Annotated in this window: 99 protein-coding genes and 3 tRNA genes (2 of these 102 only partly in view); 42 read left to right on the forward strand and 60 right to left on the reverse strand. The window is 40.1% G+C overall.

All coding sequences use genetic code 11. The annotated features are described in order from the left end of the window. From JMN32_RS22875 to JMN32_RS22895, 5 genes are all read right to left on the reverse strand, one after another. On the reverse strand, positions 1-1,255 hold the start of the coding sequence (locus JMN32_RS22875) for a DEAD/DEAH box helicase (protein ID WP_202858714.1). The gene continues 1,670 nt to the left of window position 1, outside the view; the window shows 1,255 of its 2,925 coding nt (coding positions 1-1,255); the start codon lies at positions 1,253-1,255; its stop codon lies off the left edge, out of view. A gap of 201 nt (positions 1,256-1,456) precedes the next feature. Then, complete coding sequence (locus JMN32_RS22880; protein WP_202858715.1) at positions 1,457-2,389, reverse strand: energy transducer TonB; 933 nt, start codon at positions 2,387-2,389, stop codon at positions 1,457-1,459. 78 nt (positions 2,390-2,467) lie between these two features. Next, positions 2,468-2,541, reverse strand: a tRNA-Arg gene (locus tag JMN32_RS22885). A gap of 38 nt (positions 2,542-2,579) precedes the next feature. Further along, positions 2,580-2,654, reverse strand: a tRNA-Pro gene (locus JMN32_RS22890). Between the two features lie 60 nt (positions 2,655-2,714). Next, positions 2,715-2,803 (reverse strand) — tRNA-Ser (locus tag JMN32_RS22895). A 301-nt stretch (positions 2,804-3,104) separates the two neighbouring features. Between JMN32_RS22895 and JMN32_RS22900 the strand changes: the two genes are divergently transcribed. From JMN32_RS22900 to JMN32_RS22935, 8 genes are all read left to right on the forward strand, one after another. Continuing rightward, on the forward strand, positions 3,105-4,073 hold the full coding sequence (locus JMN32_RS22900) for a vWA domain-containing protein (RefSeq protein WP_202858716.1): 969 nt from the start codon (positions 3,105-3,107) through the stop codon (positions 4,071-4,073). Next, on the forward strand, positions 4,070-4,957 hold the full coding sequence (locus tag JMN32_RS22905; RefSeq protein ID WP_202858717.1) for a hypothetical protein: 888 nt from the start codon (positions 4,070-4,072) through the stop codon (positions 4,955-4,957). The genes JMN32_RS22900 and JMN32_RS22905 overlap by 4 nt, the downstream gene beginning before the upstream one ends. A gap of 105 nt (positions 4,958-5,062) precedes the next feature. After that, entirely contained in the window at positions 5,063-6,241 is a 1,179-nt protein-coding gene (locus tag JMN32_RS22910; protein ID WP_202858718.1) for an acetyl-CoA C-acyltransferase, read from the forward strand. Between the two features lie 161 nt (positions 6,242-6,402). Beyond that, entirely contained in the window at positions 6,403-7,734 is a 1,332-nt protein-coding gene (locus JMN32_RS22915) for a toxin-antitoxin system YwqK family antitoxin (protein WP_202858719.1), read from the forward strand. A gap of 151 nt (positions 7,735-7,885) precedes the next feature. Further along, positions 7,886-8,821, forward strand: a complete 936-nt coding sequence (locus JMN32_RS22920; protein WP_202858720.1) for a phosphoribosylaminoimidazolesuccinocarboxamide synthase — start codon at positions 7,886-7,888, stop codon at positions 8,819-8,821. Positions 8,822-8,859: 38 nt separating this feature from the next. Further along, positions 8,860-9,243 (forward strand): STAS domain-containing protein, encoded by a 384-nt coding sequence (locus JMN32_RS22925; protein WP_202858721.1) that lies wholly within the window; start codon positions 8,860-8,862, stop codon positions 9,241-9,243. Positions 9,244-9,258: 15 nt separating this feature from the next. Beyond that, entirely contained in the window at positions 9,259-10,179 is a 921-nt protein-coding gene (locus JMN32_RS22930) for a ribonuclease Z (RefSeq protein ID WP_202858722.1), read from the forward strand. Continuing rightward, the gene (locus tag JMN32_RS22935; RefSeq protein WP_202858723.1) at positions 10,176-10,979 is read left to right on the forward strand and encodes a queuosine precursor transporter; all 804 of its coding nucleotides are present in this window, start codon (positions 10,176-10,178) and stop codon (positions 10,977-10,979) included. Before JMN32_RS22930 ends, JMN32_RS22935 begins: the two co-directional genes overlap by 4 nt. On the opposite strand, the gene JMN32_RS22940 is transcribed toward JMN32_RS22935, so the two are convergent. Continuing rightward, complete coding sequence (locus JMN32_RS22940; protein ID WP_202858724.1) at positions 10,976-12,427, reverse strand: TonB-dependent receptor; 1,452 nt, start codon at positions 12,425-12,427, stop codon at positions 10,976-10,978. The two genes, JMN32_RS22935 and JMN32_RS22940, sit on opposite strands and share 4 nt — an antisense overlap. Before the next feature lie 253 nt (positions 12,428-12,680). On the opposite strand from JMN32_RS22940, the gene JMN32_RS22945 reads away from it, so the two are divergent. Continuing rightward, the gene (locus tag JMN32_RS22945; protein WP_202858725.1) at positions 12,681-14,060 is read left to right on the forward strand and encodes a sodium-dependent transporter; all 1,380 of its coding nucleotides are present in this window, start codon (positions 12,681-12,683) and stop codon (positions 14,058-14,060) included. Positions 14,061-14,071: 11 nt separating this feature from the next. On the opposite strand, the gene JMN32_RS22950 is transcribed toward JMN32_RS22945, so the two are convergent. Further along, the gene (locus JMN32_RS22950; protein ID WP_202858726.1) at positions 14,072-14,503 is read right to left on the reverse strand and encodes a tellurite resistance TerB family protein; all 432 of its coding nucleotides are present in this window, start codon (positions 14,501-14,503) and stop codon (positions 14,072-14,074) included. A 23-nt stretch (positions 14,504-14,526) separates the two neighbouring features. Next, on the reverse strand, positions 14,527-14,898 hold the full coding sequence (locus JMN32_RS22955) for a hypothetical protein (protein ID WP_202858727.1): 372 nt from the start codon (positions 14,896-14,898) through the stop codon (positions 14,527-14,529). A 285-nt stretch (positions 14,899-15,183) separates the two neighbouring features. Here JMN32_RS22955 and JMN32_RS22960 point away from each other — a divergent pair, with 285 nt between their 5' ends. Further along, entirely contained in the window at positions 15,184-15,951 is a 768-nt protein-coding gene (locus JMN32_RS22960) for a transporter (RefSeq protein WP_202858728.1), read from the forward strand. A gap of 1 nt (position 15,952) precedes the next feature. Here the strand turns inward: JMN32_RS22960 and JMN32_RS22965 are convergent, their stop codons facing one another. The 3 genes from JMN32_RS22965 to JMN32_RS22975 form a co-directional block, all read right to left on the reverse strand. Continuing rightward, complete coding sequence (locus JMN32_RS22965) at positions 15,953-17,548, reverse strand: ArnT family glycosyltransferase (RefSeq protein ID WP_202858729.1); 1,596 nt, start codon at positions 17,546-17,548, stop codon at positions 15,953-15,955. A 206-nt stretch (positions 17,549-17,754) separates the two neighbouring features. Beyond that, a complete protein-coding gene (locus JMN32_RS22970; RefSeq protein WP_202858730.1) occupies positions 17,755-19,440 on the reverse strand; it encodes an AMP-binding protein in 1,686 nt (561 codons plus the stop codon). A 99-nt stretch (positions 19,441-19,539) separates the two neighbouring features. Next, positions 19,540-19,761, reverse strand: coding sequence for a hypothetical protein (locus tag JMN32_RS22975; protein WP_202858731.1), 222 nt, complete (start codon positions 19,759-19,761; stop codon positions 19,540-19,542). Positions 19,762-19,906: 145 nt separating this feature from the next. Here JMN32_RS22975 and JMN32_RS22980 point away from each other — a divergent pair, with 145 nt between their 5' ends. From JMN32_RS22980 to JMN32_RS23015, 8 genes are all read left to right on the forward strand, one after another. Continuing rightward, positions 19,907-20,377, forward strand: coding sequence for an Lrp/AsnC ligand binding domain-containing protein (locus JMN32_RS22980; RefSeq protein ID WP_202858732.1), 471 nt, complete (start codon positions 19,907-19,909; stop codon positions 20,375-20,377). Between the two features lie 120 nt (positions 20,378-20,497). After that, a complete protein-coding gene (sufB, locus tag JMN32_RS22985; protein ID WP_202858733.1) occupies positions 20,498-21,943 on the forward strand; it encodes a Fe-S cluster assembly protein SufB in 1,446 nt (481 codons plus the stop codon). A gap of 127 nt (positions 21,944-22,070) precedes the next feature. Next, complete coding sequence (gene sufC / locus JMN32_RS22990) at positions 22,071-22,832, forward strand: Fe-S cluster assembly ATPase SufC (RefSeq protein WP_202858734.1); 762 nt, start codon at positions 22,071-22,073, stop codon at positions 22,830-22,832. Between the two features lie 16 nt (positions 22,833-22,848). Further along, positions 22,849-24,186, forward strand: a complete 1,338-nt coding sequence (gene sufD, locus JMN32_RS22995) for a Fe-S cluster assembly protein SufD (RefSeq protein ID WP_202858735.1) — start codon at positions 22,849-22,851, stop codon at positions 24,184-24,186. Between the two features lie 2 nt (positions 24,187-24,188). Continuing rightward, positions 24,189-25,436, forward strand: a complete 1,248-nt coding sequence (locus tag JMN32_RS23000; RefSeq protein WP_317191798.1) for a cysteine desulfurase — start codon at positions 24,189-24,191, stop codon at positions 25,434-25,436. 7 nt (positions 25,437-25,443) lie between these two features. Next, entirely contained in the window at positions 25,444-25,878 is a 435-nt protein-coding gene (locus tag JMN32_RS23005; protein ID WP_202858736.1) for a SufE family protein, read from the forward strand. 12 nt (positions 25,879-25,890) lie between these two features. Beyond that, positions 25,891-26,226: an SUF system Fe-S cluster assembly protein gene (locus JMN32_RS23010; protein WP_202858737.1), complete on the forward strand. Its 336-nt coding sequence runs from the start codon at positions 25,891-25,893 to the stop codon at positions 26,224-26,226. 50 nt (positions 26,227-26,276) lie between these two features. Beyond that, a complete protein-coding gene (locus tag JMN32_RS23015) occupies positions 26,277-26,693 on the forward strand; it encodes a BrxA/BrxB family bacilliredoxin (protein WP_202858738.1) in 417 nt (138 codons plus the stop codon). 218 nt (positions 26,694-26,911) lie between these two features. On the opposite strand, the gene JMN32_RS23020 is transcribed toward JMN32_RS23015, so the two are convergent. From JMN32_RS23020 to JMN32_RS23040, 5 genes are all read right to left on the reverse strand, one after another. Then, positions 26,912-28,891 carry a monovalent cation:proton antiporter family protein gene (locus JMN32_RS23020; RefSeq protein WP_202858739.1) on the reverse strand — a complete coding sequence of 660 codons (1,980 nt, stop codon included), beginning with the start codon at positions 28,889-28,891 and terminating at the stop codon, positions 26,912-26,914. A gap of 70 nt (positions 28,892-28,961) precedes the next feature. Then, the gene (locus JMN32_RS23025; RefSeq protein WP_202858740.1) at positions 28,962-29,882 is read right to left on the reverse strand and encodes an NAD-dependent epimerase/dehydratase family protein; all 921 of its coding nucleotides are present in this window, start codon (positions 29,880-29,882) and stop codon (positions 28,962-28,964) included. Between the two features lie 84 nt (positions 29,883-29,966). Continuing rightward, the gene (locus JMN32_RS23030) at positions 29,967-30,620 is read right to left on the reverse strand and encodes a phosphoadenylyl-sulfate reductase (RefSeq protein WP_202858741.1); all 654 of its coding nucleotides are present in this window, start codon (positions 30,618-30,620) and stop codon (positions 29,967-29,969) included. Positions 30,621-30,911: 291 nt separating this feature from the next. Continuing rightward, on the reverse strand, positions 30,912-32,012 hold the full coding sequence (locus JMN32_RS23035; protein ID WP_202858742.1) for an SO2930 family diheme c-type cytochrome: 1,101 nt from the start codon (positions 32,010-32,012) through the stop codon (positions 30,912-30,914). Positions 32,013-32,016: 4 nt separating this feature from the next. Next, complete coding sequence (locus tag JMN32_RS23040; protein WP_317191800.1) at positions 32,017-33,279, reverse strand: parallel beta-helix domain-containing protein; 1,263 nt, start codon at positions 33,277-33,279, stop codon at positions 32,017-32,019. Positions 33,280-33,474: 195 nt separating this feature from the next. Between JMN32_RS23040 and JMN32_RS23045 the strand changes: the two genes are divergently transcribed. Genes JMN32_RS23045 through JMN32_RS23055 form a run of 3 tightly spaced genes read left to right on the forward strand, consistent with a single transcriptional unit; the run spans position 33,475 to position 35,997 of the window. Beyond that, positions 33,475-34,539 carry a TIGR03032 family protein gene (locus tag JMN32_RS23045; RefSeq protein ID WP_202858743.1) on the forward strand — a complete coding sequence of 355 codons (1,065 nt, stop codon included), beginning with the start codon at positions 33,475-33,477 and terminating at the stop codon, positions 34,537-34,539. A gap of 1 nt (position 34,540) precedes the next feature. Next, the gene (locus tag JMN32_RS23050) at positions 34,541-34,801 is read left to right on the forward strand and encodes an acyl carrier protein (RefSeq protein ID WP_202858744.1); all 261 of its coding nucleotides are present in this window, start codon (positions 34,541-34,543) and stop codon (positions 34,799-34,801) included. Then, a complete protein-coding gene (locus tag JMN32_RS23055) occupies positions 34,798-35,997 on the forward strand; it encodes a cytochrome P450 (RefSeq protein ID WP_202858745.1) in 1,200 nt (399 codons plus the stop codon). The genes JMN32_RS23050 and JMN32_RS23055 overlap by 4 nt, the downstream gene beginning before the upstream one ends. 24 nt (positions 35,998-36,021) lie before the next feature. Here the strand turns inward: JMN32_RS23055 and JMN32_RS23060 are convergent, their stop codons facing one another. After that, positions 36,022-36,507, reverse strand: coding sequence for a hypothetical protein (locus JMN32_RS23060; protein WP_202858746.1), 486 nt, complete (start codon positions 36,505-36,507; stop codon positions 36,022-36,024). Between the two features lie 179 nt (positions 36,508-36,686). Here JMN32_RS23060 and JMN32_RS23065 point away from each other — a divergent pair, with 179 nt between their 5' ends. The 6 genes from JMN32_RS23065 to JMN32_RS23090 all read left to right on the forward strand — a co-directional run bounded on the left by JMN32_RS23065 (position 36,687) and on the right by JMN32_RS23090 (position 44,388). Beyond that, the gene (locus JMN32_RS23065; RefSeq protein ID WP_202858747.1) at positions 36,687-39,407 is read left to right on the forward strand and encodes an FG-GAP-like repeat-containing protein; all 2,721 of its coding nucleotides are present in this window, start codon (positions 36,687-36,689) and stop codon (positions 39,405-39,407) included. 2 nt (positions 39,408-39,409) lie between these two features. Then, positions 39,410-40,318 carry a PorP/SprF family type IX secretion system membrane protein gene (locus JMN32_RS23070; protein ID WP_202858748.1) on the forward strand — a complete coding sequence of 303 codons (909 nt, stop codon included), beginning with the start codon at positions 39,410-39,412 and terminating at the stop codon, positions 40,316-40,318. A 116-nt stretch (positions 40,319-40,434) separates the two neighbouring features. Then, a complete protein-coding gene (locus JMN32_RS23075) occupies positions 40,435-40,842 on the forward strand; it encodes a 6-pyruvoyl trahydropterin synthase family protein (protein WP_202858749.1) in 408 nt (135 codons plus the stop codon). After that, entirely contained in the window at positions 40,805-41,494 is a 690-nt protein-coding gene (folE, locus tag JMN32_RS23080; RefSeq protein WP_202858750.1) for a GTP cyclohydrolase I FolE, read from the forward strand. Before JMN32_RS23075 ends, folE begins: the two co-directional genes overlap by 38 nt. Before the next feature lie 54 nt (positions 41,495-41,548). Then, the gene (locus JMN32_RS23085) at positions 41,549-42,013 is read left to right on the forward strand and encodes a MarR family winged helix-turn-helix transcriptional regulator (protein WP_202858751.1); all 465 of its coding nucleotides are present in this window, start codon (positions 41,549-41,551) and stop codon (positions 42,011-42,013) included. A gap of 101 nt (positions 42,014-42,114) precedes the next feature. Then, positions 42,115-44,388, forward strand: coding sequence for an aconitate hydratase (locus tag JMN32_RS23090; protein WP_202858752.1), 2,274 nt, complete (start codon positions 42,115-42,117; stop codon positions 44,386-44,388). Between the two features lie 599 nt (positions 44,389-44,987). Here JMN32_RS23090 and JMN32_RS23095 read toward each other — a convergent pair. Then, the gene (locus tag JMN32_RS23095) at positions 44,988-45,566 is read right to left on the reverse strand and encodes a L,D-transpeptidase family protein (protein ID WP_202858753.1); all 579 of its coding nucleotides are present in this window, start codon (positions 45,564-45,566) and stop codon (positions 44,988-44,990) included. 207 nt (positions 45,567-45,773) lie between these two features. On the opposite strand from JMN32_RS23095, the gene JMN32_RS23100 reads away from it, so the two are divergent. Next, a complete protein-coding gene (locus tag JMN32_RS23100; RefSeq protein ID WP_202858754.1) occupies positions 45,774-46,829 on the forward strand; it encodes a calcium/sodium antiporter in 1,056 nt (351 codons plus the stop codon). A gap of 113 nt (positions 46,830-46,942) precedes the next feature. Here JMN32_RS23100 and JMN32_RS23105 read toward each other — a convergent pair whose 3' ends face one another. From JMN32_RS23105 to JMN32_RS23150, 10 genes are all read right to left on the reverse strand, one after another. Beyond that, positions 46,943-47,551, reverse strand: coding sequence for a hypothetical protein (locus tag JMN32_RS23105; protein WP_202858755.1), 609 nt, complete (start codon positions 47,549-47,551; stop codon positions 46,943-46,945). A gap of 200 nt (positions 47,552-47,751) precedes the next feature. Beyond that, positions 47,752-48,342: a GNAT family N-acetyltransferase gene (locus JMN32_RS23110; RefSeq protein ID WP_202858756.1), complete on the reverse strand. Its 591-nt coding sequence runs from the start codon at positions 48,340-48,342 to the stop codon at positions 47,752-47,754. A 29-nt stretch (positions 48,343-48,371) separates the two neighbouring features. Beyond that, positions 48,372-48,665 (reverse strand): hypothetical protein, encoded by a 294-nt coding sequence (locus JMN32_RS23115; protein ID WP_202858757.1) that lies wholly within the window; start codon positions 48,663-48,665, stop codon positions 48,372-48,374. A 239-nt stretch (positions 48,666-48,904) separates the two neighbouring features. Beyond that, positions 48,905-51,343, reverse strand: coding sequence for a TonB-dependent receptor (locus JMN32_RS23120; RefSeq protein WP_202858758.1), 2,439 nt, complete (start codon positions 51,341-51,343; stop codon positions 48,905-48,907). Next, the gene (locus tag JMN32_RS23125) at positions 51,343-52,683 is read right to left on the reverse strand and encodes an HTTM domain-containing protein (RefSeq protein WP_202858759.1); all 1,341 of its coding nucleotides are present in this window, start codon (positions 52,681-52,683) and stop codon (positions 51,343-51,345) included. Before JMN32_RS23125 ends, JMN32_RS23120 begins: the two co-directional genes overlap by 1 nt. An 11-nt stretch (positions 52,684-52,694) precedes the next feature. Next, positions 52,695-53,810, reverse strand: coding sequence for an imelysin family protein (locus tag JMN32_RS23130; protein WP_202858760.1), 1,116 nt, complete (start codon positions 53,808-53,810; stop codon positions 52,695-52,697). Continuing rightward, positions 53,811-54,935 carry a DUF4856 domain-containing protein gene (locus tag JMN32_RS23135; RefSeq protein WP_202858761.1) on the reverse strand — a complete coding sequence of 375 codons (1,125 nt, stop codon included), beginning with the start codon at positions 54,933-54,935 and terminating at the stop codon, positions 53,811-53,813. Positions 54,936-55,252: 317 nt separating this feature from the next. Further along, positions 55,253-56,509, reverse strand: coding sequence for a DUF819 family protein (locus tag JMN32_RS23140; RefSeq protein ID WP_202858762.1), 1,257 nt, complete (start codon positions 56,507-56,509; stop codon positions 55,253-55,255). A gap of 51 nt (positions 56,510-56,560) precedes the next feature. Next, complete coding sequence (locus JMN32_RS23145; protein ID WP_202858763.1) at positions 56,561-57,199, reverse strand: NUDIX hydrolase; 639 nt, start codon at positions 57,197-57,199, stop codon at positions 56,561-56,563. Then, entirely contained in the window at positions 57,196-58,263 is a 1,068-nt protein-coding gene (locus tag JMN32_RS23150) for a lipocalin family protein (RefSeq protein WP_202858764.1), read from the reverse strand. The genes JMN32_RS23145 and JMN32_RS23150 overlap by 4 nt, the downstream gene beginning before the upstream one ends. Positions 58,264-58,346: 83 nt before the next feature. Here JMN32_RS23150 and JMN32_RS23155 point away from each other — a divergent pair, with 83 nt between their 5' ends. From JMN32_RS23155 to JMN32_RS23165, 3 genes are all read left to right on the forward strand, one after another. After that, a complete protein-coding gene (locus tag JMN32_RS23155; RefSeq protein WP_202858765.1) occupies positions 58,347-59,348 on the forward strand; it encodes a hypothetical protein in 1,002 nt (333 codons plus the stop codon). A 175-nt stretch (positions 59,349-59,523) separates the two neighbouring features. Then, positions 59,524-62,544, forward strand: a complete 3,021-nt coding sequence (locus tag JMN32_RS23160; RefSeq protein WP_202858766.1) for a SusC/RagA family TonB-linked outer membrane protein — start codon at positions 59,524-59,526, stop codon at positions 62,542-62,544. An 11-nt stretch (positions 62,545-62,555) separates the two neighbouring features. Then, positions 62,556-63,881 carry a RagB/SusD family nutrient uptake outer membrane protein gene (locus JMN32_RS23165; protein ID WP_202858767.1) on the forward strand — a complete coding sequence of 442 codons (1,326 nt, stop codon included), beginning with the start codon at positions 62,556-62,558 and terminating at the stop codon, positions 63,879-63,881. A 61-nt stretch (positions 63,882-63,942) separates the two neighbouring features. On the opposite strand, the gene JMN32_RS23170 is transcribed toward JMN32_RS23165, so the two are convergent. Continuing rightward, entirely contained in the window at positions 63,943-64,401 is a 459-nt protein-coding gene (locus tag JMN32_RS23170; protein WP_202858768.1) for a GNAT family N-acetyltransferase, read from the reverse strand. A 102-nt stretch (positions 64,402-64,503) separates the two neighbouring features. On the opposite strand from JMN32_RS23170, the gene JMN32_RS23175 reads away from it, so the two are divergent. Further along, positions 64,504-65,115, forward strand: coding sequence for a phosphoribosyltransferase (locus JMN32_RS23175; RefSeq protein ID WP_202858769.1), 612 nt, complete (start codon positions 64,504-64,506; stop codon positions 65,113-65,115). 15 nt (positions 65,116-65,130) lie between these two features. Here JMN32_RS23175 and JMN32_RS23180 read toward each other — a convergent pair whose 3' ends face one another. From JMN32_RS23180 to JMN32_RS23225, 10 genes are all read right to left on the reverse strand, one after another. Beyond that, the gene (locus JMN32_RS23180) at positions 65,131-66,318 is read right to left on the reverse strand and encodes a hypothetical protein (RefSeq protein WP_202858770.1); all 1,188 of its coding nucleotides are present in this window, start codon (positions 66,316-66,318) and stop codon (positions 65,131-65,133) included. Beyond that, a complete protein-coding gene (locus tag JMN32_RS23185) occupies positions 66,318-67,016 on the reverse strand; it encodes an ABC transporter ATP-binding protein (RefSeq protein ID WP_202858771.1) in 699 nt (232 codons plus the stop codon). The genes JMN32_RS23180 and JMN32_RS23185 overlap by 1 nt, the downstream gene beginning before the upstream one ends. Before the next feature lie 29 nt (positions 67,017-67,045). Continuing rightward, positions 67,046-68,263 (reverse strand): ABC transporter permease, encoded by a 1,218-nt coding sequence (locus JMN32_RS23190; protein WP_202858772.1) that lies wholly within the window; start codon positions 68,261-68,263, stop codon positions 67,046-67,048. Positions 68,264-68,282: 19 nt separating this feature from the next. After that, positions 68,283-69,497 carry an ABC transporter permease gene (locus tag JMN32_RS23195; protein ID WP_202858773.1) on the reverse strand — a complete coding sequence of 405 codons (1,215 nt, stop codon included), beginning with the start codon at positions 69,495-69,497 and terminating at the stop codon, positions 68,283-68,285. A gap of 14 nt (positions 69,498-69,511) precedes the next feature. Continuing rightward, positions 69,512-70,297, reverse strand: a complete 786-nt coding sequence (locus tag JMN32_RS23200) for an outer membrane lipoprotein-sorting protein (protein WP_238354593.1) — start codon at positions 70,295-70,297, stop codon at positions 69,512-69,514. 2 nt (positions 70,298-70,299) lie between these two features. Further along, on the reverse strand, positions 70,300-70,881 hold the full coding sequence (locus JMN32_RS23205) for a TetR/AcrR family transcriptional regulator (protein WP_202858774.1): 582 nt from the start codon (positions 70,879-70,881) through the stop codon (positions 70,300-70,302). A 205-nt stretch (positions 70,882-71,086) separates the two neighbouring features. After that, positions 71,087-72,100 carry a tetratricopeptide repeat protein gene (locus JMN32_RS23210; RefSeq protein WP_202858775.1) on the reverse strand — a complete coding sequence of 338 codons (1,014 nt, stop codon included), beginning with the start codon at positions 72,098-72,100 and terminating at the stop codon, positions 71,087-71,089. 82 nt (positions 72,101-72,182) lie between these two features. Beyond that, on the reverse strand, positions 72,183-72,833 hold the full coding sequence (locus tag JMN32_RS23215; RefSeq protein ID WP_202858776.1) for an NADPH-dependent F420 reductase: 651 nt from the start codon (positions 72,831-72,833) through the stop codon (positions 72,183-72,185). Positions 72,834-72,881: 48 nt separating this feature from the next. Beyond that, positions 72,882-74,186, reverse strand: a complete 1,305-nt coding sequence (locus tag JMN32_RS23220; RefSeq protein WP_202858777.1) for an ABC1 kinase family protein — start codon at positions 74,184-74,186, stop codon at positions 72,882-72,884. A 6-nt stretch (positions 74,187-74,192) separates the two neighbouring features. Then, positions 74,193-74,858, reverse strand: coding sequence for a TetR family transcriptional regulator C-terminal domain-containing protein (locus JMN32_RS23225; RefSeq protein ID WP_202858778.1), 666 nt, complete (start codon positions 74,856-74,858; stop codon positions 74,193-74,195). A gap of 114 nt (positions 74,859-74,972) precedes the next feature. Between JMN32_RS23225 and JMN32_RS23230 the strand changes: the two genes are divergently transcribed. After that, a complete protein-coding gene (locus JMN32_RS23230; RefSeq protein WP_202858779.1) occupies positions 74,973-75,665 on the forward strand; it encodes an SIMPL domain-containing protein in 693 nt (230 codons plus the stop codon). 214 nt (positions 75,666-75,879) lie between these two features. After that, a complete protein-coding gene (locus JMN32_RS23235) occupies positions 75,880-76,617 on the forward strand; it encodes a DUF72 domain-containing protein (protein ID WP_202858780.1) in 738 nt (245 codons plus the stop codon). 8 nt (positions 76,618-76,625) lie between these two features. Here the strand turns inward: JMN32_RS23235 and JMN32_RS23240 are convergent, their stop codons facing one another. Then, positions 76,626-77,144, reverse strand: a complete 519-nt coding sequence (locus tag JMN32_RS23240) for a hypothetical protein (RefSeq protein ID WP_202858781.1) — start codon at positions 77,142-77,144, stop codon at positions 76,626-76,628. 137 nt (positions 77,145-77,281) lie between these two features. Between JMN32_RS23240 and JMN32_RS23245 the strand changes: the two genes are divergently transcribed. The 3 genes from JMN32_RS23245 to JMN32_RS23255 all read left to right on the forward strand — a co-directional run bounded on the left by JMN32_RS23245 (position 77,282) and on the right by JMN32_RS23255 (position 80,224). Then, positions 77,282-77,782 (forward strand): TlpA family protein disulfide reductase, encoded by a 501-nt coding sequence (locus tag JMN32_RS23245; protein ID WP_202858782.1) that lies wholly within the window; start codon positions 77,282-77,284, stop codon positions 77,780-77,782. Position 77,783: 1 nt separating this feature from the next. Beyond that, a complete protein-coding gene (locus JMN32_RS23250; RefSeq protein WP_202858783.1) occupies positions 77,784-79,004 on the forward strand; it encodes an exo-alpha-sialidase in 1,221 nt (406 codons plus the stop codon). A gap of 122 nt (positions 79,005-79,126) precedes the next feature. Continuing rightward, positions 79,127-80,224 (forward strand): fatty acid desaturase family protein, encoded by a 1,098-nt coding sequence (locus JMN32_RS23255; RefSeq protein ID WP_238354594.1) that lies wholly within the window; start codon positions 79,127-79,129, stop codon positions 80,222-80,224. 38 nt (positions 80,225-80,262) lie between these two features. On the opposite strand, the gene JMN32_RS23260 is transcribed toward JMN32_RS23255, so the two are convergent. Together JMN32_RS23260 and JMN32_RS23265 are read right to left on the reverse strand one after the other, a co-directional pair. Then, the gene (locus JMN32_RS23260; protein ID WP_202858784.1) at positions 80,263-81,399 is read right to left on the reverse strand and encodes an MFS transporter; all 1,137 of its coding nucleotides are present in this window, start codon (positions 81,397-81,399) and stop codon (positions 80,263-80,265) included. Positions 81,400-81,404: 5 nt separating this feature from the next. Further along, complete coding sequence (locus JMN32_RS23265; RefSeq protein WP_238354595.1) at positions 81,405-81,944, reverse strand: 5' nucleotidase, NT5C type; 540 nt, start codon at positions 81,942-81,944, stop codon at positions 81,405-81,407. A gap of 88 nt (positions 81,945-82,032) precedes the next feature. Here JMN32_RS23265 and JMN32_RS23270 point away from each other — a divergent pair, with 88 nt between their 5' ends. Together JMN32_RS23270 and JMN32_RS23275 are read left to right on the forward strand one after the other, a co-directional pair. Further along, complete coding sequence (locus JMN32_RS23270) at positions 82,033-82,779, forward strand: DeoR/GlpR family DNA-binding transcription regulator (RefSeq protein WP_202858786.1); 747 nt, start codon at positions 82,033-82,035, stop codon at positions 82,777-82,779. An 85-nt stretch (positions 82,780-82,864) separates the two neighbouring features. Then, entirely contained in the window at positions 82,865-84,637 is a 1,773-nt protein-coding gene (locus tag JMN32_RS23275; RefSeq protein WP_202858787.1) for a sodium:solute symporter family protein, read from the forward strand. 74 nt (positions 84,638-84,711) lie between these two features. On the opposite strand, the gene katG is transcribed toward JMN32_RS23275, so the two are convergent. Together katG and JMN32_RS23285 are read right to left on the reverse strand one after the other, a co-directional pair. Beyond that, positions 84,712-86,997, reverse strand: coding sequence for a catalase/peroxidase HPI (gene katG / locus JMN32_RS23280; protein WP_202858788.1), 2,286 nt, complete (start codon positions 86,995-86,997; stop codon positions 84,712-84,714). Between the two features lie 519 nt (positions 86,998-87,516). Further along, positions 87,517-88,506, reverse strand: coding sequence for a DUF1028 domain-containing protein (locus JMN32_RS23285; RefSeq protein ID WP_202858789.1), 990 nt, complete (start codon positions 88,504-88,506; stop codon positions 87,517-87,519). A 168-nt stretch (positions 88,507-88,674) separates the two neighbouring features. Here JMN32_RS23285 and murB point away from each other — a divergent pair, with 168 nt between their 5' ends. Further along, complete coding sequence (murB, locus tag JMN32_RS23290; protein ID WP_202858790.1) at positions 88,675-89,694, forward strand: UDP-N-acetylmuramate dehydrogenase; 1,020 nt, start codon at positions 88,675-88,677, stop codon at positions 89,692-89,694. A gap of 22 nt (positions 89,695-89,716) precedes the next feature. Here murB and JMN32_RS23295 read toward each other — a convergent pair whose 3' ends face one another. Next, the gene (locus JMN32_RS23295; RefSeq protein ID WP_202858791.1) at positions 89,717-90,199 is read right to left on the reverse strand and encodes a deoxycytidylate deaminase; all 483 of its coding nucleotides are present in this window, start codon (positions 90,197-90,199) and stop codon (positions 89,717-89,719) included. 83 nt (positions 90,200-90,282) lie between these two features. On the opposite strand from JMN32_RS23295, the gene JMN32_RS23300 reads away from it, so the two are divergent. Continuing rightward, positions 90,283-90,831: a DUF2911 domain-containing protein gene (locus JMN32_RS23300; protein WP_202858792.1), complete on the forward strand. Its 549-nt coding sequence runs from the start codon at positions 90,283-90,285 to the stop codon at positions 90,829-90,831. A gap of 100 nt (positions 90,832-90,931) precedes the next feature. Here JMN32_RS23300 and JMN32_RS23305 read toward each other — a convergent pair whose 3' ends face one another. From JMN32_RS23305 to JMN32_RS23335, 7 genes are all read right to left on the reverse strand, one after another. After that, positions 90,932-92,461 (reverse strand): T9SS type A sorting domain-containing protein, encoded by a 1,530-nt coding sequence (locus JMN32_RS23305; RefSeq protein WP_202858793.1) that lies wholly within the window; start codon positions 92,459-92,461, stop codon positions 90,932-90,934. A 108-nt stretch (positions 92,462-92,569) separates the two neighbouring features. Beyond that, the gene (locus JMN32_RS23310; protein WP_238354596.1) at positions 92,570-93,577 is read right to left on the reverse strand and encodes a DUF4861 family protein; all 1,008 of its coding nucleotides are present in this window, start codon (positions 93,575-93,577) and stop codon (positions 92,570-92,572) included. Positions 93,578-93,581: 4 nt separating this feature from the next. Beyond that, positions 93,582-95,027 carry a glycoside hydrolase family 28 protein gene (locus tag JMN32_RS23315; RefSeq protein ID WP_202858795.1) on the reverse strand — a complete coding sequence of 482 codons (1,446 nt, stop codon included), beginning with the start codon at positions 95,025-95,027 and terminating at the stop codon, positions 93,582-93,584. Positions 95,028-95,177: 150 nt separating this feature from the next. Then, complete coding sequence (locus JMN32_RS23320) at positions 95,178-99,047, reverse strand: pectate lyase family protein (RefSeq protein WP_202858796.1); 3,870 nt, start codon at positions 99,045-99,047, stop codon at positions 95,178-95,180. Positions 99,048-99,387: 340 nt separating this feature from the next. Then, the gene (locus tag JMN32_RS23325) at positions 99,388-100,407 is read right to left on the reverse strand and encodes a pectinesterase family protein (protein ID WP_238354597.1); all 1,020 of its coding nucleotides are present in this window, start codon (positions 100,405-100,407) and stop codon (positions 99,388-99,390) included. Between the two features lie 89 nt (positions 100,408-100,496). Next, positions 100,497-102,113, reverse strand: a complete 1,617-nt coding sequence (locus tag JMN32_RS23330; protein WP_202858797.1) for a RagB/SusD family nutrient uptake outer membrane protein — start codon at positions 102,111-102,113, stop codon at positions 100,497-100,499. Positions 102,114-102,123: 10 nt separating this feature from the next. Then, a complete protein-coding gene (locus tag JMN32_RS23335) occupies positions 102,124-105,240 on the reverse strand; it encodes a SusC/RagA family TonB-linked outer membrane protein (protein ID WP_202858798.1) in 3,117 nt (1,038 codons plus the stop codon). A 663-nt stretch (positions 105,241-105,903) separates the two neighbouring features. Here JMN32_RS23335 and JMN32_RS23340 point away from each other — a divergent pair. After that, positions 105,904-106,944, forward strand: a complete 1,041-nt coding sequence (locus JMN32_RS23340; protein ID WP_202858799.1) for a LacI family DNA-binding transcriptional regulator — start codon at positions 105,904-105,906, stop codon at positions 106,942-106,944. 6 nt (positions 106,945-106,950) lie between these two features. Here the strand turns inward: JMN32_RS23340 and JMN32_RS23345 are convergent, their stop codons facing one another. The 8 genes in view from JMN32_RS23345 to uxaC are tightly spaced (at most 32 nt apart) and all read right to left on the reverse strand, a layout consistent with a single transcriptional unit that may run on beyond the window. Then, positions 106,951-108,567: a UxaA family hydrolase gene (locus JMN32_RS23345; RefSeq protein ID WP_202858800.1), complete on the reverse strand. Its 1,617-nt coding sequence runs from the start codon at positions 108,565-108,567 to the stop codon at positions 106,951-106,953. Beyond that, a complete protein-coding gene (locus JMN32_RS23350; protein ID WP_202858801.1) occupies positions 108,560-110,029 on the reverse strand; it encodes a tagaturonate reductase in 1,470 nt (489 codons plus the stop codon). Before JMN32_RS23350 ends, JMN32_RS23345 begins: the two co-directional genes overlap by 8 nt. Positions 110,030-110,052: 23 nt before the next feature. Next, positions 110,053-111,348, reverse strand: a complete 1,296-nt coding sequence (locus JMN32_RS23355) for a TRAP transporter large permease (protein WP_202858802.1) — start codon at positions 111,346-111,348, stop codon at positions 110,053-110,055. Between the two features lie 5 nt (positions 111,349-111,353). Continuing rightward, positions 111,354-111,812 (reverse strand): TRAP transporter small permease, encoded by a 459-nt coding sequence (locus tag JMN32_RS23360; protein ID WP_202858803.1) that lies wholly within the window; start codon positions 111,810-111,812, stop codon positions 111,354-111,356. 3 nt (positions 111,813-111,815) lie between these two features. Continuing rightward, positions 111,816-112,796: a TRAP transporter substrate-binding protein gene (locus tag JMN32_RS23365; protein WP_202858804.1), complete on the reverse strand. Its 981-nt coding sequence runs from the start codon at positions 112,794-112,796 to the stop codon at positions 111,816-111,818. 6 nt (positions 112,797-112,802) lie between these two features. Further along, positions 112,803-113,474 (reverse strand): bifunctional 4-hydroxy-2-oxoglutarate aldolase/2-dehydro-3-deoxy-phosphogluconate aldolase, encoded by a 672-nt coding sequence (locus JMN32_RS23370; protein ID WP_202858805.1) that lies wholly within the window; start codon positions 113,472-113,474, stop codon positions 112,803-112,805. Between the two features lie 7 nt (positions 113,475-113,481). Next, positions 113,482-114,492, reverse strand: a complete 1,011-nt coding sequence (locus JMN32_RS23375) for a sugar kinase (protein WP_238354598.1) — start codon at positions 114,490-114,492, stop codon at positions 113,482-113,484. Between the two features lie 32 nt (positions 114,493-114,524). Next, positions 114,525-115,343 carry the 3' portion of a glucuronate isomerase gene (uxaC, locus tag JMN32_RS23380; RefSeq protein ID WP_202858806.1) on the reverse strand. 618 nt of this gene lie beyond the right edge of the window, so 819 of the gene's 1,437 nt are visible here — the last part of the coding sequence; its start codon lies beyond the right edge, outside the window; the stop codon is at positions 114,525-114,527.

A 115,343-nucleotide genomic window follows, 5' to 3' on the forward strand; every position in this document is an offset into this window, starting at 1 on the left:
ATAGTTGCTTTAAAGAAGCCCTTTGCCCGCCAAACCCAACCCCTACCTTGGCATTGAACCAGTTTAATCCACTGGACACCTGAATAGAAACACTTGCCCTGTCGCTATTCAGCTTGTTTCCCTTCAATTGATTAAACCCTAAAACAGTTATCCCCTGATCTTTCCAGGTTTCAAATGCCTCCAGAAACCAGCCTTCATCAAGAAAATATGACTTGTGCAAATAGAAGTATAAAAGAGGGTTATCCAACTGCTCATCAAAAAGCGTGTGCTGCCTAATCAAAAGCGTAATAAAACTATCTTCCGCATCAAAATCTCTAACTACCTCGAATATATCGCCATCATCACCCAAGGCATTGATTTGTTTTTTTGTAAGTACCGGAACTTCTGTGTCGCCATATTTCATGACGGGGTTGATCATAACGTAACTATCCAAGTCCGACAAAAATATTAGCTTCTCAGGTTCCTGATCAAAGCCCGCCCGCTTTATCTGCGCAGTTGTCCCGGCATTTAGGTATAAATGTTTCACAGCAATATGATTTTCCATTTTATTCAGAACGTCAGTCTGAAACTTTTGAAAATCACTCTCCGGAACCTTCACTTTGTTGTTACATCGCTTAAAATAAGCGATAGCATTTAATAACTCAGGGTTATCAATATAATACCAACAATTACCATGAATTAAAAAATTATCAAACCTGACATCAACACAAAGCAAAGTATAGATTTCACCGTTGATAGTTAGCTCACCATTAATTTCATATTCTCCTTCATCCTGGTTAACATATACTTTGAATGAGGCTTTGCCATGCTTGAACATAACTCGAGAGATAGATCGCGGACTAATTCTCTCTGAGACATCGCTATTATGATAATATATTTCAAGCTGCAACGGATTTAATATCAATGCCTTAAACCCCTCATTATCGATCAAAGACTTTTCATAAAAGGCCTGAAATTTAATTATCGAAGAATAAAAGCGGAGTTTGTCGACGGACTTCGTACCCCAAACAAGATCAATTGGATTAAGAATGGTGAAAGGTTTCTTTAAACGATCATCATTAGTTAGGTTACACTCCACCAACTGCGCACAAAACAAGTTATAATACTTGTGTGTACCAATTACAATGACCGTCCTCTTATCACATGATATTGAAGGCTGACGCTGCTCAAGGTACCGGATCAATGACTTATCGTAAGAAACGTCACTTCCTTTATACTCTTTAAAAGGCTGATCATTTTGCTCCTCTTGGATCATAATTATTCTTCCAATAGGATCGCAAATTAAGAAAAAGTTTATGGAAGGACCTGGAAATGTATAGAGTAGCTAACAAAATGATCCTTATTAAGTTTGCAACTTCTAAAAACAAAGCTCTTTAGTACAATCTGTACCTTATAAGTAGTATTTGATACTATGCCTTCTTGCTCAATACAATTTAGTGAATGAATTACCCTGCACTCAACCAAGTTTAAACGTTATAGGTAATACTATTTTAGTTCTTGAATACTGACCTCTATCAAGCATCGGCTGGAATTTCAACTCTTCAGAAATAAGCTCAAACACTCTTAAAACTTCTGTATCACAACCATACCCTATCCCTTTTAACACCACCGCATCGCACATTTTACCGTTCTCATTAATAAAGAACATGATATAAACCTTGCCTTGAATACCTCTACGTCTTGCTGTAGGTGGATACCTCAACTTGCGGGCAATTTTAGAATAAAATTTTTCAGCCTTTTCCATGAAGTCGTCTGAAGTATGCAATGTACTATACGAAAATAGTTCTTCGGCCTCATTCCAACTTTTACCTTCTATCAACGAACCGTATTTATATTCTTCAATATAATACATGGCACCATTCTCATAAAACCCTTCCCACTGACCTTGCTTTAAGTAGCCATCCAGTTCACCTTTTTCATTTACCATACCATTTTCGTGATACGAAATGTAACTTCCGGTACCTTTCTGTACAAGCATATTTCCTAAGGAATCCCATGAAGAGGTCACCCTATACTCATTATCGTACACCGGCCCCTCTTCCATTATTTGCCCATTTCGGAACCATATTTTTATAGTTGTTGCTATTCCCTGATCAAACAGAGCCTCCTTCCATTTTGCCCCATTAGCATAGTACTTTATGAAAGCACCTTGTTTCATATCATTTTCATAGCGTCCCTCAGAATACAAAGCCCCTGAAACTCTGTATATTTTCTCAATCCATTGGTTTCCATTTTCTTCCGAATTCTGGTAAGTCTTATAATATGATGCTGATTCTTCTTCAGTAGGAAAAAAGTCCTTATCTAAATACTGTACGGCTTCCTGCTGGCCATAAAGAGAAAGGTTAATAAAGAAAAAAATCGCTAAGAAAAACACTTTCATATGGTCCATAATCTGATGAAGGTTTTCGGATGGAATTTAAATAGAAGGCATAAAAAAAGCTCCCTAGAATTAGGAAGCTTTCCTTAGTGATCCCGCAGGGACTCGAACCCCGAACCTACTGCTTAGAAGGCAGTTGCTCTATCCAGTTGAGCTACGGAACCCAATCTAGAAATCTAGACTTTGAATTCTTTAAAATAAGTCGGGGCGGCAGGATTCGAACCTGCGACCCCCTGGTCCCAAACCAGGTACGCTAACCGGACTGCGCTACGCCCCGAACTTTAATTAAAATCTTACTTTTTTTCCTGATCGTTTATCAGGCACTCTAAAGAGTCAGCGGAGAGAGGGGGATTCGAACCCCCGGTACCTGTTGCCAAGTACGACAGTTTAGCAAACTGCTGGTTTCAGCCACTCACCCACCTCTCCGGATGGTTATTGAAACACTCTTTTATGTGTTACAAACATTGATATTACCCATCTTTTTCAGCACTTACCAACGTCACTGTCTCCGAAAGAGAGTGCAAATATAAATGAACTCACTCCACTTAACCAAGCCCCTGGAAAAACTTTTTTAAAGAAATTTTCAAACGACAAACTAAATCGTGCATAACGCCGTTTAATTAATGTTTTTAATGTTAAAAATTTGTTTTGTGACTAATGGTATTTGAGTCCAAAGACTGCTTTTATATATTTGTCCATTATAGTTTTTAAACTCAACGCTTTTGATATGAGCTGGCTCTATTCCCTTAGTGGATTGGAAATTACATTTATCATACTTTTTATCGTATTTTATTTGCTGTACCTGGCAAGGGTAATCAACATTGCCAAAAAGTTGAGTACCCCCTACAGTTCCGTATTCATTAAGCTAGGTATCAGGTCTGTCTATTTCGCATTATTCATTATTGCCCTTTTGGGACCCTCCTTTGGGGAATCAAAAAGGGAGGTTAAGTCTGTCGGTAAAGATATTTTCATTTTAGTTGATCTTTCACAGTCCATGAACGCTAATGATATTCAGCCTACCCGTCTGGAAAAAGTAAAGTTTGAGTTAAAAAATATTGTGGAAGCCTTCAGCTCTGACCGCATTGGTATTATCATTTTTTCTTCAGAAGCCTTTATGCAGGCACCCCTTACATTTGATCAAAATGCGCTCAATCTTTTCATTGAAACTTTGAATACAACGTTAGTACCTAATACCGGAACAGACTTTACTCCTCCTATAAGGTTAGCTCTCGAAAAACTAAATAGTGAAGACTCCCCTATTACCCAACAAAAATCAAAAGCCATAATCTTGATCAGTGATGGCGAAGATTTTGGAGAAGAAACGGAAGAGGTTGCCAGAGAAATTGAAGATCAGGGAATTAAACTATTTACCCTTGGGGTTGGAACAGAGCGTGGCAGCAAGATCAGAACGAGCGGAGTTTATAAAAAAGATAGGGGTGGTAAGGATGTAATCACAAAACTTGACAGCAAAACATTAAGAAAGCTAGCTTCGGAAACAAACGGAAAGTATTTCGAAATTAATGAAACCAACAATGATGTTTCCCGACTAATCAATACAATAAATAACATTGAGGGAGAGCTTAGAGATTCAAGACAGGTTGATGTTTCAGCCAATAGATATTATTACTTTTTGGGCATAGCACTTCTGCTATTGGTTTTAGACCTTCTTACCAGCGTTAAAACAATCAAGATATGAAGTATTTACTTACCATACTCCTTGTTGTAGCCAGTTCGTGGACCGACCTTGACAAAATAGCCAAAGTCAATAAATTAAAAAAGGAAGCTAAGACAGCCTACAACAACGGCAACTATCAAAAAGCATTAGACAACTACCTTTACCTTGTAGATTCCATGCAGGTAGAAGATGACAACATAATGCTAAATATGGCCAACGCCTACTACAAGCTCAAGGATACCACCAACGCCGTTAATAACTATCAGTCCGTGGTGGATAGTAAAGACAACATTATACGTTCAGTTGCTCAACAGCAACTGGGCGTAATTGCAAACCGATCAAAAAAATTCAAAGAGGCCCTAGAACACTTTAAAGAAGCCCTAAAAGCTGACCCAGCCAATGAAGAAGCCCGCTATAATTATGAACTTTTGAAAAAAGTATTGAAAGAGCAGGAAGAACAGAACAAGGATCAGAAAAACCAGGACAAACAAGATCAGGAAAACCAGGATCAACAGAAGAAAGACCAGCAAAAGAAAGATCAACAAAAACAAGAGCAGCAAAAGAAAGAAGACCAGGAACAGCAGCAAGATCAGGAAAAGGAAGGCAAGGGTGACGAAAAAGAAGATCAGGAGCAACAAGATAAAAAAGACGGGGAAAAGAAAGAGGATGGAAAACCTAAAGAGGAGGAAAAACAAAAACCTGAAGATGGAGAGGAATCAGATGAGAAAAATAAAGACAAGCAAGACCAAATGAGTTCTGCGTCTGATAAGCTTCAAGAAATGAAAATCTCAGAAGAGAAAGCAAAAATGATACTGGAAGCTCTTAAAAACAAAGAAATTCAGTATTACCAGCAAAACAAAAGAAAGGCTACCAAACCGCGGGAATCTGACAAACCAGACTGGTAGAATATTATGCATGTAGACCTTTTAAACTACATCCTATTTGGTTATTTTTGTCTGCCTAACGAAAGTTAGGCTTTTCTTTTAATCACAAACCCCTAAGATTATATTATGAAAGATGTATATGTCGTAGCGGCCGTAAGGACTCCCATCGGAAGTTTTGGAGGCAGCCTTTCCAGTCTTACTGCTGTACAGTTAGGTTCAGCAGCCATTAAAGGCGCCTTATCAAAAGCTGGCGTAGATGCTAAAGAAGTTAACGAAGTATACTTCGGCAACGTAGTATCAGCCGGACTGGGTCAGGCACCTGCCAGACAGGCAGCCGTTGGCGCAGGAATAGGATACAATGTACCATGTACCACCGTTAATAAAGTATGCTCATCAGGCATGAAAGCAGTGATGTTGGGCGCTCAGTCGATCATGCTGGGGCAAAACGATGTGGTAATGACAGGTGGTATGGAAAGCATGTCCAATGCTCCATACTATATGCCTAAAGCCAGATTCGGCTACAAATATGGTCACGGCCAGTTAATTGATGGCCTGATGCACGATGGTCTGTGGGAAGCTTATAACCAGTTCGCCATGGGTAACTGCGCTGACAATACTGCCAAAGAGATGAATATCTCAAGAGAGGCGCAGGACGAATATGCCATCAATTCATATAAAAGATCTGCAGCAGCCTGGGAAGCCGGTAAATTTGCTGAGGAAATAGTCCCTGTAGAGGTTCCTCAACGAAAAGGAGATCCTTTAGTAATCAACGAAGATGAGGAATATAAAAATGTAAGATTTGACAAAATCACAGCTCTGAGACCTGTATTCTCTAAAGAAGGTACTGTAACTGCTGCTAATGCTTCAACTATTAATGACGGTGCTTCTGCCCTAATATTAATGAGCGAAGAAAAAGTAAAAGAGTTAGGTGTAACGCCTATTGCCAAAATTAGAGGCTTTGCAGATGCAGCACAGGACCCTATGTGGTTTACAACAGCCCCCTCTTTAGCTATACCGAAAGCAATGAAAGCAGCAGGTATAGAAAAAGAAGATGTAGATTTTTATGAAATTAATGAAGCTTTTTCAGCAGTTGCCATTGCCAACAACACCAAACTGGAACTTGACCCTGCAAAGGTTAACGTAAACGGAGGCGCCGTAGCACTAGGTCACCCGCTTGGCTGCTCTGGAGCCAGGATTATTGCAACTTTGAATAATGTACTTCATCAAAATAATGGCAAAATAGGAGTTGCTGGTATTTGTAATGGTGGAGGTGGTGCCTCTGCTATTGTTATCGAAAAACTCTAAGCCATACCAGATATAATTTTAAGGAAAGCCTTACGTTAAAAACGTAAGGCTTTTTTTATTGAATACAGCAGGAACTAATCTGGCAAAATAATTGCCTCACACCAAGCTTTACAGAGGTTGCCAGCTCTGGCTCCTATCAAATTAATCATTACTTTTGCAACATGAAAAGGTATGTATACTTTATCCTTCTGATTGTTTTTCCTATTTTAAGCTACGCACAGGAAGAGGTTCGCACGTATTATGATCCCGAGGAGAACACCCTTAAGGAAGTCTATTATGTAAACAAGAATGAACCTAGTATTATCGAGGGCAAATACCTTAAATACCACCCTAATGGTGACATTGCTGTTGAAGGAACTTTTAAAAACGGCTATAAGGATGGGATATTTAAAGAATACTACCCGGGCGAAAAGCTACAGAGAACGGTCACCTACAAAGAAGGCAAAAAAGAAGGCCCTGTAAAAATTTATACTGAAACGGGCCAACTAGTCCAAACGGCCAGCTTTAGCAACAATGAACTCGCAGACAGCCTATTTACCCACTATTCCGATGGCAGCCTCAAAAGCCGTGGATATTTCATTAATGGAAAACCTGAGGGTACTTTATTCGAGTACTACCCTAGCGGGAAAATAAAGCGAAAAATCACCTATAAAAATGGTTTTCAAACAGGCATAACGCAGACTTATTATGCTGATGGAACATTAATGACGGAAGGAAACTATGCCAAAGGTATCCTGAATGGATACTACAGGACATACTTTCCTAACGGACAGCTTGAAACGGAATCAGAAATGGATCAAGGAGAAAAAACAGGCATTTTCAAAACCCATGACATGGAAGGCCATCTACTACTCAAGGGGATGTATATGAATGGTCAGCTTCACGGAGAAAATATTGGCTATTACCCTAATGGCAATATGAAACACAACTTCACCTATAATGCAGGAAAAAAGGTAGGTACCGGTTACACGTACTATCGCAATGGTAAAGCGAAAATCATGACCGAGCTTAATAAAGACCAGACAGAAGAAAAAATAACACGCTATGACTCACTAGGGCAACTTACCAGTGTAGAAAACTATCTCAACGCTAAGCCTCATGGAGAGTGGAAATATTTTCATAGTAACGGAAAGGTAAAACAGATTGAATACTATGATCTGGACAGACTAAACGGGCTAAAAACTACTTATCATGAAAATGGGAATAAAGCGTCAGAGCAACTTTTCAAATTCTCAATGAAATACGAAACCGGAAAGACCTACTATCCAAACGGTACACTGGCCACTGAAACCTCATACCATGCCAATAAAAAACATGGAATATATAAGAGCTATTATGAAAACGGCCAAATTAAGGAAGAAGGGGAATTTGTAAGCAACAGAAAAGTTAATGAATGGCAGTTTTATAATGATAAGGGTGAACTTGTAAAAGTCGAAGTCTATAAAAACAATCAACTGATAGATACAAAGACGGCACCCTTTGATGCAAATTAATTGAATTTAAATTATTCTTGGAAAGTGCCTCTTAATGTAACCCCCTGACAAACAACAAGAAAATACCAGAAACAATTAAGCATATGAAAGCATAAATAAATCAAATAGTGTTTTTAATATATGCTTTCATAGCTAAATTTGCTAGTATCCTATGAATGCATTAAAAGAAACAAATTTCGACTTCGAAGGCCAGACCAATTTCTATCGCGGTAAAGTGCGAGACATCTATTTTTTTGGTAACAAGATGGCTATGGTAGCCTCAGACAGGATTTCAGCATTTGATGTAATTCTGCCTCGAGCTATACCCTTTAAAGGGCAGGTATTAAATCAGATTGCAACAAAAAATCTTAACGCAACAAAAGATATATGCCCCAATTGGCTGGAGCAAACACCTGATCCCAATGTAGCTATAGGAATAACTTGTGAGACCTTTCCTGTAGAAATGGTAATCAGGGGTTATCTTGCCGGACATGCCTGGCGAGAATATAGAGATGGCAAAAGGTCAGTCTGTGGTGTGACACTGCCGGAGGGACTGAAAGAAAATGACAAATTACCTGAGCCCATCATTACACCTACTACCAAAGCACATGAAGGACATGATGAAGACATTTCCCGAGAGGAAATCATTGCTAAAGGACTTGTGTCTGAAAAAGAATATACTCAATTAGAAGACTATACCCGAAAGCTTTTCCAAAGAGGAAGTGAAATGGCCAATGAAAGAGGATTAATCCTGGTGGATACTAAATATGAGTTTGGAAAACTAGATGGCACCATCTACCTCATTGATGAAATCCATACGCCTGATTCTTCAAGGTATTTTTATGCAGAGGGTTATAAGCTAAGACAGGAAAAAGGTGAGCCTCAGAAACAACTTTCAAAAGAATTCGTTAGACAATGGTTGATATCAAAGGGTTTTCAGGGCAAGGATGGCCAAAAGATCCCCGAAATGACTGACGATGTTGTAAATTCAATTTCTGATAGGTATCTTGAACTTTACGAGAAATTCACAGGAGAATCATTTCAAAAGCAAGACTATAATCAAGTAAATGAGAGGATTAAAAATAGTATTGTAAAAGCAATGAGTTAGACCGCGGTTGTTTCCCAGCCGCCTAAAAATAAATAAAAATGAAATATACTATAGATAAACAAGAGAAATACTGTCTTTTAAAACTTCATGAGGAGAAGTTAGATTCCAATGTTGCTCCCAACCTGAAATCAGAACTTATAACTATTCATGCTGAAGGAGCAAAAAACATTATACTTGATCTTTCAGGAGTAAAATACACTGATTCATCAGGGCTAAGTGCTCTTCTTGTTGGAAACAGAGTAATCCAGGAAAATGGAGGTATTTTTGTTCTTTCCGGGCTTTCTGACCACACCATGAAATTGATAAAAATATCACAACTTGACAGTGTATTGAATATTCTCCCTACTGTAGAAGAAGCCATTGACGCTGTGTTTATGAATGAATTGGAGAATGACCTGAAACAGGGTGAGGATGAGAATTGAGTAGGTTAAAAAAGCTTGTCGTTTCAACTTAAAATACTTGGCTCTAATTCAGCGATGCCTGCCTACGGCAGGCACCACTCAGCCCAGCTGCTTAACGTGCAGAACCACCACTTCCTAATAGATTGTGGAGAGGCTACGCAAATACAGCTCTCAAGGTATAAGTGCAAAACCCTCCGTATCAATCACATTTTCATCAGTCACCTTCATGGTGACCACTACCTGGGATTAATGGGCCTTATCTTCACCATGCACCTGCTAAGGAGAAAAAGTGACCTTTACATATTCGGGCAAAAGGGTTTAAGAGAAATTATAACAACACAACTGAAGTATTCTGATACTATACTTAATTACAACATCCGATTCAAAGAACTTAACCCAAATGAACCTGAGTTACTCTTTGAGGATAATACCATTGAAGTTAGCAGCTTTCCGCTTTTTCACCGTGTACCCTGCTGCGGCTTTCTTTTTAAGGAAAAATCCAAACCAGTAAGACTCAATAAAGATAAACTTCCTCAAAAAATTTCTTTGGCGCATATCGGCCTGCTAAAAAAAGGAGAAGATATATACGACGATCAGGGTAAGCTTCTTCACCGAAACAAAGACCTGACATTACCCCCTAGAAAATCCAGGTCATATGCTTATTGCTCTGACACCAAGTATGAGGAGTCTATCATTCCTCACATCAAAGGAGTAGATTTACTATATCATGAAGCCACCTTTCTAAATGAAAGGGAAATGTGGGCCAGCCAAACTTTTCACTCAACAACAAGCCAAGCCGCGGAAATCGCAAAAAAGGCCAATGTCGGACAACTAGTCATTGGTCATTATTCAGCGCGATACAACGATGTCACCCCCTTTCTAACAGAAGCAAAGGCCGTTTTCAACAATACCATACTTGCAACAGAAGGTGAAGCCATTGACATACCAGACCTATGAAGCACATCATTGATAAAAAGACCAACCTCTTCATAATTCTTAGCGGTATATTCCTAACCAACGCCATTCTAGCTGAATTGGTAGGCATTAAGATATTCTCATTAGAAAGCTCATTGGGTTTTAACCCTGCTCAAATCAATTTATTTGGAGGGTGGGTACTGGACTTTAACCTGACCGCCGGAGTCGTACTTTGGCCGGTTGTGTTTGTAACCACAGATATTATTAATGAATACTTTGGGAAAGAGGGCGTGAAAAAGATTAGTTTCCTGACAGTGATCTTTATCTCTTATGCCTTTCTCATTATAGCTGCCGTAAGTTGGTTAAGCCCGGCAGACTTCTGGATGGAAATCAACAGCACTGATGATGATGGCAATACTTTCAATATGGACTATGCCTTTGATAAAGTATTCCTTCAAGGTGCAAGAATTATTGTAGGTTCACTTGCTGCCTTTTTAATAGGCCAGCTACTCGATGTTTTTGTGTTTCACAAGTTGCGACTGATTACGGGCAGCAAAATGCTTTGGTTACGAGCTACCGGCTCCACTTTAGTATCGCAACTAATTGACAGTTTTGTAGTCCTATTTATAGCTTTTTATTTACTGGCGCCTACCAATGTCCAATGGACATTCTCACAGGTCATGTCAGTCGGTATTATTAACTACATATACAAATTCGCCATTGCCATCATCATGACTCCGACACTTTATATTGCACACCACTTTATAGATAAGTATTTGGGTCGAAACCGGGCAGAGGAAATGATGGAAGATGCTGCCAACAAGAGCGGCTCATTCTTTTAACCTGCTTTTTTCTTTTTAACCTCTTCCTCTTCAGCATTAATCCCTATTTCACAAGGGTAGTCAAAAAGGCATTTGTCCTTAATGGCGCTAACAACCTTTCGGGGGACCATCTTCTCCCACCCTTCCTGGCCGGATTTAATCATCGCTAATACGTTGTCTGATATAATATGTAGATTATCTACATTAGCTCCTTTGATATTTACCAGCTTGCTATTATCAATTAAATATTGATAAAGTCCCTGAAGATTATCTGGTAGCTCAAAGTTATCTAACGTATAGAGTCCCTCTCCTCCCACTTTGTGCGAAGGATAAACATAAAGTTTTACATTATTACCAAACAGTGTACCGAACGCCTCGAGTACTCCTCCCCTCAAATTAGTATAGTACTTCTCCTCAAATACACGCTGTAGATTATAGATACCGAGAATTATACCAATTTTTCTTCCCTTAGTAATCCCTGAAAGATAATCGACTAACTTATAATATTCAGGATAATTAGAGATCATAACATTCTGCCCTAATGAACAGATAATATCTACCCTATTCAGAAAATCCTTTTCATCTATTTCTCCTTCTGTCCTCAAGTCGTTAAGCGTGAGCTCTGTAAGCACCACTATTTTATTCTTTTCAACATCAGGTTCATTTTTAAAGTACCTTCGGGCAGTCAATAACATATCTACATTTACATGTGTTACCGGTCTGAAGCGCCCACGAAGTACAAGCACATTCTTCTTATACAGTGCCTCCGACGGCTGCATAACATTACCATCTGGACCAAACATAGCGGCAGAAGTCATACCACTCCTAACAAGCTTAAGACTCATCAGTCTGTTATCTACATGCCTGAAGTCAGGACCATATATCCTGAACATATCTATTTCTATCCTTCCTGGTGTGAGTCCATCAGAAAGAGAGTCTAACAGCTCTTCAGGGTCTTTTATACAGAAACACCCAAAAATGAGGTTTACACCAATAATTCCAAGCGCTTGTTGTTGTAACACAGCATCATTGTCATGCATTTTAACATGAATGATACACTCGTTATATTCCGACTCTGGGGTACATTGAAAACGTAAGCCTATCCAACCATGCGGTTGATTGGTTCGCTCATAATTTAAAGCCTCTACTGTATTGGCAAAAGTAAAGAACTTCGAGGTTGGTGCTCTATGCGGTAACCTTTCGATCAGCAAGTCATACTCATGCTCCAGCATCTTCATCAATCTTGGCTCGCAGACATACCTTTCGCACATACCATAAATGGCGTCACTAAAGCTCATATCATAAGCTGACATGGTCTTGGCAATGGTTCCTGAAGCTCCGCCTGCCTTAAAAAAATTAGCGGCGACATCCTGCCCCGCTCCTATCTCCGCAAACGATCCATAAATATGCTTATTCAGATTAACTTGAAGTGCCTTCTCTTTGGTAGTCAGTTGTCTTAGTGAATCCATCTTATCTCTTACATTCTGGTCTCAGAACCAAAGTTATATTTTAAATGCGAAAGTATGATACCCATTTACATAATATACAATATTCGAGTGCTTTGTGTTCTAAATATTAGCCTGGACCTTCAAATACAATCACCCTTTTCAGGGGATTAATTAAAATAATTAACTACCGCATATCAAGAAATACACCCTGGGTCCAGTTTTTCTTTTGAATAATCAGAAATTGTCCATATTTTCAGCCCTCAAAATAAAAATTATGGCAAATAGAGGAGGCTTTTCAAGCCGAATAGGTTTTATTGTAGCGGCAGCGGGATCAGCTGTCGGTTTGGGAAATATATGGAAATTTCCTTACGAAGTAGGCCAGAACGGAGGCGCTATGTTTCTGCTGGTATATTTAATTTGTACATTTCTTATCTGCTTCCCCATTATGATAGGAGAAATAGCTATTGGGCGACGAGCTCAAAAAGATGCTTACGGCTCCTATAAATCAATTGGAGGAAAAAAATGGGGTACCATCGGACTTTTCGGAATTCTATGTGGTATCATGATCCTGTCATTTTACAACGTAGTAGCGGGCTGGGCATTTGGCTATTTTCTTGAGATATCCTTTGGCGACCTGCTACAATCAGAAGACTTCAGAAGCTTCTTTGGCGGTTATGTAAGTGACATTTGGGATAACCTCATCTTTTCAATATGTTTCATGATCATCACTGCATTCATTGTAGTTAAGGGTGTTTCAGGAGGTATTGAAAGAGCGTCTAAGATACTTATGCCCATGTTATACGTAATCCTCCTAGGATTAATCGTATACAGTTTGACTCTAGATAATGCAATTGAAGGAATCAAGTTCTACCTGTTACCAGACATTAGTAAACTTAACCTGGAAACTATATACTCCGCTTTAGGACAAGCATTCTTCTCCCTTTCATTAGGTATGGGTGCCTTGATCACGTATGGCTCATATATTGATAAGAAACAAAATATTATTTCATCTGCAGCCATGATCTCAGTAATGGACGTATCTGTAGCTTTCTTAGCTGGCTTGCTCATCTTCCCATTAGTATTTTCTCAAGGCCAGACGCCTTCAGAAGGCCCTGGACTTGTTTTTGTTGCACTACCAGGAGTATTTAACGCCATGGGCCCTGTTATAGGCAAGGTTGTTGGTGGTGGATTCTTCCTTCTACTTTGTTTTGCAGCTTTAACCTCAACGATATCTTTGCTTGAGGTGCCTGTAGCCTACCTGGTAGATGAGAAAAAGCTCCCCAGAAAAGCTGTTGTTTGGATGTTGGCAGCTTTTATTTTTATCGTAGGACTGCCAAGCATGCTATCTCAAGGCGCAGTAGAATCATTTTCATCTCTTGGTTTTTATGGAGATAAATCATTTCTCGATTTCGTATCTGAAGTATTCTCCGATATAAGCTTACCACTCGGTGGATGCCTGATGTCGATCTTTATTGCTGTAAAATGGAAGACACAGAACCTTTCAGATGAGATAAGTGAAGGTAACGAAAGCTATAAAGGATCATTTATGGAAAAAGCCATAAACCTTATCCTTGTATACGTCTCCCCTATTTTATTAGGGCTAATCTTTATTAACACTGTGTTAGATAAATTCTTCGGAATATCGATCATTTGATAAATATCCCGTCAGGCAACATATTTTTCTGCCGCAACCTTTTTCAAATCCTCCCATGCCTCAGGTGTGGGAGGATTTCCTTTTTCGAACACCTCTATCATCCACTTCACCACTGATTTCTTAAATCCAAATTTAGACATTAGATCTTCACAAAATTCGATCTCACTGTCCTCAACCACATTATCGGCATAAACCATCATCACCAAATCGTAAAGCTGGTTCATTTTCTGATCATGGCTCTCAGGTATATTTAAAATATTCTTCTTATCACTTCTTATCAGCAAGGCAATTTGGCGATCTTTAAGCCCATATTTGGCTCCTACCTTGTAAAGCATTTTTTCTTCTTCCGAATGCAGGTGTCCATCAACTTTAGCCAGAGCTATAAGGTTACTCAGGTGATTCTTTTTAAAAGCAAGGTACTGGTGTTCAAAAAATCCTATCATGACAACAAACTTTATATAATACTCTAATTATTTCGACTCCATAGTCTTTTAGTCAATGCAATTACTTCATCAAGGTCGGATTTCTTTAATTCCAACCTCTCAGCAATATTAAGACATAGCAGATACTCTTTTTCTTCAATATTACCGTCAACCATAGACATAAAAACAACATCTGCCAATTGTTCTTCTTTCGCCTCAGACAGTTCGGGCACAATAAACTCAAGATTCTCTATATTGGCCATTACCGACATGATCTGCTCGGGTAAAAGCCCCAATTCTATAGCCCTTTCCTCTAAACATTCCCTTTCCACATCCTCAATGAAACCATCAGCAAAAGCTACCGACACAAGGTTAATAAAATGCTCCAGCTTAATGTTTCTAATCAAATCACTCATTACTATAAAAATTTTCCCAGAGGCCCACAACCTCTACATTTAATCACACAATATTAATCAATTGAATATAATTATTAATGCTTGTACAGCCTGAATAATACATCAGCTTTTATATGATAACCTTAATGAAAAATACGATTTTTTTCTCATCAAATGAAACCGCCACAAAATTTATTGATCAATAAATAGTTCGATTATTGCTCCGTAATCCGCATATTTAAGTATTCAGATGTCAGCAATCTGTTTCATATACCTAACCTATAAAAACTAAAACATTTAAACCCCATGAAACATTTTTTTACCATTCTATTCCTAATAGCTTCATACCCAACATTTTCCCAAGAAACTATCTTCACGGATCGCCCTACAACAACTGATGCCGTTAAACTGATCTCCCCAGGCACATTTCAAATAGAAATGGGCTATATGAATACAATGTATGATGCTGTGGGAATTGATTTTAAAAGCATCACCTCTCCTAATCTGAGCATCAAATATGGTTTGGCAGAATGGTTAGAGCTGCGGCTTCTTGCTAACTACCTAACTTTAAAAGTCGATGCTTACAATATCGAAAACAGTTTATCCGGAGTAGCACCGCTAGTACTAAGCCCTAAACTGAAATTAATTGATCAAAACTCCTGGATACCCAGAATAAGTTTAGCCACTGCAATTTCCTTTCCTGAGCCTGCTAAAGAAGAGTTTCAAACTGATAAGATAAATTACGGAGGACGACTGCTGCTAGAGCATGTCTTCAATGACCGATACTCTTGGTCACATGGCTTTGGAGCTGACTGGGATGACTCAAGAGAAACAACCTGGGCTTACTCTTCTGCATTTAGTGCTTCCATTTCTGATAAATTCGGTGCTTTTACAGAAATATTCGGATACTTTGCAACGGGTTTTCCATCAACACATAGTATTGACGCAGGGCTTACCTATCTCTTAAGCAGCAATTTACAGCTCGACACCTCTGTAGGTCTACCTCTTAATGACAATGCGCCAGACTTTTTCTATAGCATGGGCATAGCATGGAACACAAACTTCAAAAAATGACCTACTCTACTCGATAGATCCTTGCCATGGTATTGCGATGTACCCTGGGATTTAAGATATGGAGCAATAGATCAAAGTTTGAAGGATTGATCTCTTCAATGAGAACCAGCTGTTTACCTGGAAAAAGTTGTTGTACCCTACTCTTTCTGGCATCAAAGTTCTGATCCCCTTTAAAGACCACATAGTTGGGCTGCTTACCCGTGCTTTCAATTTCATGGGTAAGCTGTTCAATTGTTTTCTCAGTACCCAGATTAAAAGTTACTATAAACTCAGGGTCAGCATATTTTTCATTTACCTCTACCTGACCAAAACCCAGCTCTCCATTCTGAATCTCATCAAAATCAGCACAATTGCTACCAAGATAATAAACAGGTGGCTGTTTTACCTTACCACGCTCACTCTCAATAATCACGGCACTTACATCTTCCTGTTGTGACAGGTAATGTAACGGGGCTACCCTGTCTTTCTTAGTAAAAGTTAGTGCAAGGGCTATAGCCGCAATAACGTTGATAGTCCAAAAAAACTTCCAAAGGCCTCTGTATAACACTTCATGACGGCTCCAAAAACGTGATTTATCTTTAAAAGTATTCCAACCTATTACTCCCATTATTATAAGTAATGGATACATGGGAAGCAGAAAACGCTCTTGTTTGTTAGGGAAAAAGGAATGCACAAGAAAAAAGATCAAAACTGCCAGGAATATTTTAGGCTCAACCTTCCATGTTTTTAAATAACCCCACATCAAAAAGACACTAACTGGCGGAACCAAAAAACCGAATGTGGTTAACAAAAACTTAAACGGCGACCCCGTAATATAATTATATGCATTTTCGCTATTGTAAATAAAGTAGTCTACTACATACTGATACGGATAATCAAAAAACAGCATATCAGGAATACCAATCAGCACAAAAGTTATGAGCAAAAAGCCAAGAGTAAACAAAATACTTTGAAGCCATTGTTTCCTAAAAAGAAGCACAATCCCCAGTCCCCCTGCAAACAGTACAATATGAAGCCTAATGGTAAATGCAATACCAAATAATACCCCTGCTAGCAGCCAGGGAATCCATTTTCCCGCATGCCCCCTTTCAGCTTTTAACATAACGTAAAAGCCAGCAAGAACCGGAGGAACACAAACCAATTCAGCCAGGAATTTCACACTAAGATATGGCATAAACCAAAGTACCGCCAGAATCCACCCCGCGAGTATTGCATTTCTCTTACTAGATATAAGTTCTACTATTTTATACCCGAAGTATACCACAAACATTGAGTATACTGCATGCACTAGCCTAAGTACAGTAGCTTTCACTTCAGTGTCCACTATACTTAATGCACTCATTATCCACATTAAAATAGCATTAGCTCCAGCATAAACCATGCTATGCTTAGGTGGATGCTCTCCCTGTAACCATTGAGGAACACCCTCCGCCCAGCTGTTGGCCACCCTTATTACACAGAAATGATCATCATGAAAAGCATACCCTTTGGAAAAGAATGCAGCCAGAAGCCGCAAGACCAATGCTGCAAAAAGTATAGCCCTTAAAGGGTTTTCATCTATAAAAACGCGAAGTCGGGATTTGTTTATTGAGGTCAAAACATGCAGATTAAAAGATGTGCAAAACTAAATCTAATAAAGCATGAAGTCAAGAAGCTCAACACAATAGAAAAACATTTAACAAGGCTGCCTCTCCTGAATCACGATTAGAAAGTTCTCCAAAAATAGACTTACGTAACAAAAAAAATACTGTTTCCCGACCTTTCAGTACAAGAAACAGTACTCATCCTTTTAGTTGACAACACTTATTTTGTTGTTGCAACCTCTTGTTCTCGCAACTCTCTTCTCAATATTTTTCCTACATTTGATTTAGGGAGTGCCTCTGTAAACTCTATATGCTTTGGCCTTTTGTAACCTGTAAGGTTTTCATCACAATAAGCATCAAGCTCTTCTTTAGTGAGAGAATCGTCTTTTTTCACCACAAAAACCTTAACAGCCTCATTAGACTTTGGATCAGGAACACCAATTGCAGCTACTTCAAGCACTTTCGGGTGACCTGCTACCACATTCTCTACTTCATTGGGATAAACGTTAAAGCCTGAAACATTGATCATGTCCTTCTTCCTGTCCACAATTTTAAAAAAGCCTTCATCGTCCATCTGTCCCATATCTCCTGTTCTAAACCAGCCTCCTTTGAAGAACACTTTGCTACTTTCGGCTTCTCTTTTCCAGTAACCTCTCATTACCTGCGGACCCCTTGCACAGATCTCACCTACTTCGCCTTTACCCAACTTATTTCCGTTCTCATCAAATAACGCCATTTCTGTACTTGAGACAGGTAAACCAATTGTTCCCATTTTATGGGTACCATCCAGTGGGTTAACGGACAACACGGGAGATGTCTCGCTCAAGCCATAACCTTCTACCAACGGACCTCCTGTCACCTGTTCCCATTTCTTAGCGACAGCATCCTGAACTGCCATACCACCGCCGATCGCACCTTTTACTGATGAAAAGTCCACATCCTTAAAATCAGGCTGGTTAAGCAGACCATTGAAAAGAGTATTCACTCCGGTAAACAGGGTAAACTTGTGTTTTTTCAGTTCCTTAACGAACCCTTTCATATCACGTGGATTTGTTATTAGTACATTTTTAGCGCCGATCCTCAACATGAATATACCATTTACAGAGAGAGCAAAAATGTGATATAAAGGTATTGCTGTTATCATTGTTTCGGTTTTCCCCTCTTCCAAAAGAGGAGAAAACCAATGTCTGACCTGCTGTGTATGCGCCACTATATTTCGATGTGATAGCTGGGCTCCTTTAGAAACACCGGTGGTTCCACCAGTGTATTGTAAAAATGCCAAATCCTCAGGATCTATTTCAGGCTTCTTATACTCAAAATTACCCCCCTCAGAAAGGATTTTCTTGAACTTTACTGCATTGGGCAGATTAAATGAAGGCACCATTTTTTTTACGTGTTTCACTACGAAGTTCACAATGCTACCTTTTAAACCTCCCAACATATCACCTAGCTCAGTTACAATAACATGCTGGATGGAAGTATTTTTAATAACCTTTTCCAGGTTCGAAGCAAAATTAGCTACGATAACCACCGCCTTAACTTCTGCATCTTTAAATTGATGTTCCATCTCACGGGGAGTATATAGTGGATTTGTATTTACCACTATCAGGCCTGCTCTGAGAGCTCCTACCAAAGCCACTGGATATTGCAACATGTTTGGCATTTGCAAGGCAATAGTATCTCCTTTTTTTAGGTTTAATTTATTTTGAAGGTATGCTGCAAAATTTTGTGATAAAACGTCGAGCTCTTTAAAGGTGATGGCCTTTCCCATATTCTCAAAAGCCTCCTTACCCGAATTTTTAGCAAATGAATCTTCAAACATCTCCACCAGAGACTTATACTCTATCTCACCGATCTCTGCAGGAATACTTTTTGGGTATCTTTTCACCCAGGGGAACTCGCTCATTTATAAAAATCATTGGTTTACGCGACCAATATTGCAAAAATTTAGTGAATATCAGAACAGAACGGGCAAAAAGTTATGCATAACTAACACTTTAGCAGCTTAGTCGGGATCAGAATAGAATTTTGTTTGGTTTAATGAAAAAAGATGGCCCTCACTCCTAGCCATCTTTTTTTCCAATAAACCTAAACTTAAAGAAACTTGCTGTAGGGGGAGGATTCGAACCTCCACGAAGCGGTTAGTTCCCATTGCTATTGGATGCTTTAAGGAATTTATCCCGAATTCTCCACCCTCGAGACCGGAGGGCTTGTCTGCCAGTTTCAACACCCTACATTGTGTTTGTTTGACATTTCAAAGGTAGAAAAAGGATTCAATTTTTAAAAAAATACTAATCATAATACAAATTATTTACAATATTTTTAATATAATTGTTTCACAATTAACAAATACAAAATTAACCTGCTAATTCATGCCTGCTAATTATGAAATTGACAATATAGATCTCAAAATATTGGAGATCTTGCTAAAAAACGCAAAAAAACCCTACACCGAAGTAGCCAAACAAGTCTTTGTATCTGGAGGAACCGTACATGTACGGATGAAAAAGCTGGAAGACATGGGTATTGTAGAAGGTACTACTCTGAACCTTGACTATACGAAACTCGGATACGACATCACAGCATTTATTGGGATCTTCTTATCTAAGAGTGCACTCTACGATGAAGTAATAGCTGAGCTAAAGCAAATACAGGAGGTTGTCAATGTACACTATACTACTGGCAATTATAGTATGTTTGCGAAAATACATTGCAAGGACACCCAACATTTGAAAGATGTTCTTCATGATAAAATTCAACGGGTAGAAGGTATAGTTCGCACCGACACCATGATATCTCTGGAAGAAAGCATTAATCGCAGTATTCAACTCGAGATGAAGTGATTGATTTATACTATCATTCAATAGGCTTTTTCAATACCAAAATTTATCTCTCAGGAACCTTAAAGTACAAATTTTGTTGTACATTTGCATAGTAATTTGAAATTAGTCTAAATAACCGGAATGAGTAAAGACAACCAGATTTTAGAAGAATTTACCTCGAAAGAATACGAGCACGGCTGGAACATAGATATAGAAGCAGACCAGGCTCCCAAAGGCCTGAATGAAGATATAGTCCGCTTCATTTCCGCAAAAAAAGAGGAGCCCGAATGGCTTCTTGAATGGAGACTAAAAGCCTACAGGGCATGGACTAAAATGAAAGAGCCTAAATGGGCCAATGTTGGATTTCCTGAGATCAACTACCAGGACATCATTTATTACTCAGCCCCTAAGCAGAAAGCAAAACCCAAGAGTCTGAATGAGGTAGATCCTGAGCTTTTAGAAACTTTTAAAAAGCTGGGAATATCTCTGGAGGAGCAAAAAAGGTTAACAGGTGTAGCTGTTGATGCTGTTTTGGACAGTGTTTCTGTGGCCACTACTTTTAAAGACAAACTTGCTGAATTAGGCATCATATTCTGCTCTTTCAGCGAAGCTGTAAGGGAGCACCCGGAGTTGGTAAAAAAACACCTCGGCTCTGTTGTCCCTATTAGTGACAATTATTTCGCTGCCTTAAATTCTGCTGTATTCTCTGACGGTTCATTCTGCTACATTCCTAAAGGAGTACGTTGCCCTATGGAACTTTCCACTTACTTCAGGATCAACGCAGCAAATACAGGACAGTTCGAGAGAACATTAATCGTGGCTGAAGAGGGCTCATACGTCAGCTATCTTGAAGGCTGTACAGCCCCGCAAAGAGATGAAAATCAATTACACGCTGCTGTAGTAGAAATATATGCTAAAAAAGATGCCGAGGTAAAATACTCAACGGTTCAAAACTGGTACCCTGGTGATAAAGATGGAAAAGGTGGCATTTACAATTTCGTAACCAAACGAGGTATTTGTGCCGGAGACAATTCTAAGATATCATGGACGCAGGTTGAAACCGGCTCTTCCATTACATGGAAATACCCTTCATGTATATTAAAGGGGGACAATTCAATTGGTGAATTTTACTCAGTCGCTGTAACTAATAACATGCAGCAAGCTGATACCGGCACCAAAATGATCCACATAGGTAAGAACACAAAATCAAGGATTGTATCTAAAGGTGTATCGGCCGGGCACTCACAAAATAGTTACCGCGGTCAGGTAAAAGTTATGAAAAGAGCTGAAGGTGCTCGTAACTTCTCTCAGTGCGATTCATTACTTATGGGGGATAAATGTGGAGCACATACTTTCCCATACATAGATATAGAAAACAAATCAGCTCAGATAGAGCATGAAGCTACCACTTCAAAAATCGGTGAAGATCAGATTTTCTATTGTACTCAGAGGGGAATAGATGAGGAAAAAGCTGTAGCCCTCATTGTGAATGGCTATTGTAAAGAAGTGCTAAATCAGCTACCTATGGAATTCGCTGTTGAAGCTCAAAAACTGCTAGCACTAACTCTCGAAGGTAGCGTTGGGTAACCTTAAAAACGAATTGTTTTACTAACAAAATAATACTGAATAATTAATAACTGTAAACAGTAACCGCCAATCACAATCCGAACATTGAGAAACAGGCTGCGGCTAACTGTAAACTGAATAACTGAATATGCTAAGCATTAAGAACTTACACGCATCAATTGAGGGAAAAGAGATACTTAAAGGTATCAATCTGGAAGTGAAGCCAGGAGAAGTACATGCCATTATGGGACCTAACGGTTCAGGAAAAAGTACTTTGGCTTCTGTACTTGCCGGCCGTGAAGAGTATGAAGTAACTGCAGGTGAGGTGACTTATATGGGTCAGGACCTTCTGGACCTTGCCCCTGAAGAAAGAGCTCGTGAAGGTGTATTCCTTGCTTTTCAGTACCCTGTGGAAATACCCGGTGTGAGCACAACCAATTTCTTAAAAACTGCCCTTAATGAGGTTCGCGAGCATAAAGGCCTGGAACCCCTTGATGCGGTATCTTTTCTTACCATGATGAAGGAAAAAATGAAGCTGGTAGAGATTGATCAAACCCTTCTCAGCCGTTCATTAAACGAGGGATTTTCTGGTGGAGAAAAGAAGCGCAACGAAGTCTTTCAGATGGCTATGCTTGAGCCAAAGCTTTCTATACTTGACGAAACTGATTCAGGATTGGATATTGATGCCCTACGTATTGTTGCCAATGGTGTAAATAAACTTAAAACCAATGACAATGCTACGATCGTAGTAACCCACTATCAAAGACTTCTTGACTACATCGTTCCTGACTATGTGCACGTACTTTACAAAGGAAAAATAGTAAAATCCGGAAGCAAAGAACTTGCTCTTGAACTTGAAGAAAAAGGATACGACTGGATAAAAGAAGAAGCAGATACTACTACAACGTAAAATTACTGGCAACAATATGAGCGAATCCACTAAAGACATAAGTTTAGAAAAAGAGTTTGTTGATAATTTCAAAGCACTGGAATCACGAATAAACGGAGCCAGTGCTTTACCCGTACACCAAATTAGAAAGGAAGCTATCAGCGCTTTTCAAAAACTTGGAGTACCAACGACAAAAAATGAAGAATATAAATTCACCGACCTTAATAAATCACTAAGGAAAAATTTTGACTTCACCTCCCCTTCCCTCTCGGGAAAGGTCAACAAAGAAACCATCAACAAATATTTCCTTCCGGAAATAGAAGCCAATAAACTGGTGTTCATTAATGGCGTCTACTCTGCTGAGTATTCATCAATTATGAGTCCGGAAGATCAACTCTCCGTAAAGGATTTTGGTACTGCTTCAAAAGAAAACGAGGAGCAATTGCAATCTTATTTCGCCAAATATGCAGACTATCAATCTGATGCATTTATTGCACTAAATACGGCATTTGCAGAGCATGGTTCTTTTATCCATATCCCTGAGAACAAAGTAGTTGATAAGCCTATAGCACTGTACTTTTTTAACGATGCTCAAACAGAAAAATGCTACAACCAACCCAGAAATCTGTTTGTGGTAGGAAAGAACAGCCAAGCTAAATTTATTGAAGTTTTCAACACCATAGGTGATTTTTCGAGCTTCACAAATATTGTTTCTGAAATCGTAGTCAATGAAAACGCTCATGTTGACTACTACAAAATCCAGAATAATAAGGATACGGCTTTTCATGTAGGGACTACTCAAGTATGGCAAGCTCGCAGCAGTCACTTTTCTGCATATACCTTTACCCTAGATGGTGCTATGATTAGAAACAACTTGAATATAGCCTCTGACGGAGAAGGTTGTGAGACTCACATGTATGGTTTGTATCTATTGCACGGCAAAACCCATGTTGATAACCACACTGTCGTTGACCACATCAAACCCAACTCTTTTAGTAACGAGTTGTATAAAGGTATTATGGAGGATCAATCTCATGGTGTCTTCAATGGCAAAGTATACGTAAGACAGGCAGCCCAAAAAACAAACGCTTTTCAGTCAAATAAAAACATACTGTTAAGTGATACAGCCACTATAAACTCTAAACCACAATTAGAGATATGGGCAGATGATGTTAAATGTTCTCATGGGTGTACTACCGGACAGCTTGATGAAGAAGCTATGTTTTACCTTCAATCACGTGGTATAAGCAAAGAGAGGGCTCGGGTATTGTTACTATATGCATTTGCCACAGATGTACTTGAAAACATTAAACTGGAGCCTCTAAAAAATCACCTTGAAAACATAATTTCCGAACGATTACATAAAGACTTTTAAATATGTCTGCAATAAGTCAGGAAACCTTGAAAACATTGGACATAGAGGCTATTCGAAATGAGTTCCCGATCCTGCATCAGGAGATTAACGGAAAGCCCCTGGTTTACTTTGATAATGCAGCGACTACTCAAAAGCCAAATGCCGTAATTCAGGCACTATCAGACTATTATGAAGGGTATAATTCCAACATACATCGCGGCATACACACGCTGGCAGAGAAGGCTACAAAAGCATACGAGGCCACACGTACCTCACTACAAGCTTTCCTGAATACCAAAGAAAGTGAAGAAATAATCTTCACTAAGGGAACTACAGAATCCATTAATCTGGTTGCGGCGACTTACGGACGACAAAATGTAAAAGAGGGGGATGAAATCATTGTTTCCGGCATGGAGCATCACTCTAATATTGTACCTTGGCAAATTCTTGCCGAAGAAAAAGGAGCATCCATTAAGGTTATTCCGGTAAAGGAAAATGGTGAACTGGACTATGACCACTATTTAACCCAACTTAATAGTAGTACAAAAATTGTTGCAGTCAATCATGCTTCTAATAGCATGGGTACCATTAACCCAATTAAAGATATTATAAAGGCTGCTCATGACGTGGGTGCTAAAGTTTTAATCGATGGCGCCCAGGCCTCAGCGCATCTTCCCATAGATGTTCAGGATCTTGACTGTGATTTTTACGCTATTTCAGCTCACAAATTTTATGGCCCAACAGGTACTGGAGCGCTTTACGGTAAGCGTCAACTTCTTGAAGCCATGCCTCCATATCAGGGTGGTGGCGAGATGATCAAAGACGTAAGTTTTGAGAGTACCACTTACAATGACATCCCATACAAATTTGAAGCTGGAACACCCAACATTGCCGATGTAGTGGCCTTTAAGGCGGCTATCGAATTTATTGAAAATACAGGTAAAGTCTCAATGGCCAAGTATGAATTAGAACTACTGCAATATGCCACCGAAGCCGTTTCCTCGATAAAAGATATTCGCCTGATAGGTACCTCCCCAAACAAAGTCAGTGTGCTTTCGTTTGTAATGGAAGGTGTTCATCACTTTGATATAGGTCAGATGCTGGATGCCAGGGGAGTAGCTGTAAGAACAGGCCATCATTGCACTCAGCCCTTAATGGACAGGTATGGAATAGAAGGAACTGTCCGTGCCTCATTTGCTGTTTACAATACGATAAATGAAATCGACCAAATGGTTGAGGGGCTTGAAAGAATTGTAAAATTCATGAAGTAAACTTTCAATGACCGAATCAATAGAAAAAGTTCAGAATAAAATTATAGAGGAGTTTTCCATCTTGGATGGAGACCAGGAAATGACCAATTTCTACATTATGGAGTTGGGTCAGAAACTGCCTGAAATGGACGAGGCAGATAAAACGGAAGATAATATTGTAAAGGGTTGCCAATCCAAAGTGTGGCTTACCGCAAGCCTTCAAAATGGCAAAGTAGGTTACCTGGCTGACAGTAATACAGCGATTACAAAAGGATTAGTCAGCCTTTTAGTACGAGTTTTATCTAACCAAACTCCTGATAACATTATCAATGCGGAGCTATTTTTCCCTCAAAAAATGGGCATGGACCGTTTCATCGGTACCCAACGGTCAAATGGCTTTGCAGCAATGGTGAAGCAAATGAAATTGTACGCCCTTGCCCTAAAAAGTAAAGCAGAAGCATAAAGGAGAAATTTTATGAGTCAACAAACGGAAAATAAAGAAACGGAAGTATCGCTTAGAGATAAGGTTCTTGAGGCACTTAAAACAGTGTACGATCCGGAGATACCTGTAGATATTTATGAGTTAGGGCTTATCTATGAAATAAGTGTTCACCCTGTAAATAATGTCTATATTTTGATGACTTTAACCTCTCCGAACTGTCCTGCGGCAGAATCAATACCAACAGAGGTAGAGCAAAGCGTTAAAAAAATAGAAGGCGTTAACGATGTGAATGTTGAGATCACCTTTGACCCACCCTACTCTCAAGAAATGATGTCTGAGGCTGCCAAGCTTGAGTTAGGGTTCCTATAAGACTTAATAGTAAATTAAAACACTACACTAATACTAAATACTTACAACTTATGTATCCAGAAGAATTAGTAGCACCTATGAGAACAGATTTGACTTCAGTTGGATTCACTGAACTCAAAACTGCGGAGGAAGTTGATAATCATTTAAAAGACCTTAAAGGCACCTCATTGCTTGTAATTAACTCAGTGTGCGGATGTGCAGCTGGCGCAGCAAGACCTGGTGTTAAGTGGGCAGTCGAACAAAGTTCCAAAAAGCCTGATCACCTTACTACTGTATTTGCAGGAGTTGATCAGGGTGCAGTGGCTAAAGCCAGGGAGTATACTTTACCTTACCCTCCTTCTTCACCATCCATCGCTTTATTCAAAGATGGTGAATTGGTTCATTTCATTGAAAGACACCACATTGAGGGAAGAACTGCTGAAATGATCGGAAATCACCTGATAGAAGTATTTAACGAATACTGCTAACAGTAAAAACATAAACACTTCACTAAGCTGTTTGGAACAAACCTCCAAACAGCTTTTTTATTCTCAGACTATCCAGCATTTTATACCTTGGGTATGACCCTATAGCAAATGCTCAACCTGTGCAGTATCACACCATGTACTGGTCGAAAAAGGGCATCAAAACAGGGTCAAGCATGAGTATATACCGCATTTAAAAAAGCTGGTTACCTGTAAGGTGGCTAAATCTTAACGTGTTTGTTAAACTCGGATATTGCCTGAGGGGTACCCATTATAAAAATGATATCATCCTGAAGCACTTGGGTTTCCTTTGTAATGTTGATTTGAAAATCACCATCACGTTGTATGGCAATTAGGGTAATGCCATATTTATGTCTAACGCCAGACTCTTCAAGAGTTTTTCCAACAATATCATTATCAGATTGCTTCACTGAAAGTGAGCTTATCCGTAGGTTGGGAATGTGCAAACTCGCTGCAGCCATACCTTTTGGTCTAAGCATTTGGTTACCATCACTACGAATATCACTAACAAAGTTCTCAATTTCTTCCTCAGGAACCAGGTACTTGTTCAACACCCGTGTAAATATTTCAATTGAAGTTTCAAATTCTTCTGATATAACCTCATCGGCCCCAAGGCGGAGTACACCCTCCACTTCCGTTTCATACCGTGTCCGTAAAATAATATAAACAGTTTTACAAATGTCCCTGATTGCCGTCACAATCTTCTTACTCGCCGCTGGATCAGAAATAGCGATAACAGCTACCCTGGCACTCCATATGTTGACATGCTCAAGTATGAATGGGCTAACAGCATCTCCAAAAAGTATTGGCTCTCCTTTAGCTTTTTCAGCCTTAACTGTTTCTGCATTCATCTCGATGATCACATAAGGGATATTGGCCCGTTTTGCCACGGCGGCTACATTTCTGCCATTTATACCAAATCCAATGATCACTATATGATCCTTCATTGCATTTTCTCCCTCCGACTCTCCTCCTACATCGTTCCAATAATTGAACCTGGCCAACCCTCTTGATAGCTGGGTACTGGAGAACAGGTTAATTATATTTCCTGAAGCCATAAACACTAATGGGGTGATGCCCATTGATAATATCGAAATAGATAAAAAATATTGGTTAGTACCTGAATCGATCAGTCCATTTTCAATACCAACCTTGGAAAGAATAAAAGCAAACTCCCCTACTTGGAAAAGGGCCAAACCTGTTAAAATAGAAACTCTTGGTGGGTATTTTAAAACGGCTCCCGCAAGCGTAGCGATCAGTCCTTTAATGATGAAGACCACCACTGTAAAACCAAGAATAGGAAAAAGATGCTGATAAAAAAATGAAACATCCAGCAGCATACCTATAGACACAAAGAAAAAACTTGTAAATATCTCCCGAAAAGGCAACACTTGACTGGTAGCTTGGTGACTATATTCAGACTCAGAAATAATCAAACCCGCAATAAAAGCTCCAAGTGCCAGTGACAGTCCGATACTGGAAGTTAACCATGCAACGGCCAAACAGGACACTACAATGGTGAGGATAAACAGCTCCCGACTTCTGGTTTTAGCCACTTCATACAAAAGTCTGGGAAAAATGTACCGTGCAGCCAACACCACCAGCCCAATAACAAAAAGTGTTTTTAAAGCCAAAGATAACAAGGTGAACGCCACATCATCAGTCCTCCCTGAAAGTATCGGTGCCAACAACATCATTGGCACTACTATGATATCCTGAAATATCAGAATAGCCAGTGATATTTTACCATGAGGGCTGTTGATCTCACTTCTACTTTGTAAGAGGTTGAGGACAATAGCTGTACTACTTAATGAAAAAAGAAACCCTATAAAGACTGCCTTTGTTAAAGAGTAGTCCATCAGGTAAGCTATTAAAGAGGCTACGGCAATGGTTACGAAGACCTGAAAGCTCCCTCCCAGGAAAACCGCTTTTTTAATGGCCGCCAGGCTCTTCAGAGAAAACTCCAGACCAATAATAAACAATAGTAGGATAACCCCTATCTCAGAGAGTATTTCTACTTCATGAGAAGCTTCAACAAGACTAAGACCATGTGGTCCAGCCACAACGCCTGTTATTAAAAAACCAAGTATGGTTGGTAGTTTTAACCTTTGGAATATCAGGATAACAACCACTGAAAGGCCGAGTATAACTATGACATCCTGTAATAAAGGTATTTCCATGTATAATTATTTATTCCCCAACTATTGGAGGCACCCTAGCTTAACACAGGGTAGATTTTTACATTATTCTCTAAAACGAGAACCTACTTTGAAAATGCTTAAGCTCTTCCATCAGGCTTATAGGCTCTGGCAATGACAAAGCTTTGTTCAGTATCTGATTAGGTTGCACTCTTAGCTCTCTCAATTTCAAGTGCTGGTTAACAAAAATAAACTCGAGTTCCGGTATCATCTGCTTGAGCGTATCCACAATATCCAATATCTTCAAATCTCTGTTAACCAGGTTATAAACACCGGTTTGAAGCGGCCCATCCAACACATGTGATAGTGCCTGAGCTACATGGTCAATATGAATAAATGACCTGCGTTGTCTACCATCACCATGAATGGTGATCCTTTTATAGAAATTGGCTTCAAATACAAACTTATTGATCACTGCATCAAAGCGCATGCTTCGATTGTAACCATACACATTACCACACCTAAAAATATAAGTATCAATTTTATCACTTAGCCTTCCTACATGCTCCTCCCCTCTCATTTTAGATATTCCGTAAAACGTTTTTGGGTTTGGAGTAGCTGCTTCTTCAACAGATGATTTAGAAGAACCATAAACACCAGTGCTACTGGTAAAAATAAATTTTTTAACATCACTTTCCTCTACAGCATATACCAACTCCGCGGTCCCCCAATGGTTTACCTGCTCATAAAAATGAGGATCCGTATCAGCAAAGGGAGTAGTCACTTTAGCTGCAAGATGGTAAACTACGTCTACTCCTTTCAATACCTTTTTAAGAAACCGGGAATCCAGCAACTCCCCTTTAACAAAGCTGATACGCTCAGGGTTACTGAAATTATGTCCTAAAAATAAATTATAGTTTGCCCGACTGAGATTATCATAAATTATTATTTCTTCAACATCTTCTCTTTGGGTGAGTACATTTACCAGTTCGGTACCTATATATCCGGCACCTCCAGTGATCAGAATTTTCATTTATAAAGTCATTTAAAAAATAATAGGGTAAAACTGGCTCAGCAATTACCCTTAACTGAAAGCCATACTTGATATCACCTCTATTTACTTAACTAAATCAGTATGTAGACCGCACTCGGTTTTACTCATTCCATACCATCGAGCCTCCCTCTCCATCATTTCAGGATCAACCTTTCGTGTACATGGTTCGCAACCAATGCTGAGGTAACCCGAATTTTCGAGTGGATGCTTTGGCAGGTTATATTCCTTCTGATACTGATAGATCATCTTAGCGTTCCAATCCAGCATCGGGTGAAACCTAATAGTACCATGCGGCGCTGGTTGTTCCATTTTCATAGCCTTGCGCACAGCACTCTGATCTGCTCTTACACCATTGATCCAGATGTCATTTTGCATCAAAAGCGCATCTACAGGCTGAGTCTTATTCAAATAACAGCAATGATCCGGATCTGATGTAAAAAGAAGTCTGCCATCAGTTCCTCGCTGCATAAATTTAGGAGTATTAGACCTGAGATCAATAACCTCAAGGCCAAATTCCTGTGACACTCTATCCTTAAACTCTACCGTTTCAGGAAAATGATACCCAGTATTAATAAATACTACCTGAATGTCTTTATTGATCCTACTAATTATATGCAATAGTACAATACTGTGAGACTGAAAAGAAGAGGTGGTAAACATCTTCTTCCCTTCCGATGCATATTTCTCAAATTGCTCTTTTATCCCTTCAAATGTCACCTTAGTATAGCCATTAGTGTTCAACCAAAGATATCCAAATGCTACTCAAAAGAAATGAAATTGAGGAACTTATTGATCAAATCGACTAAAATTTTTATACTCCTCAAAAAGTGCGGTTATTATCTATTCTTCTTACCTATTTTTAGTTATAAGCTTTAATACTAAGGCGCAGGGTAAGCTGACTTTTCTGCTTAGGAAAAGCCTAAGATTACATTTCAAAGTTGAGGACTAATGTTTTATCAATACAGCTAGTTTCTCTTTTAAAGCAAAGGTTCTCTAAGGATACCCAATTTAAACCTGATCCTTATCAAGCTGTTGTATCCAGTTTTTAATCAGCTTTATACCTTCTTCATGTACAGTGGAACGTCCCAATTCTGGCATCATAATGGCTGGGTCATTAGACTGCATTCTATAAATAAGAATGGACTCATTTGGCTCCCCTGGCACAATATCATATTTTAAACCACCACTACCCTTTCCAGCAGCAACGGGCGCCTTAAAAATACCCATTGCATGGGCCTCATGTGCCTCGGTAGTTAGATCAAGACCGGAGTTTTTTGCTGGACCATCACTTCTGTGGCAATGCCCACAATTGATCTCCAGATAAGCTCTGGCTCGCTGTTCAAGACTCTCTGTATCATTCTCCCATTGCACCAGTGTCGGCCATTGGTCTGCCGGAGGTGCATTTTTTAGCCACTTTTTGTTAACCAATTTGGCCAGTTGATTATCTCCATCCTGGCCTAACTTATTCAACTGTCTCGCAGAAGGGCCTATTGGCGTTATTTTACCTTTTCTATCGTGGCAGCTTTTACATTGTAGCATGTTGGGAACAGCGTAATCGATAGTACCCTGAGAAACTAACTGCAAAGGCACTTTTTTTCCTGTGATTTCAATAAAAGCATCGGTCTGTTCGTCATTCCATATATAAACAAGGGCCTTCCAACCTTCCGGCTCATTAACCAAAAGGCGCGTTTCTATTATTCCTCCTTTCCCTCCTGTAAGTTGCTCACCTGAGTAGTGAAAGTTCTTGATTAGAATGGTCCCTTCAGGAAATTCCAGCACTTCATCATCATTATAAATGATCTCTTTACTCTCTGGCAGATATATAAATCTCTTTTTCAAAGCATAATCCGTAAATAAAGGACTATTGATGTCATAAGGAAAAACTCGATCACCAGGATTCAGGTCTGCCAGTTTTCCTTCAAAAAAATTATAGTCAGAGAGTTTTGCCTTACCATATTTAACGTAGCTAGCTGTATCTGGCATTTGCCATGCCAATTCATGAGTCATAGCGGTGGCTTGCTGCTCGTTTTCGGTAGTATTCGCCACTTCACCTCCACATGATGTCAACATCATGAGTCCAACAAGGGCCAATCCCAGTAATAACTTCATAATCTTATAACTTGCAATTAAATATTTCAGGATAGCTTTTGAGATTATCAAAATCATTTGCGGCATCTAAATCGGTCGTCTTCACCGACTCCTCTTCCTGGATACATATTCTATACTCTTCGTTGATAGAGCCATCATCAGAGAGGTATGCCTCTGAACGTATGCCATCCCAGGCAATGTCTGGTAAGGAAAATCCAAAATTGAACACAAAAAGTTTCCCAAAATCATTATTCAGAGCGGGGAGCCAGTAAGATGACTCAATCCTATTATCATGCGTGTAGATTTTTCTAGGATACGGGTTGTAGTTTTTATCCTGCTTGTAATTGTTATTTACCGTCTGTGCTGAGCCAACACCATCTGCTTCTTCAGAAGTTTCTCCTGAAATAGCTGCTACGAGTTCGTAACTGATAATGGCTATACCTATGGTCTTATTATCGGTAATCTCATTGTCGTAAAGCTCCACCCCTTCTGTGGCCAATATTATCATACCTGTACCCTTTGGTACAACTCCAACAATATTGCCTGCCGGCGCAAAATTTTCAAAGTTGTTCTCATAAACCTTATTATTATACACTTTTATATTTTTACCATACCGGGTTAAACCGGGTAAATCAAATACAAGAATTCCTCCCGTATTATGATAAGCCACATTATCGTAAATCTCTACATTTTCTGAGTTTTCACTTTCTATACCTGCCACATTCCAGTACACTTCGTTATTTCTTATAATCACACCTTCTGACTGTCCTACATAAACACCAGCATCACTGGCACCTATTACAATACATTCTTCAATCAGCACGTTTTTACAGATTACCGGATAAAGCCCATATGCTCCATTCTCCTCAGACACCTCACCAGTCCATGCAGACTTCACCCGCCTGAAGGTAATACCATCTGTATCTGTAACTTTGATATTATCACCGGCAGCATCTTCAATAGAAAGGTCCTCAATAGTGATATTCTCACAGTTCGCAACTCTTATACCTTCAGCCCCCTCTTTCTGGTCTTTAAATGATAATATAGTTTTATCTATACCTTGCCCCTTTATAGTCACATGCTTCTTTCCTTCCAGAATCAGGCTGCCACTAAATAGAAATTGTCCTTCAGGAAGCTCGATAACGGAACTGTCCTCTGCCATGATAAATTCAGAAAGCAACTGCTGCTGCTTATCTTCAAAGTTTCTTTCGGGTAGGTATTCGGCAGGTTGATCACATGAAAAAGTTATTGCAGCAATAGCAATAACCAGAGATAGTCTTCTAATCACAGGTTTTTCAATTTATTTATAAATAATTATTACTTTGAGAAATAATTAATCCGGATACTGCAAAGTAAAATGACACTTTGAACAGGCTCCGGATGTCTACTAACGCCAATATATTGAATATTTAAACAAAATCGATAGGCAAACCTGCGAGATTTCGACACTTGTAAGATTATGTTATCGAATGAACCAATTAATATGAGTAAACCTTTATCCCCATTCACCTGCTCGTACTCTCCTAATCTACCGGAACTACTCAATCAATTAAATTGCACCGTAGCTATCAGCACCTACCAGGCAGGGAAGGTAATACTAATCAGTGCCATGAATAACAATAACCTTATTCAGCTACCTCGAAACTTTCAGAAGCCAATGGGGATGGCTTTCAACGGTAAAAAAATGGCAATAGCTACCAAAGATGAAGTTATTATTCTTGCCAATTCTCCAGAAATGGCTCCAAACTACCCTAACCAGCCCAACACCTATGATTCGCTGTATTTACCGCGTGTTACATACTATTCGGGAGCTATTGATATTCATGACCTTGAATGGGTTGATGGCAAGTTATGGGCAGTAAACACTTTGTTCTCCTGCCTCGTAACACTGGATGAAGATTATAGCTTTAAACCTGTATGGAAACCTCCCTTCGTAACAACATATGCTCCGAGTGACTTTTGCCACCTGAACGGACTGGCTATGGAAAATGGAAGGCCCAAATTTACAAGTGCACTGGGTGATGGGAATACTACCGAGAGCTGGCGTACCGGCAAAGCCAGTGGTGGAATAATTATTGATGTTGAAACCGACGAGATAATAACCAGAAATCTCGCCATGCCTCATTCACCTAGAATTTATGAAGGTGAACTATTCACCCTGCTATCGGCTACCGGAGAATTGATAAGGATAGATACCAATACAGGTAAGTATGATGTCATTAAAAAATTTGATGGTTTTGTAAGAGGTATGGTCAGACATGGTGACTACCTTTTTATCGGACTATCTAAATTAAGAGAAACTAGCTCTACATTTCGAGATCTACCAATTGCCAAAAGGTCGTTGTTCTGTGGCATAATGGTTTTACATTTGCCAACAGCAGGTATTGTTGGTCATATTAAATATGAAAACAGTGTTGAGGAAATATACGATGTAAAGATAATGGCAGGCAGCAGACGTCCTGGATTACTCAACCATGAAAGCGCCAATCACAAAGTGGCTATAACATCACCTGTTGGAGATTTCTGGGCTATGAAAAGAGATAACTAGAATGGTCAAACCAAAGTCACAAGGTGAAATCATAGTTTTCCTGCAAAAGGTAATCGCTGAAGAAACCAAATTGCCTTACTCTGATGTTGATGAAAACCTTGGTCTTCACCAGTTCGGACTTGATTCCATCAGCTCGGTATACCTCCTTGAAAAAGTTGAAAACTACTATGGTATTACCATCAGTCCATTATACTTCTGGGACTACCCTACCATAAGGCTACTTGCAACTCAAATATTTAAAGAAAACTTTCAACAACAATGAACCTATGGGTACCGCTGGATCAGGACAATGTCCGGGATCCCTTTCCAATGTATGCACGCTTAAGACAAGAATCCCCCATTTATAAGGCCCAAACCGGTGAGTGGATCATAAGTTGTTACGAAAACGTCAAATATATACTGAAGGATCAACGGTTCAGATCCGGGAACAAGCTGGAATGGATTAATCGCGGTATCACATATTTTAAAAGTAGAGATCGAGATCTGTCAGCCATTGCAACCGCCATCAACTCATTTTTATTATTAATCAACCCTCCTGAACATACACAAATACGGAAATTCGTTTCCTCTGTATGGGATGACAAAGTGGTGGATCAACTTATATTAGAAAATATTGACATTTTACTCGCCACCAGAAGAAGAGGTAGTACTTTAGACATTGTCGATGATCTTGCAAAACCCCTTCCCAATATGACAATTTGTAAAATCATGGGAATTACAAATGATGACTATGAAAAGCTCAGCACTCTAAGTAATAATTTGGTGAAAGTGCTAAATCTATACAATAGCTTCAAGGACCTGGTAAATATAGACTCCGCATCAAAAAACCTGATTTCGCTATTTAACAAACTATTAAAATCAAAGCAACAAACTCCAGGCAACGATCTCATCAGTAAATTAATAGTAGCCAATGAACAGGAGAGCGAACCTTTATCAGATGAAGCTCTGATTTCAGTGTTTATATTTCTTTTTATTGCCGGACAAGAAACTACCATAGGCTTGATAAGCACAGGGCTTATGCACTTATCTAAAAACCCTGATCAGCTAGGTCGGCTCATTGCTCAACCGGAGCTTATGCCCAATGCAATAGACGAACTCCTGCGATACGATGGCCCTGTTCACCTGCTGGGTAGAATTGCTACTGAAGATGTTGAATTGATCGGCAAGCAAATCAAAAAGGGAGATACCGTTACCTTATGTCTGGCAAGTGCCAACCGAGATGGTAATTACTTTGAACAACCCGACACCCTTGATTTAACTCGTACCCCAAACCGGCATATTGCTTTTGGAAGCGGTATTCACTTCTGCCTTGGTGACTGGCTGGCTAAGAGACAAGGAGCATTAGCAATAGGAAAATTCCTGGAAATGTTCCCTGATTACCGCATCAACACCACTAATCCGATTTGGAACAACAACCTTTCTGTCAGAACCTTAAAGTCGCTTCCCTGTCATATATAATAATAGAAATTGTTTTCTTAAGAACTATATTTTAGCTCCTTTAAAGTAGTAAAGCCTGATATGATGTCCGGCTTTGGTTTGCCCTATAAAAGCCATTTTGGTACTTGGGAAAACCGCTTCTCTCCGCTCCTGTTTTAACCGTTCATTTTCTATTAAAGTGATGAGTCCTATACAATCAGACTGACCTGAAATATAAAGAGTTTCCAAAAAGTCGCGCGTAAGCACGGCTAGTTTGTCTACCAAACCCGGTATACGGTATTTTGGATGGATTAGTGTTCTGAAGTTATAAAAATAATTATCATTGAGCTTGGGGATTCTGGCTCGTTGAGCCGTAGTAACACCAATTACCCGGGCATCATCCACTGCAACAAACACCAATTGTCGTGCCCTTTCGTCAACATTAACGTTTTCAGGCAAAGCCTTCAGTTGCCTCCAAAACTCCTTCACCCGCTCCTTCAGGTCAAGATCTTTTTCCCAAACGTTTTTAAACAAGATATTCATTGTTGCCATAACCATCAGCATTAACTAAAGTGACCAAAGTTAATATATTGCCCTTACTTTCCATTTATTTATTCATATCTATTAATATTTAAATTAAAAGATGTAAAAATCATAAAATAAGATAAGGAAATTTGCTGATTATTTTTGTACCTTAGATTTTTAAAAACAATACCCTTTATAGAGGTTTTATGGATAACCATCTTCGCATACTCTATCGATATACACTTGCCAAGTACAAGAAATACCAATCTAGATTTAGTAAAAGCCTTAAAACAGGTCAGTATTATGAATACTCTGAAAAGAAACAAAGGCAGATTGTTCATAGAATTGACAAGCTGAAGCAACGCCTTTCTTCTCTGAAGTGGCAAATCAAACTGGGTTTGGCATCAGGAACACTGGCCATGTCATTAAGCTTATCTCAAGCAAACGCCCAACAATTGGGTCCCTTTGTTTCAAATGAACCCAAAAATCCTCTACCCTCCGTACAGCTTAATTCATTTGGCAATGAACACCCTGCAGTTGTAGATATAGATGATGATGGTGATTTAGATGTTTTTGTAGGTTCAAATTATGGTACAATAGCATTTTTAAGAAACGATGGCACGGCTTCAACCCCCCTGTTTGTACAACTCTATTCTACTGACAACCCCGCTAACGGTATAGATATTGGAGATTCCGCAACACCTGCTTTTGCTGACTTGGACAAAGATGGTGACTTCGATCTGATTATTGGACAATCTTACCAGTATCCCTATTTTCCTAACCCAAATGTTCGCTATTATGAAAATACCGGGTCAGCCTCCAAACCTGTTTTCTCATTGCCATCAAATGAACACCCGATGGACAATGTCTTTTCAGACAGTTACCATAGCCATCCTGCTTTTGTTGATATTGATGACGACGGGGATCTTGATGTATTTGTTGGTGGATCGAGAAACACCAATTATTCAAGCTATCGAGAAACTATAAAATTCTGGAGAAACGATGGAACTCTGCCCATTGCTCAGTTTACAGCCGAAGAAAGTTCTTCAAACCCTATTTCCATCGTGAACCCTGAGTTCGGAGGTACCCTTGATCGTGCTGCCCCTGCTTTGGTCGACATCGATGGCGATGGTGACAAAGACATGTTTGTGGGTGATGCCAATGGCAATATCAGGTTTTTTAGAAATACAGGAAGCAACACGAGTCCGGCATTCCCATCAGAAATAATCGGCACCAACAACCCATTTAATGGCATTAACCTAAGCTCAAATGCGTCTCCAGAATTTGCCGATTTTGATGGAGATGGTGACTTTGATGCCATAGCAGGAAGTGGCCCTTACACAAGGCTGCACTATTTTGAAAACATTGGATCTCCGACCTCCCCCAATTTTATAGAGAGGTTTAGTGTTAGCAATCCTTTTGAAGGGCTGACCTTAGACTTCAATGCCTCACCTGCCTTTGCCGATCTAGATTTTGATAAAGATATAGATGTAATTATAGGAGGCAAATACGCTGATGACACCATCCAATATTTCCAAAATAACAATGGTGTATTTACCCAAGTTAATACCCCTGCAAACCCCATTAAAGAAAGCTTCGAGAGCAACCTCTTCAAGTTTAGCCCTGCATTGGCCGACCTTGATAATGATGGTGATGCAGACATGCTGTTAGGCCTTGAAGACCGATATACATATCCAGGTACAACATTTCTTCATTACTATAAAAACAATAATAATAACGCACTTGAGCTACAACCTCCGCTCATTGCTGACACTACCCAAAATCAAACATTCTCACCCACCTTTGGAGATGTAGATCTCGATGGAGACTTTGACCTCGTTTTGGGAAGCAAAGAAGAGGGCCGCCTCAGGTATTTTGAAAATACTGGCAGCATTACTTCCCCTGCTTTTACTGAACGTACCGGCACTGAGAACCCTTTTGAGGGAGTATTTTTAATCACCACCCCTTATCGAAATTTTGCTAAGCCCGAATTGATTGACTTGGATCATGACGGTGACTATGACCTTGTAGTTGGTGTAGGTGATAATGATTATTCCGGGGATTTTATAACCGAAGATGGAACATTAAGATACTTTATGAATGAAGGTGGCGTATTCAGTGAGGCCAAAGGTACTACTAACCCATTTGATGGTTTTGATGTTGGAAAAGATGCAGATCCTGCATTTGCAGACCTTGATGAAGATGGTGATCTCGATGCTCATGTGGGTAATCACTATGGAGAGGTTAGGTTCTTTGAAAATCAAAACCAACCTCCCCAAATCTCACTGGGTGTAACTTCTCAGTCCTATACTGAAGGAGACCCACCTGTTGTTCTGGCCCCTTCTCTGATTATTTCAGATGATACTAATGATGACATCATAGGAGCTCAAATAGCCATTACCGGCAACTATCTAACCGGTACCGACTCGCTTGCTTTCACACCGCAAGGTGCAATAACGGGTTCTTTTAACCCTTCCAGTGGAATACTATCGTTAAGTGGTTATGGTTCCATTACAGATTACCAGGCTGCGCTACGAACAGTGACCTTTGTCAATACCGGGAGCGAACCAGGTTCTGCGATAAGAACCATTGAAATATCGGCAACTGACTTTGACAATACCACTCCTACACCTGCATCTATGGAAGTCAATGTAACACCTACTGAAGACCCAATACCTTCAAAATTAACCATTTACAATGCCATTTCTCCTAATAATGATGGTTTGAATGACTGGTGGGAAATTTTCAAAATATCAAGTCCTAACAAAATTGAACTGTACAATCGTTGGGGAGACCTTGTTAAAACACTCAATAACTATGTTAGCGAGGAAAACACCCTATTAGATGATCTACCATCGGCGACTTACTACTATAAAATAGAATCTCCTCAAGGAAAGTATACTGGCTATTTAGTTATTAAGAAATAATTATGAAGAAGTTTTTACCATTCGTCTTTATTCTCTGCTGGGTGTATAATCAATCCAAAGCCCAACAAGATCCTCTATATGCCCAGTATATAAACAATCCGCTGGTAATCAACCCAGCCTATACAGGTATCAATAATGTGTTGAACGCTTCCATTAGCCATCGGGCACAATGGACAAGTATAGAGGGTGCGCCCAATACCACATCTTTAAGTGTACATTCGTCATTTTTTGAAAACAAGGTAGGCGGAGGTATTCTTCTGGTCAGAGATAAACTTGGAGCTACTACCACTACTCAATTCAATGTTACGGGAAGCTACAAAATTGAATATGGAGAAAATATCTTCTCTTTTGGTATGCAGGCAGGTGTGCTTAACTTAAAAGAGAACAATGAGGAACTTCTGGTAAAAGACCCTAATGATCCTGTATTTACCAGCAACGAAAGTTTCTCTAAGTTTAATATTGGGGCTGGTGTCTCACTTAAAGGCCCCACATACTATGTAGGGTTTTCAGTACCCAGAATGATCAAAAGCAAAGAAGAATTTGGCAACATACAAACTGAGGTATATCAACGACATTTTTACCTGGCTGCCGGCTACGTTTATCATGTAGGGGTAGACTTTGCTTTAAAGCCATCTATACTACTTAAAGGAGTGGCTGATGCCCCCTTGTCTGTTGATTACAACGCCAGTCTTATATTCAGAGATAAATATACAATAGGTATCATTTCAAGAAACTTTCAAACCTATGGTCTCCTGGCCCAATTAAACATCAATGATAATTTACGCTTCGGTTATATATTTGAAGTCCCCACAGAAAAGTCCGTTGGCCCCAGTTTCAATACCCATGAACTGACGCTTACACTTGATATGGAAGTATTTGATTTTCATTTCTTATCAGAAAGGTATTTTTAGCCCTGTAAAATTCTTAATTTTGCCTTTTGTTTAAAGCAAGGAACTTTTCGTTAAACTTGATGTTATAACATTCGTCATCGAGCTTAGCGACTGAGTCAGTAAAACATTGTACTAATTTGAAAGTAGCTGTATTTAGAAAGGAGCATTTCAATGCTGCCCATCGATTACATAATCCGGAATGGAGTGAGGAGAAAAATGATCTGATTTTCGGAAAGTGCAACAACCCTCATTATCATGGCCATAACTATGAATTATTCGTAAAACTAACTGGTGAGGTTGACCCTGTTACCGGTTATGTTTATGATATGAAAGAACTCAGTGATCTTATTAAGGATAAAGTAATTAGCAAATTTGATCACAAAAATCTCAATCTGGACACAGAATACTTTAAAAATTTAAATCCTACCGCTGAAAACATTGCCGTGGTCATTTACAATATTCTCAGGAAGGAGTTGGACCATAATTTAGACCTTAAAATCAGATTATATGAAACCGAAAGAAATTTTGTTGAATACCCAGCATGAAAAAGACCTTGTTGATGAGTTTGGTGATGATCATGTGACATCTTCTTACGAAACCCCTCTCAGGCCTGATGCATTTGATATGAGTGATGATGAAAAAATAAAGCAGATCGAGGGACACTTCAGGGAAATAATGAACATCATGGGTCTTGACCTGAATGATGACTCACTCAGTGGCACTCCAAAAAGAGTGGCCAAAATGTTTGTTAAGGAGGTATTCAGTGGTCTTAACCCTGCCAATAAACCTCATGCCCGCCTATTTGAAAACAAATACAAGTATGATCAAATGCTTGTTGAAAAGGACATCACTTTCTACTCCCATTGTGAACATCATTTTGTTCCTATTTTCGGAAAAGTACATGTGGCCTATATTTCATCAGGTAAAGTTATCGGGCTTTCTAAAATAAATAGAATTGTCCAGTATTATGCGAAACGCCCCCAAGTGCAAGAGAGGCTTACTGTTCAAATTTCCAAAGAACTTCAAAAGGCATTAAACACAGAAGATGTAGGAGTTGTCGTAGATGCTACGCACCTATGTGTAGCATCCAGAGGTGTGGGAGATACCAATAGTAAAACAGGTACAGCCTACTTTATGGGCAAATTTAAAGAGAACCAAACAAAGAATGAGTTTTTAAATTATATCAATAGTAAATGAAATTTTAGCTGAAAGTCTGTAACTTCATAGGTTGAAACCAACCAACGAAATAAAATGGGACTAGCTGAAGAAATTCAACAAAAAGAATTCAAAAATGAACACCAGAAAACATTAATCAACATAATCTTCACGTATAATCACATTATACACGAGATGAATCTGGTTTTCAAAGAGGTAGACATTACAAGACAACAGTACAACGTTTTAAGGATATTGAGAGGGCAATATCCTTATCCGGCGTCCATAAGCTTGATAAAAGAAAGAATGCTGGACAAAATGAGTGACGCTTCACGCATTGTACAACGATTAGCGAAGAAAGGACTGATCACGCGGGAAATTTCAGAGGATGATCGTAGGTCTGTTGAAGTAATCATCTCTCAAAAAGGATTAGAACTATTATCAATAACTGATGAAAGAGTTAAAGGCTTTAATCACCTCATTGATAATCTGGATCTAGAAGAAGCAAAACAGCTTAATGGGCTATTAGATAAACTTCGGGAGCCAGTAGCTGTTATTTAAAGTAGATATAAATAAGGATCAGAGGGAGGGCTGATCCTTAAATAAATAATTTAATTCGTAATTTTGCAGTTCATTTCAAACCCCTTAAATACTCAATATATATGGCATTTGATATTGACATGATTAAGGCAGTATATTCTTCAATGGGAGAAAAAATAGATGCTGCCAGAAAGGTGGTAGGTAAACCACTCACACTATCTGAAAAAATCTTGTATTCTCACCTTCATGCAGAGGAACAACCTCTGGAAAACTTCGTGAGGGCTAAATCATACGTAAACTTTGCCCCTGACAGGGTGGCCATGCAGGATGCAACTGCACAAATGGCGCTATTGCAGTTTATGCAAGCTGGAAAAAAGCAGGCGGCAGTGCCTTCAACGGTACATTGCGACCACCTTATTCTAGCAAAGGAAGGTGCAAAGGAAGACCTTCAGAATTCAATCTCCGCAAGTGGCGAGGTGTTTAACTTCCTGGAGTCCGTATCTAACAAGTATGGAATCGGCTTCTGGAAACCTGGTGCTGGTATTATTCATCAGGTAGTGTTGGAAAACTATGCCTTTCCTGGGGGGATGATGATAGGTACTGATTCACATACAGTAAATGCAGGTGGTCTTGGAATGGTAGCTGTAGGTGTAGGTGGTGCCGATGCTGTAGATGTAATGGCTGGCATGCCATGGGAGTTAAAATTCCCCAAACTCATCGGTGTAAAACTTACAGGGCAGCTAAGCGGCTGGGCATCAGCTAAAGATGTAATCCTGAAAGTAGCAGGAATTTTAACCGTAAAAGGAGGAACTGGTGCCATTGTAGAATATTTTGGCGAAGGGGCCAAATCTCTATCCTGCACAGGAAAAGGAACCATCTGTAACATGGGTGCTGAAATTGGAGCAACCACATCTACTTTCGGATACGACGAAAAAATGGAAGAGTATCTAAGGGGAACCGGAAGAGATGAAGTAGCTGATTTGGCTAACGGTATAAAAGAACATCTTACTGGTGATGAAGAGGTTTACGCAAACCCTGAAAAATATTTCGATCAGGTTATAGAAATTAACCTTTCTGAACTTGAACCACACATTAATGGGCCTTTTACTCCTGATAGAGCTACTCCTCTTTCTAAGTTTGCAGAGGAGGTAAAGAAAAACGACTGGCCTGCAACACTTGAGGTAGGTCTGATAGGTTCATGTACTAACTCTTCATATGAAGACATTACGCGTTCAGCATCTATAGCTAAACAGGCTACAGATAAAAACCTGAAAGCAAAAGCAGAATTTACTATTACTCCGGGATCGGAGATGGTAAGATATACAGTGGATAGAGACGGGTACCTCGAAACATTTGACAAAATGGGTGGGGTTGTACTGGCTAATGCATGTGGTCCTTGTATCGGGCAGTGGGCCAGACATACCAATGACCCTACGAGAAAGAACTCCATCATCACTTCTTTCAATAGAAACTTTGCTAAAAGAAATGACGGTAACCCTAACACCCATGCATTTGTAGCGTCTCCCGAGATCGTTACTGCATTTGCGATTGCAGGTGACCTGACTTTCAACCCTATGACTGACACGCTAACCAACGAAAACGGTGAGCAAGTAAAATTGGATGAACCACAAGGTATACAGTTTCCTCCAAAAGGGTTTGATGTAGAAGACAGTGGCTATAAAGCCCCCGCTGCAGATGGTAGTAGCATTGATATAGAAGTTGCTCCTGATTCAAAAAGGTTGCAACTACTTGAGCCTTTTAAGCCATGGGATGGTAAAAACCTGACTGGCATGAAATTGTTGATCAAAGCTAAAGGAAAATGTACCACTGACCACATCTCTATGGCAGGGCCTTGGTTGAGGTTCAGAGGACACTTGGATAACATTGCTGACAATACCCTGACAGGTGCTATCAACTTTTTCAATGATCAGGCTGACTCTGTAAAAAATCAATTAACAGGTGAATACGGCCCTGTCCCTGCTACTCAAAGAGCATATAAGGCTGAAAGCATTCCTACAATAGTAGTAGGAGATCACAACTATGGGGAAGGGTCTTCCAGAGAGCATGCAGCAATGCAACCAAGACACTTGGGAGTAAAGGTTATTCTTGTAAAATCATTTGCAAGAATCCATGAGACTAACCTGAAAAAACAAGGTATGCTTGGTCTGACTTTCGCTAACGAAAATGATTATGATAAGATATTGGAAGATGACACCATAGATATCATTGATCTAGATCAATTTGCTCCTGATAAGCCATTGACTCTAGTGCTGAAACATGCGGATGGTACTGAAGATACCATCATAGCTAATCACACTTACAATGAACAGCAAATTGGATGGTTTAAAGCAGGGTCTGCCCTTAACCTTATCAAAGAAAAGGAAAAGCAGAAGTAATTTCTCTAAAACTCTAAAAGGCAGCTTATGGCTGCCTTTTTTTTAAACCAACTTTTAATTGACTTTTCATACCCTACTATTCTAAAAATTAATTTTACAAGCACGTAATAGTCCACTCCTTACACTTTCTTGATTTAAATTTTCATATTGAAATTTAAAAATAAAATGACAATAAACGTATATGGAGTTCCCCAGGGCTTTACACAAGGTTAGCAAAGAAAAACAGAAAGGGAACATGTGTTATCAATCCACCATCACATGACATAAATGAAATTATTTATACTCCGATAAAATCTAATTTCATGACAATATTCACTAACCATTCATAGCAGTACCTCTTTTCCAAAATTAAAAGCACTTATTTTGCATTAACCTATATATAAAAACAGAAGATAGAGATGAAGCCCCAGACTTCATTGATTTTCTAAGAAGTGAATACCCTTATAACAAACAGGAAATTAGGGATAATGTAAGGTATTTTGCATTTGCAGCTTCAGGTGTCAGCAGTGCCCGGAAATAAACTTACCTGGTACCCTTTCAGACAAAGTCTTCATTATTAGTGTATTATTAAAAGCTATTAGCTTCTAAATTTCACCATATCATGTAACAATTTTTACAGGCATTCCCTCATAAATATATTTATAAATTTCATTGACATCCTTATTCTTCAATGATACACACCCTAAAGTCCAATTCATCTTGTAATCTATCGCATGATCATATCCTGCGGGCACACCATGAATGCCTATTTCACCACCAATCTTAGCCGTTTCCGGAATGAGTCCCTCCTTCTTGGCTTGCTTATGTTTTTTCCATGAATCTTGAGTTGGGTAATCTATCCAGATAAACTTTGACCAGCTTTTATGAGGATAAAACCCTCGAATAGAAAACACACCTTCCGGCGTCCGTTCATCTCCCTCCATTAACTTATCCCCAACAGGATCGCCTCCAAATACTACAGGATATTCCTTCACCCTTACATCTTCAGAGTATAAAGTAAGCTTATATTCACTTTTATCGATAAGTATTCTCAGTTTTTTCTTATCAACCTTTAATGAATCCATGAGTCGATCAAGCTCAATCGAATAATTCAGATAATCTTCATATTTATCAATACTGCCACATTGAAGCAACGTAGTCAGCATAATTACACATATTTGCAAATTGAACTTCAACATTGTAACTTATTTTTCACGGATAATGCTTAACGAATTGAAATTTAATTTATTTTAATTATTGAAAAGATAATAGCCATAGACACAATTTTATTGAGGTTTCTTAAATGTTAAAAGCTTTTGACATTACCGTCTTTAAAAAAGTGTTTTTTTTAAATATTAATGCTCTAAAATCTTTATTTAACCTATGAAATATTATATATTTCACACATGTCCTTAATTCTATATTGTCTGGCTTTGATCACTTCATTTTACCTACTGGCAGAAGTAAGTGATCGCTATTTTGTAGTTTCACTGGACAAAATTGCTGAAAGACTAAAAATGTCACATGAAATGGCAGGAGCAACTTTAATGGCCATTGGATCTAGTGCTCCTGAACTGTTTGTAGCCATTATTTCATTGATCAGATCTGGTGATCATGCAGCGATTGGTGTTGGTACGATTGTAGGCTCAGCCTTATTTAATATATTAGTGATTATCGGAGCCTCAGCCATAGTACGTAATGCCAAACTTATGTGGCAACCAGTAGTTCGAGATTTCGTTTTCTATGCCCTATCTGTAGCCGCTCTTTTTGTAGTATTAGGCGATGGCTTGGTTACGTGGGTAGAAAGCCTGTTACTCATTATCTTTTATGGAGGCTACCTGCTCACTGTAATGAACTGGAAAAGGCTTTTCAACTTTGAAGATGGAGACCTTATAGATGAAGGGTATGAAAACCCAACACTAAAAGGCTGGAAAAGGATTTTCATCCCATTGCGCTATGCTCTTAGAAAAATGTTTCCCCATCCGAAACATTACATACTCACGTTCATATTTTCTATAGTAGCCATTGCATTTCTATGCTGGGTTCTTGTTGAATCTGCCATTGGCATTTCAATGATCATGAAAATACCTGAAGTGGTAATAGCGCTCACAGTATTAGCCATTGGAACTTCAATTCCAGATATGGTTTCATCAGTTATCGTGGCTCGTCAAGGGCGCGGTGGAATGGCTGTAAGTAATGCTGTAGGGTCTAATATTTTTGATATACTTATAGGCTTGGGATTTCCCTGGTTAATTATATCAATCGTTAAAAATGAACCTATCCTGACCAATGCTGCAAGTTTAAATGAATCGGTTATTCTACTTTTTGCATCTGTAGCACTAATCTTTCTGACCTTCGTTATTTACAAATGGAGAGTAAATAAAAAACTCGGATACATTCTCATATTCATTTATGTAGCTTATCTGGCCAGAGAAATTATTGGATTGTACTACCCTATTTAAACCTGATATCAAGTAAGTCAAGTCGATGTAATACTTAAAAAAAGAAAGTTACCCTCAAGGTTATGTAATAACACCAACCTCAAGAGTAACTTGTCTCTTAAGCTATAAAAAGCTTATTTCAATACCTTTTTGGCTAAATACTGTCCCAATTCCTTACCTGCCTTAGCATAAGACTCCTGAATTCTGTATCCTGTATCAAAATCGTACCCCATACCTCCTCTACCGGGTGAATTTTCGATAGTAACTACTGCTACAGGGTCAGTCGTGCCGGTTTTTACAAATACAGCTTCAAGATCAGTATATGCATTTTTTCTAACTACACCTACATTAAATCCAGGCTCAGTAAAAGTAGTTTTCAATATCAATGTATATTCTGTACCATCAAAATCACCTCCCACCAGGTTGTACTTCTCCAAATTCTTATTGAACAACTCTTCAAATTTTGGTTCAAACCTCTCGTTTCGATCAGCTATCCAGTTCTTCTTCCACTTATCTCCCGATCCTACTTCTTTCTTATTTAACTTAGCCACTTTTTCATTAACGTAGTCCTCTTCTTTTTCAAACTTTCCTACCCCCATATTACTGTAGTCATACTCAATATTCAGTTTCTTCTGACTTTTAAGAAAATCAAGATCACCGGATCTTACTTTCATTTTCTGTCCGCAAACAACTGCTACCGGGGCAAGCAACAATGATGAAATAATTAAGGCTTTTATGTTCATAGTTTATAGAGTTTATTTACAAGCTTGTAAATTATTCAGATTATTATAATATACAATAAAATCATCCTTTTAAAATTGATCTTTCGATAACTGGGTTATTAATCACACCCTCGCAGGTCAGTCTTCTACGAAATTCAATGATGAAATTAGCACCTTTTACTTTCCTCAAACTGTAGGTAAACTTTAAATGCGCTTGAACTTTAGCTCTCGGTTTGCGCGCCTGCAATCTTTGTTGATAAAACTGATTTGTTCATATCATAAGCCATAATAAAATATTCCTGATTGTTATATTGAAATTCGCCTACAGTGCTCCAACCTAACTTATTAGTATGAGCCTTCAATGAACGGGCATTAGCTTTATTTATAAATGTAGCAGTCAAAGGGTATCTCTCTACCATTTGGAGGCGCATCACCTCAAAAAGGGATTTCAGCAGATCTCCTCCTCTGTAAGCCTTGTCTATGCATATCGGTCCATATTGAAAGCTATTTTCTGTAGTAAGATCATATCCTGGAAATTGGACTTTTGGGAAAAACGAGGTCATATAAGTAAAAATAGGCCACTGTGCATAGTAATCCCAGCTACCAGCAAATATGTATGCTACCACTGCTCCTTTATCGAAAGCAATGAACAAGCCACCCTCAGAAATTATACGTTCAACTTGCTGTTGAGTAAAAGGTGTTGTTACAAAACCATCCTTTCTATCCTCTTCTTTTAAGTTGTTAAACAGGTATTTTTCCTGAAGATCCAAAACACTTTGAACGTCTTCCAGCGTAGCACTTCTTACTTCCATAGGGTAATAATTGAATATAAACAGATTGATTAACCTCGCAAATGTGTATCAAGCACATCCTCTGAAGAATATGACGATACTGGTGTTGCAAACTTCACGATTTGATAGCTTAAAAAACCTCCAAACGCAGCTCCAAGTATGGCCAGCACATAAACCAAAGGACTTTGCCCGTATAAGATAGCTCCTACCATGGCACCAGACACCTCAAACCCGAACAGCAGTATCAACAGTATAATAACATATTTCCATGGTTTCAAGCCCTTCTTCCTTGCTATTTTACTAATAGTTTTTCCAAGGGTTAGAACAGTCAAAACTTCAAGCATAGACACGTACTCATATAACTACTAAAGATCAGTTAACTCTGCAATTTTGGCAGGGGCAGCAATGTAATCAATTAGCGTGAAAAATTGGCATAAATGAGAAGATTGTTTATTCGCACCGACGATCATGATTTCTGAAGGAAAAATTAGATAAAACAGGCTGTATCAGTAATGTTGCGATACAGCCTTTAATTATTTAGTAACATCAAAACAATAACACTACTTACAAGGTAAGAGGCTATCTAAAATTTAAGTTCCAATGTCAGGTAAAAAGTACGGCCATCTGCTGGGATTATTCCAGGTCCCGGGTAGCCCGATGCTCTCCTTGTAAAATACTTATTATCTGTCAGGTTATTAATGCTGGCCTCTAATTTTGCAAACCTGTAACGATAACTTGCTGAGAGGTCCATCACATAATAAGTAGGTATTGGACCTGATACAGCCCCCGGAACCATATCATCCGCATTGGTGGCATCCGTAAAATGTTTTTGAACATAAGAGTACTGATAAGTGACCTTGAAATCATTGTGAATATAAGACAACCCGGCACGTAAACTGAATGGAGGTACAAGCTCCACCCTATTCCCTTCTATAGCCTCTTCTTCACTCGCCAGATACCTTGCATCTATTACAGATGCATTGACGAATAAATTCAGGTTGTTTTGTGAGTCAAACCCAAGCGCATCAAACAGTTCGAGTTCACCAAAAGCCTCTACTCCAGTGCTATAAGCATCCGATATATTTCCTCTATATCGGTAAACTCTGAAGTTAACCGTATCCTTTTTCTGAATGGCACTGATGCGATCATTATACCGGAGATAGAACAGGCTTATATCATAATTAAATTTCCCTGGCTTATTCCCTCTTATCCCAAGATCAAAGTTATAACCAAACTCATCTTTAATATTTGGATCTACCACCAAATTTGGGTTAACTACTCTGATATCATTGAAGTTAATAGATTTATAGTTTTGAGAGAAATTAGCATAAACTTCCTTATTCTCAAGCTTATAGCTAAGACCTAAGCCGAAAAACATGAAGTCCCTTGATCGCTCTCTGGATTCATACTCTTGATAGGTTGAATCTTTCTTAAACCCTGTTACCGGATCCTTCACAAAGGTACTTTTTTGATAGTATCCATCTGCACCAGTAAATATATGCTCGAAACGTAACCCTGGAGTCACGCTAAATTTATCTGTAATGTCAAAAATATTCTCGGTAAATATCGATAGGTTCTCGCTAGGCAGGTCAAAATCCGAATCTTCTAGATTATTAGGGTTCAAAAAGGTAAAGTGAGGCTCACTTGTAGCATCGGCCAAGCCTTGCTTTCTATCTGTGAAACCATTGTAATACCTAACACCTACCAGTGACACTGCTTGCTTATCAGCGATGCTGTAGTTGTAAATCAGACGTGTTTCATTACCAAAATTATGAAATTCATCGGAAAACAAGTTTCTTTCCTTTTCCACATCATCTGTGCGGTCAATTCTCCCCAAGTTACCGAGTGCATCTCTACCTCCTAACAGGGCAAAACTCCTTACATTTAGCTTTAGTTTGTTATTAATCTTATAATTGATGGTATTGGCAAACAAATTCCAGTTTACCTGAAACCAGTTCCTCCCTCGAATAGACTGTCTAGGATTCTCAGCAAAGAACTGGTCAGTAAGCCCTCCCGGTTGCTGGGCCAGATAATCCATGAAAGTATATTCAAACTTTATGGAGAGCCTTTCAGAAGGCTCATACTTCAAAGCCCCATAAGCCATCTTGGAATCAAAGGAGCTGTTATCCCTCCACCCATCACCTCTTTTATATTGAAAAAAGGTGTAGTAGTTCCACTTTCCAACGGTACCTCCCAAACTATTAAAAGTGCTATAGAAACCGTAAGAACCTACCGTATTACGTGTAATACCTTCGATCTTCTTCTCCTCTGCCCCTTCTTTCATCACAAAATTCAGTAACCCTCCAAACTGAGTACCATATTGCAGGGAAGCAGCCCCCCTCACCACTTCTATGCGCTCCACCGCCTCAGTTGCCGGGGTATAATAGCTTTCCGGGTAGCCTAAAGCATCCGCACTAATATCATAGCCATTTTGTCTTACGTTAAAGTTTGCTGTCCTACTGGGATCAAGTCCTCGTGCGCCAATTCCCAACTGCAGGCCAGCTCCATCACTTTCCCAAATGTTAAGCCCCGGGACTTTGGCATAAACCTGACGGCTATTATTTACGGCCAGATTAGCTGTAATATCACGAAGTTCTATTACTTCATTTTTTTTTGCTTCATAAATGGCAGCCCCCTCAACAGCTTGCAACCTGCGAATACCTGAGGTTTCTTCACGTTGGCTTTTGATCGTCACATTATCCAACTCTGCCGCAAGCTCTGTTAATTCAAAATCAATGTTTAATACGCTATTTTCAGATGTAAGTGTTACCTCTTTGCTCGAGGTTGCCTTCCCCATTGAAAATGCTGCCAGTGTATAAGTTCCGTAAGGCACATCCTTTAACTCAAAATAGCCTCTTTTGTTTGTAGAAGTAATATAAGCTGTGTTTTGAAGGAAAACTTCCACTTCAACAACAGGAACTCCATCAGTAGACTTAACAGTTCCTTTAATAATACCCTGAGCACTAGCCTGTATGGCTAGAAAAACCAAAAGTATGGTTACGTACTTAAACTTTACTTTCATTAATTCTTATAGGATAATATCCATTTTTTATGTTTAAACCCGTCCTGCTCTTTCGTCAGGTCCACTTCCGGATCAATGAATAACCTACTTCCACTACCATTCAATGTCACGTAGGCCTCCGCCCTAATCTCCGGGTCATTAATTCCTTGTTTTATATATTCTTGCTCCAAAAAGTGAGCATATTGCAATATCATATCTGGTTGAGTCGACATTTGCTTCTCCTGCATAGGCGTTAAATGGTCATGTGCATATGCCTCCCATTGTCGTCCGGTTTCAGGATCCTTAACATGAAAAATGACATACCCTGCTTTTTCCATGAGCATAACTCTCCATGAAAAACGAAAACCCTGCTCCGTCCAAAAAAGCTTTCCGGGGTATAGCGTAAAGCGCCACGGCAGTAATACCTGCACTATTAAAAAAAGGGTAAAAAAACTAACCACCCATCGACTGGCAGTAGTAACATCATATTCTTTAGGAGTAGAACCTCTGTAAATTCCCATGCGCTGCAAAACAACCCTTAATTTATTTATTAAACCCTGATGAAAATCAGGAGAAAAGAAAATGGTTGTAGAGAGTATCATTATAAAAGGGAACATCCCTATAGGGAAAAGCAACCAGGTAATGATATGAAATGCTATAACTGCTACATAAGCATATGAGCGAGTGCGTTTATAAAAAAGGAAGAAAGGAATGGTAAGATCGTAAATCGCACCAAACCAACTAAAAAAATAGGCCACCCAAACCTTTTCAAAAAGAGAGCCTACGACAGGGACATGCGCATTAGGTGGGAGCCACATTCTCAACGGAAGTGCTTCAACCAGCCAATCGTAGTTAAGTTTGGCCACTCCGGCGTAGAAATAGACCAATGCCAGCTGTAATTGAATAACAAGGATGCACCAATATGGCACCTTGCTGACATTCAAGCTTGGCTTACGCCACACATCAATGGAAAAATGACGATGAGCCGGCAAGAAGATCATAGCCAGGCTTACCAGACTTACAAAATAGTAGTGATTCAGGTAGTTGGTTTTATCTATGAGCTCTACATAGGTGAATGCGAGAAAGAATACCGAAGAAGATACCCTATAAAAAGCTCCTGCCATAACACATAGTGCAGTTATGGCCATAACAATAAACATGGCGTAGATGCCCACTTCACCGAGAGGTTTGATCCACTCAAATCCATAGTAAGAAAAGAAGAAACGCGGCATGAGGTATTGGGAATCAACCCATCCGTTAAGCATAAACCGCATTACACTTACAAACATTATAAAGCCAAAAAGCACCCTGAATACAACTAAGGGTGCGATGGATGTTGGCTTATATATGATATTTTTCATCTTCGAATGATCTAATCACCATCATTGTCCTGGTAGGTAATCAAAACCCCAAGAGCAGAAGGCATATCGGCCTTTAACATTACTACCAACTTCTGCAACTCAGTGTAAGCCTCCTCGGCAGGTGTTGGATTAACTTCTACGGTCTCTTTATATGGAGATGGAATCTCCCCTACCTCTTTCATTGCTCTTTCAAATTGTAATTTGATAGCATCCGAAAGAAGACCTCCATTATATTGGGCGTTTATAGTGGTCAAATAGTCATAGAAGCTGACCTTATCACCACTTACACCAATGCCCATATAAAAATTATATAGTGCCTTCAGGTTTTCTGAAGCCAGCGAAATAGAGAGATCGCTATATCCTGCCTCTACCTCTGCCGGGATCGGAATTCCCTGAGATCTTTTGCCTAATGGAATACCGATTTTGCCATCACGGGTTTCTCTTTCAACAAATTTGTTTAGTTCATTAACCATAAGCCCCACACTACTCCCAACATCAGTTCCATCATTATTGATAAATACTGACTTATAATCACCACCGGCTGCACTCCACCCGGTAGCCACTTCTGATACCCTCGTACGAATATCCAAGGCAACCGCCTTTAAGTAGTCTTTTCTGTTCGAAGCGTCGCCATCAACAGTAAACATATCCACAATACCCTGATCGGTATCGGAAATGCCATACAATAAATACCCAACTGCTGGAAATCCTTTCTCATCCTGCCCTGAAATGGTATTAAAATCGTATGACCCGGTGACTATATTATTATCAATAGAAATGTAGTCTGCAGGAAATGAGTTGACAGAACTCATCAACAAAACATCAAATGCAGGACCAAATTCCCAGAAGGAAGATCTCTGCCATGCATGATAGGCCACTTGAAATGCATTTCTAGCAGCATTAAGATTAGAGAGATCCGGAGTAGCTACAAAAGCATTGACTGCTTCATCTAAAGTAATCACCTCCTTATTTAGAGTATCATAAGCCGGTATAATAACATTATCGGCCAGATCTTCTAACATTGCTTTACGATCAAAACCGGGAGTATTACCTCCGGTTTCATCATCACTGCAGCCTATAACCGCAATGAGATTTATTAACAGTATTACAGAAATTACTTGCTTCATTTATAACTGATCTTTAATAGCTTCCAGTGATGGGTATGTTGCCACTAAGGTGGCCTTTGCCTTTTGAATCCCTGCAAGTTTTACCTCCCAGAAGTTACCATCAATACCCAGATCTGTGTTGAGTATTTCATTGATTTCAGCTTGGGTGATCTTCTTAACCGGGCTGTATTGTAAAGCCTTCACAAAAGCATAACCTTCAGACAAATGGTGAAATAAATTGCCATGATCTGCTGCACTTAAATCACTCATGGCCTGATTAAGATAATGAACAGCTGTAGCTGCGGCTACCAATTCATGGGCTTCATAAATAATTTCCTTCTGCTCATTTTTCACCTCATACCTTTGAGCTACGATTGCAGCTCTACCTGTCAGATATGCGTTCATCAATGTTGTGCTAACTCCCAAAAGTGCATCACGCCCCAGAGTATACTTTGCCCAAAATCTATCCTCTGATTCTGATAATACCGGGGTACCATTTGGAAAATCAACAGGAACACCCCAATATCCAAAAGCTTCATCCCAGTGGTGCTCCATAGTAGTATAATTCTTACCATCAACCATGGTCTCATTATCTACATCATCACCTGTTTTGGCATCTGACAAATAAGAGTTGTAGATCTGGTTATAGAATACAGCACCCATCAATCCCTTCTCTACAAACTGAGTAAACTCCCAACCTTTCTCATTAACCAGGATAAAACCCGTTCCTCTTTCTAAAAGTCCGGCTTGTCCATTGCTTGCAGATATACCTGAATTACTTGCCTCTTCAGCTCCTACAAATAAATTCTTAAACCATTGTACATCAGAAATAAAAGTTTTATCCTCAAGTTGCTTAGATGATGCATTCAGCTCAGCACTGATAAAGGCATTGTTCTCATTAGCAAACATGTTGAGTAGTTTAGATGCTTCTATGGCTTCTCCCAGGTTACCTGTAGAAAGGTAACTTTTTATCTCTGCAACCATATCAAGTCTATCAATCTGCCCCTGATAGCTTACTGTAGACTGACCATCTCTGGTAAATTCATAAGTAGCTGGCACCTCTACATTCGGCAAAGCATCTTCATCCTCATCGCAAGAAAACAAGGCCGCTACAAACAATAGACTATACAATAATTTAAGCTTCATAAGTGGTTAACGTTATCTTTATTTAGACTTTGTTTAAATAATGACACAAATATAACAGGCTCTAGGAAGTCATCAAATTTTGTTTAGAATAATTTTAAATAAAAATAATATGTTGGTATCCAGTAGCCAATGTGCATTTCTGAAGGTGAATTCTCCATTGCAAAAAATATACTTTCCTAAGTATTTAGGAATCCCGCAATTAATATTTCCGTGCATGAAGCCTTGAATCCGTTGATTGGGTAATGGATTTATTTCCTCAATCGCTAACTGAAATATAACCTAGGGGATAAATATTGGAGAAAACAAACTCAGTGTCTCTATTTAGACACTATCTGCATGAGTATACCACATAGCCAGGCGCCGTAAGTTCCCAGCGCATACCCTAATACGGCCAACAATACACCTACCGGAGCTAGAGCAGGGTGAAACGCTGCAGCCAAAACAGGTGCTGATGCAGCTCCCCCAATGTTGGCTTTGCTACCAACTGCCAAAAAGAAATAAGGAGCTTTGATAGCTTTGGCCACAATAATCAGTAACAGAACATGAATGATCATCCAAATAAGACCTACCAGAAAAAATCCGGGATTCTCAAGAATGGCTAGGACATCCATTTTCATACCTATTGTTGCCACAAGTATGAAAATAAATACTGTCCCTATTTTAGATGCTCCAGCTCCTTCTAACTCACGTAATTTAGTGAATGAAAATATCACTCCAATAGTGGTAGATATTACTACAATCCAGAAAAACTCAGCATCCAGACTAAAGTTTTTAAGATATGGAGCATGCTCTGCAATGTATGGAGCTACAATATCCGCGATGAAATGTGAAAACCCCGTTGCTCCAAAGCCAATAGCCAAAATAATCATTAAATCAGCCACTGATGGTATTTTAGCTATGCTTAGGCTATAAGCTTCCATTTTATTTTTCAAAGTAGTAATGGCTGAGCTGTCAGCCTTCAGAAAGTTATCGATATCATCAGCACGGCCTATTCCTAATAACAATGCTGTCATCCAAAGTTCTGCAACAATTACATCTACAGTAATACTCACGGAAAAGAGACTATCGGAAGGTTGAAATAATTCATACATTGCCGCCTGATTTGCGCCCCCACCTATCCAGCTCCCAGCTATCGTTGTCATACCACGCCAAACCGCATCAGGGCCAATACCTCCTACAAAATCCGGTTCTATAGCAGAGACCATGAGAATAGCTAAGGGCCCTCCTATAACCACACCGACCGTAGCTGTCAAAAACATGACCAGGGCTTTAGGCCCCAACCTTATAATTTCTTTTAAATCAACACTCAGTGTTAACAGCACCAAACATGCCGGCAAAAGATATCTGGAAGCAACAAAATAAAGCCTCGACTCTTCAGCATCCACCAGCCCAAAGGTGTTTAATAGTGATGGCAGGAAGTAGCAAAGGAGTATAGTAGGAATAACTTTATAAAATTTTTTCCATCCCGGACTTTGACTGGCAGCAGTTTTAAATACTATGGCCAGAATAGTCATTAAAATGCCAAAGATTACGGCATCATTAGTAAAGAGAGGCTCAAAGTTTTCGTCTTCCATAAAATCGATAGTTTTTTTAAGGAGGCCAAACTAATCGATAATTGTTAAGAATTACAAATTCATTTCTATTTCACGCATCAACATCACCAACTCGGAAAGCATCATTGCCGTGGCACCCCATACTACTCTGCCATCAATATCAAAGAATGGCGCATTTAACTTGTATTTTCCCCTTACCAATATATCCTTTCTCTTCAATGTAGCCTCACTGGTCAATAATGACAAAGGGACTTCTATAAGTGTTTCAACCTCATAGGGGTCGATATTAAACGTTGGGTATTCATCTACATAACCAACAATAGGTGACACCCTGAAGTTACTTGGTGGTATGTAAAGATCAGTAAGTCTGCCTATTACCTTAACATCAGATTGGCTCACCCCAATCTCTTCGTAAGTTTCTCTCAATGCTGTAAATTCCAGATTAGGGTCTCCTTCTTCCCACTTACCTCCCGGGAAACTTACCTGACCTCCATGCGTACCTCTATAATCATGGCGCTGAGTCAAAGGCAGGTATATTTCATTGTTTTTCGGATACAATAACACCATTACTCCTCCCAAACGAGCATCTCTCCTGTTGAGATCAAAACGGGCATCAGAACTCTCCTTGGGCATCATTATCCTCTGTGCCTCGGCCCCTGGCAATGGTTTACTCAACCTATCCTGTAAAAGGTTAACAAATTTGTATATCACTTTTTATTAAATGCGTCTCTATTAGTTAATTCAACATATGATTTTCCTGTAACCGGTTTACCATTCAGTTCTCCTGTCACCGAACACATACCTTCCCAATAATACAGTTTGTAAAAAGTAGTAAACCCAACTCCAAGCTCCTGATCAGGAATTCGGGCTTCAATGATAATATCGAGGTTCAGACTCAACACTTTTAGCCGCCACTTAACAGGGTAAATAGCTTTGGACCTACTGCTCTCCCAGTATCCCAGTTCTTCCAGTTCCATATCCTCCTCCTGCAACGTAAACGCATTACCCTCCTCATCATAATAACTTCCTCCAAACAATACCTTATTATCTCCAAAGTGATGAAGCCGGTAAAGCATAAGTTCGCTCGATGGATCTTCAAACTGCACTGATATCCAATCCCAGGCTACTTCCTTTTGCCATACCCCAACGCAATTCCACTGCCTATCGTACCACAGCTCCCCTGCTACTTCGATATTCTTTCCATCAATATTTAAATACCCCTTGGCACTAAGTCTTGGAAAGGAATAGTAGCCAGCCTTAGTATATTCTCCATAAGTTTCATACCCTGTGTTATTGTGAAGTAATACTGGCTTCAATGCTTCAGTACTCAATTCTACTTCCACAGGTTCTTTTTTCATATTAGCCTTAATATAGTACTTCCCCATTGAGCCTTCCAACTTATGCAACCTTCCCTTATCTTCAGCAACCAACCGCAACGGTAATTCCGGTTTAAGCAATGAATCCAACTTCAATATTTTGTAATCATAAACAAATTTGCCACTCTCCGGGACGGTAATAGCAAAGTTAGTCATCAGGTAGTCATTCTTATTTCTGGGATTAAAATGAAATATTACATACTCCAAGCCATATTCACGACCAGAGTTAACATCATCCAGATGTCCGGTAAAGTACCACCACTCCAACGAGTTTTTAAAGTGTAATGCTTCATCTTCAGGCAGATGTGCTTCTGCATTGTAAACATCGCTGCCGCTATAGGGAGTAAATTTGCATGAAACAAGTACAGGCAGGCATATCAAAATTAGTTTCCTCATCATCAGTTAAACATCAATAAAATTAAGATGTTTGTATAATAAAATTGGTAATTTGTAATTATTAAAGCAGCTAATCTTCTTTTTAAATGTCCATACGGATACTTCAGCTTGTCTTACTCTTATTCAGTGCAGCTCCGGTACTTGCTCAGGAGCCAATAGTAAACTGTACTGACTCCGTCTTTTGTATACCTGGTGTTGTAGGGCTGCCTCGCTCTAAAGGTATTGTCATAAAAAGAGAGATTGTGCGTGATTATAGTATCAAGTCCGAATCCAACGACGGTAACTCTTCTGCAGAGGTAAGGAGAAACCGTCGGTGGGAATTTAAGTTGAGAGCCCCCATCATTTTGAAAGATGGTTTCAAAATAGCCGCCGGAGTTAAATACTTTGTTGAGGAATTTAACTTTGACAGTCCTGAAAATCTTGACTACCCATTCTACAAAAACCTTGAGAATCGATCTTTAAAAAGCATAAGAGGAGAAATTTTCATGGTAAAACCGACTAGAACCAATAAGTACTATCTCCTCAGACTAAGCGGCGGCTTAAACGGTGACTATCAATCTGAGTCTTTTGCAAAGAATGACTTCTTCAAGTTTTCAATCTCCCCTCTGATTGGCTGGAAGAAAAATGATTACGTTTCATATGCCTTTGGTATCGCCTTTAGTTATGGTTTTGGTAAACGCTCTATTTACCCCCTCATCGCTTATAACAAATCCTTTAATAACCAGTGGGGGATAGAGTCCATACTACCTGCTGAGATAAAGCTAAGGTATAGCACGCTTAATCAAAAAAACTACTTCTACGCCAAAACCGAACTGCATGGTTCTAATTACAGTATTAGACTGGATGAAGATAAAAATGACCTGGTTTTTCTGGATAAATCCGAAGTAAGGTTTCTACTCACCTGGGAACGGGAAATACATGACTGGTTATGGTTTGGTATCGAAGGCGGACTGAGAAGCAATATCAGCTTTGATCTCTCCAACGATGCATCTATTAACTCCAAAGTTATAGTTGACAATCAGCTTAATTCTGCCCTCGTATACAACTTCAGTATTTTTGTAGTACCACCCAGAAAATTACTTCGATAGTAGCTTTCTCCATCTAAACTCATGCAAATCAGTGTATTTTCAGAATGAAATTTTAAAAACCACCCTAATTCTGGGATAAACCACTGAAAATTAACCCCTTTACAAGTTTATATTTCGACTTTTAATTTATATCTTAATCCTGCAATACTTATGTCGAACCTAAAAAATCAACACTATGAAGAAAAATTACTACTTTCTTCTGGCTGCTTGTTTGAGCTTAATGCTTTCTCAGGTTGTATACAGTCAGGAGATCACCGTCAATGGGAAAGTGACGGAAGCTAATAGCGGTGACCCTATTGCAGGTGTTAACGTTATTGTAAAAGGTACCACAAACGGTACGATAACCGACGGCGATGGAGAATATAGCCTCAAAGTTGATAACGGAACTCTTCTGGTATTTTCATTTATTGGCTACAAAAATAAAGAAGCTGCGGTTACCGGTTCAAGGTTAGATATTCAACTTGAAGAAGATATAACAAGCCTTGAAGAAGTTGTGATCAGTGGACTTGCCTCCAATATCAAGCGAAGTAACCTGGCCAACTCCGTGGCCTCCATCTCTGCTAAGGAGATCATAGGTACAACTACCCCTCAAACTGTAGACGGGGCGCTTTATGGTAAGTTTAAGGGAGCAAATATTGTATCAAACTCAGGAGCACCGGGAGGTGGTATAGCTGTAAAGCTTAGAGGTATCACTTCCATCACGGGTAGCTCACAGCCTCTCTTCATCGTGGATGGGGTTTATGTGGATAACTCATCCATTGCATCAGGGTTAAATGTTGTTTCTGCTGCGGCAGCCGGAGGTAGTTCTTCAAACCAAGATAACCCTTCTAACAGGATTGCAGACCTGTCGCCAGATGATATTGAGACTATCGAAATCCTAAAGGGTGCATCTGCAGCATCTATTTATGGATCACGATCTTCTGCGGGTGTTATTGTTATCACTACTAAAAAGGGAACGCCTGGGAAAACAAAAATACGTCTTGAACAAGCCGTAGGCCAGGCTTCTATCCTTAATCCTTTGGGCACAAGAACATTTACAGAACAAAGGATACGTAACACATACTTCGCTCCCGGCGACAATGAAACACCTCAGGAAACCGCCGAAAGAGAAGCCGCTGCAGCAGCAGAGGTGTTGAGATTCCAGAATGCAAGAGATGCCGGTCTCATTCATGATTACGAAGATGAGCTGTATGGAAACAAAGGCCTGTTGTTAAACACAGTACTTAGCGCATCGGGTGGTAATGATAATACCCGATATTACGGTTCATTCATCAGAAAAGATGAAGAAGGCATTGTAAAAAACACAGGGTATGAGAAAACTTCCATGAGGTTAAACTTCTCACATGACATCGTTAAAAATGTTAATGTGGCTCTCACCTCAAACTACATTTTATCTTCAGCTGATCGTGGATTCTTTAACAACGATAACTCTGGTACGACAATGGGTATATCGTATATCTCTACAAGACCATATACTCAGCTATTTGCAGATGAAAACGGCAACTACCCTAATAACCCTGATGCCCCCTCCAACTTCCTGCAAACCCGTGATCTCGTCACTAACCGTGAAGAGGTGCAAAGGTTTATAGGTAGTGCTAAACTGGAAGCTACGGTTTTCCAAACTGACAACATGCAACTAAAATTCATAGGCTTGGCTGGTTTGGATAGTTACACCCTTAAAACGACTGCCTTGTTCCCAAGAGAACTTCAGTTTCAGCAAGATAACAATGGTACAGGGGGTGCCTCCATTCAAGGTAGAACCGTGCTGGAAAACAGAAACCTGCAAGCTTTCCTTGTTCACAGCTTCTTCCCATCAAGCAAACTGAGCTTTATTACGCAGCTTGGTGTATTGAAGCTGGATTTTAACAGGAATACAACTTTGATCACGGCCACCCAGTTGATCGGTACACAATCTAACCTGGATCAAGCCAGTGCTATTAATGCTGAGCAAACTATTCAGCCTGAAGAGGATGCAGGTTTCTTTATTCAGGAAGAAGTTAATTTCTCTGACCAGTTCATAGCCACCATTGGTCTACGGGCTGATAAGTCATCTAACAATGGAGATGTAAACAAACTATTTTACTACCCTAAAGCTAACCTGGCCCTGAATCTACACGAATTTGGTTTTTGGGGAATTGATGCAGTTAATTCTTTAAAACTAAGAGCTGCTTACGGACAGGCAGGTAGATTTGCAACATTTGGATCAAAGTACACCGGATTTGGTAGTGTAATTATAGACGGACAGGCAGGTTCTTTGATTGGCGCTCAGTTAGGGAACCAGGAAGTTGAGCCTGAAAAGCAATCTGAAATCGAGGCAGGCTTTGATATAGGCGTGGTAAATAACAGAGTAATGTTTGACTTCACCTATTATAAAAAGAATGTAACGGACCTTCTGCTAAGTGCATTAGTACCTACATCAACAGGTTATACAACTCAAATCATCAACGGTGCCGAGCTTGAGAATCAGGGTATTGAAATGGGATTAAATGTGCTGGCAATTGATAAGCCGGATCTGAAGTATAATTCTTCTTTAAACTTCTGGTTTAACCGTTCTGAAGTTACAGAGCTAAGGGTTCCTGCATTCAATACAGGTGCATTTGGTGCTACTCTGGGTACACTGAGAGTGGAGGAAGGAAAAAGCGCTACGCAACTGGTAGGTATTGACCCTAACAACCCTGATGGTGTAACGAAATGGGGTGACGCTGAACCTGACTTCCAATTGTCATGGAATAACTTCATCACATGGAAAAACTTTGAGTTTTCATTTTTATGGCATTGGAAAGAAGGTGCTGAAAATGTGAACCTGTCTACACTTTTGACAGACCTTAATGGTACCAGCCCTGATTTTGATGATGGAGATCTTGACCCTTCAGGGCAGTTGCAAAATGGTCCTTACCGCCTTTCTCAGTTGGGTGTATCAGCAGAGCCATTCGTAGAAGATGCATCATACATCAGATTAAGGGAAGTGGGTGTTTACTACAACCTTGATGACGAATTACTTCTTAATATTTTCAATGGTGTATTTACTGGTATAAGAGTTGGTTTCTCTGGTTATAACCTGGTAAACTTCTTCGATTATAACAGTTACGACCCTGAAGTATCTAACTTTGGTGGCGACGGTCTCTCAACTGGTATTGAGGTTACTCCGTTCCCTTCTTCAAAAAGATATTTTTTCCACCTGGCTTTAGAACTTTAATTTGAATGAAAATGAAAAAAATATTTATATATAAAAATAAGTTAATCGCTCTTGCAATAGCCTGTATGCTTTTTGCTACTGGCTGCGAGATTGACGAACTGGATGACCCGAACAACCCTAGTGTTGACCTCATTGATGATGCAACATTAAGTGAGCTACAGAACCTGATCACCGGTGTAGAGGCTGGGATGAGAACCCGGCTAGGCACATATTATGACGATGTGGGCGTAATCGGCAGGGAGTTTTACAGATTCTCAGGTTCAGATCCAAGGTTTACTGCCGATCTCCTGGGAAAAGGTTCTTCAGAGCTTGATAATAACACTTTTTATATCACCGGGCCTTATGCAGAGAGATACCGTGTAATCAAAAACACCAATTTTCTTTTGGAAGCAATAGACAAAACTTCTGCAGTCATCAGTGATGCGCAAAAAAACTATATGCGAGGATATGCCAAAACAATTAAGGCTTATCAACTGCTGCTAAACCTGAACTTGCTTTACCAAAACGGTATACGAACGAATGTAAGCGACCCTGATAACCTCGGTCCTTTCAGGACTTTTGAACAATCGCTTGACGATATCGAAACCTTGCTTAATGAAGCTGCTACTGAGCTTGCAGGTAGTGAGGATGAGTTTATATTCAGCTTAAGTTCGGGATTTGCCGGCTTTGATGATCCTGCAGGTTTCTTACAGTTTAACAGGGCTATTGCCGCAAGAGTAGCTATATACCAAGAGGACTTTACCACTGCACTCAACTACATTGACGATTCATTTTACGATTTAACCGGAGACCTGAATGTTGGACCTCAGCATTTCTATTCAACAGCTGGTGGTGACTTAACCAATCCATTGTTTTTCCCTGCTAATGCCAGTGGAGAGACCAGGGTTGCACACCCTTCATTTGTAACCGATGCTTTACCTAATGATGACAGACTTAGCAAAGTTTCTGCAAGGGAATCTGCAGCATCATTGGATAACCTGAATAGTAACTATGACGTGATGGTATACCCTTCTCAGTCTGATAATATTTCAATTATCCGTAATGAAGAGCTCATTCTTATTTACGCTGAAGCGAATGCACGGCTTGGTAACACCGGTCCTGCGGTTACTGCAATAGATCAAATCAGGTCTTCTCACGGACTTGACCCTTACACTGGAGGAGTAGCAGAATCGGACCTTATCAACGAGATATTATTTCAAAAAAGATATTCTCTATTTGGTGAAGGTCATCGATGGATAGACATGAGGCGCTATAATAAACTGAATGAATTACCTATTGACAGAGAAGGTGATGATGTATGGACACAGTTCCCGGTACCAGTTACTGAGGCAGAATAGTTTTTCCTAATTCAAGTATGTAAAAAGGCCGTTCTCAAAAGGAACGGCCTTTTTACATACTCTATACTCGTTTGGACATTTTGATCAGTTGGTGACCTGCAACCTCATATACTTTCTCTTCTGCTTGTAAATAGCCAACGCTCTCATAAAACCTTTTTAAATAACTATGCGGATAGAGATCAAACTCTTTAACCCCATGACTTAATCCATGCTTTTCCAATTCGTTAATGATCAGTTTAGCATATCCTTTACCTCTAAAATCTGGCAGAACTGCAATTCTGGCTAATATTGCTTTGTTATCCTCAAATACCACCCTACCTGTGCCCGCCACTACTCCATCTACATAAAGCAACAGATTTGTTGCATCAGGATCCTTTCCATCATTATCCAGCTCCTCAGATATACCCTGCTCATCGGTAAACACAACCTTGCGGATCATATACACCTGCTTCATATGGTGCTCACCTAATGCTTGCTTTATTTCTATTTTTGCATTCATAGCTCCTCCTGACTGCATCATCAAATTAATAAATCTCCGGCTTTGATAAATATACCGAAACAAATGATTTTACGTCATTGTTTGTATAGATGAATGGTCTAAATCACACTGTCTTTCTGCACTATGTTCTATAATAGAGAAGATGCCGGGCAGCAGCTTGCCCATAGCCTAAAAAAATATCAGAATAAAAATGCCATAATCCTGGCTGTACCGCGTGGTGGTGTACCCATTGGAAAAGTGGTTGCTAAAACTCTAGGTCTTCCTTTGGATATCATTCTAACCAAAAAAATCGGGCACCCTGGAAATAAAGAATATGCTATTGGTGCAGTTGGCCTTGATGGTAGCTATTTTACAAAAGAAGTGGACATGATACCCGAAGTATATATTGAGCAGGAAGTAGAAAACGTAAGAGCCGCATTAAGGCACAGGTATGAGCAGTACATGCATAAAAAAACACCTTTGAACCTCCATAATAAAACTGTAATTATTGTTGATGATGGTATTGCAACCGGCAGTACTTTGCTGGCAACTATTAAAATAGCCAGAAAAAAAGGAGCATCAAGCGTAATTATTGCTGCACCTGTTGCTCCTCCACAAGCTATAAAAAAGCTAGCGGATGCTGCCGATGAAGTTGTATGCCTTGAAACCCACCCAGACTTTAATGCAGTGGGTCAATATTACAGACACTTTGACCAAGTGTCTGATGAAGAAGTCTCGGCAATGCTAAATGATTGATAGCATTCAAACTGGCTAGAAACTCCATTTAAGCCGTAAGTAATTCAAAAAACCAAGCTCATCATACTGCGATTCATCCGGACCAAAAAAGAACTGCCCAAAAAACAAAACATAAAGATTGTCTGAAAGCGAAATTTCAGCATTAGGACCAAGGAATACGCTACGCACCTCTGGGTTATAAATACTGGAAACCCCAGCCTTTACCAACGGGCTAACTTGGTATGAAATTTCATTAAACCAAGACCATTCCGTTGCAGTTAATGTTTTGGGCGTTCGTGACTCTGAAAAGAACCCTAAATCACCAGCCGCCTTATTGCCAAAACTGTTGTAAATAGCCTCTGAGTGTATAAAAAAGGAGTTTTTAAAAGTGTAATCAGAAGAAACTGTAATAACCACAGCCCTCTCCGATTCTGACTTGTGCTCGGGCTCCAACCAGGTAGCCTCCCCTTTGAAGCCAGCATCTTTTATTTGTCCTGACCACCCAACCCCTAAGGCCATGTCCTGTTCCACTTTTCCTGCTATAACCTGAAAATCATAGTCATACACATTCCAACGGTACATTGCGGTCATCTTAAACTTATCAAAGCTATCTGCAAATGAAGTAGCAAATTCAACCGAAGACGTAGTGCCTGTATAGTACCGCACTAAAACCGCATCTGACCCAGGCCTCTCCTCATAATCAAAGTCAAAAAATGAATAGGCATTGAAAATATCATTGGGATTCCATACAAAACACTGCCCCCAGTTAATCCGCTGCCTCCCTGCCCTTACCTGCCAGTTATCAACAGACCAGTCAAGATAAAGTCGATCCATGGTAGTGTGAATAAAATATGCCCCCCCTTCAACTACAATGGCAGAAAAATCAAAATAACCAACATCTCTATTAACAAGATCAGAATATTGTGGGTATGTTTCCACTGTTTCCCCATAAAACAATCGAGTTCGGGCTTCAGTAACAAATTTTAATGAAGGAGATAGAAACCATTTAAAATTCAATCTATTGTGAATGATATTATCTGTCGTCCAGTTCCCATCAACATCTTCAAACTGTACCGTCTGTAGAAATTTAAGGTATCCGTTGAGCGATGTCTTTGGCGGCCTGTAGCTATCATCCTGAGCATGTAGTATAGGCGGAATTAGCACCATCCAAAACAGTCCTAAGTAAAATTGCCATTTCACCTCTCCATATCCACGTGGCTTCATCAAATCACCTCCTGCTTTACAAGCTCAGGTTTTGCTATCTTTCCATCTTCAAGCATAATTATTCGTCTGGCTTTATCAATCACCCGCTGATCATGTGTTGAAAAAATAAATGTGATATTTTCTTCTCTATTCAACTTCAACATAATATCCAGAAGGTCACTTGTTGAATGAGAGTCTAAATTAGCCGTTGGCTCATCTGCAAGCACAAATTTTGGTTTTGATGCCAGGGCTCTGGCAACGGCCACACGTTGTTGCTGTCCTCCTGAAAGTTTTGTTGGATATACATTTAACTTATCTTCAAGCCCCACTTCCCGAAGTAAAGTAACTACACGCTCCTTTATCTTTTTCTTCGGCTGCTTCTGTAATTGCATTATAAATTCTGTATTCTCCCTAGCCGTCAAAACGGGGAGCAAGCTATAATCCTGAAAAACGAAACCAATATTCTGTAGCCTGAAATCTATTAACTGTCCTCTATCAAGTGTTGACAGATCAGTACCATCAATAATCACCTTTCCGCTGGTAGGCTGGTCCAGCCCCCCTATTATATTCAATAATGTTGTTTTCCCACAGCCTGACGGACCTACAATAGCAGTAAACTCACCTTGCTTAAACTCCAAATTAAGATCTGACAAGGCATGTACAGGTATGGTGTCCGGATTATAAGTTTTGTCAATGTTTATTAACTTAATAATGCTCATATTATCATTATTTAATTATATTGTTTTCATTAACCGTGTATAGCATCCACTGGATTAAGTTTCAAGGCTTTGAGTGCAGGGTATATGGACGACAGTAATGCAGTTACAACAACCATTGCCGCGATATTAAGATAGAAATGGGCTTCCAATTGCGGATATATCACATTGCCAAGTCCCCAGGATTCCAACCCTTCAGTAAAGCGTGACAGATTAATACCAGAGCTATTGGTTTTTCTCACCAGAAGCGCGCTCACCCCTAAACCAACAAAAGCACCTGTTAATGATAGAAATACCGTTTCCAGTACTATCATGGTAAATATCTTAAACCTATTCATGCCCACTGCCATAAGCACTCCTATCTCCTTTACTCTTTCAAAAATAGCCATCAACATGGTGTTGAGTATTCCAAAGGCCAAAGCGAGTAATATGATGATCAGGATAAGGAAGTTGATCTGCCAGGTTGCATCGTTGATATATGCCAGCTCCGGTTGAATTTCCCGCCAGCTTTGAATGTCCAGCTCCTGGTCATCAAATTTGGACTCAAAATTCTGAAGCAATTTTTCAACCTGACCGATTGACTTCATACGCAGGGCTATTTCATTAATAGTGCTACCAGCACCCAAAACACGCTCAAGATCCTGTTTTTTAACAAACACGTTACCTTCATCAAACAGGCTATGTGTAGTTTTAAAAATACCTCCTACCCTAAAGGCTGCACCTACAATTTGCCCATTAATATCCTGCAAAGTGATAATTACTTTGGAGCGCAACTTCAGTTTAAGTTTTTTAGCGGTTTTACTGCTGATCAGGATTTGGTTCTTTTTACCGGACTCAAAATAGTCACCCTCTCTTACAAATTGATAAATAGTACTTACTCTTCTCTCTTGTTCGGGGATAATTCCATTTAACTGCACCCCGGCATTAGATGTAGAAGTGGCAGCCATCCCGGTAGCTATTAGTCTTGTAGCAACTCCTTCTACGTCTTGTTGCTCTTGAATAGCCGAGAGTATATTTTCAGGCTGTTTTATATATAGCCGTATATCCTTATTCTTTTGAAACCCTCTTGCATGAATTTGCAGATGGGCCGTCTGGGTATCAATGGCTGTTCTTAGTTTTTGCTCCGACATACCATTATAAACCGCTACGGTAAAAACGCCGCCAACAAGACCTACTGTAATGGCCATAATAATAACAAAGCTTCGTAACTTATTTCTCCAGACATTTCTCCATGATATTGAAACGATCATTTTTTTATAGATTTTGCTGTCAGTGTTTAAGAGCGGCTATAGCCTTTAAGTTCATAATCTTAGTTAATGGATATGCCAGGCATACTAAAACAATGACCAAAATGGCCAACATTTGACTTATAAAGATCATCGGATCCAGAGAAAATGGCATAATAGGTTCAATCCCCATTTTCAACATGGCTTCTGCCGCGTTGCCTGTGAGAGGTATGGGATGGTAGTGCATGTAGAGCAGCAGAAGAATGCCTGCTACCAAAGAAACCTTCAAACCAAGAACACCGATGATGAAGGTCTCCAGGGTTACCAGTAAAGACAACTTTCGCCGACGCATACCGACTGCCACCAAAACTCCAAATTCCCGATTCCTTTCCATACTCATCATCATGATGGTGCCAAATATGCCAAACGCAATAACCAAATAGAGTATGCCTAGCATAATAATACCCCCAGCATTATCAGATTGTATTAACTGTACCAACTCCGGCTGCATCTCCGTCCAATCCATCACTTCATACTCACTTCCTAGCTTACTTATTAAGTGTTGTTTGGTATTCTTGATTTGATCAATATCATCAACCGATAATACCAAAGCGGTTGACAAGCCCAAGGCACTGTTAAATTCCCTGGCAAGCTCTATGGGCATATAGACCATGTTATCATTAGCCTGAGGGTTAGGAAATTTTAAAATCGCAGTAATAGGATATTGATCGACTGCGTTTACTCCATGGTATCCCTGACCAATCATAACCAATGTATCTCCCAGGCCCAGTTCCAGATAATTAGCTAAACCTTCAGCCACCATAACACCACGAGTATCACTTTTAAAATAACTACCTTCTTGAACCCGGTCAGCCAGCTTCGTCATACGATTCTCCTTCTTCGGAGCAGTACCTACCACCACTATTCCCTTAGATATCTCATCGGAGGCTGCCAACACAAAGGACTCTAATCTTGGAATGTAAAACTCCACATTTGGTGCATTCAGTATAGTGGCTTTAAGGGAATCACTTTCCACCATCATCTTGTTAATAGATTTATCTTCCCAGTAACCTGTTTTATGTATTTGAATATAACCCGAATAAAACTCAACACTATTCCTTATCATATTTTCGTAAGATCCCAACTGCATTGATCTCATAAAAAGAGCAAGCAATACAGCAAAAAATATTGAAGACAGCGTGATAACGGTCCTTCTTTTATTTCGCCAAACATTTCGCCAAGCCAGTTGAATAAGCATATGCATTTAAATTTTCATCTAACCCTATTCATATTTTGCTTTGAAAAAAAGCTATCCCGAATATCAATATCGAAGTCAATATCTTTATATGTGAGCACCGTCTTTTTCCCCTCCTCATCCACCGGCACCATTTCCCAGCGAGTAGGAACAAGCCTTCCATCCAGTGTTTTAAGATCATAGCCTGTCATGACATTGACCAACTCCTGCCCCTCATCATAATACTCTACTTTTAGCTGGTTATTGAGATCTTTAGAGATCCACATCAAAATTTTCCCCCAAACCACCGGAGCATCGGGCTTGGGTATCAGTTCAATTTTATAACAAGGCTCCCCTTGAATAATCTCTTCTTTAAGAATTTTATGCTTATAATCATTTACGATGGAAGATTGCTTGATCAAATCGTCGTTAGTGAAGTCGGATCCCATCCAAGACTGCATCATCATGGATGGAGAAATTTTTATACTCCGTTCGATAGACGGTAACCAATTCCACATCTCATTGTCAATTTTCAATGAAACGGTACCCTTATCTTTAGCCGGAGCCTGAATTAATACCAATGCATATTTGGTTCCTTTGGACCAGCTTTTCATACTCATAGTCCTGCTCCAATCCGGCCGTATAATTTCCATTGTCATTTCTGCTAAATTAGACTGGCCTCGCATTCGCTCGTCAGCCTTTTTAACCAATGCTGTAGCATCAAGATTATCCTGGCATTGTGCCTCTAAGTTCAGTAAGCACAGAAAAACCAACAAAATTTTAAGTTTTGCCATTACACCAATTGTCGCTATTATCCTATACATGTTCATGTGTTGATATATTTTTTAATAATTGAAGTCTCAACATCTTTCAATGGGTATTCTTCTCCAAGCATCAAGTAATGCAAAAAAGCTCCGTCCATGGTTGCCCCTAACATTTTGGCCTCAATTGCCGCATTTTCAACTCCCAACGCTTCCATAAGGTGAGTTATAAATGTGAACATGTCGGTGATCATTGGCCCCATGATCTGCTCCAACGATTTTGGCAAATTCAATTGCGTCAATAGGGAAAAATAAAGCTGCCAAAAATCTTTTCTATCCCTGACTGAATCGAACGATAAAGAAACAAGTGTTTCCAACTGTTCTTTTGGGGATGCTTTCGACTGTACCAGCTTCATTATACCCTCAAGCTCAGTAACACCATTAACTATCACCTCCTGCAATACTGCTTCCTTGCTTTCAAAATAGTGATACACTGACCCTTTAGCAACACCCGCCTTTTTAGCTATCTCTCCGATAGAAGAACTGTGATAACCCTTTTCTGCAAAAACTTCTAACGCTGCCATAAGGATTTTCACCCTACTCTGTTCTCTTATTTCCTGAAACTGCTCTTTTGTTCGTGGACTCATTGCAATAATATTTTGCGCTAATTTACATTATATTTTTTATTGACCAAATAGTCAGTCAAAAAATATGTATAGAAAATTCAATGCTTAAAAACTCCTTTTAAAAAACACGTATAGTCAACAACAATGTTGGAATGAGGTTACATGATATGGTCTGTTCTGACCAGCCTGGTATGTCTTGGGGTTATTGTTAAAAAGTGCAGATAGATCATCTACACTTTTCCATTAGCTCTTCGGCTATCATTGTTTTATTTTTTCCGGCTTCTCGCAGCGCCTGGCATCCCAGCTTCATTTCACCTAATTGAAAATAAGCCTGGGCCAGAAATAAATACCCCTTACTCACAAATGGATCAAGTTTTACGGCACGCTCCAACAACCTGACAGCATCTTCATAGTTCTCATTTTTGAAATAATACCATCCTTTGTTTCGATATGCCCAACCATTGTTAGGATCAATGGTTATGCTACGGTCTATATCGTTTTTCGCACTTTCCTCATCACCCTGCATCAGATAAATAAACCCTCTGTTATTCAAAAAGTAAGGCTGCCCCGGCTCCAGTTCCAAAGCCCTGTTTACCAAATCCATTGCCTCTGTATAATTTTCCTTTTCCACCTCTATGAGTGACAACGCATTGTAAGCATTCGCTTGCAACGGATCTCTCTTTAAAGCCGCATTCAGGTCATTTTGAGCGCCCTCAAAGTTGCCCATATAGTACTTTACAGTACCTCGGTTGATCAATGTCTCCTCATTCGTAGTGTCGAGTTCAAAGGCCCGGTCAAAAGAGTTAAGCGCTTCTTCGTACTTTCTCATTTTTGTTTTCACAAGACCTTTTCTGAAATGCACAGTGGCAGAATCAGGTATATGTTTCTCTACATATTCAAGGTCGTCCAATGCCCTGAACAGTTCATTGAGTTCATAAAAGGCATTAGCTCGGTTCATGTAAGCATCCATAAAGGCTGGATCGCATGCCAGTGCCCTGGTGTACTCCAACTCGGCTTTGTGGTACTGTCCGGTGCGGAAGTAAACAATACCCAGGTTATTGATAGCAGCGGTATAACAGGAGTCGAGGTTGATGGCTTCGTTAAAAAACCTGGTAGCTTCCCTGAAATTCTGTTGTTGAAGGGCATCGTTCCCACGGATCAAAAATCGCTGTTTCTGAGTATCGGTATTAGTTCCGCAGGCAGATAAAAAAATAATAATTACAGGAATAAGATAACGCATGCCAATATTGTTTTTGACAAAAATAGCTATTCCGGTTTATAAAACAGATTGATTTTAAAAGTATTGCTAAAGTGCAAATGTGCTATTTCTTTAGCAACCTAAAGGCATGATCCCATTGGTTATGGTTAAACCCAGGGATACACCATAAAATGCACAAGGGCTCAATAGCTCTGGCTGCTTCATCCTTACCCACATCTTCCGTTTCCCAACCAAACTGATCAAGAATATCTTTCACTTCGGCCTTAGCTTCTACACTATTACCACAAATGAACATGGTCGGCTTCTCCTCTCCAAAATCAGGATTAACCATCAGATGGGCTCCTACACTGTTAAAAGCCTTAACGAAGTGAGACTCTCTGAAACTGTTTTGTAGTTGCTCCATGAGTGATGTATTCAAAGTCGTAAAGAATTTAAGTACACCATTGACAGGAGGGTCTTCGGAGATGGGGTTGGTAGCATCTATAACGACCTTACCTTTTAAGTTATGCAAGCCACACTGCTCCAATACATTTTTCGCTACACTCCCCTTAACGGCCAATACAATGATATCTGCAGATTTTGTAGCTTCATTAAAACTACCCACCAAAACTTTATTCCCAACCTTCTCCTGCCAAGCGGCTAACTTTTCAGGATGACCAGTACCAATAACTACTGGATAACCATATTTAACAAACCCCTCTGCCAAGGTCTGCCCTACTATTCCTGACCCGAGAATACCTATATTCTTTTTCATAGTTTAAAAGTCACTAAATCATATAAGTTGAAGAATGAACCCTAATACTTATTCGATAAACATGGTGGATGTCTCCACATTGGCTTTTAACATATTCAACAAATTATATAAGCCGAAATATGTTCTATTGATATACAGACCGTCTTTGTTTCCCCTGGCTGTTTTGGACTTTCTAAACTCCTTCATTTTAGACACGCGCTCTCCTGCCTCAAATATCTGCTGAAAGTATTCATCATTACCGAAATCAAACCGTTCCATCCTGAATGGTCTTCCCAGCAGTTCTATCATTTCTTTAAATATGTTCATGAAAAACATCTTATCCTTCTCAGAGTCTGCATCACTGAGAAAACCCAGAGCAGTAAACAGCGCTTCCAATTCATGGTCCTCCTGTGATATATCCTGTTCCAGAAGCTTGAAATAAGGATCATAAAATTCATCCGGCACCACTTTTACACATCCAAAATCAATGATACCCAACTCCCCTGACGAAGTTATAATAAAGTTTCCGGGATGGGGATCTGCATGTACTTGCTTTAAAGTATGCATTTGATAGTCATAGAAATGCCATAAAGCCTGTCCTATCCTATTCCTTTCTTTTTGCGAAGGGTTTTGGTCCAACCAGTCTTTGAGATGCAAACCATCCAACCAATCCATAACAATAATACGCTCACCGGATAATTCAGGATAGTATTTGGGAAATACCACATGTTTTAGATGAGCACACTTCTTTGACAGTTCCATGGACCTCCGAACTTCCAGCTCATAATCTGTTTCTTCCAATAACTTAGATTCGACCTCTCCAAAAAACAAGTCCAGCTCACTCTTACTGACATTAAACATTTGAGCTGCTATGGGCCTGACCATACGTAGATCGGAACTGATACTATCCGAGACTCCGGGGTATTGAATTTTTACAGCGAGCTTTTTGCCATTCAATTCAGCCTGGTGTACCTGACCGATAGAAGCCGCATTGACAGCATTTTTAGAAAAAGAATCAAATATCTTGTCTGGACCTTTACCCAGATAAGTTTGAAATGTTTTGACCACCAGAGGGTAAGAAAGCGGAGGAGCACTGTATTGAGACAAAGAAAACTTATCCTGATATGCCGGAGGCAATGCATTTTTATCCATGCTAAGCATTTGTGCCACTTTTAAGGCACTACCCTTTAATTCACTCAGAGACTGATATATATCCGCTGCATTTTCAGCATCCAGCTCTTCTCTTGTACACTCTGAATTAAGAAGTTTCTTACTGTAGTGTTTGATATAGTTGCCCCCTACCTTGGCTCCAGTGCGTATAAATCTTGAAGCCCTTTCTACTTTTGAAGTAGGTATTCTTGCTTGTTCCTTCATAGATCACTATCTGTTATTATAAAGGAATTTCGCAAAGTCAACCATGGTATCCAAGGGTCCACGCCCCATGAGTTCAAAAGAAAGGTGTACTGACTTTTCGATTGCTGCATCAGTATTGATAAATCCTTTACTTTCATCCTTTAGCCAGAAATTCAAAACAAACATCAATTGCAACCAAAGTCCATCTTTATACCTATCCGAAATCAGTGGTCGTTTTATTATTTCTTCTGTGTCAAGGCCTTCATTCAATATCCCCTGAACAAAATCAATAAAATCAGTTTTAAACTCTTTAAGGAATGAGGGTGTCAATTCCGGCCTCTTTACATTTTTAAATGAATAGCTCACATAACTCCGGTCCTTCTTCAGCACCTCAATCAGAGTATAATAAAATGCGAGAAGTTTCTCCCGGGAAGAATATGCTGCATAATTGTCGTCATTATGAAGTATGGAGGTCGTTTCGGTTATATATCCACTCCAGATTTCCTTTTCCAGGTTTTCAAATGAACCATAGTACTCATAAAATACATCTTCCTTCATTTTAAGGTTTTTCATAAACTGAAAAACAGAAGGCGGCTGACTGCCATTAAGCAGAACATATTCTCGATAAGCCTCAGTTATTTTTGATGAAGGATTTACCTTCGCTTTCGGTGATCTTTTCTTGGTCTGTTCCATACCTGTAGTAAACGTGTTATTAAAACATATGTTTGTATCCAAACGTTAAAATTCATTGCATCGGTATGGAAATATTCATGATGTTGCATCTTTATTAAAAACAAAAAAATAACTATGAAAAAATTAGCTTTAATAGCCGCCATTTTGGTTAGCGGAATGACCTACGCACAACAGCAAAACCAGCAGCCTTTTATCAAAAAGATTGAGGTAATGGGTACGGCTGAAATGGAAGTGGTCCCTGATGAAATCTACCTGCGTATTGCACTAAAGGAATATAAGGAAAATGCAAAAATCGTGAATATGGATAAGCTGGAGGCTCAATTGGTAAAAGCTGTTGACCAACTGGGACTACCAAAAGAAAACTTAATGGTGGACAACATTTATGGTTATAACTGGGACTGGAGAAAAAAGAAAAGTGACGATTTTCTAGCTACCAAGAGCTTTAAACTTAAAGTCTCCAATGTAAAAATGGTTAACAACCTGATCGAGAAGCTTGACCCTGAGGGAATAAACAGCATGGGGGTTGCTGAAATAACACATTCAAAAATCAAAGAATATCAAAACAACCTAAAACTGCAAGCACTAAAAACAGCAAAGGAAAAAGCCAGTCACTTGCTAAAAGGTATTGGAGAAGAACTGGGGGGAGCACTTGAAATACATGAAGAGGATTATGGAACCCCTCAGCCATTATATGAGAGATCCAGGGCTTACTCTAAAGCAGCTCAAAATGATAGCTATCAATCTGATCTTGAATTTAAAACCATAAAAATAAAATCTAACATCAGAGCCATTTTTGAAATAGAATAAAAGCTGAAAGAGGCCGTCAATATTTTCAGGGCGGTCTTTCCTATACGTATTTCTTACCTCCCGTTAATACCTTCCTGAGTGTTGGAGTTAAAAAAAAATTCCACACTGAGTAGAAAAAATTCCCTGCTTCAACCCTGGTAATTAGCCGTTTTTCAACAAAAATATAAGAGGCACACACCTTGCTCATACTTTAGTATAGCCAAATATCTATGATATGAAAAAGTATCACATTGGTTGTTCCGGATTTTACTATAGCGATTGGGTTGGAAAATTTTACCCTGAAGACCTCAACAAGAAAAAGTGGCTGGAATTTTATGCCGGCAGGTTTGATACTGTAGAGATCAACAACTCTTTTTACAGGCTACCAAAAGAGACTACTGTTGAGGGTTGGTATGACCGAACACCCGAAAAATTTCTGTTTACACTGAAAGGGAGCAGATATATTACTCACGTAAAACGCTTAATAGGAGCCCGGGAAAGCATAGCACATTTCTACCATTTGGCCGACATTCTTAAAGAAAAGATGGGAAGTATTCTTTGGCAGCTTCCTCCTAACTTAAAAATTGATAAGGAAAGGCTAATCAATTTTTGCAAGGCACTTTCAACAAATTATAAAAACGTTATTGAATTCCGTCATGCCTCATGGTTTCATAAAGAAATCTATGAAATATTGAGGGAATACAAAATTGCTTATTGCATCATTTCAGCTCCTGGAAACCTTCCTGAAGATATAATTACAACTACTAACTTTGCGTATCTACGGTTTCATGGTAAAACGGATTGGTACAACTACCACTATTCTAAAAAGCAGCTTAACTACTGGAAGAATCGAATAGAAAGGTTAAAAGTGAAAGAAGTTTTTATTTATTTTAATAATGATCACAACACACAGGCTGTTGAAAATGGTCTGTTACTCAAAAAGCTTTTAAAGAAAGAAGAAGAACATGCTTAACGAGAAAGTTACTCACTTTTACAAACCGCAATCTTAACCCTGCCGCTTATACTGGATGCTTTTGTGTCTTCACCAATGTTACCTCCTGCAAGCACTACACTCTTTCCATCACCTGTTGCTGCAAGGTGTACTTTGACACTACCACCAAACGTCATCATATCATCGTAACCGAAAGGTGTTTCGTCCATCAATTTTGTAATTAGGGTTAGGCTTTCTCCCGTTTTAGCTGATAGATCATTCAGGGGTAAAGCCATTTCTGCATCAGGGTTCGAAATATCTCCATAGTGCATATGAGCAGGGTGTACAGCATCGCCTTCAGTGCCTTCTAATTTCACCACCGCCTGGAGCGAAAGATCTTTGCGTTCTTTGAAAGTAACTGTACCATAGACTGGAAAATCTGAACCTTGCAAAAGGTTATAGGTTACTTCCCTTCCGGTAAAAAGTGTATTTTCAGCTTGATCATCGTCAGAGCATGACGCTATGATCACGGATGTCATCAGCAAGAAAGCATAGAGAGTATTTTTCATATTTCCATTTTAATAAATATATCTTATAACGATAACAAAGTCCTTTTAATTCACTTTTTCATCGTTTGACAATGATTTCGACAAAACAAATTATGAGTTGTCTGAATTAAAAAATATTTTTAGCAAAAAAAGTATATATGATGATAAGAGTAGTTGTTGTTATCCTCGTTTTGGCCTCCATAAGCTGTACAAGCAACACAAAATCAGAAACCTCATCCAATGAAACTACCGACATCGTGGATGGTATTAAACTAAAAACACTGAATGACGAAGAGCTGAAACTAGAAAAATTTAAGGGTAAAGCATTATTGATCAATTTCTGGGCTACCTGGTGCCGTCCGTGTATTCAGGAGATGCCATCTATTGAAAAGGCTAGCGAAACACTAAAAGAAGAAAATATTGAGTTCTTATTGGTTTCCAACGAATCCGCAAGTCAGATAAAAAGTTTTATGCATGCTCATAAGTATACATTCAATTATGCACAGCTTGACATACCTCTCGCGCAACTCAACATTCAGGGCCTACCAACCACATTTATCATCAACCCAAAAGGAGAGCTTACTTTTTCAGAAATGGGAGCTCGCGACTGGAATAGTGAAGAAAGCATACAACTCATCAAAAATGCCATTTCAAAATAGTATGAAAAACCATTGGCTACCCATAGTCTTTTCATTTGCACTCTTTGCCTGCCAGCATGCCGGCGACGAAAAAAAAGCCAGTTTTAGATTGGATACCATCACATCGCCTGCAGATACTGTTAGTGGAGAACCTTACCTTTTCACCAACTCCCGGAAAGAGGTTTATTTATCCTGGGTCCAAACAAAGCATGACTCTGCCTATCTGAAATTCACTAAACTGGACCAGGGACGCTGGTCAATACCTCAAACAGTAGCCAAAGGCAACAACTGGTTTATAAACTGGGCAGATTACCCCATGGTGACCTCAGGTAGCAAGCAACATATGATGGCACACTTTCTCGAAAAAAGTGGCTCAGGCACATATGCTTATGATATTAAAATCACGCACTCCACCAATGGCGGAGCTTCCTGGTCTGCTCCGTTAACTTTACATGACGATGGAAAACAGGCAGAACACGGATTTGTAACCACTCTTCCCTATCAAAACAACTACTTTGTGTTCTGGCTGGATGGAAGAAATACGGTTTTGGCAGATACTTCAAGCCAGCACGACCATTCAGGTGGGCATGGTGCAGGGGCGATGACACTAAGAGCAGCTCTACTGGATTCCATTGGTACAAAAATCGAGGAATGGCTGCTTGACGATAGAGTTTGTGATTGCTGTCAGACCACCGCAGCAATTACTGAAAACGGCCCTGTCGTAATTTACCGTGATCGCTCTGAGAGAGAAATAAGAGATATGTCCATTATCCGTTGGGAAGACACTACATGGACCCAACCCAAAACAATTTATGCTGACAACTGGAAAATAGCTGGCTGCCCAGTCAATGGACCCAGAGTGGCAAGTTTAAATAAAACTCTTGCCGTGGCATGGTTTTCCGCTCCGGAAGGAAAAGCTCAGGTCAAACTGGCTTTTTCTGAAGATGAGGGTATTTCCTTTCATAAGCCGATAAGAATTGGTACCGATAAGGCCATCGGACGTGTAGGTGTTATTCTAATCAATGAACAAGACGCGGTAGTCAGCTGGATGGAAGGTAATAACATTAATGCCGTTAAGGTCAATCAGTCAGGCACCAAATCTCCAACTGTCACCATAGCCTCCTCATCTGAGGCAAGGGCAAGTGGTTTCCCTCAAATGACACATAGAGATAATGAAATCATTTTTGCATGGACAGACCATGAAAAGAAGAATATCAAAACTGCCGTTTTGACGAATTTTTAGTCACCTTTTCAATAGCTGCGTAATTATTTCATTTTATAATTAATTCTTTATAATAATTAAACTCCCCTTTCAAACGTTTTCATATTCGTAATTATCTATATTTGCCATTTGTCTACAACTGTATGAATTACAAATCCATCAAATTTTCCAGAGATAATCGTGTTGACTTTGTTAAAGTTGTCAGAAAACGAGTAAGTGATTATTTTGAAACCAACGACATCTCAAAATATGGTAACACCCAAATGGTTATCAAAACCATCACCATGCTGCTAATATACATTATCCCTTATGTGATTATGATGTCTGGCTTACTTACGAATACCTGGGCGGTTTTTGGCATGTGGATTATTATGGGAGTAGCCATGGCAGGGATTGGATTTTCTATTATGCATGATGCCAATCATGGTGCATATTCTAAAAACCAAAATGTTAACAAATATCTGGGGTATCTCATCAACATTGTTGGAGGAAGTGCAATTAACTGGAAAATCCAACACAATGTACTTCATCACACCTACACCAATGTAGATGGTATGGATGAAGATATTGATCCAGGAAAACTGATGCGTTTATCTCCGCATAGAAAGAGGTATAAACTGCATCGGATTCAACATATTTACGGCTGGGGTCTATACGGGTTAATGACCTTTCTATGGATCACAACCAAAGATTTCAGGCAACTGTACAGATACAAAAAGATGGGACTTACCAAAGCTCAGAATATAAAGATGCCTGCTCAACTCACCAAGCTGATCATTGCCAAGGTAGTTTATTATACGATATTTCTTGTATTGCCTCTTATATTTTTGACTATTGCCTGGTGGCAAGTGTTACTCTTTTTTATTGCCATGCATTTTACTGCAGGCCTGATCCTTGGCTGTGTATTTCAGCCCGCCCACGTTATGCCATCTGCAAAGTACCCTCTTCCTGATAAAGAAGGGAACCTTGAAAATGACTGGGCTGTTCATCAACTTTACACAACCACCAATTTTAGCCCAAAAAGCAAAATTTTAGGCTGGTACGTTGGTGGACTCAACTATCAGATAGAACATCACCTTTTCCCTACCATATGCCATGTGCATTACAAGAAAATATCTAAAATAGTAAAGGAGACTGCTGAAGAATTCGGTTTACCTTATCATTCACAGCCTAATTTCTTCGCAGCCATTGCGCTTCATGCCAGGATGCTGAGAGACCTGGGCAAATATGATGTAGTTTAAGCAGTAAGGGACTTGTCTCTATACCCTGCCTATATATTTCATTTAACTCCTTTTCCAGAAAGCACAGCAACAGTGACACCGATCACTGCAAGGAAAATAAAGGACACTCTCAGATCAAACGCCCCGGCAATCAGCCCAATAATAGGAGGCCCCAACAGAAAGCCAAAGAAGCCTAAGGTAGAAACGGAGGCAAGCGCTACTCCAGGCGACTGAACTTTAGACTTGCCTGCTACACTAAAAACAAGTGGTATTACTGACGACACTCCTATTCCCACGAAGAAAAAGCCGATGATACCCGGAATAAAGTATGGCAGCGCTACAACCAGAAATAACCCAAAAGCTGTTAGTAAACCACTGACCATAAGCACCTTCCTCAGACCATGCCTATGCACAAGGGTATCGGCTACAAAACGGGTGCCTGCCATTGATATCATAAAAGCCGTATAACCTATCCCAATCCAGTCTTTACGAACGGCTATGATCTTCTTAAAATAAATACCACTCCAGTCAAACATAGCTCCCTCGCACATCATAGAGAAAAAGGCTATTACACCGAGTAGCATTAAAGAGCGATCGGGAAGTGAAAAAAGAGGTTTATCAGGGTCGGTATTTACATCTTTACGCAACAGGTACCTGAAGCTGTATAGCAGCACACCAAGTATCGAAGCGGCAATAATTACATAATGCACTGACGGAGAAATGGGAAGAGCGATCATTAATGCTCCTATCCCTGCCCCTGTAAAACCTGCCAGACTCCACATACCGTGAAATTTGGCCATTATATTACGATTATAAGCCGATTCTACGCCCACCGCCTGGGTATTTATCGAGATATTAAGCATATTTCCGATCAGACCAAAAGCAAATAGTGAGGCTAGAAGCAGCATAACATTGGAGGACAGACCGATACATATAAGCGATAATCCATATGTAAGTGCCGCTGCCATGACTACATGCCTGCTGCCAAATTTAGCTACCAAAAAACCGGAAAGCGGTAATGATGCCAAAGATCCCGCCGGCAAGGCGAACAAGACTCCTCCAAGTTCAGCTTCAGAAAGGTTTAACAACTGCTGAATAGTAGGGATTCTTGATGCCCAACTGGCAAAACATAATCCATAGCTAAAAAAAATAAGGCTAATGGCTATACGGGAGCGTTTTATGAATGGTGTGATCATCAATATCAATGGTTTGAATAAAGGTACTGAAGTGCTTCACTCCAATCATTCACCCTCACATCATAATCTATTGCCATGTTATGACTAGCCGTGTACATGATACCACGGCCTTTGCAATAGTTCAGGTTCTTAAGGTGATCATCAACCATAAAGTCTGTATCCACGACACTTTTATCTCCGCAAAAAATAATATTCTTCCAGCCGATAAAGGGGAAGTGCTCTTTTAACCATTCGTATTTCTCATGTAATGACAGGGGAAATTCCATGGCCGCTGAGACTATATAGATATCAAAATCATTCCACAACTTTACAACGGCTTCCTGCGCGCCTGGAATAACACGGGCTTCTCTAAAAAAACCTGGCTCATAGAGCAACTGACGTACCTTTTCCCTTTCAGGAAATGCAGCACCCTCAGGAAGCCCCTTTAGTGCTTCTCTCTCCACTAATACTCCGTGCTTTTTGTGATACCAATCGATCATTTGGTATTCAATATCAGCAATCACATGATCCATGTCTATGGCTATAGATTTTCTTGATTTTGGCATATACATTTTCTTTTATGCAACATTTCACTTCAAAAGTATTTAATTATTGCATATTATTGCAATATATGCAGCACAAAATCGCAAAACAATGTTAAAGGAAGAGCGTTTCAAACATATACTTAACAGACTCAGCACCGACAATAAAGTACTGTTGCACGAGCTCAGCAAGGAATTGAATGTTTCTACGGACACTATTCGGCGCGACCTTAAAGAGTTAGATGACCAGGGGTTGTTAAAAGCTGTCCGTGGTGGAGCTGTTCCTCACTCCCCGGTACCCCATAATTTCAAAGACCGGATAGGTTATAACAGTGAGTCAAAACAGATTATAGCACAAAAGGCTCTCCCTCTACTTCAGGATGGACAGGTTGTGATCTTTGACGGTGGCACATCAACCCTGGCGGTGGCCAGCATTTTACCAGAAGACCTCCGGATCACCGTGGTAACAAACAGTTTCCCTATAGTAACGATGCTCGCTGAACACAAAAACGTAGAGGTTTTGTTTGCAGGAGGCAGATTGTTCAAGCGCTCTTTCGTAACCACCGGCCATGAAACGATGCGCTTCTTTAAAAATATCAGGGCTGATCTCTGTCTCCTTGGTATTTGCAGCATTCACTCTTCTCTGGGCACAACCACACCTGATTATGAAGAAAGTGAGGTGAAAAAAGTCATCATCAACAATTCTCAGGAAATCATAGCACTCTCTTCCATCGAAAAACTTGAAACTGTTGAGCCGTATTACATATGTCCTACTGAGGATATCAGCACAATCATTACAAACCAACCTAAAGAGGCGAAGTTGAAACCATATATAGAGGCAGGTATCCAGATAGTGTAGGCGGCACAGCCAATAGCAATTGATTGGCTATTCCATAGAATATAAAAAATTAAATACTATTTTCCCGCAAATTTAAAATCAACCTATGGAATTAGCTCTTCTCGATTATATCATAATTGCTTCATTTTTCCTGCTTTCACTGACCATTGGCCTAAGGTTTAGAAAGCAGGCAGGTAAAGATATCAGCTCCTTTTTCCTGGGAGGTCGTAATCTGCCCTGGTACATTGCCGGTATTTCTATGGTGGCCACAACGTTTGCTGCCGATACCCCCCTGGCCGTTACAGAGTTGGTAGCTCAAAATGGTATTGCTGGCAACTGGCTTTGGTGGAACATGCTAGCAGGAGGTATGCTAACGACGTTCTTCTTTGCTAAATACTGGAGAAGAGCCGAGGTTTTAACTGACATCGAATTCATTGAAATGAGATATAGTGGCAAGCCTGCCAGCTTCCTGAGAGGGTTCAGGGCTTTATACTTTGGTGTTTTCATGAATGTGCTCATCATAGGCTGGGTAAATGTAGCCTTGATGTCTCTGCTTCAGGTATTTTTTGATATCCCTGAAAACCAACTACTTTGGTATGTTGCCGGGGCTATGGTCATCGTTGTCATTTACTCTGCCATGTCAGGCCTGCTTGGTGTAGCCTTTACAGATGTTATACAGTTTGTCATTGCCATGACGGGCAGCATCATCCTTGCATTCCTGGTTTTAAACTCTGATAGAATTGGTGGCATAGATGGTTTAAAGGCTAATTTACCTTCAGGCACATTAGATTTCTTTCCCCACGTAGGCCGCGAAGGAAGCGGAAGCATGCTGGCTCTTGGCTTAGGAAGCTTCCTGGCCTTTATCGGTTTTCAATGGTGGGCCAGCTGGTATCCCGGTGCTGAACCCGGTGGTGGTGGTTATATCGCTCAACGCATGATGAGTACAAAAACTGAGAAAGATGCAGTATACTCCACGCTCTTTTTCCAGATTGCACATTATTGCATTCGCCCCTGGCCATGGATCATCGTAGCGCTTTGTGCCATGTTGCTCTACCCCGAGCTTAATGCTGCGGACAGCAAACTGGGCTATGTGATGGCTATGAAAGAATTTTTACCTACAGGTCTTAAAGGCCTTCTTCTGGTGGCTTTTTTTGCTGCATACATGAGTACAATATCAACCCAATTGAACTGGGGCACCAGCTATCTGATCAACGATTTCTATAAAAGGTTTATCAACCCTGAAGCACAGCAGAAGCAATTTGTTCAAGCCTCACGTCTTGGTACGCTTTTATTAATGCTTGTTGCCTTGTTCGTTACCTCACTTATCGGCACCATCTCCGGTGTCTGGGCATTCATCATTGAATGTGGTGCTGGCTTAGGCTTGGTTATGATACTTCGCTGGTACTGGTGGCGCATCAACGCTTGGAGCGAAATTGTAGCTACCATTGCTCCCTTTATGGCCTATGGGCTGGCTAAGTTTGTTTTTGTACAATTTGATGAGGCATGGGGCAAAGGCATTGGTGAAGATCCTAGAAGTTTTTTCTTTACCATCGCTTTTACTACAATTGCATGGATCGTTGCCACCTATTTAACAAAACCCACTGATGAAGCTCAACTCAAAAAGTTCTTCGATAAAATTCGACCAGACGGTAACTGGGCTCCTTTCCGCAAATCAGTTCATGGCGACCGTTTAATAAAACTTGGCATCTGTTGGCTGAGTGCTATTGTTATGGCTTATAGTGCACTATTTCTTACTGGAAGTTTCATTTTCAAGGCCTGGAATGAGGGCCTGATGTACACGGCTATATTTGTGATATCTCTTTTGGTGCTGAAATATACGGCCAGCAAAATACATATCTTTTCTGACCAGGAGAGTTAGTTTACAGACAAAATACAAAAGGCCAGTTTTCACAAACTGGCCTTTACCTTGACTTCAAATCTTTCCGCTCTAGTTTACGGATAGATCAAATCAAACCTGTCAAGTTTCATTACCTTATCCCAGGCTGCAACAAAGTCATTGACAAATTTTGCTTCTGCATCATCACTACCATATACTTCTGCCAAAGCTCTTAGCTCAGAATTAGAACCAAAAATCAAATCTGCACGAGTTGCTGTATACTTCAACTCTCCAGTTTTTCTATCTTTACCTTCAAACTTCTCTTTAGTGTCATCTGTAGCACTCCACTCTGTACCCATATCCAGTAGGTTAACAAAGAAATCATTAGTAAGAGCATCTTTATTTGCAGTAAAGACACCATCATTAGAACCATCATAATTAGCTCCAAGTGAACGCATTCCACCAACCAATACGGTCATTTCAGGTGCTGTTAGGGTTAGTAACTGAGCTTTATCAATCAATAATTCCTCTGTAGAAATAGTATATCTTGTTTTCAGGTAATTACGGAAACCATCAGCCATTGGCTCCAGCAGATTTATTGACTCAATATCAGTTTGCTCTTGTGTAGCATCCATGCGACCAGGAGTAAAAGGTACCTTAACGGTATAACCTGCATTTGCAGCTGCTTTTTCTACACCGGCAGCACCTGCCAATACAATGAGGTCTGCCATAGAAACTTTCTTGTTTCCAGACTTCGCATTAAACTCTTTTTGAATATTCTCTAAAACGCCAAGCACTTTAGCCAGTTGTTTAGGGTTATTTGCTTCCCAGTCCTTTTGAGGAGCTAACCTTATTCTTGCGCCGTTGGCACCACCTCTTCTATCTGACCCACGATAAGTAGAAGCAGAAGCCCACGCGATTGTAACCATTTCACTAATTGATAATCCAGAGTTTAATATTGTTGACTTCAGACTCTCAATGTCCTTTTTATTGATCAGCTCATGATCAACGGCAGGTATAGGATCTTGCCAGATCAAATCTTCAGTCGGAGCTTCAGGCCCTAAATAGGTTGTTTTTGGTCCCATATCCCTGTGTGTAAGTTTAAACCATGCTCGTGCAAAAGCATCATCGAACAATTCAGGGTTTTCATAAAATTTTCTAGAAATCTTCTCGAAACCCGGATCCATTCTTAATGACAAATCGGTAGTAAACATGGTTGGTTTATGGGTTTTCTCTGAATCATAAGCATCCGGTACCATCATCTTTGGCTCACCTTTAGCCACCCACTGATGACCTCCGGCAGGGCTTTTGGTCAGTTCCCATTCGTTTTCAAACAAACTGAAGAAGAACATATGACTCCATTGGGTAGGTGTTGCTGTCCAGGTTACTTCCAAGCCTGAGGTAATGGCGTCTGCCCCTTTACCTGACTTGTATTTGCTCTTCCACCCAAAGCCTTGTTCTTCAATATCAGCAGCTTCAGGCTCCGGTCCAACATTAGTAGCAGGACCTGCTCCATGAGCTTTACCCAATGTATGACCTCCGGCAATCAATGCGACAGTTTCTTCATCATTCATCCCCATTCTTCCAAAGGTTGCGCGGATATCCTCAGCTGCAAGTAACGGATCGGGATTTCCATTAGGGCCTTCAGGGTTTACATAGATCAGTCCCATTTGTACTGCCGCCAGCGGGTTTTCCAACTCTCTTTCTTTGGAATATCGCTCACTATCCGCAAGCCATTTTCCTTCAGCACCCCAATACACATCTATTTCCGGCTCCCATACATCCTCTCTACCTCCTGAAAAACCAAAGGTCTTAAATCCCATGTCTTCCAGGGCTACGTTACCCGTCAGTACTATAAGGTCCGCCCAGGAGATTTTGTTGCCATACTTCTGCTTAACAGGCCAAATCAATCGTCTGGCTTTATCCAAGTTGGCATTATCAGGCCAGCTATTGAGTGGAGCAAAGCGCTGTTGCCCTGAACGCGATCCTCCGCGTCCATCAGCTGTACGGTAAGTACCGGCACTATGCCATGCCATTCTGATGAATAGCCCTCCATAGTGACCAAAGTCAGCCGGCCACCAATCTTGTGAATCAGTCAATACTTTTCTTATATCACTTTTTAGTGAATCATAATTCAGGCTATTGAATTCTTCAATGTAGTTAAAGTCTTCCTGCATCGGGTTTGACAAGGAAGAATTCTGGCGAAGAATACTCAGGTTGAGCCGATTCGGCCACCAGTCGCTATTGCTGTTAGCTTTCATGTTTGACCTGCTTTTTTTTGTGGCTCCCGATTTTCCATCGACCTCAGCAACTTCCTCCACTTCTTGTGTAGCTTTTTCCTGGCATGCAGTAAAAAGCGTACCAAAGGCCAACAACACATAAAATGTAATTGTCTTTTTCATATTCTTTAAAGGTTGAAATAAGTGTATTAAAATTTATACAAGTGTAGTTACTTGCTTTCTATCTTATAAGCGAAAAAGATCGATTTTATTGATCCTGATATCGATAATTTCAATCATGATCAATGTTCCTGCTCACTACCTTAGTTCACAGCTTATATCAAATCCTATTACTCTTTAAACTCTTCGGAAAGCTTTATGTTTAAGGGCTGAAACATATTTAAAATAAAAACCTGTAAATGAGATACTTACTTTTACATAATACTTATCTCAGGAGTGGTATTTAGTGACAAGGAATTTAAAACAAAAATCCACCACCAAACGCTTGAGGTTTTTAATGGATAATAATTCAAAAAAAGTACTGACATGCAAAGTTAACGACAATACAACTTCAAGAACTGTCAAAACTACTATTATAGCTCCCTCTGGGCACAGAAAGTATATATGGAAGTATTCCTTATTATGGTTAAAATGTGAATACTCCCTTGGATAATGTTAAATAAAGCAAGAGGAAACCCTTACTTATTGTTGCTTAAGTATTTTCTTAAGCTCACGTTTTTTCAAATCCAGAAGCCCTGCATCCGGCAGGCGTGCTGTTAGTTCCCTCCAGTTCTCATCCTCCCTGAATATTCGCTTAAATATAGATAATGCTTCTTCTAGTTTATCATTGTTGGCAAGGGCTACTGCCTTCCAGTACTGCATTTCGAGGTTTTCAGGAAACATGGATTCAGCCTTACCATATTCCTGCAAAGCCAGAGACATATCGCCTACCTCTACAGCCAGATCCCCTTTATTCATATGCTCATATGCCCTGTAGATCTTGAGCAGTCTTTTCAATTCAACCAGCGGTTCAGCGCTATCATCCACTCTCAGATCAATCATGGGATCATCCCAAGAATTTTCCTCTGGTTTACCTTTTACTACTATCAGTGCAGCTGACTGTCGTCCACGGATGTCCCCGCCTGCCTCCTCTCCCGCTTCAAGGGCTATCAATACACGTTCGGCCAGAGGTAGTTTTCTACTCTTTTCAAATGCTGCAGCCATAGCTGGCCATACATCTTTGTTCAACATCATATTGGCCTGTACAGAGTAGTTATCTCCCTGCTGATGTCCGGCATACTTAATACAATTATCTCCGGTATGTGTTGCTACGTTACCATTGGCATCCATGATAGCAACCTGCCGCACTTCACGCCCCTCATCAGATTTTAGTAAAATTTTAAGTACCTGCTCCGCGGTCTTTCCTTTCTTCAATAGTTCGAGGCCTCTTGGTCCAAAAGATTTATTTGTAAAGGACTGCGTGGCTATAACGCCTATGCCAGCTTCCCCCCAACTTACCGCTGTACCTACTGAGAACCAGTGGCTTTGAACTCCAACAGCCATTTCACCTGTATCAGGATCACGGGCTACAATAGAATAGGTATGAGCAAAAGGCTCCTTTTGCAAGTACAGTTGAGATGCTACAGGTCGGACCATAAACAACAACACCAATGAGGTTATAAGCTTTAACATGATATCAATTTTGATGTTTAATATACTTAAAAGTTATCTAATAGTCTGCCAAATATTAAATATCAAAACCTTTCACCTTCCCTCAAAAGAGTAATTTATGGGTCTTAACTACATTTTAAATATACTTTTCATACCTACTTTAACTGAGATTTCTTTACTTCGCAAAGTATGCACATCCAAAAAAACGTATCCCTTAAACCCTTGAATACTTTCGGACTAGAAGCCAAAGCAGAGGTATTTGTTGAAGTAGAGTCAGTCGAAACACTACAGGAAGTACTGCAGTTGGAAATTGCCCACAACAACAAATTGTTTATTCTTGGCGGTGGCAGTAATGTACTGTTATCCAAAAACTTTGATGGCCTTGTTATTAAAAATAGCATCAAAGGCAAGGAGGTAATTCAGGAGACAGATGACTTTGTACTGGTAAAGGTTGGTGCCGGGGAAAACTGGCATAACTTTGTGCTATATGCATTGAGTAACAACTGGGGTGGAGTTGAAAACCTTTCTCTTATTCCGGGAACTGTGGGAGCAGCTCCGATGCAAAATATCGGGGCTTATGGTGTTGAGATCAAAGAAGTTTTTGAACATCTGCAGGCTGTAAATATCAATAGCGGGAAGATTGAAAAATTTAATAAAGAAGCCTGCCGTTTCGGATACAGGGAAAGCATCTTTAAGAATATTGTAAAAGGCCAATATATTATAACGCATGTAACGCTAAAACTGACAAAGAAAGATCATCAGTTAAATACTTCTTATGGTGCTATATCTGAAACGCTGGAAGAAATGGAGGTGCAATATCCTACTATTCAAAATATTAGTGATGCTGTAATCAAAATCAGACAAAGTAAACTTCCCGACCCTACTCAAATTGGCAATGCAGGTAGCTTTTTCAAAAACCCCAGCATAGACCAAGTCCAGTATGAAGAATTAAAAACTGCATACCCGGGAATACCCGGATATGCCTTACCCGACAATAAAGTTAAGGTACCTGCAGGCTGGTTAATTGAGCAATGTGGCTGGAAAGGTGTAACACGGGGAGCAATCGGTGTGCATAAGAAACAGGCTCTGGTACTGGTTAATTATGGAGGTGGTAAAGGAGATGACCTGAGGAGTCTGGCTGAAGAAATTAGAGACTCCGTTATTAAAAAATTTGGCATTAAACTCCATGCCGAGGTTAACATTATATAACCCACATTTTTATCAGTTCTGATTAGGTCAGAGCGGTGGCATGCGAAATATTGCCATGGTATCGCTCCACTTCAACACCAAACTTCTGAAGGAAATCCACTCCCTCATCACTGGCAATTCCTTTATATTCCGCATATGAGTTGAGGTAGATAACCTTGCTCACCCCCATGGTAAATATGATACGGGCGCATGCCAAACAAGGAGCAAGTGTAACATAAAGTGTAGCTCCCTTAACTTCTGTCTTATTTTTAACGGCATAAAGCAATGCATTTTGCTCCGCATGTATAGCCAGTGAACAGCCTCCCTTTGAATCTCTGGGACAACCCTGATGGGGCCATTGTTCATCGCAATTGTGAGTACCTGCCGGAGGCCCATTATAACCAATCGATATGATACGGGTATCCTTAGCTAAAACGGCCCCTACATGTCGTTTTATACAATGAGATCTCTTGGCCAGATTAACAGCCAGTTCCATAAAAATATCATCAAATTCCGGGCGTTCCATCTAAGATTGTCGTTTACTTATGCGGTACAATATTTGTTAAGAAGTTGCGTATATTAGACGCAGATTAAAATCAACACAAAGTTATGAATTCCAAATTCCGATACCTTACTTTTTCATTTATCTTATTTTTAGCTATTCGGTTAAATGTTTTTGCTCAAGAGGCCATAACACCCCGCCCCAGCCCCGCTGCAATCATTACAATGAAGTATGATGAGACATACGTTAAACTGACCTATTGCCAACCTCATAAAAGAGGAAGAGCCATTTTTGGGGGATTGGTTCCTTACGGACATGTATGGAGAACCGGTGCCAATGAAGCGACTGAGATAACACTTACCGGTGATATCCTTATAAATGGAGATACACTGAATGCGGGCACCTATTCGATTTTCTCTATCCCTCAGCAAAATCAATGGACTATCATCGTCAATGAAGAACTAGGCCAGTGGGGCTCTTATAATTATAACAAGGATGCTGATGTTATCAGATTTGACGTGCCAACTCAAAAAATACAAGGCACGGTATGGGAGCCATTCACTATTACCTTTGAACAAAAAAATGATACTGCTAACCTTCTGATGATGTGGGACCAGACTAAAGTGACTATTCCAATCCAGTTTTTAAAACCCTAATGCATAGTGTATAAAACTGGTATTCAAAACGAAGAGAAGGGCCACTAACCCAAAACTAAGGGCCGATCTTTTAATTAAAAAAGACGGCCCTTTATGCTAATTATTCAATAACTATCTTAATTGTTTTCTGGTAAGTATTGGAGCTGATATTTAACATATACACACCTCTTTCCATCCCTACAGTACTTATGTCCGGTACCTGCTCCTCAAAGGAGCCTTGAGCTACAACCAATCCATTGATGGCTTGTATTTTCCAAACTTTACTGTTCAAGTTCTCACCAAGAACTTTGAACGAGCACCCGGAACTAACAGGATTAGGGGACACTGTTAAATAATTTCCCTGACTGTGATAACCTACTGTTACCATGCCTTTATATTCAATTGTACCATCCAAATCGGTCTGCTTAAGCCTAAAATATGTAGTACTATTTAAAGGCCTCACATCCTCCCAGTAATATTTCTTGGGAAAATCCGTGGTCCCTGATCCGGAAACTCGACCGGCATATTCGAAAAGTTCACCATCATAGGACTTTTCTATTGTAAAGTAATCGTTATTAACTTCTGAAGCAGTCATCCAACTCAATACTACATGATCATCCACCACGTCATAATCAAATGTGACCAAGGTAACTGGCAAGACACACCCATTACCACAGCAACCATTAGAACATGGAGCTCCTATACCTCCAAAATCATCCGTAATAGTACCTCCGACAATGAGTGAACCATCAGGTATATCTATAGTGGCAGCCTGATCATTGGTCAGATCATTGGTTATGGCGAGTGTTCCTCCCCCATCAATGTTAATATCACTTCCGTAATCATTATTTAAACTACCCCCAACACTTAAATTTGAACCATCAATGTTTACATATCCTGTAGTCACTTCACCCCCAGTGCTATACCCGTTATTAAAATCACCTCCAATAGTGAACGTAGAGTTATTTTGCACATCTAACTGGGCATGAAAGTCATTGTTAAGATCTCCGGATACCGCAACCGTGCTGTTATCAACCAAAAGGTGTGATTGATCTTCTGTTACAAGATTGCCATTGGATAAATTTAGCACTCCTCCATTTTGAATGATGGTCTCAGCCTGAAAATCATTAATAAAGTTACCTGAAGAAATGTCAAGTGACGAATTATCAATGTTGAAGCTTGTTCCGTTATCATTTTCAAAGTTTCCACCGGTCACTGTAAATGAAGTTCCATTTAGCAGGCTTAATGTAGATGTATAGTTATTAATACTTGTGCTGGTACCTCCGTTATTTCCCACCGTTACTGCAACATTGGAAAAAGTGAAAGAAGTTGAGGTCCTCACATCATTATAAAATCTCCCTGCAACATCGAGTGCACCTCCTCCTGACACACTAAGGGTACCTGCCATATATCCTGTTTGCAAATCTCCCAGCACTGTAACTGTCACTCCCGGACTAATTACTAAAGAAGCGGAATTTAGCAATGATAAGTTTCCTGTAATAGTGATATCAGCACTAATGGTACACGCACTTGATACGGTTAGGTCGCCAGATGAATAACCTCCTGTACATTGGCTATAACCTTTAGTGCTTATTAATGTGCATACCAATATAGATATAGCTACAAGTCTAGAGCGGCATAAATTTTCCATGTTTTTCAAGGTAAGTTGGTTGGTAAATATTGATAATGTATAGTTATGACGTCTGTAGAAGAAGGCAATATATGCAATTAGCAGAATACAAAAAAATCCTACGTTAATTTAAAGCTTATCGTTTTTATCCAACTGACTAAGCCTGCCATCAAGGTGCTTGACAAATTCCAATTCATTCTTAATCCCAGTTTTCTCCTGACTCCAGGCCCCCAGAAAATAGTACGTAACAGGCTCTTCTGTAGAATTAAAGACAACCAGGTGGTCATGATCACCCTCCTTTACTTCCTGTGTTTCCGATTTCTTATAAAAAATGGCCATACCCAGCTGATCCTGTTCATTAACCAGAGTTTGAGCACCGTAGGTAGCAATATAGCCCCACTCCTGTCCTTCTTTTTTCATCAGCGGAATACTATCAAACTTCACAATACCTGTACATATTCCTGAAATAGCTTTGGATGCATCAAGAGACACCTTGGTGTACCGACCTTGCGGGTAAATAGTCAGTTGCGTAGCAAGATCAACTGTATCACTACCTGACTGCCAGCCTGCATAACTGATATCAATCGATGAAGTGCTGTCTGCATTATTTATTTTTGCCATTGTTTTTAAAACTTTCTGAAAATGAACAACAGAATCTCCCAAAAGTCTTCCGTAGGAACCAATCCCTAAAGACTTCCCAACCTTAAGGATATCCTGCCCCCACTCGGAATTTTCATGATAAGAATCAAAACCATCCAGACCTACATGGTTTAATACTACAGTATCTACCTTTTTTCCAAAGATGTCAATAGCATTTCTCCAGTCAAGGTATAACCTGTAACCTACCTGGCTATTTTCCCAACCCGGGCCTTCATACCTGAGGTAATAGGCATGATCTTGTAATCCTCCTGGCCATTCAAATTCTGTTATATTTTTAAAATGTCCGCCCTCATAGCGGCCGTCATTCCAATTTCCTCCTTCCTTTACAGAGAGTTCCGCATACGTCCTGGAAACCAGTATTTTCTGCACCTCAGTTTCATTTTCAGAAACATCCACATTACTTTTGGCTTTATCCGATTTACAGGATAAGAAACAGCATGCTGCTGTTGCAGCGATCAGAAGTTTATTCATCGTCATTGTATTAATATTTAACACTATTTATTGTAGTATTTTTAAACTGAACAGGGTCTGCATTTTCTACATAAACAGGTTCTTCAACCTTTTTGATATGCACATTGGTCAGCGTAATATCTTTCACCGGGCTTTCTTCCCTTCCGTTAATTAAAACACCGTATTTACCTCCATATTCTACCTCAATGTCTTCCAGATGAACGCTTTTGACAGTGGGCATAAATTCGCCCTCTTGATTAGCATATGTACCGTAATGCGTATTAATCTTTAATACAGCTTCTTTCACCTGCCCAACCCGGATGTTTTTGAAGTATACATTTTCGACAAAGCCCCCCCTCAAAGTATTGGTTTTAATCCTGAATGCCCGGTCAAGGTTGGGGCTGTTCATATCACAATTTCTAACATAAACTTTTCTTATTCCGGCAGACATCTCACTGCCCATAACCACGCCTCCATGTCCATCTTTCATTTTGCAGTTTTCTATCACAATATTTTCACTTGGTATTCCCACTCTTCTGCCATCCCAGTTTCTTCCTGACTTTATAGCTATGCAGTCATCTCCGGTATCAAAGGTGCAATTGATGATGTGTACATTCCTGGAATATTCAGGATCACAACCATCGTTATTTGGCCCGTGGCTAACTATAGTAACTCCATCAATGGTAATATCATTGGATTTAACAGGGTGCAATACCCAGAAAGGTGCATTGGTAAATGTCACTCCCCGCACCAGTATATTTTCACATTCAAAAGGCTCAAAAAATGACGGCCTCAGTTGATAGCCCTCGCCAAAAATCCTTTCAACCACCGGCACATTATCATCACTCATTTTCCATAACCTGGGCAGGTTATGTTCATCCTGTTGTCTGGCTGCTCCTTCTTTATAGCCATACACATCCTTACCACTCCATGACCACCAGTTAGTGTTGTCAGCCTGACCATCAAAGGTTCCCTGGCCGGTAATGGCTATATTCTTTTGCTGGTACGCATAGATAAGCGGAGAATAATTCATGAGTTCCTGCCCCTCATATGAGGTATGCACCACAGGTAAATAGTCACTTTTATCCCTGCTAAAAAGAATTGCAGCTCCTTTATCCAAGTGTAGGTTGACATTACTTTTCAGGTGAATCGGACCCGTTAGGAATTTTCCTTCAGGTACCAGCACTTTTCCTCCACCCATTTTGTGACAGTTCTCAATGGCTTTAGTGAATGCTTCGGAGTTATCATTTGTTCCATCTCCAACCGCTCCGTAGTCCATAATATTAAATGTGGTGTCTTTAAACTGAGGTATTTGGATCTTACTAATAATTTCATCAGCTACGGCAAATGGATTTGTTTCAGGCCGGTTATCGCTTTCCTGTCTGCTGCCACACCTGTCCATAAGTCCCCCACAAAAAACCAAAAATATAAGCTGTAAATAATACTTTTTTCCATCACTCCTTAGACCTATCTGCATACTCTATCAGGTGTTTATAATTTTATCATGATTATTTCTTCTAAACTAAATGAAGCTGTCTCAGAAGCTCCTTCGCTATCCTGGTCGGTGACCATAACAATGGTTAACGCAAGCCCCTGAGACATGCCTCTATCATCCTCAAAACAATGTTTACTGCACGATCAATCGCATTTTTCTCAAACTACGTTCCTCATTTTGTATACTTAATATATACACTCCATTTTTCAATTTATCGTTTTCATAAGTAACAGTGTTCATTCCTTTGGTGTAGCGTGCATCTCCAAACTGCCCTACCATTCTTCCTCTCATATCATAAAGTTTGAATGAAAGGTTTTGATCCCTCTCAATGCCAAATGATATGGACACTGACTTGCTAAATGGATTTGGATAAGCCTCAAATCTCGTCAGAGCTTCCACCTCAGGTACAGGCTCATCACCTGTCAAGCGTGCAGCAGCAGTTGAAGAAAGTACAGAGATCTTCCCTACCCCTACATTGGCCGGAACATTAGCAGCTACTGTATTGACATCATCTACCGAATACTGGTATGGCAATGTTGATGAGTTCCACCAGTTACAACCTGTCTGAGAGATATCTACATCACCCGTTGAGCCCGTAAACAAATTGTTACTCTCACAGATATATCCGTTGGGCATTCCATCCACAGGAAATTTATCCGTGCTCATTGGCAGCTTAACATTATTGTAGTGGCAACCTTCAACTAATGCATGTGCACCTATTCGGGCGGCTATGCCATAATCACCAATACCATCAAAATAATTATTGAACATATGAATAGCACCATACCTTATACTAGGGTTACGACCATCGGTATCTTTGAAATAATTATGATGATAAGTAATCCTCATCTGGCTATCCGTAGCCTGCTGACCTGTATTATTGGTATGCCCGATCAGGGAACATTTCATATGGTCATGCAAATAGCACCATGACACAGTCACATACCTTGAACCTTTTTTGATATCCAAAAGACCGTCATAAGTATCCACGCCAATGCCACTACCAATTTTGCTATGGAATTCACAGTGATCAACCCAAACGTGACTGCAGCCATCAATGGTAAGCGCATCGTTAGGGTAAAGCACTTCCCTGATCTTAATATTACGAACGATTACATTGTTGTAATCCCTGATATTGAGCCCAACATTCTGTAGCTCTGCGGTGCTACCCAATCCAAGAATGGAAATATTTGCTCCTCTTTTGATGGTGACTAAAGTACTAGATGATGAGGTAATCCTACCGTTAATATAAACGATCTCAGCATTGTAGTTATCCTCACGAGATGCCGCCCACGCTTCCAATTCAGCCAGATTACTGATAGTTATAACATTACCTCCTTCTCCACCTGTAGTGGTGGACATACCATCGCCAGGTACGGTTGCAAAACCCATCATTTCGTTATTAATTCCTGAACCTGAACTTACAGGTCTTGCTCCCGATGCATTTGAATTTACAAAATCACCGTTTTCATCTCTACCCTTAATCCAATAGTAATATTGCGTACCATTGTTGACAGTTTCATCTGTGTAATTATTAATCCCCGAACCTACAATGGCTATTCGGCTGCGACCAGATGGATCACTGTCCGTATCACGGTAAACCTGCTGAGCATATCCACTACCCAATCCATTGGAACTCCAGTTCAGTGAAACCTGTCCATCTCCAGCCAAAGTTGTAAGATTAACTGACGCTGAAGAGCCCGTGCATGATGCAGCTGAAACAGAAGAACCTGTTACTTGCAGGTAATCAATATTGCCTAAAGCACTACCCGTAGTTGATATTATGCTGATGTCACTGGTTCCACTTGACAGATTTATATTGGCCGAAACAGTTGCCCAAGTTGCCCAAGCTCCTGTAGGTGGCATACTTAAACCGGAAACGACTATATTGCCATTAACCAGGATGTTGGCAGGTCTATCAGAACCAGAACCATTTGCATACCGGATCTCTAAGGTTGCCTGCCCGGAAGAAGCATTTACTTTATAGTGAACACCATTACCTAAAATATTTTCCGTATCAGCAAACCCTGTCCCCGTATATCCACTATGCACATTGTCTACCATACCATCGACATTGCAGAAACCTATTTCACTTTCCTGAAGGATTATAGTATTATTACTCTGCGGAGGGTTATTTGCGCCTCCTCCTATCTCTATCCAATCGATATCAGCACTCTCACCGTCCGCATTAGTAATCAATGTTATGGTGTTACCTCCACTCTGTAAACCAGCCGTGAAAGTAGCCGTAGAAAACCCACTACTTGCGGTTTCAGGTAAGGACACTGTCTGACGACTACCATTTACATCCATATCCACCGATGTATTCATGGATGCTTTTCTGGTATACCTTAAGGTAATAGCATACTGCGAAGATGATGAGGCTGTATAATTCCACACAATACGCTTATCAGGGGAATTGCTCAAGTTAATGGCCTGCCCATTATCAGCACTACTGTAAGATTTTATTGATCCTTCATACGACACCAAACGCGAATCAGTGTCTTCTATACGATCGCCTCCACCTGATGGAGGGGGGGCACTTTCTGTAAATACTGCAGTAACAGATTTATTCGAGTTCATAAGAATGGACACAGTTGTGTTGCTTCCACCAACATCACCTGTCCAGTTACTGAACGACCAGCCCTGAGCCGGTGTGGCAGTAATAGTAGCAACAGTGCCTTCATCGTAAGTCCCCGCCCCTGAAACGGTACCGGAACCAGATACACTGGTGGTTAAAGTATAGGTATTTCCTGATGGTGGAGTCGTTCCTCCATATTCTATTGCTCCCAAATCCGGAGCAGAACCGTTGGAACTAACGCCTGATACACTGCAGCCCTTATCAATAAGAGCACTTGAAGAAGTCAGGTTCAAAAAACCATTTGAAGTAGGGTTTGAGTTTGATGCGGGGGTTAACGTCTGAAAATCAGATGGACTCGTCGAAAGCGTCCAGTTGGTATCCGTATCATCCAGTGCGTTGCAGGTAAGGGGCGAATCCCCCACAATTCTGTCCGTATGTCCTCCATTTAGCGTAATACAGTTTCTAAATGTATGTGAAGCATTGTCCCTGGTATGGTAATTATAACCATCATTGTCATATGATGTCAGGTTGTAAAATTTAATATTTCCTAAGTTACCATTGTCGGTAAACCCATGTTTACCATTACTATAAGCTATACACCTGCGCAACTCGTGATCTATATTGTGAGCTGAAGACCCCAGCTTGAAACCATTCTTATCTCCACCTCCTGAAGTAGTACCATCCGTAAGTGTTCCATTGTTATGAGCGATACAATTTTCAAACAATATCTTACCAATAGGCCCTGTATCAGATTTGGTATACAAATCCCATCCGTCGTCAATATTATGGTGAGATACACAATCACGAAATATATTTCCGGTTCCGCAAGTAAGTTTTGCAGCAAAACCATCAGCATTCTCGTTGCCAGGGTCTTTGTTATCATATGCTTCACAGCCAACGATCAGGTTGTTGGAAGGCCATTGACTGATGCTAGTGGCACTTGTATTGAAGCGGCTAAGCTGAAGCCCTGTATCATTATTCCTTCTGAATATGCAGTTTTCAATGATGTTGTTATTTCCAGATAATAACATCCCATTGTCCCCTGCCCTTTCTATGGTTACGCCTTTCCAATGCCAATAATCTCCATCCATGACAATTCCACGATTAGATGAACTAACTACATTGTTAAACTGTAGAACAGGGTTCTCACCAGAATAGGCAAATACTCTTATTCTTGCGCTGGAGTTTCCGTTTTTGGTAATCACTAAAGGAGTTGAGGATATGACATGCACACCTCCTCGCAAGTATATGTAATCTCCTGCAGAGACTACATCAACGGCCCTTTGAAGGGTTCTGAATGGACTCGAAGCTGATGTTCCAGAATTAGAATCGCTTCCATTGGTGGCCACATAATAATCGGTCCCCATGACACTGGTCCATGAGAGCGCGAATAAGAGTGCTACAATTAATGTTGTTTTTTTCATAGGATATAGGTTTAGGTGAAATGTTTATTTATTGTCACATAGACATTTGGTTTGTTTTAAAGAATTCCGTGTAATTTCCCGGCACGGTGCCTCCGGTTTTAAGATGCTTTCAATGAAAAGTTCAAATTGCACGCATAATCACCGGATACATCTACAAGCCTGCTATAGGATTTTAATGATGTATTCGGATTAACTTGACTTCTATTAAGGAGTACTCAATAATTAGTTCCTATACCATTGATCCATGAGCATGGTGGTAAAGGTGCTTGTGATTGGTGTCCGTTTTTTCATAACATATGGGGTTTTGGTGAATTGATAATTCTACAGCCGTACAGGCAGCTTACATAGTTTTTGGAGGCAAATACCACGGATCTTCTGATTCCGAACCTCCGGTTCCTAGTATATTTTCAATGGTATATTTTGCTACCTCCAACGAATCTAGTTGGTGGGACCAGCCCACCCTGCTCTCTGGTTTAAAACCTGGGCCAGTACATTTATACTCTGCATAAAATGCATGATTGTCCTCTTCTCCTGACCACATACTCCATCCCTCCTCAACCACATGATCTCCGATTACCGTCTCTACAAAAACAGTCTTGGCATACTTCCTCCAGGGCCTGCCCAAATAAACTTTGCTTACATGCTCATCTGCGGTAAGGGTGCAGTGTGCAAAAGCATACCCAAAGGGCTCATGCTGAGGTGTAGAAGCTGCAGTGATATAAGAGTCTGCTTTACTATGGATGGTGCAATTGGAGAATAATGCAGTAGCATTACCAAAAATAAAATCCGTTGTGCCCTCAATGTAACATTTATGGTAGTACTGCCTGAAACCTTCTCCCGAAGTATACAGCGTATCCTGATTCCCTTCAATGTTACAATTCTCAATCATCACTTTATTGGCGCTAACAGAAAGTGCTATAGCTTGCCCTACATCACCTGCTGTATTTCTAATGGTGAGATTGGATGCATAAAAGCTGCATCCTTCTACCGATAATGTTGCCGTATGAAAGGTACTGTTCCTTCCTAAGTCAATTTTTTTAAAGTGGTCATCATAGGTAATGATTGTTTTCTCCTTGTCTTCACCAATTAGTGATATATTTGGGTTCCAGGCGTATACCTTTACTTTTTCTCTATAGACACCATTTTTTACTTTGATAATTACCCTTTGGTATGGGAATGCTTTCGAACTGTTTATAGCTTCCTGGATACTGGTGTAATCACCACTACCATCCCGAGCCACCACTTTGTAGTAATCTGATACGGCTACTTCATGGCACTCACCGCCTGACATCATTTCTGATCTGGAGGCTGCCGACAAGCAACAAAGACTCGATATCAAAAATATTCTTACTTCATTCATCTGGCATTCATTTGAGTGTTGATCCGGACAAATGGATCAATAAGTTTGAGCCACCTGCCCGGAAACCTTATCAACAATTATGAGGCGTTTTATTGATAGGCTGGATTCTGTGGAAAATCTCTGTTTTGATTTAGATCAAGTGCCTCCTGCGGTATTGGCCTAAGGATCTTCATCTCTCCGTTGGCTCCAACAAAATTACTTTCCTCTATCAGGTAATGATGTGCTGACGCTCTTTCTACCAGTTTTCCTGTACGCTTAAGGTCAAACCACCGATGATACTCTCCTAGCAACTCACGCCCTCTTTCATCCAGGATGTAATCGATATCAAATTCAGCCAGTGTAGCCTCTGCAACCCCTGCTCTATTTCTCACTTCATTTAACCTCAACAAGCCTGTAGCAGGATCTCCACTTTGCAGATAGGCTTCGGCAGCGATCAAATAAGTATCTGCCAATCTCGACAAAATAATATCTCTTGAACTCACCCTTCCTTCACCAAACAAAGCATTGGGGTCATCAAATTTGCGCACAGGAATTGTTTCATAATCAAAGTTTCTGCTTACAGAAGGTACATATATGCCATAAGGATGGAAGGTTGCTTCAGGGTGTGCAGCCTCATACGCCGCCTGATCTTCCAGAGTGCTGGCCCACTTTGGTCCATAGTATTCAGTGACTGTAAGAGAACCATGATCTTCTACATCATAAAAGTCATAGTATCTCTCATAAACTGTAGTCATAAATGTACCTTCCCATCGCTCATCTCCCTCATCAAATAAGCTTATGGCAAATTGCGTCGGACACAAAGTATAGGTCCTGTAAGGTGCATCTCCAGCAGACTCTGAACCTCCCTGATAAGAACTAAAATAACCGGCCTGCATATTGCCTAGGTTGTAAGGGTCAGCACTAATGGACGCCTGATCAAACTGAACTGAAAATATAACCTCACTATTCATCTCATTACCGGGTACCCATAACTCTAAAAATGGAATGGTAAGCCCCTGACCTGCTATAGCGTTATCAGCATAAGTGGCTGCTGCAGAAAAGTCATTAGAAGCTCCAAAAGGCTCATAACCTCTTGTAAGATGTACTTTTGCCAACAAATGCTCTACTGCACGCTTAGTCACTCTTCCATCATATGTACCTGCTCCAACCCCTTTTAAGGCTTCTTCCAATTCGGAAATAATAAAGTCATAAACCTCCTCGGCACTACTACGATCAAAAGCTAGTTTAGGGTTAGAAATATATTCCGTAACAAGGCTTACCCCTCCATAAGTTTGTACCAGCAAAAAGTAAGCATTGGCGCGGAGATACCTGATCTCAGCTAAACGCTGATCTAGTGTACTCGTCTTCTCCGTCAACTCTCCATAATGTAAGGCCATATTGGCTACCTGTATAGCCTCATAACACGAGTTATATAGTTCTGCTATCCCTTCAGAAGAGGCTGTTAGCTGTGTATACTGGCTCAGGCCTGGAGGTTCTGCGTTTCTGCCTTCAGCATAAAGATCTGTACCGGAACAAAAAATATAGGCTTCTCCCCCATAGATCTCTCTTAACTGAGAATAGTTGGCATTGACAAGCGACTCAAAGCCCTCAGCAGTTATATAAAAATCCTCAGCAGTTACGCTTGACTTATTTTCCTCCTCAAGAAAATCACTACAGGAAGTTAAAATCATAGTGAGGAGTCCAAGTATAGATATAATATTTTTCATCTCTTTCATTTTAAAATTTTACACTAACTCCAAACTGATAAGTAACAGAGCTTACCCGTCCGATATTAAAATCAGCCGCAGCCCATTCAGGATCATATCCATCATAATCAGTGAATACAAAAGGGTTTAACACATTGGTGTAGACTCTGCAACTTTGTAATCCAAGCTTATCGGTTAGCTTATTCGACAAGGTGTAACCTAAAGCTATGTTCTTGACTTTCACGAAAGATGCGTCTCTATAATAGCCCACACCATCATTTCTCCAATATGAACCTTCATTTCTGGGCTGCGGATAATTATTTGAGTATTGTGCCGGCAAGCCTGCATCATTGGCAGGTATATACCAATCGATATCAAGCTTTTGTCGTCCTCTGTCTCGGGTATTGGTAAAGTTTGCATGAAAAGGGCTATACACATATACCCCTTGATTGGTAATCAGTGAAGCTGAAAGATCAAAGTTTCCAACTGTAAGTCTGGAGAATATGCTTCCCGTCCAGTCAGGGTTTGATGATCCTAATATCATGCGGTCTGCATCAGGATCATACTCGCCATTTCCATCTACATCCAGCAGTTTCTCCTGTCCCTCCTTCATGCCATATTCGGCAGCCTGAGTAGCCTCGTTGGCCTGCCATATACCAATGAATTTATAATTGTAATGAGCATCTATGGATTCACCTATAAACAGGCCGTTACCAACATCATCTACTTCATCTTGCCCATAGATCGATCTGATCTCATTGGTGTTTTTTGTGAATGTGAAAGTAGTCTCCCATGAAACTTTTTGAGTTCTTACATTAGCCGTGGTCAGGACTATTTCTACGCCTTTGTTGCTTACAGAACCAACATTTGCTCTAATAGTCTCCCAGCCTGATTCCCTGGGCAACTGCTGTTCCAATAACAATTCGTCAGACAAACGATCGTAGATATCCACACTACCAGTTATTCTATTGTGCAATAAACCAAAATCCACTCCCACATTAAGCTCCTTAGTCTTTTCCCAGCCAAGCGCTTTGTTCGCCAGTGCAGAGGGAAGCCACCCATTGGCATTGGTACCGTTAAAATCGTAGTAAGTCTGGAGGTCAAGTCCATTTTGTGTTGAATATGGAGCTATGATATTATTTCCGGTAAATCCATAACTAACACGTAATTTTAGGTTTGTCACCATTTCCTGAGCACCCATGAAAGCTTCTTCACTAATTCGCCAGGCTACAGCTCCCGAAGGGAAGTTATCCCATCTGTTAGTCTCCGATAGCAGGGAAGAACCATCCCATCGATTAGATAGTGTAAGCAAGTACTTTTCCTTGAATGTATAATTCAGACGAATAGCATAAGAGCTTAAAGTTTGCTTGGAAAATCCTGTACCCAAAGCATAGGTTCCCTGATCTCCAGACCCTAAATTATAGTAGCTTGTATTGAAAGGCATAAATCTGGAACTAGCAAAGGAATTCTCTGTAGTACTATAGAAGATGCTTTGCAAGCCAAGCAAACTGACATTGTGATCATCTCCAAAGTCTCGGTTGATATTAAACTGATTGTCCCAGGTATAATTAAAGTTTTCCGTTTTAGAAATCTCAGCGGAAGCAAGGTCACGGCTATTTACTCCCATATTGGTTTCTGCTCCCCATGACTTACCTCTTCTGGAAAGGTCAGCGCCACCAGAAAGAGTCGATTTGAAGCTAAGCCACTCCATTGGGTAGTACTGTACAAATACGCTTCCCACCCCATTCCATCTTCTGATATTGTCTACAGAGTTTGCTATTTCCAGAAGTGGGTTATAAGTACTTGTTTTATTGATCAGGTAATTGCCATCAGCATCAACAAGCTTTCCTGGCAAAGGGAACAGCTCTCCATCTAACCCATAAGGTGAAAGAAAAGGATTTAACCTGAATGCTTCCCTCATGGCCAGATCACTTCCCAAATCCTGATCGGTTAGAGCAATGGTAAAATTGGCTCCTGTTGAGAATTTTTCATTGATATTATTTACAAGACCAAACTTGAAAGTATACTTATCCAGCGATTCGTTTTCGATATTACCAGTTTCATTTTGAAAGCCAATCCCCAAATTGTACGAAATACCATTACCCGAAGTACCCGATGCTGAAAGGTAGTGATTCTGTTGAATTCCGGTTTTAAGTACGGCATCATACCAATCAAATACTTCATTATTATTGGCTCTTTTCTCCAATAAGCTGTTATTCGTACCGATAACCGCATCATATAATGTCTGTTCAGTAACAGTACCTGTATCAGGGTCTTTTCCTGCTGTTGCCAAGTAAGCAGACTGGTGATAGTACCACCATTTCTCTCCGCTCATCATATCAGGCAAGCGGGCGACATCCTTTATACCTACATAACTATCAAACACAAAGTTAACACCCGGCTTAGCGGTGGCCCCACTTTTGGTTGTGACTATAATAACTCCGTTTGAGCCCCTGGAACCATAAATTGCCGTTGAAGAGGCATCTTTCAAGATATCAATTCTAGCAATGTCCTGGGGATTAAGGAAGTCTATTCCATCCGTCGGTACGCCATCCACTACATATAAAGGGTCTGCATTAGAACTCATAGAGTTCTTGCCTCTAATGGTGATATCAAAACCATCGCCAATGCGACCGGTAGATGAAGAGATCTGTACACCAGCAACATTACCCTGAATAGCTTCCACCGGATTAGTAAAATTTCGCTCAGTAATGCTCTCAGCACCAACGCTACCTACCGAGCCAGTTACGTCAGATTTCTTTTGTTCACTATATCCTATCACAACCACTTCTTCTAACGTTTCCGAGTCAGTATCCATAGATACATCTATGGTTGATCTTCCATTTACGGCTACCTCTTTATCCGCAAAACCTATATAGGTCATTAATAAAACGGCATTATCGGTAGTAAGCCGAAGCTTATAAGTTCCGTCATAATCGGTTATGGTACCGTTAACTTCACCACTGATAGTGGACAGTTCTACAATGTTAACCCCTGGTAACGGAGCTTGAGTTTCGGTGTCAACCACAGTACCTTGGACAGTGAGTCCTTTCTGAGCATACACCTGACTTCCCGAGAATAAAGTCAGAAAAATAATAAATGATATAAGCCAGCTCATGGGCTTAATCATTAAAAGGTCGATTTTCATAGGTTAAGCTGTTTTTAGTATTACGGTTTTCGTATTTATCTTAGATTTTGACAAATATCCTTTCACTCTGATATTACCGTAACATTGCGGGGTACTCCACAGTATTGCACGGTTAAAATGGGGCTTTAAATATTATTTCCTCTACTCCATGACCTTGCAGCATCTTCTCAGGTATTTATTCGGTGACCTGATTATACCTTCAGACCACCAAACCAAATACCCCTATTCTAACTATTTACTTCCTGAGAGCTAAAAGTCCAAACCCAAAAAATGGACTTTCATTCAATCCCGGATTGATAACCTGTACAATTAATTCCCCTAAACTAAATACAGGCCACCCTACTGAGAAATATTCGTTAACAGGTTGAAATTAATAAGGCAATTTGATTTATGCAAACGATTACACTAAATAATTCAAAAAGCTAAAAAAATTCAAAAAACATGTCGGAATTATTAATAAAATGAAGCAAATTAAAAAGACAGCTTCCTAAAGATAGACGAATAACAATCAAAAAAGATTGCTTAATAAAACTAATTAAATATATAATTCAATTATAACAGGAATAAAAGATGCGTATATATTGTTTATGTAATCGATAACACACACATAATCAACAAGTTTATCCGTAAATTCCTTAAATTGAGCCAGCTTAACTTAATCAGATGAGTGAAAAGATAACTATTTACGACATAGCCAAGAAACTGAATATCACTGCAGCAACAGTTTCAAGAGCACTTAATAACAATCCACGAATTAGCGATACTACACGCAAACTAGTTATGGAAACTGCTGCAAGTATGGGTTACACACAGAACAAGTTGGCTCTGGCCCTAAAAAGTGGCAAAAGCAATCTGGTCGGTGTAATTGTACCTTACATAGACACTAGCTTTTTTGCTTCAATCATTAGGGGTATTGAAGAAGCATTGCACCCAGAAGGCTATAATGTAATCATTTGCCAAACTCACGAAACCGAGGCTAAGGAAATAGAAACTGTAAATACTCTTCTAAACGCCCAGGTAGATGGAATACTCATGTCGCTTTCAAAAACTTCCAAGGAAACGACTCATTTTGAGCATATCCTCAATAAAAAAATACCTCTGGTATTCTTTGACCGTCGAAAAAACATCAAGGGTGTAAGCAGTGTAACCATAGACGACTTTGAAGGTGGATATGTAGCTACCAAACACCTTATAGAGCAGGGTTGTAAAACGATTGCACACTTGTCTGGTGATTGGTCACTTGAAATATATAAGAATCGTTCCGAAGGATATAAACAAGCCTTACTGGATCATGGGCTAAAATATGACGAAAAGTATTTGCTTCACGTAAAAAGTGATACCGAGGCAGGGAAAAGCGCTGTAGATACGCTAATGAAACTTGACAAGAAGCCCGATGCCATCTTTTCATCAAGTGACTTTGTAGCCTTGGGAGCTATCCAGAGGTTGCAGGAATTGGGGATAAAGCTTCCCGATGATTTTTGTGTTGTAGGCTTTAGTAATGAACCTTTCACACAACTTATGGAGCTTTCCATTTCTTCTGTAGATCAGGCCCCACATGAAATGGGAAGAATGGCAGCTAAAGTTTTTCTTGATCAGGTTTCGGGTGTCGGAAAAGTTAAAATTGAACAAAAAGTAGAGCTAACCCCACACCTGATCTCTCGCAAATCGTCCGTAAAGCCGGTAGCAAAGAAAAAAGCTAAGTAGCTCATTCTATAGGGACACCCCCCTTTTCCATGGTATAAAGTCATTCTGATCAAGTTGCATTGCTTTGGTTTTAATCCGACCGCTGGCTACATCAATGATAAGATCTATTAATTGCTCAGCCATTTCTTCGATCGTTTTTTCACCACTGATGATGGCTCCCGTATCAACATCTATGATATCAGGCATTCTTTCTGCTAATTCCCTGTTGGATGAAACTTTGATCACCGGTACAATCGGGTTTCCCGTAGGTGTACCCAACCCAGTAGTAAACAGGATAATGTTCACTCCTGATCCGGCCATGGCTGTAGTACTTTCTACATCGTTGCCAGGAGTACAGAGTAACGTAAGCCCCGGTTCTGAAACATATTCACCATAATCAAGCACATCAACTATAGGCGAGGTCCCTCCTTTCTTGGCTGCACCGGCAGATTTCATGGCATCAGTGATCAAACCATCTTTGATGTTGCCAGGAGAAGGGTTCATATCAAAGCCTGATCCGGCATTAATAGCCGACTTTTCAAAAGCCTGCATTAGAGCCAGGAATTTATTAGCCTTTTCATCATTAACGCATCTATTGGTTAACTCTTGTTCCACACCACACAGCTCTGGAAACTCAGATAGCACTGCCTTACCTCCCAACGCTACCAAAAGATCTGAAGTGTGCCCTAACGTTGGGTTAGCCGAGATACCCGAAAACCCGTCAGAACCTCCACATTCCAGTCCAATAGAAAGTTTCGATAAGGGAGCCGGCTCACGTTTGATTTCGTTGGCAGCGGCTATGGCTTCATACGACTCCCTGATTACGGTGCTGAGCATTTCGTCAACCGTGCCCATTTTCTGCTGTTCATAGATCAGTAGCCTTTTTTGAAAATCTGGGTTAATAGTAGCGAGTGCATCTTTGAACACCTGTACCTGCAAGTTCTGGCACCCCAGACTCAGTACCGTTGCTCCTGCCACATTGGGGTTGTTCAGATACCCTGCCAATAACCTGGCTAAAGACTCTGAGTCCTGACGAATACCTCCACAGCCTCCCTGATGGGAAATGAAACGTACCTCTACGTTGTCAAATACTCTTTCCTGTTGAGGTTCCTTTACAAGTTCATCTTGCTCTCCGTCATTATGGATCAATGAGCGTAATAATAATCTGTATTTATCTTCTTTCTTATTTAAAAGTTCTTTTTCAAAGACTTCCTTTAGCAATTCAATATTTCTGTTTTCACAAAAAACCAGCGGAAAGAAAAGCCATATATTCTGCGTACCTACCTGACCGTCAGCCCTATGGTATCCCATAAATGACTTCCCTTTAAAGCGATCAACCTGCGGCGGAGTCCAATTGATAGTTCCGGTTTTCTGCGTCACCTTCGCCACATCATGCTGTACATTGGCAGTAGTGAGCACCTGTCCCTTTCCAATGGCATCCCCTGACTTCCCCACCAGCACTCCATACATAACTATGCTATCACCTTGATTAAGTGCAGATAAAGCTACTTTATGCTTTGCCAGTGTAGCATTTTGTATAGTTATCTCTTCTCCATCTACCTCTATGATCTCACCTTGCTGAAGATTTGTTAAAGCAACTGCCACATTATCCGACGGGTGAACTTTGATTAATTTTTTAAGCATGATTCACTTGAGCTTTATATACACTGTTCTTATAATTGAAGAAACCTTTTTCAATACCATTTGATATGATCTCCTCTAATGCAATGGTCAACATGCTCTCCAAGCCATTAACCTGAGACAGATCCTGCCCCCATAAGGCTTCGTTTCGAAGGCTGTTATGTACCACCTCCTCGATATTATCTGTCAACCATACCTTTGTAAAAAAGTCCTGTATCTCCTGATCATCCTGTACAGGAAGCTTTTTGCTCATCCATGTCCCCTGATAGAAACGTAGCAGACAAGCAAAAGAAAAAGTCAGATGGACAGGTAATTTATTATTGAGCTTTTGGTATTCTAAAATGCTGGGTAAAACCCTCACTTTAAACTTTGATATGGAGTTGAGAGCAATACTGGATAATTGATGCTTGATAAATGGGTTACGGAAACGATCAAAAACCTCATTGGAAAAATCTTCAAGTTCCGACCTATCCATTTCAAGTGTTGGCAATACCTCCTCAAAAACCGCTTCTCTTATAAACTCACCTGTAAACTCATTCTCAACTGTCTCTTTAACCAAAATATTACCATAGAGAATAGAAAGCGGCACCATAGCGGTATGTGCTCCATTCAAAATACGAACCTTTCGGGTTCGGTAGGGTTGCATATCATCTACGATCTTCACATCCAGACTAGTCTGCTCAAAGGGTAGCTTTTGTTTTAGCTTATCATCGCCTTCGATTACCCATAGGAAGAAAGATTCCGCTGTTACGATCAACTGATCTTCATAATCGAGCTGACTGCTATATAACTCGATTTCATCCTTTGGATATCCTGGTACAATTCTATCTACCAACGTATTATGAAAACTATTGTGTTCAATGACCCACGTTTTAAAATCACTTCCCAGGTTCCAGTCTGTCACATAACGGAGTATTATATTCTTTAAAGTATCTGCGTTGTAATTGATCAGTTCGCATGGGATAATGCTCAGTCCTTTGTCTTCTGCTCCTTGAAAATATTTAAAACGTTCATAAAGGAATACCGTCAACTTTCCCGGAAAAGAGGCCGGTGGATTCATATCCGGCGTATCCGATGGCAAATAGGCGATGCCTGCTTCAGTGGTATTGGATACCACAAACTCCAATGATTCTTCTCTAGCAAGACTGATATAATCTTCAAAACTTTGGTAGGGATCAATAGCCTTAACGACACTCCTGATCAACTCCTGCTGTTGCACTTCTTTTCCTTTTTGAAACCCCTTCAGAAAGAGCGTATATAGTCCATCCTGGTCGCTCAAAAGCTTGACCAGTCCCTTATCAAGTGGTTGTACCACAGCCACCCCTGCATTAAATCCCGCTTCATCATTTAATTTCTGAAAAGCGTAATCAACAAATGCTCTCAGAAAATTACCTTCCCCGAATTGAAGCACTTTCACAGACAATTCTTCTGTTATCCCTAGTCCCTTTCTGGTTAATTTCTTCATATCATATCAATTGAAAAGTTTTTTTATAAATCAAATAATCCGGGAAGCCAAAGGCTTAGTTGCGGAAAATATGTGATCAGAAACAATGCAAGTATCATGGCCAGAAATAAAGGCATCAAAGGCTTGATGACTTTCTCTATGGTAGTTTTTGCAATACCAACCCCTACAAAAAGTACCGAACCTACTGGCGGGGTGCATAGCCCGATGCATAAATTCAATATCATGATAATTCCAAAGTGTACGGGGTGAAGCCCAAGCTTGGTCACTACGGGCAAAAATATTGGAGTAAAAATCAATACGGCCGGTGTCATATCCATAAAGACCCCAACAAAAAGCAGTAACAGGTTAATGATGATAAGGATAACTATTTTATTATCACTGATACTTAAAAGTCCTGAACTGATATCCTGCGGTATATTTTCATAAGATAAAACCCACGACATACACATAGAAGCTCCGATCAATAGCATGACAACCGCCGTGGTCGCTGCCGAACTCAATAAAATATCTGGCAAACCTGATAGTGTTAGTTCCTTATAGATAGCGCCTAATATCAAGGTATAGAGCACTGCAATTGCAGAAGCCTCTGTTGCTGTAAAAATGCCAGCTACAATACCTCCGATTACTATTATTAATAAAAAGAGGCTCGGTAATGCGTCTACGAATGTTTTGAATACCTCTTTTAGTGAGCTTCGTTTTCCTACATTGTAATTCTTTTTCTTCGCCCATATCAGGGCGACTATCATCAGGAACAAGCCTGTAAGTATTCCAGGGATGTAACCAGCTAAAAACAGGGCCGCTATAGATGCTCCACCACTGGCCAGTGAGTAAACAATAAGGATATTGCTGGGTGGAATGATCAACCCTGTAGTGGCCGAAGTAATATTTACCGCTGCTCCAAACTCTTTAGAGTAACCCTCTTTCTCCATTTCAGGGCCCAAAATGCTACCCATAGCTGATGCGGAGGCCATAGCTGAACCCGCTATGGCCCCCATTAACATAGCGGATATAATATTGATCAATGCCAGTCCTCCTGGCAAACTGCCTACCAGTGTTTTAGCAAAAGCTATAAGCCGGTGGGCAATCCCTCCTTTATTCATTAGCTCTCCGGAAAGCACAAAAAACGGGATCGCCAGTAAAGCAAAACTATCTAACCCAGTGCCTATCCGCTGGGAAACCGTGGTAAACGCAGGTAAAGCAGGAATACTGACCAGCATGGTTAGCAGCGCTGAAATGGCTATACTCCATGCCACAGGAGTGCCTATGGCTAGCAAAGCAAGAAAACTACTAACGAGAACAAGTATTGGTAAATATTCCATGAACATTAATGATTTATCATATCGTATAGCTTATAATAGATGATCAGGATGCCACTGATTGGGATAACCGCATACACGGCTGCCAATGGCAGTTGCATGGCCGGAGAGTACTGTTCAAGTACATAGGTGATATATACCAGCCTTCCTCCCCCTATTACAAGTGCGCACAAACTGAACAAACTAACGAGCAGGTCAATAAATATTCTCAACCGCTTTTGTTGGGCCGCATTAAGTTTTCGAAGCAACACATCTATGGCTACATGGCCCTGTTTGCCCGAAACATAGGCCGCACCAAGTATCCCTACCCAGATCATTAAATACCTGGCCAACTCATCTGTAAAGGAACTTGGAGAGTCCATCAGGTATCGACTAAAGACCTGCCATAGTACATTGATCACCATCAATGCCATAATCAGGATGAGTGTGTTGGCAAGTATTTTATCTATTTTAGCTCTTAACTCCATAACTTAGTGTGTTGATTGGATTTCCCTGATGATTTCATAGAGCTTCTTATCCTTTTTGTAGCCTTCGTATATTCCCTCCACCTTTCCGGCAAACAGCTTCTTATCAGGTCTGATGATCTCGACACCGGCCTTCTGAACCATCTCCAGAGCTTCGGTCTCAGATATAGCCCATAGTTCTCGCTGGTATTTTACTGATTTATCTACAGCCTGTTTTAGCCATGTTCGTTCCTCTGGTGTCAGTCTGTTCCAAAGATGGGTGCCTATTACCAGTACGTCGGGCAGTAAAGTATGCTCATCAAGTGAATAATATTTGCAAACTTCATAGTGGCGTGACAAGTAAAAGCTTGGTGGATTGTTTTCGGCACCATCAACCACTCCTTGCTGGAGCGAGGTATACAATTCTCCCCATGATATAGGTGTTGGAGAACCTCCCAGGCTCGTCACCATATCCATGGCTGTAACACTTTCCATCACTCTGATTTTTAAACCTTTGAGATCATCTGGCTGGTTAACCGGGCGCTCTTTGGTATAGAAACTTCTACAGCCGGCATCATAATATCCTAACCCTTTGAGCCAGTATTGTTCGCCCTCATTAAGTAACTCTTGTCCTATGGGGCCATCCAACACTTTAAAAGCGTGCTCTCTGTCGCGAAACAAAAAAGGTAACCCTAACACTCTCATACCTGGAGCAAAATTTTCCAATACTCCAACCGACACTTTTGTCATACCCAAACTGCCAATTTGGAGTAATTCCAGACACTCTCGCTCAGTACCCAATTGCTGATTGGGATAGATCTCAATTTTTAATTTTCCACCTGAAAGCTCTTCCAGATCCTCTCCCATTTTGACCATGGCTTGGTGTACTGAATGACTTACATCAAGCGTATGAGCCAATTTAACGGTCCTGGTCTTTTTCTGCTGATTGCAACCGTTTGCGCCTATTAGTGCAACAAGGGTTAGCCATATGGTAAACGCACGCCTCATATTATATTAACTACCCTTAATTTTTTGAATAATGCCTAAAGTATCTCTTACTTTAAGTTCCAATGCTTTATAGTCACCACTGCTAACGATACTCTTCAGCACCAATTGAGATCCCATTCCTACACAGCTTACTCCTGCTTCAAACCAGTATCTCAGGTTTTCTTCAGTAGGCGAAACACCCCCGGTAGGCATAATATTAGTCCATGGGCAAGGTCCTTTGACGCCCTTTACAAACTCTGCTCCGTATACGTCTCCCGGAAACAGCTTAACTAACTCACACCCATACTCTTCGGCTTTGGCAATCTCAGTAAGTGTACCACAACCCGGTGACCACAACACTTTTCTTCTATTGCATGCTATAGCTATATCCTCTCGAAATACAGGGGTAACTACAAAGTTTGCACCCATTTGCATGTAAAGTGATGCAGCAGCAGCATCTGTAACCGAACCCACCCCAAGCATTAAATCAGGACATTCTTCTTGGCAGAATTTTGCTAGATCAGCAAAAACCTCATGGGCAAAGTCACCTCTGCTAGTAAATTCAAATAGTCGGGCACCTCCAAGGTAGCATGCTTTAACCACCTGTTTCACCACATGGGCATCCTCATGAAAAAACAGGGGCACTAAGCCTGTTTTTTCCATTTGTGAGAATACCTCAATCCTTGAAAATCTACTCATGTCGTTTTTATCTTTTTACGTGACCAGAATTATTGCCTGCCATTAAGCTTAGCACTTCTTCTTTTGAAACTAAATTGGTATCTCCATAAATAGTGTGTTTCAAGCAAGAAGCTGCAACGGCAAAATCAAGGGCTCTTTGCTCGTCAAAATGGCATAAGCCATAAATAAGAGCGCCCATAAAACTATCTCCGGCTCCAATTCGGTCAACAATATAGGTGATGTCATAAGGCTTTGAATTGTAAAGCTGCTTACCGCTATACAGCACCGCCGACCAAGTGTTATGTAATGCATTGATCGTACCCCGGTTGGTAACCGCTACCTTCTTTACCTTCGGAAATTTCCTAATCAACTCCTGACAAAGTGATACCTGTCGTGTCTGTTCAGTGTTGCCCGATGGCTCTATACCAAAATATTGTTTTGAAGCGTAATCTCCCGCCAGCACAACATCACACATAGCGACCATCTTTTCCATGATCTCGCTTGGCGATTTCCCATAATTCCAGAGATTGGCTCGGTAATTAAAGTCTGTTGATATGGTCAACCCCATTTGGTTAGCTTCTTCAATAGCCTCCATACACAGGTCGGCAGCCCCCTGAGATACCCCGGCGGTAATTCCTGACCAATGAAACCATCCAGCATCCTTAAAAACAGCCTTCCAGTCCACCATGCCCTTTCCAATAGTACAGAACGATGAAAAAGCCCGGTCATAAACTACCTTACTACCACGAAGAGAGGCTCCTTTTTCGAGGAAATAAATTCCCATACGGTCTCCTCCCCTTACAATATGATCTGTTGAAATTTTATGCTGGTGAATTTGAGCCAGAGCACAATCCCCAATATCATTGTCGGGCAACCTTGTCACAAATGCTGACTCCATCCCAAAATTGGTAAGGGTCGAAATTACATTTAACTCGCTCCCTCCGTAATCAGCATTGAAACCATGAGCCTGAGAAAACCTCAAATATTCTTTTGTGGATAACCTTAACAATACCTCGCCTATAGCAACTACTTTTTTCAACAGTCAGCCGGTTTATAATTTATAATCGTATGTTATAAGAATTCAAAATACTCTTTCGCGTTGTAGTAAGAGACATCCTGAACCATTTTACCTATCCATTCCATATCAGCTGGCAGTTCACCTCTGTTAATCTCGTCTCCTAGAATGTTGCACAATACCCTACGAAAGTATTCGTGTCTTGGAAATGACAAAAAGCTTCTGGAATCCGTGAGCATACCAATAAAGCAGCTAAGTAAGCCCATATTAGATAGTGCATTCAACTGCTTGGTAATACCATCTTTTTGATCCAGAAACCACCAACCTGAGCCGAACTGCATCTTGCCTTTTACTTTTCCATCGTTAAAGTTGCCAATCATACTGGCCATAACTTCATTATCTGCCGGGTTAAGATTATAAATGATTGTTTTAGCCAATTTATCTTTTTCATCCAAAGCATTAAGAAACCTTGACAGTGCTGAAGCCTGAGAAAAATCCCCGATAGAATCCCAGCCCGTATCAGGCCCTAACAAATTATTCATTCTGCTGTTATTGTTCCTTAGCGCCCCTAGGTGAAATTGCTGCACCCAGCCCAAGTCATGATAGGCTTCCGCCAGGAACAATAAAATAGCAGAATGGAATTTTAATGCTTCTGAATCTGATAATGAATTTCCTGACCTTCTCTTTTTAAATATCGCATCGATCTCCTGATCGGTAGAAGGCTCAAAATACATATGGTTAAGGCCATGATCAGACAGCCTGCAACCATTGCTATGAAAATATTGCATACGCTTGCTTAAAGCATCGCAGATATCCTTAAATGAATTTATAGAAATATCAGATACCTCTTCCAACTTATCTATGTAATCGTTGTA

The organism is Fulvivirga marina (genome assembly GCF_016775155.1).
Lineage (GTDB): Bacteria > Bacteroidota > Bacteroidia > Cytophagales > Cyclobacteriaceae > Fulvivirga > Fulvivirga marina.

What these genes read in the sequence shown, in the direction of transcription:
- JMN32_RS23360 (WP_202858803.1), bottom strand. Translation starts at nt 111,812, where the DNA reads ATGGAGTTAAGAGCTAAAATAGATAAAATACTTGCCAACACACTCATC.
- murB (WP_202858790.1), top strand. Translation starts at nt 88,675, where the DNA reads ATGCACATCCAAAAAAACGTATCCCTTAAACCCTTGAATACTTTCGGA.
- JMN32_RS23045 (WP_202858743.1), top strand. Translation starts at nt 33,475, where the DNA reads ATGAGTAAACCTTTATCCCCATTCACCTGCTCGTACTCTCCTAATCTA.
- JMN32_RS22980 (WP_202858732.1), top strand. Translation starts at nt 19,907, where the DNA reads ATGCCTGCTAATTATGAAATTGACAATATAGATCTCAAAATATTGGAG.
- katG (WP_202858788.1), bottom strand. Translation starts at nt 86,997, where the DNA reads ATGAAAAAGACAATTACATTTTATGTGTTGTTGGCCTTTGGTACGCTT.
- JMN32_RS23090 (WP_202858752.1), top strand. Translation starts at nt 42,115, where the DNA reads ATGGCATTTGATATTGACATGATTAAGGCAGTATATTCTTCAATGGGA.
- JMN32_RS22905 (WP_202858717.1), top strand. Translation starts at nt 4,070, where the DNA reads ATGAAGTATTTACTTACCATACTCCTTGTTGTAGCCAGTTCGTGGACC.
- JMN32_RS23130 (WP_202858760.1), bottom strand. Translation starts at nt 53,810, where the DNA reads ATGAAGCAAGTAATTTCTGTAATACTGTTAATAAATCTCATTGCGGTT.
- JMN32_RS23025 (WP_202858740.1), bottom strand. Translation starts at nt 29,882, where the DNA reads ATGAAAATTCTGATCACTGGAGGTGCCGGATATATAGGTACCGAACTG.
- JMN32_RS23050 (WP_202858744.1), top strand. Translation starts at nt 34,541, where the DNA reads ATGGTCAAACCAAAGTCACAAGGTGAAATCATAGTTTTCCTGCAAAAG.
- folE (WP_202858750.1), top strand. Translation starts at nt 40,805, where the DNA reads ATGAAACCGAAAGAAATTTTGTTGAATACCCAGCATGAAAAAGACCTT.
- JMN32_RS23330 (WP_202858797.1), bottom strand. Translation starts at nt 102,113, where the DNA reads ATGAAAAATATTATATCTATACTTGGACTCCTCACTATGATTTTAACT.
- JMN32_RS23315 (WP_202858795.1), bottom strand. Translation starts at nt 95,027, where the DNA reads ATGCAGATAGGTCTAAGGAGTGATGGAAAAAAGTATTATTTACAGCTT.
- JMN32_RS23160 (WP_202858766.1), top strand. Translation starts at nt 59,524, where the DNA reads ATGAAGAAAAATTACTACTTTCTTCTGGCTGCTTGTTTGAGCTTAATG.
- JMN32_RS23155 (WP_202858765.1), top strand. Translation starts at nt 58,347, where the DNA reads ATGTCCATACGGATACTTCAGCTTGTCTTACTCTTATTCAGTGCAGCT.
- JMN32_RS22915 (WP_202858719.1), top strand. Translation starts at nt 6,403, where the DNA reads ATGAAAAGGTATGTATACTTTATCCTTCTGATTGTTTTTCCTATTTTA.
- JMN32_RS22925 (WP_202858721.1), top strand. Translation starts at nt 8,860, where the DNA reads ATGAAATATACTATAGATAAACAAGAGAAATACTGTCTTTTAAAACTT.
- JMN32_RS23005 (WP_202858736.1), top strand. Translation starts at nt 25,444, where the DNA reads ATGACCGAATCAATAGAAAAAGTTCAGAATAAAATTATAGAGGAGTTT.
- JMN32_RS23110 (WP_202858756.1), bottom strand. Translation starts at nt 48,342, where the DNA reads ATGGAAGTAAGAAGTGCTACGCTGGAAGACGTTCAAAGTGTTTTGGAT.
- JMN32_RS23020 (WP_202858739.1), bottom strand. Translation starts at nt 28,891, where the DNA reads ATGGAAATACCTTTATTACAGGATGTCATAGTTATACTCGGCCTTTCA.
- JMN32_RS23310 (WP_238354596.1), bottom strand. Translation starts at nt 93,577, where the DNA reads ATGACGATGAATAAACTTCTGATCGCTGCAACAGCAGCATGCTGTTTC.
- JMN32_RS23185 (WP_202858771.1), bottom strand. Translation starts at nt 67,016, where the DNA reads ATGAGCATTATTAAGTTAATAAACATTGACAAAACTTATAATCCGGAC.
- JMN32_RS23035 (WP_202858742.1), bottom strand. Translation starts at nt 32,012, where the DNA reads ATGAAGTTATTACTGGGATTGGCCCTTGTTGGACTCATGATGTTGACA.
- JMN32_RS23205 (WP_202858774.1), bottom strand. Translation starts at nt 70,881, where the DNA reads ATGAGTCCACGAACAAAAGAGCAGTTTCAGGAAATAAGAGAACAGAGT.
- JMN32_RS23210 (WP_202858775.1), bottom strand. Translation starts at nt 72,100, where the DNA reads ATGCGTTATCTTATTCCTGTAATTATTATTTTTTTATCTGCCTGCGGA.
- JMN32_RS23335 (WP_202858798.1), bottom strand. Translation starts at nt 105,240, where the DNA reads ATGAAAATCGACCTTTTAATGATTAAGCCCATGAGCTGGCTTATATCA.
- JMN32_RS23175 (WP_202858769.1), top strand. Translation starts at nt 64,504, where the DNA reads ATGTTCTATAATAGAGAAGATGCCGGGCAGCAGCTTGCCCATAGCCTA.
- JMN32_RS23350 (WP_202858801.1), bottom strand. Translation starts at nt 110,029, where the DNA reads ATGAAGAAATTAACCAGAAAGGGACTAGGGATAACAGAAGAATTGTCT.
- JMN32_RS22910 (WP_202858718.1), top strand. Translation starts at nt 5,063, where the DNA reads ATGAAAGATGTATATGTCGTAGCGGCCGTAAGGACTCCCATCGGAAGT.
- JMN32_RS23125 (WP_202858759.1), bottom strand. Translation starts at nt 52,683, where the DNA reads ATGAAAAATATCATATATAAGCCAACATCCATCGCACCCTTAGTTGTA.
- JMN32_RS22880 (WP_202858715.1), bottom strand. Translation starts at nt 2,389, where the DNA reads ATGGACCATATGAAAGTGTTTTTCTTAGCGATTTTTTTCTTTATTAAC.
- JMN32_RS22920 (WP_202858720.1), top strand. Translation starts at nt 7,886, where the DNA reads ATGAATGCATTAAAAGAAACAAATTTCGACTTCGAAGGCCAGACCAAT.
- JMN32_RS23010 (WP_202858737.1), top strand. Translation starts at nt 25,891, where the DNA reads ATGAGTCAACAAACGGAAAATAAAGAAACGGAAGTATCGCTTAGAGAT.
- JMN32_RS23355 (WP_202858802.1), bottom strand. Translation starts at nt 111,348, where the DNA reads ATGGAATATTTACCAATACTTGTTCTCGTTAGTAGTTTTCTTGCTTTG.
- JMN32_RS23235 (WP_202858780.1), top strand. Translation starts at nt 75,880, where the DNA reads ATGAAAAAGTATCACATTGGTTGTTCCGGATTTTACTATAGCGATTGG.
- JMN32_RS23300 (WP_202858792.1), top strand. Translation starts at nt 90,283, where the DNA reads ATGAATTCCAAATTCCGATACCTTACTTTTTCATTTATCTTATTTTTA.
- JMN32_RS22970 (WP_202858730.1), bottom strand. Translation starts at nt 19,440, where the DNA reads ATGAGCGAGTTCCCCTGGGTGAAAAGATACCCAAAAAGTATTCCTGCA.
- JMN32_RS23365 (WP_202858804.1), bottom strand. Translation starts at nt 112,796, where the DNA reads ATGAGGCGTGCGTTTACCATATGGCTAACCCTTGTTGCACTAATAGGC.
- JMN32_RS23135 (WP_202858761.1), bottom strand. Translation starts at nt 54,935, where the DNA reads ATGAAGCTTAAATTATTGTATAGTCTATTGTTTGTAGCGGCCTTGTTT.
- sufC (WP_202858734.1), top strand. Translation starts at nt 22,071, where the DNA reads ATGCTAAGCATTAAGAACTTACACGCATCAATTGAGGGAAAAGAGATA.
- JMN32_RS23060 (WP_202858746.1), bottom strand. Translation starts at nt 36,507, where the DNA reads ATGGCAACAATGAATATCTTGTTTAAAAACGTTTGGGAAAAAGATCTT.
- JMN32_RS23195 (WP_202858773.1), bottom strand. Translation starts at nt 69,497, where the DNA reads ATGCTTATTCAACTGGCTTGGCGAAATGTTTGGCGAAATAAAAGAAGG.
- JMN32_RS23120 (WP_202858758.1), bottom strand. Translation starts at nt 51,343, where the DNA reads ATGAAAGTAAAGTTTAAGTACGTAACCATACTTTTGGTTTTTCTAGCC.
- JMN32_RS23295 (WP_202858791.1), bottom strand. Translation starts at nt 90,199, where the DNA reads ATGGAACGCCCGGAATTTGATGATATTTTTATGGAACTGGCTGTTAAT.
- JMN32_RS23105 (WP_202858755.1), bottom strand. Translation starts at nt 47,551, where the DNA reads ATGAACATAAAAGCCTTAATTATTTCATCATTGTTGCTTGCCCCGGTA.
- JMN32_RS23320 (WP_202858796.1), bottom strand. Translation starts at nt 99,047, where the DNA reads ATGAAAAAAACAACATTAATTGTAGCACTCTTATTCGCGCTCTCATGG.
- JMN32_RS23370 (WP_202858805.1), bottom strand. Translation starts at nt 113,474, where the DNA reads ATGAGTAGATTTTCAAGGATTGAGGTATTCTCACAAATGGAAAAAACA.
- JMN32_RS23180 (WP_202858770.1), bottom strand. Translation starts at nt 66,318, where the DNA reads ATGAAGCCACGTGGATATGGAGAGGTGAAATGGCAATTTTACTTAGGA.
- JMN32_RS23230 (WP_202858779.1), top strand. Translation starts at nt 74,973, where the DNA reads ATGAAAAAATTAGCTTTAATAGCCGCCATTTTGGTTAGCGGAATGACC.
- sufB (WP_202858733.1), top strand. Translation starts at nt 20,498, where the DNA reads ATGAGTAAAGACAACCAGATTTTAGAAGAATTTACCTCGAAAGAATAC.
- JMN32_RS23215 (WP_202858776.1), bottom strand. Translation starts at nt 72,833, where the DNA reads ATGAAAAAGAATATAGGTATTCTCGGGTCAGGAATAGTAGGGCAGACC.
- JMN32_RS23065 (WP_202858747.1), top strand. Translation starts at nt 36,687, where the DNA reads ATGGATAACCATCTTCGCATACTCTATCGATATACACTTGCCAAGTAC.
- JMN32_RS23190 (WP_202858772.1), bottom strand. Translation starts at nt 68,263, where the DNA reads ATGATCGTTTCAATATCATGGAGAAATGTCTGGAGAAATAAGTTACGA.
- JMN32_RS23015 (WP_202858738.1), top strand. Translation starts at nt 26,277, where the DNA reads ATGTATCCAGAAGAATTAGTAGCACCTATGAGAACAGATTTGACTTCA.
- JMN32_RS23285 (WP_202858789.1), bottom strand. Translation starts at nt 88,506, where the DNA reads ATGTTAAAGCTTATAACCTCATTGGTGTTGTTGTTTATGGTCCGACCT.
- JMN32_RS23255 (WP_238354594.1), top strand. Translation starts at nt 79,127, where the DNA reads ATGAATTACAAATCCATCAAATTTTCCAGAGATAATCGTGTTGACTTT.
- JMN32_RS23150 (WP_202858764.1), bottom strand. Translation starts at nt 58,263, where the DNA reads ATGATGAGGAAACTAATTTTGATATGCCTGCCTGTACTTGTTTCATGC.
- JMN32_RS23085 (WP_202858751.1), top strand. Translation starts at nt 41,549, where the DNA reads ATGGGACTAGCTGAAGAAATTCAACAAAAAGAATTCAAAAATGAACAC.
- JMN32_RS22950 (WP_202858726.1), bottom strand. Translation starts at nt 14,503, where the DNA reads ATGATAGGATTTTTTGAACACCAGTACCTTGCTTTTAAAAAGAATCAC.
- JMN32_RS23260 (WP_202858784.1), bottom strand. Translation starts at nt 81,399, where the DNA reads ATGATCACACCATTCATAAAACGCTCCCGTATAGCCATTAGCCTTATT.
- JMN32_RS23115 (WP_202858757.1), bottom strand. Translation starts at nt 48,665, where the DNA reads ATGCTTGAAGTTTTGACTGTTCTAACCCTTGGAAAAACTATTAGTAAA.
- JMN32_RS23100 (WP_202858754.1), top strand. Translation starts at nt 45,774, where the DNA reads ATGTCCTTAATTCTATATTGTCTGGCTTTGATCACTTCATTTTACCTA.
- sufD (WP_202858735.1), top strand. Translation starts at nt 22,849, where the DNA reads ATGAGCGAATCCACTAAAGACATAAGTTTAGAAAAAGAGTTTGTTGAT.
- JMN32_RS23345 (WP_202858800.1), bottom strand. Translation starts at nt 108,567, where the DNA reads ATGCTTAAAAAATTAATCAAAGTTCACCCGTCGGATAATGTGGCAGTT.
- JMN32_RS23265 (WP_238354595.1), bottom strand. Translation starts at nt 81,944, where the DNA reads ATGCCAAAATCAAGAAAATCTATAGCCATAGACATGGATCATGTGATT.
- JMN32_RS23095 (WP_202858753.1), bottom strand. Translation starts at nt 45,566, where the DNA reads ATGTTGAAGTTCAATTTGCAAATATGTGTAATTATGCTGACTACGTTG.
- JMN32_RS23275 (WP_202858787.1), top strand. Translation starts at nt 82,865, where the DNA reads ATGGAATTAGCTCTTCTCGATTATATCATAATTGCTTCATTTTTCCTG.
- JMN32_RS23305 (WP_202858793.1), bottom strand. Translation starts at nt 92,461, where the DNA reads ATGGAAAATTTATGCCGCTCTAGACTTGTAGCTATATCTATATTGGTA.
- JMN32_RS23070 (WP_202858748.1), top strand. Translation starts at nt 39,410, where the DNA reads ATGAAGAAGTTTTTACCATTCGTCTTTATTCTCTGCTGGGTGTATAAT.
- JMN32_RS23165 (WP_202858767.1), top strand. Translation starts at nt 62,556, where the DNA reads ATGAAAAAAATATTTATATATAAAAATAAGTTAATCGCTCTTGCAATA.
- JMN32_RS23200 (WP_238354593.1), bottom strand. Translation starts at nt 70,297, where the DNA reads ATGTATAGGATAATAGCGACAATTGGTGTAATGGCAAAACTTAAAATT.
- JMN32_RS23270 (WP_202858786.1), top strand. Translation starts at nt 82,033, where the DNA reads ATGTTAAAGGAAGAGCGTTTCAAACATATACTTAACAGACTCAGCACC.
- JMN32_RS23055 (WP_202858745.1), top strand. Translation starts at nt 34,798, where the DNA reads ATGAACCTATGGGTACCGCTGGATCAGGACAATGTCCGGGATCCCTTT.
- JMN32_RS22955 (WP_202858727.1), bottom strand. Translation starts at nt 14,898, where the DNA reads ATGAGTGATTTGATTAGAAACATTAAGCTGGAGCATTTTATTAACCTT.
- JMN32_RS22960 (WP_202858728.1), top strand. Translation starts at nt 15,184, where the DNA reads ATGAAACATTTTTTTACCATTCTATTCCTAATAGCTTCATACCCAACA.
- JMN32_RS23140 (WP_202858762.1), bottom strand. Translation starts at nt 56,509, where the DNA reads ATGGAAGACGAAAACTTTGAGCCTCTCTTTACTAATGATGCCGTAATC.
- JMN32_RS23220 (WP_202858777.1), bottom strand. Translation starts at nt 74,186, where the DNA reads ATGAAGGAACAAGCAAGAATACCTACTTCAAAAGTAGAAAGGGCTTCA.
- JMN32_RS22940 (WP_202858724.1), bottom strand. Translation starts at nt 12,427, where the DNA reads ATGGATTCACTAAGACAACTGACTACCAAAGAGAAGGCACTTCAAGTT.
- JMN32_RS23225 (WP_202858778.1), bottom strand. Translation starts at nt 74,858, where the DNA reads ATGGAACAGACCAAGAAAAGATCACCGAAAGCGAAGGTAAATCCTTCA.
- JMN32_RS23245 (WP_202858782.1), top strand. Translation starts at nt 77,282, where the DNA reads ATGATGATAAGAGTAGTTGTTGTTATCCTCGTTTTGGCCTCCATAAGC.
- JMN32_RS23340 (WP_202858799.1), top strand. Translation starts at nt 105,904, where the DNA reads ATGAGTGAAAAGATAACTATTTACGACATAGCCAAGAAACTGAATATC.
- JMN32_RS23250 (WP_202858783.1), top strand. Translation starts at nt 77,784, where the DNA reads ATGAAAAACCATTGGCTACCCATAGTCTTTTCATTTGCACTCTTTGCC.
- JMN32_RS23325 (WP_238354597.1), bottom strand. Translation starts at nt 100,407, where the DNA reads ATGAATGAAGTAAGAATATTTTTGATATCGAGTCTTTGTTGCTTGTCG.
- JMN32_RS23000 (WP_317191798.1), top strand. Translation starts at nt 24,189, where the DNA reads ATGTCTGCAATAAGTCAGGAAACCTTGAAAACATTGGACATAGAGGCT.
- JMN32_RS22900 (WP_202858716.1), top strand. Translation starts at nt 3,105, where the DNA reads ATGAGCTGGCTCTATTCCCTTAGTGGATTGGAAATTACATTTATCATA.
- JMN32_RS23240 (WP_202858781.1), bottom strand. Translation starts at nt 77,144, where the DNA reads ATGAAAAATACTCTCTATGCTTTCTTGCTGATGACATCCGTGATCATA.
- JMN32_RS23170 (WP_202858768.1), bottom strand. Translation starts at nt 64,401, where the DNA reads ATGATGCAGTCAGGAGGAGCTATGAATGCAAAAATAGAAATAAAGCAA.
- JMN32_RS22935 (WP_202858723.1), top strand. Translation starts at nt 10,176, where the DNA reads ATGAAGCACATCATTGATAAAAAGACCAACCTCTTCATAATTCTTAGC.
- JMN32_RS22945 (WP_202858725.1), top strand. Translation starts at nt 12,681, where the DNA reads ATGGCAAATAGAGGAGGCTTTTCAAGCCGAATAGGTTTTATTGTAGCG.